This is a genomic window from Paenibacillus castaneae (assembly GCF_002884445.1).
Taxonomy (GTDB): Bacteria; Bacillota; Bacilli; order Paenibacillales; family Paenibacillaceae; genus Pristimantibacillus; species Pristimantibacillus castaneae.
In genome coordinates this window covers 5679726-5763724 of sequence record NZ_KZ614144.1, presented here as the reverse complement: position 1 = coordinate 5763724, position 83999 = coordinate 5679726, and the positions used below count along the sequence as shown (strand labels likewise).

Genomic DNA, 83999 nt, shown 5'->3' with positions numbered 1-83999 from the left:
AGCACCGCTGGGTAGCCAAGTACGGACGGGATAAGCGCTGAAAGCATCTAAGCGTGAAGCCCCCCTCAAGATGAGATTTCCCAGTATGTAAGACCCCTTGAAGACGACGAGGTTGATAGGTTCGGGGTGGAAGCACAGCAATGTGTGGAGCTGACGAATACTAATCGGTCGAGGGCTTATCCTAAAACAGTTTGTTTGGACCCATACATCCGGCAGACAACAGCAGTAAGGTTTCAGCAAACCTACCTTTCGTATCCAGTTTTCAGGGCGTAAGCCTTGGTTTTCAACCGTGCCTCTTTTGCAGTTGAAGCTCTTGGAGACATTTCAACGCAAAAAGACGATGTTCCCTGATAGCTCAGTTGGTAGAGCACTCGACTGTTAATCGAGTTGTCACAGGTTCGAGTCCTGTTCGGGGAGCCATTATGCTCTCATAGCTCAGTAGGTAGAGTGCATCCATGGTAAGGATGAGGTCACCGGTTCGAATCCGGTTGAGAGCTCCAGCATACTTTCAACTGTTTGGACAAGCTTCAATTCGATTATGGCCCGTTGGTCAAGTGGTTAAGACACCTCCCTTTCACGGAGGTAACAGGGGTTCGAGTCCCCTACGGGTCACCAAATTATTTTTTGCAGCAAGAAACTGGGAGGCTTAGCTCAGCTGGGAGAGCATCTGCCTTACAAGCAGAGGGTCGGCGGTTCGATCCCGTCAGCCTCCACCATATCGCTGCTGGGGTTTAGCCAAGCGGTAAGGCAACGGACTTTGACTCCGTCATCTCAGGTTCGAATCCTGAATCCCCAGCCATTTATTTACTATGAGTCATTAGCTCAGTTGGTAGAGCACCTGACTTTTAATCAGGGTGTCGTAGGTTCGAATCCTACATGACTCACCATTTTTTATAACTTGCGCGTGTGGCGGAATTGGCAGACGCACCAGACTTAGGATCTGGCGTTTCACGACGTGGGGGTTCAAGTCCCTCCACGCGCACCATATTTTCTTTAAAGCTTCACATGCACCACAGAACTAAATAAGCAACACGTACCACGCGCGCGTATGGCGGAATTGGCAGACGCACTAGACTTAGGATCTAGCGGGCGACCGTGGGGGTTCAAGTCCCTCTACGCGCACCATATCATTAAACCCTTGGCGAACAAGGGTTTTTTGCTGTTCTTTTTTAGTGTTTTTTAGTAATTAATGAAATAACTACAGCAGCGGCGACAAGAGCATTTCTTGTGCCGCTTTTTTTATTTATTTCTTTTTATTTGAGTGAGGATTTGCTCTACAAACATTGACCCGCTTTATCATTGTGTATTATTCATTTTTATTCTTATGTTGTCGATATAGTTGATTGGGACTATTTGGAATACACATAGATGAGGGAGAATACAAGGATGCACTTAACAGCAGGCAGATGGGGGAAAAGAGGTATAGCTGCACTAGTTGTTGCAGCTATGGGGTTAGGTTATACGGGCAACGGAGGAGTACCACTTGAGGTGAATGCTGTTGGGACGGCTGCGGCTGCGAAATCAGCTGGCTATATTTATGCAGCAGGCGTTGCAGCTTCCAATGCTGCGGGCTCCTCACTATCCATAACGGAAACGAAGTATTGGAGCTATACAGCGGAAGGGACACTGCATCCCGCATTGTCCTTGTCTAACGGCAATGTGTTTGCCGCTACCGCTAATGGCTGGTTATTGCTTGTTGATGGAAACGGTAAAGAAATCAAGCGCATAAACAGCTATACAAGCTTGTCCGCGCCGGCTGTTAATGAGAGAGGACAGATTTTTGCGGCAGGCAAAGGAGCAAGACTGTACCAATACGATGGAGCAGGAAATGGCGGTCAGAAGGCAATCTTTTATTTCAAAGGAAAGAAGGAAGAGCTGCAGCCGTCCAGCATCGTAATCGATGGGGAGGGAATTCCCTACTATGCTTATCAGCATGCTATTCTGTCGCTGGATCTAAAGGGTGAAAAGCAGGCGGCGCTGCTGCCAGAGGGTGTGACGGTGAAGTCGCTTGCCGCAGGTAAGAGCGGCGCCTATGCTCTTGGCAGCAACGGCACGCTGTATGCCGTGCGCGCTAGCGGGGTTGTATGGGAGGCGGCGATGGATGAGACGCTGCTTGGGGCGAAGCTCGTCGCCGATGTCAGCGGCGGCGTCATGCTGCTTGCGGGCAAAGCGATCGCGGCGTATGAAGCGGACGGAGCAGTCCGCTTCACTCGCGAGCTTGCGGCGGCGCCCGCAGGCGGCTGGACGTCCCCCGTGCTAATGCCGGGGGACGAGGGAGCTGTCGTTGCCGCTGAGCTTAGCGGCAACGACATTGCTGCGTTCCGCCTCGCAGACGGGGCGGAACTTTGGCGCATCAGCGCCAGCGGGGCAGGCGGCTTTGGCCCCGCAGCGCTGGCGCCGGACCGCGAAGCCGGCCTAGTGCTGGCCGGCGGCCGGTCCGGCGCCTTGTACGCGATCGACGGCAAAGCCGCGTCGATTGCGTACACCTATGGCGGCAACGCCGCGGTTCCCGCGAGCGGCGTTGCGCCACAGGGCGGCGGACGGATCGTGTACACGTCCGCCTCCAAGCTGATCGCAGCGGGGCCATTCCGCCCCGTAGCGGTAAGCTATGCGGCAGCGTCGATAAAGCTGCCGCTGGGCACAAGGCTCCTGCTCACGGACAAGCTGAAGCTTTCCGCTCCAGTCGCTGTAAGCTACCGCTCAGACAACCCTGCGGTCGTTCGCATCAATGACAAGAGCATTCTAACATCGGTCTCTGCGGGAACAGCGAATATAATTATTGACGTTACGACGAGCGGCTACAAGGGTCAGCTAAAACTGCCTGTACAGGTTACGGCAGCCGATTCGAAGCTGAAGGTGAAGCATGAGTCTAAGAAGGTTGCCGTTTCGGGGAAGACGTTCACCGTTCAAACCGTGACTATTCCGAAGGGGATGCCTGTGACGGCCGGAATTGCTAGCAGGCAGGTTGGCACCGTACAGAAGCTTGCGGATATAACGAAGACCTATCAGGCGGATGCAGCTATTAATGCTACTTATTTTGAGGCATACGGCGGAATACCGGAGCCCTATGGAACGATTATCGCTGATGGCAATGTGGAGCATATCGGCAATACAGGTACTGCAATAGGGTTTACATGGGACGGTACCGTGCTCATGGATTCGCTGCGTGTCAAAATTACAGGTGGAACAAATGGTTCTTTTAAGTCGCCTAACAATTGGTATGCTTACTTCATTAATCGGACGCCGGTAGAAGGAAAGTCTACTGCTATAATGTTTACACCGAAGCGCGGAGCGAAGCTTGGATTTGCAATGGGCACTGCAGTAACCGTGCGAAACGGTGTCGTGACCAAAATCAGCAAAAAAGAGAATGTAAGCATTCCTGCTGATGGCTATGTCCTTGTCTACACAGGCTCGGAGGAGACGCTGGCATCGCGCTTTCAAGTAGGCACAGTAGTCGACTATAAAGTCGAAATGACGAATCTGTCAGGCCAGCCTATCGATTGGTCTCGCGTTCATACCGCTGCTGGTGCTGGGCCCCGACTTGTGAAGGACGGGAAGCTAGCCGTTAACCCGGCCGAAGAAGGCTTCAGCAGTCCGAAGATTTTGACTGACTCCGCAATGAGAAGCGGAATTATGGTTCAAAAAGACGGAACGGTCCTGGTCGCAACAGTGCCGAATGCAACCATGAAGCAGTGGGGACAAATTATGCTCCAGCTTGGCGCACAACAGGCTATGAATCTCGATGGCGGTGCTTCCTCTGGATTATATGCGCAAGGGAAGCTCATAACTGTTCCAGGCAGGCTGATTAGCAATACGATTGTGTTCGGTACGAATCTGAAATGGTAATATAGTTTCATGTTTTAATACTGCATTAATTTGTTTCATACATTGATGTTAAATCAATTTAACGCAATAACGCGAAAGGCCGTTTCCAGTGATCAATGATCGTTGGTAACGGCCTTTTGTATATGCATATAGCATTGACATTCCGCTTGAGAAGCATTATCATCAAGTAGTGAATGATAATCGTTATCAATCTAAACCATAAAAAAGCATAATGAGTATATATAAATAATGTCTGCCCCCAGGCGACCAAAGGAGCGTGCATGTTCAATGATTCGACTAACAACTTCAGGTCTTGATATAGCTTATGATGATCGTCTTATTGTCCAAGACTTAAATATAGCTATTCCTCAAGGGAAAATTACAGCACTCGTAGGAGCAAACGGCTCTGGTAAATCAACGATTTTGAAAACGATGGCTCGGATTATGAACCCCTCCAAGGGAAGCGTGCTTCTGGATGGCAGATCCATTCACAAGCAATCAACCAAAGAAGTAGCGAAACAGCTGGCGATATTGCCGCAGAATCCGACCGCTCCAGATGGATTGACGGTTGCAGAGCTAGTATCCTACGGTCGTTTTCCATATCAGAAGGGCTTCGGTTCCTTGACGAAGGAAGATCGCAGCATCATACAGTGGGCGATTGAAGCGACGGGAATGAATGATTTCGCAGATCGTTCGGTTGATCACTTGTCAGGCGGACAGCGCCAGCGTGCTTGGATTGCAATGGCTTTGGCCCAGGAAACCGATATCTTATTTCTTGATGAGCCAACAACATTCCTTGATATGGCGCATCAGCTTGAGGTTCTGCATTTGCTTCAAAAGCTTAACGCAGCCAATAATCGTACAGTAGTTATGGTTGTTCATGATTTGAATCACGCGACACGCTACGCTCATCATATGATTGCGATTAAGTCAGGCACTGTAGCTGGCGAAGGAACTCCTTCGGAAGTTATGACTCCTGCTATTATGCGTGAAGTGTTCAATATTGAAGCAGACATCGTGCCAGACCCGCGTACCGGTGTTCCTCTTTGCTTGCCATACGCTTTAGCAGGCCAACCAAACGCAGACCAAGTAGAGCTGAGTGGCAGCATGCTCAATGAGAATAAGCTGACAGCAGCGGGTGCATAATGGTGTAAAGAAGCAGGAAAACCGCGATTTTACATGGTATTAAAAATAATTTAAAACTTTTTTAGAAAAACAGTTGCATTTTGTTTTCGGAGGTGATATATTATTACTTGTCGCCGCGATGAACAACTTAACAAACGGCTGACACACACGACATGCGGAAGTGGCTCAGCGGTAGAGCATCGCCTTGCCAAGGCGAGGGTCGCGGGTTCGATTCCCGTCTTCCGCTCCATAAATTGTGCGGCCTTAGCTCAGCTGGATAGAGCGTTTGACTACGAATCAAAAGGCCAGGAGTTCGAATCTCTTAGGCCGCGCCATTTTCCCAACATTAGACGCAATTCATTTACACTTCGGGACGTAGCTCAGCTTGGTAGAGCACCTGGTTTGGGACCAGGGGGTCGCATGTTCAAATCGTGTCGTCCCGACCACTAATCATTTTTTTTGCGGGTGTAGTTCAATGGTAGAACTTTAGCCTTCCAAGCTAATAGCGTGGGTTCGATTCCCATCACCCGCTCCAACTACTTACAATCCTGAAAGCCTTGTTTATCAAGGCTTTTTTTGTTTTCTTCTATTCGACAAAGCCTCACTACATTTGCTCCTTGGTGTCCATTTGGTGTTCACGACTTTTTTTAGGGTCCAATACATCGAATAAATCAGCACTTCCTCGGCTGACGATAGTCGTATCACGCTGCATATAGATATCAGTTGTTGTGGCTAGTTTAGAATGACGTTGATGCTCTTGAATCGTCTTCAGATCAGCTCCATACTCTCGAAGGAGCATTGCTGTTGTATGTCGCAAATCATGTAACCTGACACGAGGCAAGTTGTGCTTATCCAAGAATCTTCGCCAGGTTAGAGAATGCGTATTTGGATAGTATTTCTCGCCGGTCCCTCCATGGTATAATATTGCTTGTCTCCGCCTTTTCAGTCGTTCGGATCGCATCCCATCTTTTTTTTAATCCATTCGCGCTTATATGTTTTGAGTTCTTACATAAACCAACGTGGCATTGGAACGAAAGCTTCAGACTCTTCTGTCTTTAATTCATCCTCAACAGAACTACCTTCTTCATCGAATGAAATTTGTTTCTCGACATAGATCCCGCCATTCTCCATAACAACGGCTGGCCATTCGACGACCAACATTTCGCCACGACGGATGCCGCCTAGCAGCACACCGAGGAAATATAGTTTCCATACTGTAGGAGCCGTATACAGCTCTTTAATCACGGTGGCAACATCGTCTTTCGTATAAGATTTCTTATGAGACTTTAGTTCCTTTTTCTCCTTTTTATCTGCCTTAGGGCGAGATACACCATCGATCGGGTTCTTAGCGATCAACCGCCATTCATGAGCGCTGTCGAGGATCGATTTCAATGCCTTGTAAATAATGAGTAGTGTATTTGTACTCAGTGGCTTATCTCGCTTATCTTTACGTGCTTCAGGGCTTCTCAGGCTGGTTATAAACGTTACGATATGCATAGTTGTGATCTTATTCAATTGGTAGTTGGCTAAGACGGAGCGTGCTACTGAATTTCGCAGTTGGGTTAGAAGCGTTCTGAACAATATCCGAAAGACAGGTGGCCACGTCAACAATGATGATTTGTTTCTTGAAACGTATCTTCCATTTGCCGATGGTCAGACACGTTCGATGTTTCGCACGACATTGGCAACTGTTCGACATCAGAACGAGCTTATTAAGGTGCAACGTGAAGAGATCGACCATAAAGAGCATGTCATTATTGGTCTTGTCGATGATATAGACCTCGCTACGAAGCGTCAGCTACTAAACCGAGTAGTGCGAAAGGGTGTCAAAGATAAGCAACAGCAGAGGTGGAGGGAGCTCATACAAGCAGTTTGAAATGAAGTATCACGTTGATTTGCAACGTAGGCTAGATAGTTATAACGAGAGCAATAAGCCGAAATTGAGAAATAAGCTGGACTATATTGACCAGTTTCTTGGTAAGATTCCGGAATTGTACGAGATAGGCTGCAAGATCTATGAGAATGATGTGAATGAACTCATTGAGGAAATGTACGCGCTTAATGGGAGGGGGGTCACTTGAAGCCTTAATGACCACTAAAAGCTAGGACCTATGAGCCTTTTTAGATGTCACCAAGTGCCAACTTGATAAATCGTAAGCGTCAAATAGCCCACACCTATTCATAGGGCGTGGGCTTTGCTATGCTCTAATCCGCTTTAAACACGCGGCAGGTCAACGGAATCTTCGGTGACCACGGCAGCAGATCGTCCAGCGCCTTCAATATTGAAACGGACTAGGTAAGACGTAAGTTAGAACCATTACGAACGGCGTAATTTTCCATTCCTAACATGACACATCGACTATATCTAGGCATAAACTAAAGAGGGAAGTGCATCATACGAATGTCTTGTAACGTCGATAAGTGAAGCTGGTATAAATATAATGAATTTGGGAATGCCGGATCTTGCCGACACATTCTCGAATCGTTGGCTGATGGCCGCAACGATAGACGAGAGCGGGAAGTGGACAAATCGAGCGCTCACTGCTTTATAGGTTGTTGTCTGATGCCAGAGGACTTCACATTGGAGGGTCATATGATGTCTGCTCTTCTTAAAACGAAAGGTGATACTGGTGTACTAGACTCGGATTGGGTCGAATCCTCATCGGAAAAAGAGATTCAAGGTCAGTTCAATGCTTAACAGGAGTAAAACAATGACTATCCTTGTAACGGGCGGTGCAGGTTACATCGGCAGTCACACGTGCGTGGAGTTGCTGAACAGTGGCTATGATATAGTTGTTGTTGACAACCTGAAGAACAGTAAGGAAGAGGCCATTTGTCGAGTACGAGAGCTTACAGGGAAACCGTTTCCTTTCTATCATCTGGATTTGCTGGATCGCGAAGGACTCGTGGGTGTGTTTCGCGAGCATGCCATTGATGCAGTGATTCATCTTGCTGGATTGAAGGCAGTTGGGAAATCTGTCTCTATGCCGTTGCAATATTATTATAACAATATTTCGGGGACGCTGGTCCTCTGCCAAGTCATGCAGAATTTCGACGTGCGCCGTCTCGTGTTTAGCTCGTCCGCTACGGTCTATGGCATGCTGGAACAGATGCCGATTCATGAGTGTTTTCCATTGTACACAACGAATCCTTACGGGCAAACCAAGCTGATGATCGAGCAGATTTTGCAAGATGTGTACCGGTCCGACCAACGCTGGGCCATATCGTTGCTGAGGTATTTCAATCCAGTCGGAGCTCACGAATCAGGACGAATTGGCGAAGACCCGAATGGAATACCAAACAATTTGCTGCCGTACATCTGTCAAGTGGCGATCGGCAAGCTCGAGAAGTTGAACGTATACGGGAATGATTATCCGACCGTCGACGGCACAGGCGTACGGGACTATATACACGTCTTGGATTTAGCTCGCGGCCATTTGAAAGCACTAGAGCAGGTGCAGGTTGAAAACGGCATAGAGGCCTACAACTTGGGTACCGGAAATGGCTATAGTGTGCTGCAGATGGTGGAAGCGTTCCGGCAGGCGACCGGGCGCCCGGTCCCGTATGTAATCGAGGCGCGCCGCCCTGGCGATGTAGCAGTTTGCTACGCAGCGACCGAGAAGGCACGAGAGAAACTTGGTTGGACCGCAGAAAAGACGCTGGATGAAATGTGCCGGGATGCATGGCGTTGGCAGTCGTTAAACCCGAGAGGATACGATGAATAGAGAAAAAGACGCATATCCGATAATTACAGGTGGTATAATCCCTATCCCTTTCTAGTAGACAAGAGAAAAAAGATATTATATACCTCGATTAATTTAGTAAAGTAATTTAAATACAAAAACCCGAAAGACGGGCACTTTTTTTAAAAGTGTCTATCTTCGGGTCACAGTTCAGATGGACTTAATCATACGTGAAGTAACGTTCGTAATAAATCCCAAGTACAAGTCTGGGTGATAGCAGGGCAACCGTCCCCACGGTTGAATACCGAGAAACGGTTGCTGCTTAAAGGTGTTTTTTTTGTTCTGTATACTTGATAGGGATACGACCAAGGGGGATGTGTCTTTTTTTGCGCCACGGTTCACCGTTTAGGCACTGTCCCTTATAGTCCCTTCAGCCCTGTCGGTCCCGCGGTCTTGGAAACCTCTTGGGCCTCTTATAAGCAGAACTTCTTTTATTGGATCTTGTTAAAGGGGAAAGCCGTTGACGATTGTGGTTTTTCTTGAGGAGATCAGCCTTTTATACTTGCTCAAATGCAATATTCGTTTATCCATACTCCGTTTTTTGATATTCTCGAACCTAGCAATTTTCTTTAGTACCTTTTCTTTAACGCAGTAGCACTTCCTTTTTTGGTTTTTCTCGTTGACAGGGACAACTGTTTTCGATTTTTGCTTTTCTTTGAGGAGACCGGCCTTATATCCTTGCTCATAAGACGCATTCGTTTAATCTTACTCCTCTTGGTCTGCATTTCCAGAAATATTTGTTCTAACCGCTCGATTATCGAGTACTCGTTAAACGGTTCAACCGAAGCCTGAACCCTATCTTGATCCGGTAGAGGAAGAGTCCCTTTAACTACACTATTCAAAATATCACTAAGGGCCGATAAATCCTGAAAAGGAAACAACCAGCCGTTCTCGCCATTCTTAATCAGTTCTTTTAAACCCGAGCAGTCCCCTGCGACAACAGGAATTCCGCGCGCTAACGCTTCGGCGGCGGAAAGGCCGAAGCCCTCATAAGCAGAAGCCATAATAAGACATGTAGCTTCATTTACGTATGCCCACGGATCGGGCTTCCACCCTTCCCACGAGATTCGGTCTTCGATACCAAGTTCTTTTGCTAAGTCCCGAAGCATAGGTTCGTCTAAGCCGTCCCCAATGATCTGTAATGTCCAGTTTCCGTCTACCTTCGAAAGGGCGTCCAATATCCTATCTACTCTTTTCTGATAATTGAATAGCCGTCCAACATAAAGAAATTTGGTGTCTTTAGGCCGCTGGATTTTTTCCTTATTTAAGGAGACGGGATTATATAGGAGGTAGGTGTTCGTATTACTAGTCAATGAAATAATATCGTCTTGTAGTTCTTTGTTGATTGCAATATGGAAATTCGCCAGCAGGAAATTCTGTTTGGCCCTGATTGCCTTCATATTAAAATGTACCCAGCTCGCGATAAGGGGACGTGAATCAAAGCCTTCTACTGCGAATTTTGCGGTGGCAACATCCTTCGTATCGAGAGCGACAATAAAATCGGCTCTAGGCAAGTTCCGAAGCAGACGTCGAAGAAGAATTATGTTGCCTTTATTCTTGTTTCTTTGGAAAAGCGTTTCGTCAGCATCTTTTCGCACGGAGGAAGTATATATAACGTTTACCCCATTTGTCTCCCAATCTTTGAAGGTAGGGTGCTCCGAGAGGATGATTTTCACATCATGGCCTTTGTTGAGCAAACTATTGGCCACAGTGGTTAATACTGTTTCCATGCCACCTCTGCCACTAATTTGTGAACTATAAAAATAAATTCTCAACTTAGCCTGTCCCGACGGCTGATTTGTTCCAAAGAAATCGCGAATTTCTTTTCTTTTTAATGCCTGCTGGTAATAGACGTTACTCTCGATGATTTTACGATGTTTCTGAGCATAAGCCATAATAGAGTTGGCAAATTTCGGTTTAAAATCCATAAAGATATGAATGCTTCTGGCCACGCTAAATACAGCCTCTGGTTTAAAAGCTGGATTCATATGGGTAAGCAATCGATCCCAAGCAGTGAGTACTCCCAAAGATTTAGGATCGTTACTATGGGTAATAGATGCCGAGTGTTTCCTATAGAAATATAAGGGAATTTCAAGATAAGCTGGGTTTTGGACATAGGATAAAATGATCGGGATCGTGGCTACATCTTCATACCAAACCGAAGGAAATTCGACTTGTTCAAAAAGGGTTCGCTTAAATAGCTTATTACAAGCATAAGCTGGGTCAGTGGCATATATGACGATTTCTTTCTGGCTGAAATTCCGTCCTCTAAATCCCTTGGTTAAATATGATTTTTCAGATTTAGGGTTCGTTTCAATTACATCACATACGACCAAATCATGGCCTTGAGCAGCAAGATTATATAATTGTTCAAACATGTCGGGAGTGACCCAATCGTCGGAGTCGACAAATCCGATATACTCCCCTGTTGCAACACGAATTCCATGATTTCGGGCATCCCCTAGCCCTCCATTGGTTTTAGTGATAACAATCATTTTATCGGTGAACTTGGCTGCAAATTCATCAATGATTTGTGCTGAATGATCTGTTGATCCATCGTTAACGACAATAATTTCAATCTCATTTAAAGTTTGGGTGATTATGGATTGCAAGCAGCAGGCCAGATATTGGTCGGAATTATAGACCGGAACAATTATCGATACCTTAGGTCGGTTATCATGCATAGTCTAGAATCTTCCTCCATTTGGAATAGACTTGAAAGTACATTTTATGACATGGATGTCTTTGTGGGAATGCGGACAAAAGTACAATTTGACTGCCCATCAACAACGCGAAATGGAGTATCTAAGCACAAAGGTCTATCTTTGTAACACATCCCAGTTCCACCTAATAAGCTAATGCTGGAAGACTTCCATCAACGAGATGGGATGCGGAGAGGGGAACGACTGTGAAAGACACTTGGCACTTAGATTTTATCTTTCAACTAGCTAGCATCGTCAGACCAAAGGTATATGTGGAGCTTGGCATCCAATATTGTGCGAACTTTAATCGAATGATTGATTATGCTGATCAGCTAATAGGAATTGATATTGCCCACCAGGCAGGGGAGTACATGAGCAAATCGGGGAAGGTTCAATTTTTCCATGGGACCTCTGCTGATTTCGCTAAGAGATTGCAGGCTCAGCCGCTGCAGATCGACATGCTGTTCATTGACGCGGATCACTCGAAGGAGGCTGTGCTTGAAGATTTCAGACTTTTATTTCCGTATGTCGTACCGCATGGGATCGTATTGTTTCATGACTCTCACCCGGACAATGAATCCAAGGTGCGTCCAGACTGGTGCGGGACGGTGTATCAGGCTATTGAAGAGTTAGCGAAGGACACATCTGAATATGAGCTGGTGACGATCCCGGTCACACCCGGATTAACCATCTGCAGAAAACGGCGACAGCAATTATCGTGGCAGGAGAAGCAAAGGTAGAGGTTCCACACCGGGCCTCTTCCTGGTGCAAGGGATGCAAGAAACCGTCCTGAACTCATCCGGCAGAGGGAAATTATTAAAGTACTCCAACAGAAGGATCCAGACGTGAGTGCTTCTGATTTTTGGTGATCATTAAGAAAGCTCCGGCATCATACGCCAGAGCTTCAATTAATACTATTTAGATTCAGATTCGAGCAAAAAAAGCGGTGTCCGATTGGTGTTCAAGCCCTTCGAAAACTGAACCAATTTAATCTACATATAATAGAAGGGAAATTTTTACCATGATAGTTTAAGGCTTTATTTCATATTGTGGGAGGATCAGTGTAAGCCTTCCAAGCTAATAGCGTGGGTTCGATTCCATCACCCGCACCAACTCATTAAACCCGGAACCCTTGCGATGCAAGGCTTTTTTTGTTTTTACTTAACATAATAAACTTTTAAATCTGCATGCTATTTGATTAGGAAAAACTTTTTTTCAAAAGTGTGATGAAATCAAGAAAAGAATGGGTATATATTGAGCAAGTGCGTACAGCTTATATACAGGCTTATAAGGTTTTTGCTGATTTATTAGTATAAAACAACGAAATAGGATATCTCGTCCAATCCGCAGCTCCGTTTTTATTTGTGATTGGCTTCGGGGCTTCAACCCTGTTGGTTTTTGTAGTATGATAGTAGAAGTCAAAAAACGTTCATATTATTAAAGTATGCTTTTGAAGCGAATTTTGCTTCGCCATTACAAGTAAATGCTTACGAAGCGACTATGGCTTCGCAATAACAAGCAAATGCTTTCGAAGCGAATTTTTTGCTTCGCAAAATTTAGGAGGAACAGTATGTCGGATCAATCTGCATCTACATTGACGACCAACCGTCAGCAGGCAAACAATTTGCTGCGACGCGATGTCCGCTTTCTAGGTAATATTCTCGGCGAAGTTCTAGTTCATCAAGGCGGGCGCGAGCTGCTCGAAATCGTAGAACGTATTCGTGAGCAAAGTAAGGCGCTGCGCGCTGAATTTGTACCGGAGCTATTCGATCAATTTAAAGAAAATGTATCTTCCCTAAGCCCGGAAATACGCCATCAAGTCATTAGGGCATTCGCAATTTATTTTCAACTTGTCAATATTGCCGAGCAAAATCACCGGATTAGACGGAAAAGAGATTATGAGGTTTCTGCTGGTGAAACGGTACAACGCGGCTCCATTGAGAGCGCAGTACAAGATTTGAAGGAGCGCGGCGTTCCGATTGAGGATGTTCGTGATATTTTGAGCAATATTTCGCTTGAACTCGTTATGACAGCCCACCCGACTGAGGCGACTCGTCGTGCGGTTCTTGAAATTCATAAACGGATTGCCGGCGATGTCATGGAGCTGGATAACCCTACCTTGACTTATCGGGAGCGGGAGAAGCTGCGTGAGAAGCTCATGAATGAGGTTCTTATTTTGTGGCAGACGGATGAACTGCGCGACCGCAAGCCTACCGTTATCGATGAGGTTCGCAACGGATTGTATTACTTCGATGAAACATTGTTCGAAGTGCTGCCTAACGTATATGAGGAGCTTGAGCGCTGCCTCGGCAAATATTATCCGAATGAGAAATGGCATGTGCCGGATTATTTGCGTTTCGGTTCGTGGATTGGCGGAGACCGTGACGGAAATCCATCTGTTACTTCCAATATAACGTGGGAGACACTTACTCTACATCGCCAATTGGCGATTCGCAAGTATGAAGAGAAGCTTACCGAGCTTGTTGACTTGCTCAGCTTCAGTACGAGCCTCGTAGAAATATCAGAGGAGCTCAAGGCATCGATCCTTTCGGACCGTGAGCACGTTGAGCTGAAATGCGTAGACCTTTGGAGAAATACGAAGGAGCCTTATCGCATTAAGCTTGGTTTCATGCTGGAGAAGCTTGCTAATACGCGTGATGAATCGTTAAAAGGCTCGGCAATGCGGTATAACCACCCGTCCGAGCTCCGCGAGGATCTGTTAGTAATTGACCGCAGCCTGCGTCACCACTTCGCTGATTATGTAGCAGATACAGCTTTAGCGAAGCTTGTGCGCCAAGTAGAGCTGTTTGGCTTCCATCTAATGGCGCTTGACGTACGTCAGCATAGCCAAGAGCATGAGAATGCGATGACAGAGATTTTGGCGAAGATGAATGTCGTAGCCGATTATGCATCGCTTTCAGAAGAAGAGAAGACGGACCTGCTTCACCGCCTTCTGAATGATCCGCGCCCGCTTACTTCGGGTCATCTGGATTATTCAGATTCGACGCGTGAATGCTTGAACGTATACCATACGATTTACCGTGCACAGCAAGAATTTGGCGTCAATTGCATATCCAGCTATCTGATCAGTATGGCTGAAGCAGCTAGCGATATGCTTGAGGTTATGGTATTTGCGAAGGAGGTTGGCTTATTCCGCAAGGAGGCTGACGGCTCTATTCGCTGCACACTGCAATCCGTACCGCTGTTCGAGACGATTGATGATCTTAATGCGGCTCCAACTATTATGAAGGAGCTGTTCGAGCTGCCGATCTACCGTCAAGCAGTTGAGGCTAGAGGCAATCTTCATGAAATCATGCTTGGCTATTCCGACAGCAACAAAGATGGCGGAGCGGTTACAGCTAACTGGGAGCTGCGTGTTGCTCTCAATGAAATTACAGCTACAGGCAAAGAATATGATGTTAAATTGAAATTTTTCCATGGTCGCGGCGGAGCGCTTGGCCGCGGCGGAATGCCGCTTAACCGCAGCATTCTGGCTCAACCGCCTCATACGGTTGGCGGCGGAATTAAGATCACCGAGCAAGGCGAGGTTCTTTCCTCGCGTTATTCCTTGCAAGGTATTGCATACCGCAGCTTAGAGCAAGCGACATGGGCGCTTATTACTTCAGCTCGTTTGGCGAAATATCCAGAGCAAGCACCGCAGGAAGAAAAGGAATGGGAAGAAATCGCGCGTGAGATTTCCGAGACTGCACTTGAGAAGTATCAGGATCTTATTTTCCGTGATCCGGATTTCTTGACTTATTTCAAGGAATCTACTCCGCTTCCTGAGGTTGGCGAGCTTAACATTGGTTCACGTCCATCGAAACGGAAGAATAGTGACCGCTTTGAGGATTTGCGCGCCATTCCTTGGGTATTCGCTTGGACGCAAAGCCGCTACTTGCTGCCGGCTTGGTATGCGGCTGGTACAGCGCTTCATCAATATGCAGGCGAAGATGAGAATAAGCTGGGTACGCTTCGTACAATGTACGAGCATTTCCCATTCTTCCGTTCGCTGATCGATAACCTGCAAATGGCTTTAGCGAAGGCAGATCTGCTTATTGCGAAGGAATATGCGGATATGATCAAGGATCAAACGATTCGTGATCGCATTTTTGAGCAAATTGAACAGGAATATAAGCTGACATCCGAGCTTATTCTAAGCATTACGGGGCAAACAGAGATTTTGGATAATGTGCCTGTTATTCAAGAATCGATTCGTTTGCGTAATCCATACGTCGATCCGCTCAGCTACATGCAAGTGCAGCTGCTCACCGAGCTTCGCGCATTGCGTGATAATGGCGATGACGATCAGGATCTGCTCCGCCAGGTATTGCTTACTATTAACGGAATTGCAGCGGGTCTGAGGAATACGGGTTAATTATTAATTTCATTAATAATAAATGGGGATGTGCCTGGAGTAGATTAACTACTCTCGGTACATCCCCTTTTCCATTTTGAAGACCAACTCTATTTTTCTTATGTTCATTTATAATCCGCTTAAGATTGATTTAAGGAACTTCCTGCATGATAGGTATATCGGAAATAGATACTTATCTTGAAAGGATGATAGAAATGAACGAGGATAACAAACGCGCAGCAGACTACGATAATCAATCAACGGCTAATTCTACCCCTTCATCCAATTCGACTCCTGTCACTACTTATATTTATGAATCCCGTAAATCTACGAATGAATTAAGAGAGAGCTACGAAAAAGAGCTTGGCTTGAATATGGATTTGATGCAGCCTTCGATGGGAGGAAGCAAACGCTCGAAGAGAGGCGGCAGCTCGGCGAGAACAATGCTTGCTTCATTCCTTATAGGTGCCGTCGTAATCGGCGGTTTATCTTACGCAGCGGATAAAAACAATCTATTTACCGGTGCGAAACCGCAAAGCTCAGGTTCAAACATTGTAAATGGCTCTGCTCAGCAAGATTCAGGGCTATCGACCGTCTCGCTGAATACAAGTGATGATGTCGCATCGATATACGCCGCGGCAAGCCCGGCAGTCGTTAAGATCGAAAACTATGGGGCTGCTGCACAGTCTTCCTCTATATTGGATGATCCGACCTTTGGTCAATTTTTCGGCGGCGGCCAATCGGGAAGAGGAGGACGCCAGCAGGAGCAGCAAGGAGGCAGCACAGAGCTGGAGCTGTCCGGCACAGGGTCAGGCTTCTTCTTTGATAAGACAGGTTATATTCTAACGAATGAGCATGTTATATCGGGTGCCAAGCAGGTTAAAGTGACGGTTCAAGGTTATGACCAGCCGCTTGTTGCGACGGTCTTAGGCTCCAGCTATGACCTGGATTTAGCTGTACTTAAGGTAGACAATCCTGACGGCAAAGCGTTTCCTTCCCTTAAACTAGGCAGCTCGGATGAGACGAATATCGGAGAATGGGTAATTGCAATCGGCAACCCATACGGTCTTGATCATACGCTGACAATGGGGGTATTAAGCGCCAAAGAGCGGCCAATCACCATTTCGGACGAGAAGGGCGAGCATCAATATGAGCATCTGCTGCAAACAGACGCATCCATTAATCCCGGAAACTCAGGCGGACCGCTTCTAAATGCAAAAGGAGAAGTAATTGGTATAAATACAGCAGTAAATGCTGAGGCACAGGGCATGGGCTTCGCGATTCCAACCACGACTATTACGAATGTGCTTGAGAAATTAAAGACGAATACGCTTTGATCAGCTTCTCGTATGTGACAGATCCAATGTAAGATGGGCTGCACGGCCGGGTGATGGTCCGAAAGATGGCATTTTGTGAAAAATGCTGACTTTCGGGCCATTCTTCGTTTGCAGCTTTATCCCTTTTTGTACTCATGCTTCGCCTCTTCCTAGTCAAAGGTCGATTAGTAAACTAGTCTTAGGTCGATTGCTGGTTTAGCGGGTAAAGTATATAATTGATTGTCGGAATGTGGACGAGGGATGAACCCGTGAGCAAAAAATGTCGCATTGCTGCATTAGATAGCAGTTGTCGTAATGGAAGCATGCTAATTGCAGCATTTAGTTATAATAGTTCTACAAAGATCGAGATAGTTGAATCATGCTATCGTTCTATAATAGGCATCGGGGATTACATACCGTTTTTTTATATATTTTACTGAGCGAACGCAGTCTGAATTTAATTCGGGCTAGGAATCGGCGTTGATGGCGATAGCTGCATGACGATTGGCTGAACGAAAAGGTTTGGAGGAGTTAAGGTGAATGTATTGGAAGCACGCCTGGCGCGATTAGCGCTGAAAGGCGATCAGCAGGCATTTGCTGAGCTTGTAGACCTCTATCAAGATAAGCTCTTTCATATGGCGTATCGGATGTTAAACAGCCGCCAGGAGGCGGAGGATGTTGTCCAGGATACGTTTCTTCGGGTATATAAAAATTTGGATCGATATGATGATACGTTGAAATTCTCGACATGGATCTACCGGATTGCTACAAATTTATGCATTGATCGACTTAGGAAGCGTAAGCCAACCTATTCACTTGATGCTGAATCCACAGAGCATGAAGGCTTGGATGGGTATTCCATGATTCCCGGCGATAACCGAACACCAGAATCGGAGCTGCTGCTATCGGATACGCAGCGGATTATTCACGCCGCGATCGCATCGCTGCCACCTAAGTACAAGACGGTAATGATGCTTCGCTATATGCAGGATTTATCACTGCAGGAGATTGGCGATGTGCTCGATATGCCCGTGACAACGATTAAGACGCGTGTGCATAGGGGAAGGGAGTTTCTCCGCAAAAAGCTTGAACATAAACTTTAAGCTGCGAAGAGGCTTGTTTTTTGTTGAATAGGGAGAGAATTATAGGAGTAAGCTCCCAATCTTCTTCTTTTTCAAAAAAAAGTGAAACATCCCTTCACGCATAACGTATCCTAATAACGAGAATAGAACTTATGCGCGAGCAATGGAAAGAAAGGACTGGCTGCTATGAATTGCAACGTCGCCATCGTATGGATGCATGACTATTTGGACGGTGAGCTGTCGCGTGAAGATATCCTAACGTTAAACACTCATTTACTTTCCTGTCCGGCTTGTCGCAGCCGGTTTGAACAGCTCCAGATGACGGACGCTGCCGCGTTCCAAACTTTAGAAGCGATTAAGCCTGCCATGGATTATGACAAGAAGGCATCCGAGCAATTAACACAAAGGATCATGCAACAGTTGCCGAAGCAGAAGAGCAAGCAGCGGAACGGGGTCGTTCGGTTTATTTTTCGTTACCCTGGCGTTACAGCTGCTGCTGTTTTCGTACTCGTTATGCTTGGGAGCTTTTTCACGATGTGGGAAGGGGATACCAAGCTTGTCGTAGCTGGCCAAGGCGAGGATCTTCAGCACATCATTATAGAAGGAACAACCGTTATCGTACCCGAGGGCGTGCATTTGAAAGGTGATTTGACTGTAGAGAATGGGGTAGCTGACGTAAAGGGCGAGATAGACGGCAACGTAACCGTTATCGACGGAACCTTGAACCTTGCTTCAACAGGTCATATTGCAGGACAGAGCCGGACAATCGATCAAGCGCTCGATTGGTTTTGGTATAAGGTGACGCAAACTTTTGGCGGTAACGCTCGTTAATTCAGACTGCCTCCCTGATTAAAGGGGGGCGTTTTTTTAATTTATTTAATTTATTTTAAAAAAAAGGATTTCTAACCCCACATCTAGAAAATAATAAAGTTGAATACCGATAATTAGATACAAGGCGTAATGGCTGTTGGGGGTTGGCATATGAGTTATTTCTCGGATTTAACCTGGCATGACTGGTTAAAGGACATCATAGATGTTGGCATAGTAAGCTATATCATTTATAAAATGATTTTGCTTGTTCGCGGAACCCGCGCGGTCCAGCTTTTGAAAGGTATATTTCTACTCGTTGCAGTGTGGGCGCTGAGCACATGGTTCAACCTATACACGCTGAAATGGCTAATGAATCAGATGTTCACGCTCGGGATCGTAACAGTGCTTATTATTTTCCAGCCTGAGCTTAGACGTGTGCTGGAGCAGCTTGGACGCGGGAAGCTATTTTCGCGCTCCAATTCGCTTGACCGTGATGTAGTGAGCGAGCAAATCGACGGCGTCATTAAAGCTATTCGTTTCATGGCAAGCCGTAAGATAGGAGCTCTAATCGTCTTTGAACGGACCACTGGCTTAAGCGAACTGGTTGAATCGGGTATCCGCATGGAATCGAAAATAACATCGGAGCTGCTTATAAATATATTCACGCCGAATACACCGCTGCATGATGGAGCGGTTATTATACGCGGCAACCAAATTATGGCTGCTGGATGCTATTTGCCGCTTTCGGAAAACCCTTTTATAAGCAAAGAGCTCGGTACTCGCCACCGCGCTGCTATTGGCGTGAGTGAAGTAACGGATGCGGTGTCCGTTACAGTATCTGAGGAGACCGGGCAAATATCATTATCGCTTGGCGGGATGATTGTACGCGATATTAACGAGGAATCGCTCATTTCGAAGCTGTTCGATGAGCTGACGCCGAAGACGGATGCCAGCAGCAGCAAGAGTCGCTTCAACCTATCTTCGCTTTGGAAGCGCAAAGGAGGCCGTCATGGATAAATGGCTAAGTCATCCCACCGCTCTTAAAATTATTTCTGTTGTTCTCGCATTGCTTTTATGGGCGGTCGTTCATATTGATACAGAGAAAACGCCGCAGACTATAACGTCAAGCGTAGATACGAAAACAATTGAAGCAGCCGTCATCAAGACGGAGGGCTTGAACAGTGAAAAATATATTTTAACGGCTATGGAGCCTACTGTAGTAAGACTTGACGTGCAAGGACGGCTTACGAGTCTGATGAATGCATCCTCGGATGATGATTATATTGTTAAAGTAGATTTGAAGAATGCCAAAGCAGGAATACAGGAATTGCCGCTAACCTATAGCTTGCCGAAAGGAATTCAGCTCGTGCAGATGTCTCCTCGTACGGTTAAGGTGCAGCTGCAGGAGATAATGACGAAATCCTTCGAGATGCAGGTCGTTGCGGAAGGAACGCCGGCAGCTGGGTTTATAGCGGGTACACCAACGGTAGTTGCACCTACTAATGAGGTGAAGGTCACGCTGCCGAAGGAAGATATGAGCCGTGTCGGGCTTGTATCCGTTGAAATTAACGTTGAGGGTGCGGACAAAACAGTAGTTAACAAAAAAGCCAAGGTTATGGTATATGATACAGATGGCATTGAAATGACACATGCCAAAGTCAGCCCTGAGACTGTCCATGTTGAGGCGAAGGTCACTTTGCCATTCAAAACGCTGCCACTTCAGGTCAGCTATACGGGAAGCCTGCCTGAAGGCTTAAGTCTTGTTTCCATGAAGCCAGTTGTCGACAAAGTGACCGTGTTCGGTGATCAGAAGACGCTGGACGCGCTGCTCGTATATGACGGTGTCGTTCTCGATTTATCGAAGGTGAAGCAGTCCGGAAGTGTTATGGTCAAAACACAGCTCATTGACGGCATTAAGTCGGTCGACCCGGCTGAGCTATCGATTAATGTGGTTGTGGCGCCCAATATCACTCGAACAATGACGGGGCTTCCTGTGACGATTAATGGCGTTGCCGATGGTTTGTCAGCCGTGATCCGAACACCTGCCGACGGCAAATTCAATTTGACCGTCAGCGGCGCGGAGACAGTGCTTTCCGCCCTGAAAAACGATGAGATTAGTCTAATTGCGAACGTTGAGGGGCTTGCACCAGGCACACATGTTGTTACGCTGCAGGTAGACGTGCCATCCTATGTGCAGATCGTAAATGAGGGGCAATTGCTAACCATAACTATCGATATTATTGACGATCAAGCCGCCATGACAGATCCGGTCGAGCCGGATGATGGACATGGTTCGGAAACGACCCAGCCTCCAACGGCTACTCCTGATCCCGGCGGAGGCGGCGGAGGCGGCAACGCAACGGGCGGAACCAACACGAACACATAAATGATGAAGCAGTGAATGTATATAAGAAATAACTAAGCATATAACAAAGGAGCATGTTGAATTATGGGGAAATATTTCGGTACTGACGGGGTGCGCGGTGTAGCTAATCGAGAGCTGACACCAGAGCTAGCTTACAAGATTGGCCGCTGTGGCGGCTATGTTCTAACAAGAAAGGCTAATAAGCCTAAGGTAGTAATCGGCTTGGATACACGTATATCGGGCCCAATGCTGGAATCTGCGTTAATCGCAGGCTTATTATCGATAGGAGCAAGCGTTGTTCGTCTTGGCGTTGTATCAACGCCAGCAGTGGCATACATAACACGCGAACTGAATGCAGACGCGGGTGTTATGATTTCGGCATCGCATAATCCTGTAGAAGATAATGGCATTAAATTTTTCGCTGGAGACGGCTTTAAACTATCGGATGATACGGAACTGGAAATTGAACAACTCATAGATGCAGTTGTCGACGGATTGCCGCGCCCTGAGGGTGGAGATATTGGTGCTGTTTCTAGTGACAAAGGCGCGAAGCAGCGCTATCTGGACTATCTGAAAACGACTATAAAAGGCGATTTCAGCGGACTCAAAATCGTTCTTGACTGCGCGAACGGTTCCGCCTATGAGCTTGCCCCTTCCGTATTCCGCGAGCTTGGAGCGGATATTATTACCGTTGGTGCAGAGCCGGACGGACTTAATATTAATGCAGGCGTTGGTTCAACGCATCCGGAATATTTGACTGAGCAGGTGCTGAAGCACGGAGCAGACTTAGGTCTTTCTTTTGACGGCGACGCAGACCGATTGATTGCCATTGACGAGAAGGGGGAAGAGGTCGACGGAGACTTTATTCTATGTATCATTGGCGACGCGATGAAGCGGGCGGGCAAGCTGAAGGAAGATACGATTGTAACTACCGTCATGGCCAATATCGGCTTCTTCAAAGGGACGGAGCGAATCGGCCTGAAGACAGCACAAACAGCGGTAGGAGATCGTTATGTAATGGAAGAAATGCGCCGCGGCGGCTTCAATCTTGGAGGCGAGCAATCCGGCCACGTTATTTTCCTTGATCATATTACGACTGGCGACGGCATTCTAACTGCTCTTCAGCTTGTAGATACACTGTCAGCTTCCGGTAAAATGCTGAGTGAGCTTAAAGGTCTTATGCGTAAATATCCACAGCAGCTCGTGAACGTACGTGTAGGAGATAAGAGCCTATACCTAGGAAACGTAGCAATTGAGGAAGCGGTACAGCGCGTGGAGCGGGAGCTTGGTGACGAGGGGCGTGTGCTTGTGCGTCCATCAGGCACTGAATCTCTGATTCGTGTTATGGCTGAAGGCCCGGACAAAGAGATGGTAGAGTCATACGTGGCTCAAATCGTCGAAGTGGTGAAAAGCGAGCTAGGCTAATGAAATAAGGGATTTTGTCGAAGACTCTCAGTTCTTGCGGCTGCAGGGTCTTCACCTGTACTTTTTTGGAAGAAGTAAGAGGTATTTTCAAGCAATGGGTTGCGAAGTTTGCAGAAAATGAATATGATAAGAAAAGTGATTCAAGAAGGAAAGCGAGGATCGAGGTTATTTAAGCTAGTTAAGCGCCAGAGCTTGCGTGATAAATGATTTGCTTTAGAGCTGAGTAAGATAAGCTTGAAGCGGGTGTTTATACGGTTAAGCTGACGAGGTGAAGGTGTTCGAAACATTCGGCGGGGACCTTCCGGTATTAGTAAGCCAACCGAGAGCCGTTACGTAAAACGGCCGGGCGACCGGTCATACAATCGTGCGGCAGGCTGCTATATCTTTTATGCAATTAAAGAATTACTCCCAAATGTCCAGGATGCCACCAGTGGGGTGGGCACGGGCAGAGGGGTTACATTTTCCTTTCCGCAATAAATGGGATTAATCTGTGACAACTTCATATTTGCCTGTGCCGCACTTTGGCAGGCATCCGGTTAGGACGGGAAATACACCTTATCGGAGGCCTATTAAATTATGTGTGGAATTGTAGGATATATTGGTAAACGCGACTCGCAGGACATTTTGCTCGAAGGATTGAAGAAGCTGGAGTATCGGGGTTATGATTCCGCCGGTATCGCTGTCTTCACGAAAAACGGGCTTGAAATTACAAAGTCCAAAGGTCGCTTGGCGAATCTTGAAGGCTTGCTCCGCGATGAGCCGCTCGAAGGTTTTGTTGGAATCGGTCATACGCGCTGGGCAACTCACGGTAAGCCGTCTGATGTGAACTCACATCCGCATACCGACAATACAGCTAAATTTTCTGTCGTTCATAACGGCATTATAGAGAACTACCTGCACTTGAAAGAAGAATTGAAGGCGAAAGGGCATATTTTTGTATCGGAGACAGATACAGAAGTGATTTCCCACCTGGTTGCTGACGAATATGACGGCAATATCGTTGAAGCGGTTCAACGCGCAGTTAAACGTATGCGTGGAGCATTCGCTCTTGGCGTATTGACTGAATATGAACCAGATCGTCTAGTTGCGGTTCGATTTGCAAGCCCGCTCGTAATCGGCGTAGGAGAAGGCGAGAACTTTATCGGATCGGATATTCCGGCAATTCTTGAGCATACGCGCAACGTCTATATTTTGAACGACGGCGAAATGGCTGTGCTGACACGTAATAGTGTCGAACTGATGACGACAGAAGGCGAAAGTATTTCCAAGGAAATATTTCATGTCGATTGGGATATTGTAACGGCGGAGAAAGCCGGATTTGATCACTTCATGCTGAAGGAGATCTACGAGCAGCCTAAAGCATACCGCGACACGATGATGAGCCGCATCTCGGAAGATGGCAAATCTGTTGAACTGAAAGAGCTGGGAATGACAGCTGAATATATTAAATCGATTCGTAAGGTGCATATCGTAGCATGTGGTACGGCATACCATGCGGGATTGGTCGGCAAAAGCGTAATTGAGTCGCTTGCACGTATTCCTGTAGAAAATGATGTAGCTTCGGAATACCGCTACCGCTCGCCAATTATTACACCAGACACGCTTGTAATCGTAGTGAGCCAATCCGGTGAAACAGCTGATACGCTCGCAGCATTGCGCGAAGCACAGCGTAATGGCGCTCGTGTACTTGCGATCACAAACGTTGTGGGGAGCTCTGTTGCACGCGAAGCTGATTTCGTGCTTATTACATGGGCTGGCCTTGAAATTGCTGTCGCTTCGACCAAAGCATATACGTCGCAGCTAATCGCGTTCTACTTGTTCGGCCTTCATCTGGCTGGAACATTAGGAACACAAACAGATGCGTATATCGCTGACGTAATTACGGCTATGCACCAGCTGCCTGCACAAGTGGAGAGCATTCTTGAGCAAGCTGGCGAGCTTAAGCAAGTAGCAGAATCTATTTCACACCATAAGCACCTTTTCTTCATCGGACGCGGCGTTGATTATGCAGTAGCGCAGGAAGGCTCGCTGAAGCTGAAGGAAATTTCTTATATTCACTCGGAAGCCTATGCGGCAGGCGAGTTGAAGCACGGAACACTAGCGCTGATTGAAGAGGGCATTCCTGTCATCGCAGTCGTGACACAAGAAGAGCTTTACGAAAAAACACTTAGCAACATTAAAGAAGTGAAAGCGCGCGGCGCACATGTACTCGCAATAGCGAATGCAGGCTCCGAAGAAGAAGTAGCGAAATCTGTCGACGAAATTTTCGCGATTCCGAAAACACTTCCTATCTTAGCGCCAGCACTTGCTGTAGTACCGCTGCAGCTGATCTCTTACTACGCTTCGTTAGCACTGGAGCATGACGTGGATAAGCCAAGAAACTTGGCTAAGAGCGTTACGGTGGAGTAGGGGATTGTTAGTTCAACAAACTATAACGCCCACCATACAAACCATGCACAAAACTTATTAAGTTTAACTACAAGCCGAACTGATTTCAGGTATTTCCTCCTGGTTTCACTCGGCTTTTTCTTTTTCAATCCGATCTCTTCCTCACTTTTTCTCGATCAATATCCCCGTAATCCCTTGCCAGCACTGGATCTATTTCGATTTAATCTAACTGTTTTCATATCTTTGTAGTGTCAGAAGAAAATAAAGTTCTAGACTGAGAAAATAAAGTATTAGAATAACGATGCTTCATTAAGCTAACGGGCAGGATAATGTAATAAATGAATGTAATATATAATATTAAAAAAGTGACGTTTAGGTCGTGAGCAATTGAAACAAATTCATGATTTTGATAAAGACCTATGGTTCATTCTTGAAGAACATTGTAAAGGGCAAGCATTTCATTGTGGGGAATCCGCATACTTTTCATGGGAGAATATCTGCGTATTGCCCACAAAAAGATGTGTTCTTAAATGTTTCGCTTGGGGAAATAGTTGACATGCCTTTAAATACAAAGTATTGGATTAAGGGTTTCTTATCAGGCAATGAACCATCACCTCCAGTCAATGAAGATGGCGATTTTCATCCTCAGGGACACGAAGACAATATTCATTGGGATAAAAGCGTTGCTTTGTTCCATAAAACAGGTTCTTGGTATTCGGGGAAAAGGAATTGTACAATTTGCGGAATAAAATTATTAAATTCGTGGACAGATCTTGAGTGTGAAAATTGTTTAGAAGAGAAATAGTGTTCAACTAACGGGCAGTTTTGTTGAATAAGTTGTAAATTTAACATTTTAAAGTAAGAGCATTTCTTTGTAATGAGAAATGCTTTTTATTTTTATATAAAACGATATTTATTTATCGTAAAACGATAAATTATGTGGTAAAGTAAAAACTGACATTAAATAAGTGAGGTGCAGTTTATGAAACGAGGAAAAACACTCTTTTTGAAAATAGCTGTTATTCTTATTGGAATCCCAATTCTCGCTTTGTGCATATTTTTAGTGCCTAAGATTGGGGATTTTGCTGGAGAATTGTATCCAGAAACGGCTTATATGAAATCTCTTGTTTTAATCGATATGTACGCAGCAGCGATTCCTTTTTACTTTGCTCTGTATCAAGCTTTTAAACTTTTAACCTATATTGATAAGAACCAAGCGTTCTCGGAATTATCTGTAAAAGCTTTAAAGAATATAAAATACTGTGCCATCACAATCAGTACCTTGTACCTGCTAGGTATGCCACTCTACTATCTCATGGGGAAGAGAGTTGACCCTCCAAGTTTCATGCCAATGGGATTGGTCATTATTTTCGCCTCTATGGTGATCGCCGTTTTTGTTGCTGTTCTCCAAAGAATTTTACAAGAAGCTATTAATATAAAATCAGAAAATGATTTAACGGTCTGAGGTGGAGCATATGGCAATTATTATTAATATTGATGTGATGTTAGCAAAACGAAAAATGAGCGTAACGGAGCTTTCGGAGAGGGTTGGAATTACTATGGCGAATCTTTCCATTCTGAAAAATGGGAAAGCAAAAGCGGTTCGTTTTTCAACATTAGAAGCGATATGTAAGACTTTGGATTGTCAGCCAGGTGATATTTTGGAGTACAAAAGCGACGAAGACACTCAATAAAAACAGACAACAAATTTATTTAACTAACGGGAAACGATAGTTGAACAAACATGGAGTAGTTTGCTGCGGCAGCTGCTCCCTTTCTTTGTTAAACTAACGGGCAGTAATGTTACATATTTCGAATAAGGAATACTCTGATAAAATGCTGTTAAATGATCAAAAAAAGGTGCGTATTTACATGGTTCTAACGGGATTTTGGAACGAATCAGATTATTATACAAACCCTATTTCAGTGACAGAAGAAATGGCTCTTGAAGCAGAACGTTCGTTAGGTTTCAAATTGCCAATGGCTTATGTGGAGTTAATTCGTGTAAAAAATGGTGGTACCCCTATTAATACTTGATTCGCTACAACAACACCAACATCTTGGGCAAAAGATCACATCGCTATTGAAGGGATCTATGGGATAGGCGATACAGGGGGGATTGATTCTGAAGAGTTTAGGAGGGGATTTATGATTAGAGAATGGAAATACCCTCCCATTGGGATTGTTATTTACGTATGTCCGTCGGGTGGACATGATGCGGTAATGCTCGATTATCGAGATTGCGGACCAGATAGGGAATCGAAAGTTGTGCACGCTGACCTAGTAACCTCGGAGCATCCTATAATCCCCCTAGCAGAAAACTTTACTGCATTTATTGCTGGTTTAGTACATGAGAATTTGTACCGTAATTGAATTCTAACGGATACTAATGCAATAACAAGGTTGGAAGGTGATGCAGTGAAGTTTCAGGATTATATGCAGTCAAAGCTATATGGAGTGTCATTTGAACCGCCAATATTTTATAACTCCGAGATAAGTATTCGCTTTGAATTGGGTGTTCCATATAGAGATATCGATGACCCAGTATATTTTGAAACCGTTAAAAAACGTTCGAGGCTTTATTTGAGTCTGTATTTTCGTTTGATGATGAATTGTACATTATTAGGACTACATATGAAGCATATTTAAGAACTAGGATAGGAATATAGTAATATATTAAAAACTAGGATAGGAATATAGTTATCTATTAAATAATATTAATTTATACCATTACTATTAACTTCTTCTATTTAACCTCCAAATTTTAGGTCATTAATTCTAAGAATTTGCTAATATAGTCAGTTGAAACTTGACTAGCGTAATTGTTTTTCTCTATAGTGATACACTTAATAGTTAGTAAGGGAGAGATGATATAGCGAATTATTTCAACACTAATAGACAAATAGATGCAAGGGAGAGAATAGGTTGATAAAACGAATTAGTTCAATTTTTTTGACAGCAATGATCTTTATGTCTACGTTAGTAATTCCTGCTTATGCGGAGAACGGTGGAACGGAAGGGACCCGACCCTGGATGAACACCCAGCTCTCTGCTGAGGAGCGCACCGAGCTGCTTCTCAATGAGATGACGATGGAACAGAAAATCCAGCAAATCGCCATCTCGCGCTTCAATGAGAACGACACTGGTGAGACGGTCGTCATCAAGAAGGGCGGTGTTAACAAGTACCAGACCGGCGAATTCGCGCCACAGGGTACACTACCCGGATGTGAGTGGCAGGACACTGGCCGACAAATCCGTGGGATCGAGGAACTGGGTATCCCCACAATTCGCATGACCAACGGTGGTACAGGCGTTAAGGGCGGGTCGTGTGGTAATGACCCGATAGCGACAGGTCTACCGTCCACTGTGGCTATGGCTGCTACATTTGATCGTGAGTTGAACTATGAGGCTGGCCGAATCCTCGGCGAGGAGACACGGGCTTTCGCGCATCACGTGTTGCTCGGACCGGGAATGAACCTCATTCGTCACCCGTACAATGGCCGTAATTATGAGTACTTCAGTGAGGACCCATATCTCACAGGTATCCTAGCTACCGAGCAGGTCAAGGCCATCCAGGCCCAGGGGGTCCAGGCACAGCTTAAGCACTTGGCTGGTAACGAGCAGGAGACCGAGCGGTGGACGATGGGTGTCCAGGTTCCCTCACAGGCCATGAACGAGCTGTACATGCTGCCCTTCGAGATGACCGTCAAGGATGCTGACCCGGCGTCCGCGATGTGCTCTTTCCCCGACGTCAATGGCACCTTCGCCTGTGACAGCTCTGAATTACTCCAAGATGCCCTACGTAACAAATGGGGCTTCGATGGTTACGTCATGAGTGACCGTCGCGCAATTCACGACACGGTGGCTGGCATTAAGGCGGGCATGAATGTCGAGCTCGACTGGGCACCGCAGTACTACACTCAAAAGAAGATCCAAGATGCTCTCGACTCAGGTCAGGTGACTGAGGACGACATCGACAATCTGCTTCGTCCGCGTTACATCAAGATGATCGAGTTTGGCCACATGGATGAGCCTTACGACAAGTTCCTGCCGGAGATTGTCGATCCGATGGCTAATGGCGCTAGCGCACGGAAGATGGCAGAGGAAGGGTCTGTGTTGTTGAAGAACGATAACGGTTTCCTTCCATTGAACGGCGAGCCGAAATCGATCGCTCTGATCGGCGTTGAGTGGTTCGCTGGTGAGGCAAAGTTGTCTCCGCGCTCTGTTCGGGACAGCAACGAAAACGTCGTGACACCTTACACGGTCACTCCACAAGAGGGCCTAGAGAATATCATCAAAGAACTTGGCTACGACACTGAAGTGACGTACAACGATGGCCGTGATCCGGAGGCTGCTGCCAAGTTAGCCGCTGAGTCCGACGTCGTGCTACTTATGATCGGAGATAACCCACATGAGACTGTGGATCGCAAGACACTTGGCTTCCCGGCCATCGACGTCGACGAGAACCCGGACTCAGAGGACTGGGTTGAGCAGGAGCCGATGATCGATGCAGTACTTAAGGCCAACGCGGAGAACACCGCTGTGGTACTGAAGACTTCCGGTACGGTGCTCATGCCGTGGTTGGATGAAGTCCCAGCTGTCCTTTCTGCATGGTTCCCGGGCATGGAGGATGGCAATGCCGTCGCTAACCTGCTTTACGGTAAGGTCAATCCTTCTGGTAAGCTGCCAATGACGTTCGGTGCCACTGAACGTGAAGCTGCCTTTGCGACCGAGGTTCAGTACCCTGGAACCCGTCAAGACACCGGCAAGCCAGGTGGCCCGGGCGCGTACGGTGACGGTTCCGACCAACTCATCGCCCAGTACACCGAGGGCCTCGAGATGGGCTACCGCTGGTACGAGGCCAACAACGTGAAGCCGGTATTCCCATTCGGGTACGGCCTATCGTACACGACCTTCAAGTATGAAGACATTAAAGTGAAGAAGGTCCAAGGTAAAGGTTCGGTGTCCGGTATTGACGTGTCCTTCACGATCACGAACACTGGTGACGCTGCCGGTAAAGAAGCAGCACAGGTCTACCTGACTCTACCGGACGAGGCGGGGCAGCCGTCCAAGCGACTCGTTAACTTCGAGAAGGTTTACCTTGAGCCCGGTAAGAGCCAGAAGGTGACACTGCGGATTAACCAGACCGACTCCAACCATCCGTTCTCCTATTTCATTCCGGAAGACCCGGACAACCTGGCGAATTGGGCTGACGGCGAGTGGGCTACCGTTGACGGAAAGTACCGCGTGCATGTCGGTGGTTCCTCGGCAGACACCCCGCTGGAAAAGGACGTTCCGTTGAACTTCAAACTCAGCAAGGACGACAGCAAGGACAAGGGGAACGGAAACAACGGAAACAACGGAAACAATGGAAACAATGGAAACAATGGAAACAATGGTACTCCTGGGCCTAAACCCGAAAAACCTTTGTTCGATACGAAGATTGTAAATGTAGAGGTTGTTAAGGAGAAAGTAACTAAAGCTCTCGAATCAACTGCTACAGTAGAATTTAAAGACGTGTCGAAAACGAACTGGAGTGCTAATGCGATTGAGCTTGCTGCTAAGATTGGATTCGTGAGAGGATATGCTGATGGTTCTTTCAAGTCGGATGCTAAGGTAACTAGAGCTGAATTCGCTACAATGTTAGTGAAGGCGCTGGGAATCAAACCAAAAGGAGATTCATCATTTGCTGACACAAAAGGGAATTGGGCAGCATACGAGATCAATGCTCTGAAGAGTAATGGTATCATCAATGGTTATACGGATGGAACCTTCAAGCCTGATAATCAAATCTCTAGAGCCGAGATAGTGACTATTCTCTCTAAGGTAATGAACATAAGCAATTCTCCCGGTACCTCTAAATTCAAAGACATATCCGGTAGTTGGGCGGAAGATGCAATCAACAAGTTATCTGCTGCTGGGATTGTCGATGGAAAAGGTGACGGAAAGTTTGATCCTAATTCTACTGCTTCTAGAGCTGAGTCAGTCACTATGATTCTTCGGGTTCTTAATGTTAACTTAGACCTAGGAATCAAGCTGTAAATTAGTTGTATGGTGGATGTCTATAGTATAGGTATCCACCAAGCTTCTTTGAAATGAAATAACTCTTAAATAGTGTAGCTGAATATAGATTCAGCTATAATCTCTCGGAAATCACGAAAATAACGGGAAAGTTGAGCATATTGATAATGCCCGCTTACCTATTAAGGTTAAGGCATCCGACACTATCGATCTGCGGATTGTTTTCGTGGAACTGGTTAACACTTTCTACGATTTGGAAATTAATAGAAACAACAGGAACAATGGAAATATCCCCCCGTTTGTAGGCCTCTGGCCATGGGATGACGTCGGCGACCCGGTAGGGGTTGTCAGGCATCCCGAAGGTAGTGAGCCCGCGGGCTCGGCGAATGAAGCCGATGCCCGCGGGCTCACCGCTTTTCTAAGGCGCCTCCATGGGCGACGAGAGGGACGAAAAGAGTCATGGAAGGACGTGAGAAGTCTGATGAAGAGATCCGTTCGGAACAGCCGGCGAGGTCCGGCGCATTCATGGTGGGTGGCCCTTGTTCTGATGGTCCTCTTGACCGCATGCACCGTCGAGGAATCCGACGGGCCGGTCGGGAACGATGACGCCGTGGGACCCGCCTCGTCTGGGCACGGCGACTGGCAGGCCCCCGGCTTGGTGGACCAGTTCGGCGCGCCGATCGAGGTGCCGACGCCGGGTCCGGCCACGGGCAGGACCCTGGACGTCACGCACTTCGGGGCAGATCCGGATCCGGACTCACACGACGACGCACCAGCCATCCGGGCTGCCCTGGACGCGGCCGAACCGGGTGACGAGGTCGTGCTGCCGGCCGGTACGTATGACCTGCGCTCCACTGACCCGGCCGACGATTCGGCGAACATCGTGTTGCGCAGCGGCGTGGACCTGCGCGGCGAGGGCCAGGAGAGCACCGTGCTGCTGACCTCCCTCGACGGCGAGGATAACAGCCGGGTGATCCGCGGCTCCGGCGTCCACGACGTCATCGTCGCTGACTTCACCATCACCTCCCGTCATGAGGGTCCACTCGGCGACGACCCCGACGACGGCGACGCGAGTGGCGGCCCGATGTACGGGATCCACCTCGGAGCCCACGAAGGGCAGGCCAGCTCCCGGGTCCTGTTGAAGAACCTGGGTATCCGAAGTTTCGAGCGCCACGGCATCTCCGTCAAAGCCAGCCGTGAAGTGACCCTCTCTGGAAACTACATCAGTGGGGCAACTGCCGTCGGCCCCGGCGGACAGGGCTACGGCATCGCTATCGAGGGCTCAGCGGACCAGCACGACCCGGATGCCGCCAACGATTCCCGGCACAACGTCGTCATCGGTAATACCTTCGATGGCAGGCATCTGCGGCACGCCATTCTGCTGCAGTTCCCCACGCACAACAATCTCGTGGCGGAGAACACCATCGTCGGCAGCCTTCTCGACGCTATCGACCTGCACGGCGAGGGTGAATACCTGAACGAGGTCCGGGACAACACGGTCATCGGTGGGCATCAGGCGGGCATCGCGCTGGGTAATTCCGGCGGGTCCAAGAACAAGCACGATGCCTCAGGACCTGGAAACTGGGTGCACTCCAACGACCTGGTTGGAAACCGTCAGGGAGTCCTCGTTATCCTGGGAACTCCTGACACCCTCATCGAGGACAACAGGATTACCGGCGGGGAGGATTCGAAGGCAGGCATCGAGATCCGCAATGCGCCGGGCACGGAGTTGCACGGTAACCACATCACTGGAGGGACTGACGGGTTCTGGGCCATCCGGCTCAGTGAGGACCGCGGTGCTGACGGACGGGGCACAGGAATCCCCTCAGGCATCAGGATCGAGAGCAACGTCATTCGACAGGCTGCCAACGGCATCAGGATCGATGCCGGGGAGGACCTCAGCATGGTCGAAAACGTCATCGACGACATCGACGGAACCGAGCTGAGGGTGGCCGACGGGATCAAGGTGAGCCGGTAGGCCACCTGCAAAAGTGATATTTGTTGATCTCCAGATGATCGGAAATCGAGTCCAACGTAAGAGGATTTGCAAGGCACTACCTTTAATGTAATTATGAGACACAAATATTAATGTAATTGAGTGTTAATGGCACTTTTCTCAGACACCAACTATAATGTCACTGACCATATTGTTAACATCCAACAAACTACAACGCCCACCATACAATCCATGCACAAAGCTTATTAAGTTTAACTACAAGCCGGACTGATTCCAGGTATTTCCTCCTGGTTTCGCTCGGCTTTTTCTTTTTCAATCCGATCTCTTCCTCACTTTTTCTCGATCAATATCCCCGTAATGCTTTTCCAGCACTGGATTTTTTTCGATTTAATCTAGCTGTTTTCATATCTTTGTAGTGTCAGAAGAAAATAAAGTTCTAGACTGAGTTACTTGTAGTAACGTAAATAGAGGATGGTTAGTTCATTATATGAGCTAGTCTCCTCTATTTTTTGTTTAGAAAGAAATAGTAACTATGGCTTTAAAACTTGATATAAATTATTTAATATGTTGAGAGGATAAATGCTTTCGTAGGGAGTGAAGCTGTGAGAGTACAAGAAGCAATTCTTAAAGATAATAAAAAGAGATATTTGCTGTTGGACGAAGTAGGTGTTTCAGTTGTTCCTGTTATTAAGTATTTAAAATACCTCGATCAGACAGGAAAAAGCAACAACACACTGAAGATTTATTGCTACGCATTAAAACAGTACTTCACTTGTCTTGAAGAGCGGAAGATAGATTATAAAGAAGTAGGAGTTAAGGATCTTGCTGTTCCCTCTCCTGTTTGAGCTAAAGTAGGCAGAATTCTTGAGCAACAAGTTGAAGTGACGAAGAAAAAATCTCAGCATAGTGACGTGATACGGTGGCCTTTTTTCAACTAAACGGATAGTCTAACTGAAGAAGGACTACTCGTAGGGCTGGACAAAGAAGTATAACTAATTTTGAAGATTCGTATATTATGATGCTTAAGGAGCGAAAATCATGGAATCAATCAAAAATAACGATCCGATGGTCGTGTCGTTCGTGCGCACCGTTCAAACGGGTGATGTGGATGCATTGCTTCGTCTCCTAGAAGAATTTCCTGACTTGGCCTCAAAGAGAGCCTTAGACAACAAAGGCAGTTCTCGTACTTCTCTGCACATTGTTAGCGATTGGCCGGGATACTTCCCTAACGGTCCCATGATCGTAAAGATACTAATTGCTGCGGGAGCTGACCCAAATGCACCAATAATTGGGGGAAGGCACTCGGAGACCCCATTGCACTGGGCGGCCAGCAGTGACGATGTGGATGTTGCCACTGCGTTAATCGATGGTGGAGCCGACATTGAAGTGCTTGGTGGCTCCATTGCTAATGGTACCCCTTTGGACAATGCAGTGGGTTATGGATGTTGGAACGTTGCGAGACTATTGGTACAGCGGGGTGCGCATGTGGACCAACTTTGGCATGCAGCAGCTCTAGGGATGATGTCTCGCGTAGAGGAACTGATGGGCTCCAATCCGGCACCTGCCGCGGATGACATTACCGAGGCTTTCTGGCATGCGTGCAGTGGAGGCCAACGTCGTGTTGCCGATTATCTCCTCTCCAAAGGAGCCGACATAAATGGGGTCCCTGGTTACACGGATCGCACGCCACTCGATTCGGCTGGCAGTCTCGACACTCGGAGAGATACGTTGGTTTCTTGGCTTAAAAGCAAAGGTGCCAAGTCGTCAAAAGAGTGACTGGCGTAGGTTTTTGCAGATTGGAATCCGCAAACGGGCAGGATACCCTAGTGATATACTTTCATTGGAGGTGCTTGTATTGTTATATGATGACCTCTCTTTTCTCTTGTAAAAAAGCCTGATAATAACAACTCTAGTATAAACAATCTCTCGGAAAAGGGTGCAGTGCATGAACAAAACGGATCGTTTGTTAGCCATAGTGCTTGAGCTGCAGCGTAACGAAGTGTTACGAGCCGAGGATTTAGCCGCTACATTTGAAACAAGCGTGAGAACCATCTACAGGGATATTCAGGCTTTGAGTGAAGCTGGCGTATCCGTGATAGGAGCGCCAGGGCAGGGATATTCCTTAATGGAGGGATATTTCCTGCCGCCAGTCAGTTTCACGGTGGAAGAAGCAGTGACGTTACTCATCGGGACAGATTTTATCGAGCATTGGTTTGATGTTCACTATGGCAGTAAGTCTCGAACTTCAAGAGGGAAGATTGAAGCCATCCTACCGGAACCGATCCGCAGTGAGGCATCCCGGATTCGCAAGAGCTTTCGTTTGCTTACTTCCGTTGAAGATATAGCACGAATACAAGAGAAGGCATACTTGGAAGCGATTCGTCGAGCGATACTGGATGAAAGAAAAATAAGATTCCAATATTCCAAAAGAATTGCCGAGGCTGATGGGAACCGCCAAAGTGTTCGTACGGTTGCTCCTTATGGACTTGTGCTTCATCAAGGGTCATGGGTACTCGTTACACGGTGTGAATTGCGTCAAAACATCCGTCATTTCCGGTTGTCCCGGATGTCGGAGCTTATCGAGCTGGAAGATAGATTTATGTTGCCAGCAGATTTCCTTTTAGATGTATACCAGCCTCCAGACGATCGCGACGTCCGTGTGCGCATATGGGTCCAACCTGACATTGCCGATAAGGTAAGGGAATCGAACAACTTCTATATAGAAACCATAGAGGATCACACGGAAGGGTTGCTGGTGACCTTACGTGTTCGGCAGCCTGAGGAATTGCTGCATTGGGTGCTCGGCTGGGGAGGCGGAGTGGTTGTGCTGGAGCCGGAATCCTTCCGACATCGGGTTAGAAACGAACTGGAAAAAACGTTAAAACGCTACTGACATAATGGTGTCAGTAGCGTTTTTGTATACTTAGAAAAAAAGATGATTAGAGGCGATGAGATATGATGATTACAACAAAGTTAGCATTACAACGATTTGAGGAAACTGCGACACATTATATTCATGAACTGGATCAATTCAGTCTGGAGCAGCTGATGCAAAAGCAAAGTGACAACGAGTGGTCAATCGGACAGATGCTTCAACATCTCATAAGCTCGGCGCTTGATATGCAGCTTCGTAATATTGATCAATGCCTGATGCCAAGCCAAGATCCCATGGTACCTCAAACGGAAAAAACCGAGGTTGGTGTGGCTATATTTTCTCAAGGAAGCTTCCCGCCCATTCGTATTCATGTTCCGCCTTCCCCACAATATACTCCGGAGCAGCCAGAAAGCAAAGAGCAGCTAATTCAAGGCTTGCACTCTGTCATCCAGAGAATGAAGGACATTGAACCTGCCCTTGAAAAAGCGTCCAAACAAAATATAGTGTCCCATCCGAGATTCGGTGGATTGTGTGCGGAGGAATGGTTTCAGCTTGTTGAAATGCACTACCGTCATCATCTTTTGCAGCTGGACCGCTTAAAACAAGGATTGGTACGGGAAGCGACATAAACATTTATTAAAAAAGGAAGGGATTTCGAGGTATGCAAATGGATGAAATAAGCGAGCAAAGCCGCTTCTGGATTGGTGTCGCGTCCGCATCCCATGTGAAGTGTGGAGAGTTGGAGGGATTCGCTCAGCTCTGTCACGGCAAGTCGGCACCTTTACGTAAGATGCGAGCAGGCGATTGGTTGATCTACTATTCCCCGCGAACAGAAATGAGGGAAGGGGCACCACTCCAAGCGTTCACCGCTATCGGCGAAGTGGATGATGATAAAGTCTACGAATATCAGATGTCAGAATCATTTGTGCCATTACGCAGAAATATCCGCTATATTTCATGCTGTGAGGTACAGATTAGAGATCTATTAGAAAAGCTTAGCTTCACTCGCGGGAACCGAAATTGGGGGTATTCCTTTCGCTACGGTCATTTTGAGATCGGTCGGGAGGACTTTTTGACAATTGCCAGTGCGATGCTAAAATGAGCAGATAGAAAGTTCTTAAAACTTGCCGTTATTAATAGCGCGGAGAACCTTACCATAAGAAACGGAGCTGTCGTTGAACAAACGGGAGACGTTAGTTCAATGAAACAGCGACAGTCTAGGACTTTATTTTCTACCGACATGTAGAAAGCAATTTCAGTCTGCCACTCAAATGCTCCCTGAACCAACGGGTAACAAAATGATCAGTGATTACGAGGATGCCGAACAGATTTCAGATTATGCAAATGATGCGATAAACGCACTTATAAAAGCTTGAATCATAAACGGCAGCAATGGAAAGCTTAATCCTGCGGATAGCTCAACAAGAGCAGAATTAGCACAAATGCTATACAATCTGCTTTCACTGTAAGAAAAACGGTATCAAATTATATGTGTAGCCTACAGGTGACACACTTCTGATTTAGAGCAAACAGGGTTCAGAATATTATTCTGAACCTTGTTTGCTTAGATGAATTGTTTAGTCAGAACAAAAATATTTTCACGCGAACGGTTAATTAAGGATTGAGTTTTGTTAATGATTGTCTAAGCAACTTTCTAAGGTAACCAACGTCTAATCATGTATAGAAGTGAATAGAAGAGGAGCTAAAGTCATCATGAAAAAGGTTATAACAGGGCTTCTGCTTATGTTAGTCATTAGTCTAGGCTTGTCCGGACAAGCATCTGCAGATCAGGCAAGCTTAGAGGCAAGCTCAAAAATTAGCTTTCATGACGAAAAGCTGGAGCAAGCGATCAGGCAAATTTTAGACAAGAACGAGGATGAAGCTATTACGAAGCAAGAAATGGAATCGCTGACCGATCTTAATCTAGCATTCAAAGGGATCAAGAGCGTACAAGGCCTGCAATATGCGACGAATTTGACGAATCTGAATCTATACCTGAACGAGATTGCGGATATCGAGCCGCTCGCAGCGTTAAAACAAATTCGCTATCTAGATCTTTCCTACAATCAGATCGATTCAATTGGGGTTTTGTCCTCCTTGAAGAACTTGGAGAGTTTAACGGTGAACGGGAACAACCTTACATCGATTGATGTAGTTAAGCATTTCCCACGTCTGAACGAGCTCGGAGCAGGTGCTAACCATATTACTGATATACAGGTGCTAACGACACTCAAAGATTTAACATGGTTAAAATTGAATGATAATCCGATCGCGAATTTTGAACCGATTAGCAAATTGACTAAGATTATAAATTTGGATCTTGAGAACAATAAGATCTCGGATCTAAAGCTGCTTAAACCGCTGTCTAAGAGCTTGATGAACCTTCACATTGGCGGCAATCAGATTACAGATCTTAATGCGCTTGAAGGATTGAGCCTATTGAGATCTCTATACGCGGAGAACAATCAGATTAAAGTAATTACTCCTCTGCGAAAGCTGACAAACCTGGAGGTTTTGAATCTCAACAACAACCTAGTATACGATCTTGAGCCGTTGAGATCTCTTAAAAAGATTTCTAACTTATACTTAGCGAATAATCGGATATGGAATATCGAGCCGATTAGCAACCATAGGTTCGATACTCACTTTGACACAGGAGCGATAAGATACGGTCTGGATTTAACGGGCAACTACTTGGATTTGAGGAATACGACGAAATCCTACATGCTTCTGAACAAGCTTGCAGGGGATGGACATCCTTTAAATCAATTGAAAGCTCAGCGATTAGTCATAGGAAGTACGACCGCCTACGTAGGGGAGAGTGCGTTCAAGCTTAGCACTGCTCCATTTATAGTGTCACAGCGCACTTATGTTCCAGTTAGATTCGTATCGGAGCGATTAGGTGCGAACGTTGCGTGGAATCAAAGCAAGAAAGAAGTCACCATCGTGAAGGACGGCAAGACGATCCGTTGGGTTGTTGATAAGAAGACTGCAAACGTAAATGGAAAAACGGTTGCTTTTGATACGCCTTTGCTCTTGAAGAAAGGAACTACGTTTGTACCGGTACGCTTCGTATCCGAGCTGCTGGAATCTTCAGTAGAGTATATACCGAGCAGCAAGTCAGTTCTTATTTTTGAGAAAAAATAACGTTTAAACGTAAACCCGAAAGCTAGACATGGTTAAAGTGTCTGCCTTTCGGGTTTTTTCGGCTATAACTTTCCCCTGTTCTTCTAATATGACTATATTAGCACAAGCTGTCAGGTAATTTAGGGAGAAGGGGTGAATTGGAATACTACATAGTAATTTGTCATAAGTTATAAATAAGTTTTTAATTTATGACATAGGAGTATGCAACACATGAATAGATTTGTGTACTATGGCTATCCGCAGGCCTATGCCTCATTCCCAGCCCCGCAATATTATTGGAATGGAGACTTACAGCGCAAGGAAACTCTGGTGTTGCCAAAAAATGTCATGTACACAACAGCAGTGGAACCCAAATTTATAGAGCATTTAACCCAACACATAGGGTTAATGATTGTCATTACGACAACTGTCGGCAAATTGGTAGGTACTCTGGATGATGTTTTCATTGATCACGTAGCTCTTATAGTTCATGGAAAAAAGCATCACATTCGATTATGTGAAATCGTTTATTTTGAAAAAGCAGAAGAGAAATAAGCAATGAACGCGAGCGGACTAATCATAAAGTTATAACCGGAAAAAGTTCGAGCAAAGCTTTAAAAAGTCGACTGCAAGCCGAAGTGATTTCAGGGCATTTACCCCTGATTTCACTCGGCTTTTTATTTTCTTTTCTGTTTTCTTCTCCGATTTTCATGGACTTTACTATGGTGAAAGTGTCTAATTTAGTGAACAGACAAGGTTACGTTCCTTTATAATATCAGGTTTGCGTTATTAGCTGTTTTGGTGAGATGATTTCTTATCCACATAAATAGTTCCATCACTTTGCAGCTCGGCAAAAAATACATCATGTACGGACTGCACTCCATACGGTTTGATTTGTTCTTCAAGCCACTCGCGATTCAATTGCAGCTCCTTCAAATTCCTCTTAACAATTTTGCCATCGACAATGAGTTCGGTTGGAAGATACAATCGCTCACGAACGGGTATTTGCAGATCCATTCTTGTCGGACTTTCCTCTTCTTGCTTCTTTAATACACTTAATTTCCCGTTCGGCTCCAGAATCGCATAGTCGACTTCCCGTACGGAAAATACACTTTTCTCTCTGAGAAGCATGCTCAAATCGTCCATATTTAGCTTGCTCAAAGCCATAGCTTTTGCTTGAATTTTTCCCTTTTTGATGACGATTGCAGGCTCCCCGTCGAATAATACTCGAATTAGCGGAGATTTAAGGCTTAGTTGCTCAATGATTATAGTAAGCAGCGCCCACATTGTCATTACAGTGATACCTGCGACTACTTTTATTTCTTTATTTAAAGCCATTTCACCGGCAATGTTCCCGAGAGCAATTCCGGTAATATAGGTGAAAAACGTCATTTGACTTAATTGTTTTTTTCCTAAAATGCGCGTTAATAATAATAGAACTATAAAGCCTAACAAAGTTCTGAGGGAGTACTGCCATATCGTATCCATAACTCATCTCCATAGCATGTTTCTTCATTCTAACCCAACCCAGAATATGCCCAGTTATTTTGACTATCGTGCCAAAGGAGGGGACCCCAATCTTTTGAGGAAATATTTCAACATATGATGTATCTTGTCCCCGTAATGGAAGTTCATTCATAACTTAACCACCCATAGGCTTTTCATGTCATCGCTTAATAGTCTAAAGGAGTAATTACTATTCTTAATGTGAGAAAACAAGAAAATTCAAACTAGCTATTTTCTCTTTTTCCAAATCCATTACACCTATATTATTAGTAAAAGATAAAAGCACTCAAAATTGATTCATGAGGAGGAGATAAACAAAATTGAAACCTATTGTACAACTAATGCATTTTGGCTATCATCAGGCGATGAGCTGCATATTTCCGGTTGCTATCTTTGGAACTCTTGCCCTCTCTAGCATAATAGAGGTACCTTTCCTCCATCGCTATGATGCCATTCTACTTATATTGCTTGGAGTGCAATACCTCATGTACCGCTGCGGATTAGAGACGCGTGATGAAATCAAAGTAATTTGTATATTTCACATTATTGGTTTGGTGCTGGAGCTATATAAGGTATCGATGGGATCATGGTCATACCCTGAGCTTGGATATACAAAGCTGCTCGGTGTCCCACTTTATAGCGGGTTTATGTATGCAAGTGTAGCAAGCTTTATGTGTCAGGTATGGCGGAGACTGCGGATGGACATGACTGGCTGGCCAGGGCTTGCGCCCTCGGTACTGCTAGGAGGAGCAATCTATTTCAACTTTTTCACACATCATTTTATTCCCGATTTTCGTTGGTGGCTGACGGCGCTTGTATTTATTGTCTTCTGGAAAACATGGATCATATATCGGGTACGAACTAAAACATATCGAATGCCCTTAACGCTCGCTTTTATCATTGTAGGTTTTTTCATCTGGTCAGCTGAAAATATAGCCACTTTTTTTGATGCTTGGAAATACCCTGACCAGCACCAAACCTGGCAGCTGGTTAGTTTCAGTAAGATCAGCTCGTGGTTCCTTCTGGTCATTATTAGCGTCATCATCGTTGCCCAGCTTAAACATGTGAAAGCAAGTCGGACAACGAACGATTCGCAGGCCAACTAAGGAACTGATAAGCCCCTAACTACACGATCGCTGTCCAACATGTGATTATGATAAAATGGATGTAATTCTTTAAAACTAAGGAAGTGTTAAACTATGAATTTCGAAATGGTTATGCAGGAGCTGGAAGCTCTCGGCAAGGAACGAACCAAGAAAATATACATATCCAATGGCGCGCACGAACCGCTCTTTGGTGTGGCTACAGGCGGAATGAAGCCCATAGCCAAGAAAATCAAAAAAAATCAACCTTTGGCTGAGCAGCTTTACAAAACGGGGAATTACGACGCCATGTACTTTGCAGGCATTATTGCAGACCCAAATGCAATGACTGAAGCTGATTTTAATCGTTGGATAGATTTGGCTTACTTCTATATGCTCTCCGATTATGTAGTGGCAGTAACCTTGGCAGAAACAGATATCGCACAAGAAGTTGCCGATAAATGGATTGCAAGCGGCGACGAGTTGAGAATGTCAGCGGGCTGGAGTTGTTATTGCTGGCTTTTGGGTAATCGACCTGACAGTGAGTTTTCCGAAAGTAAACTTGCCAATATGCTTGAAATGGTGCAGAATACGATTCACGATTCTCCCGAACGAACCAAATACGCTATGAATAATTATCTTTATACAGTGGGGGTATCCTATTTGCCGCTCCATGATAGGGCGGTCGAGACCGCTGAGGCAGTAGGTCCAGTAGAAGTCAAAGGGGATAAGACAAAAAGCAAGTCTATACAGGCATCCGTAAATATTCAAAAGGCAATAGATAAAGAACAACTGGGTTTTAAACGCAAATATGTAAGGTGTTAAACGATTGCATTGCAGACCGCCCAAAGCTGGCGGTCTGCTCTTGTACGATTAAATATGCAGTTACCTGCTGAAGTAATCCTCCAGCCCTTTCGCAATTGCTTTGGCTGCTTTCTTTTGGTAGTCGGAGCCGCGGATGATGGATTCATCCTTTGCGTTGGTCAAGAAACCGAGCTCTACGAGTGTAGATACCGTATCATTTTCCCGCAAGACGTGAAGATCGCCGAAAGAAATCCCATTGCTCTTCAAGCCGATGCCGTCCGCAAGTCTGTTCTCCAACGCGCGGGCCAATTGCTGATCTTTCGATTCCGAATAATAGAAGGTAAGTATGCCGGACGTTTTATTCTCCGAGGAATTATAATGGATGCTGACGAAAGCGTCCGCGCCGGCGGATTCGCTTATCTTCACTCTGTCGGAAAGTTGGGGCTTCTCCCCATCCTTCGTTCTTGTCATGAGGACGCGCGCTCCGCGATTGCGCAGCTCATCCTCGAGGTAGAAGGAGGTGCTCAAATTAAGCTCTTTCTCCATCGTTTCAAATTTCGTACCGATCGCTCCGGGATCGTCTCCGCCGTGACCGGGGTCAATGACGATTACTTTCCCTTTAAGTCCCTTCGATTTTCCTGAAGAAACTGCCGCCGTTTGTATTGCGTCTTTCACGATATAACGATCTGATACCCAGCCGGTTTGCCCATCCGGAGTCTGGATACGAACCCATCCTTCCCGGTTGTCTATTATCGTAACAGCCTCACCCTTTGTTAGGCCTCCTAGAACCTTATATTTCAATCCGGCGCCGGCCCTGATCCGAAGCGAATCCGCCAGTACAGTTGCACGGGTGGCTGCAGAACTCTTTAGCACACTGTCAACTTGATCTGTCGCCGATGCCGTTACGACACTGCCATCGACCTTCTTCAAATAATAACCTGCCGCCCAGCCGGAGACCCGGTCCGACTTGATGCGCAGCCAGCCGTGCTCTTCGTTCGAAACGGTGACTATCTCGCGGTTCTTCAAAGAACCCACAATCGACGATTCAAGAGAAGGCTCGCTGCGGACATTCAATGAATCGGTGTATACCTTGGCTGTATAACTACCGCTTGCTTCCGCCCGATTTGGTATAGTATTAGAAATACTAATCAAACCATAGGTTAACATTATCAGATATACAATTTTTTTCATACAAGTCTCCTTTAGTATTCATAGGTTATGTAGGTCTACTATTATACCAGCAATTACTAGATTCATGCAGATCTTAAAATTGTTTAGGGAAACATATTCCTGCTTTGTATCTTGATAAAGGCGTAATTATTCAGAACGAATCTCTTAAATGTATCCTGTGCCATCTGGAGAATGATTGGAGCAGATAATCGAATGAAATGTAGCAGAATGACGATTTAAATACATTTATCAGGGTTACAGATGAAGTGTCGAAGCGATAATGAAAACCGTTTCCCCGCGCGTTCGAACAAGAGAAAAGGGCTTTCTCGACGGTTGGAGGACGGAAACAAAAGGAGTGAAGAAGTTGGATCGTTACAGACCGAGGTATCACTTAACGCCGCCGCGCAATTGGATGAATGACCCCAACGGCCCTTTCCAATCGGGCGGCGAATATCATTTGTTTTACCAGCACAATCCTTCTGCGCCGGAATGGGGCGATATCCACTGGGGACATGCCAAAAGCCTCGACCTGGTGAACTGGACGCATTTGCCGGTTGCGCTCGCCCCTTCACGCGAGCTCGGAGAGCTGCATTGTTTCTCGGGTTGCTCGGTCGTAAACGACGACGATGTGACATTGTTTTATACGAGCATCGGGGAAGGAGAACGGAACCCGACGAGTGGCGCACAGCAGTGGACGGCCAAAGGAAAAGACTTGCGAAATTGGCGCAAGCCGGACATCAATCCCGTATTAACCGCGGAGCTGCACGGAGAGCTTCGGATTACGGAATGGAGAGACCCTTACATCTGGAAAGAGCAAGACGGATGGCGCATGCTGCTAGGAGGCACAGAGGGTGACAGAGGCTGCAGTTTGATTTATCATTCCGACGATTTGGAAAATTGGAGCTTCAAGGGGATTTTCCATCAGGGAGACGAGTCAATCTGGGAGTGTCCGCATCTGTTCCGCTTTGGAGATAAGGCCGTTCTGTTCTATTCTCCGAGCGGACCGGTTCGCTATGTTTCTGGAACAATAAGTGAGAATAGATTGACGGATGTGCTGAGGCATGGCACCGTCGACTTCAGCGGCTGGGAAGGCTATTATGCCTCAACGGGCTTCGTTGACGAGAAGGGTCGTCGCATTCTGCTCGGTTGGGTTCCGGAAGGAAGAGGAGAGGATTTCCCGGCAAGCTTGGAATGGGCGGGGATGCTGGCGTTGCCGCGTCTTGTCAACCTCAAGCCAAATGGCGCGCTCGCGATGTCGCCGGTTCCCGAGCTGGAGACGCTGAGGGGCGAGAGCCGAAGCTTTGCAGACGTTAGCGTCGGGCAAGCTCCGATGAATACGGGCGTGAATTCGACGTCCTTCGAGTGTTTGGTGGAAATCGATAGACGGACCGCAGGGACGGGTAAATTGATCGTTTCCATATTTGCTACAGCGTGCGGTCGGGAGAATACGGACGTGTGCTTGGATTTGGCGACGAATGCGATCGTCATCGACCGTTCAAATTCAAGCTTGTTCCCGAATGTACATAAATCGCCGGTAAAGGGGGATTTGCCGCCCGCAGATGAAGCTGAGCCGCTGAGGCTGCGAATTTTCGCGGATCAATCGATCGTCGAAGTTTTTGTCGATGATGAAACATGCCTTTCGGCGAGAATCTATCCTTCCTTGGATGGCAGCGACGGCATCGAGCTTCGTTCGAGCGGCGACATGGTCGTCTCCAAAATAGAAGTCTGGGAGATGAAGGAAGCGGAAATTCGTAGCGAAAAGAAATAGTCGATAGCTACTATGAGATGCATAGGGCTATCGCAATAACAAACAGCGGCTTACCGGTAGATTCTATTACGTCCGGATAAGCCGCTGTTTAAATGTAGAATCAATCTGTGGAAGCGTCATTAAGCAAGTAGGAGGATAAATCATTCGGACTAAGAGGAGGAAGCGGTTGCTGGCAGGGCATACATGTCCCTCCTGTCTTGTCCGCAGTAGCGGGTAAAATGGTCGCGATACAGCCTTCCGTTCGGCACGGTAAACGTTCCGTTATTAGCTCCCTCATGAAATAAATGTTCAGCGTCTGTCATACGATCGCAGACAATGACAGGTACGTTATACCTAGCCGTGATACCATGTTTTTAGAAAGGAGTTTTGCGAATGGAATGGCTGAATCGAATGATGTCGGCGCTCGACTTGATGGAGGCGAAGATGGAGGAGCCGTTAGATGTCACGGAGCTTGCGAAGGCAGCATACTCGTCCCCCTATCATTTTCAGCGAATGTTTTTTATGCTGACGGGCATGACTGTGGCCGAGTACGTACGGAAACGACGTTTGACCTTGGCGGCTCAAGAGCTTGCGCTGTCCGGTCCGAAGGTGATTGATGTTGCCATGAAATATTGTTACGATTCACCCGAGTCGTTCTCCAAGGCGTTCCGCAAGCTGCATGGCATTTCGCCCTCCGACGCACGGAATCTCGGCGTTCAACTGAAGGCCTTTCCTCGCATCTCCTTCCACCTATCACTGAAGGGAGATAAAGAAATGGACTACAGAATTGTGCAAAAAGATGAGTTCACCGTCATAGGCAAATCGATCCGAACATCGACTATAGAGGGAGAGAATTCAACGGAGATTCCGAAGTTTTGGCGAGATAGTCAAGCGGACGGAACTGTGGGAAAAATTGCTGCCTTAGGAAAAACGGAAGATATGCTGGGACTCTGCTATGATGCGCAGCAGGATGGTGAGGTTTTTAAATACGCAATTGCGGTAGAGACGGATGCGACATTGTCCGACAGCGGGTTTGAATTCATACAGATTCCTGCAGCTACGTGGGCTGTGTTTACGTCCACAGGTCCGATGCCCGGAGCGATTCAAGAAGTCTGGGGCCGCATCTACCAGGAATGGTTCCCGACTACGGGATATGAGCAGGCCGAAGGACCCGATTTAGAACTTTATCCACCTGGAGATACGATGTCCGAACATTATCGATGTGAGGTATGGATTCCGATTGTAAAGAAATAAAAAAGAAGCTCGGTTACCTGAACGTCTGACGGACAAAGTATAAACGGTTGTAAAGAACAATAACGATAAACCAGCACGAGGGGAATTGGATTATTTAACCAATTCACCTCGTGCTTTTTCATTTTCAACGAAGGAAAAATCAGTTATGCTTTTCAAATTGGTTTACAATGATTCAGTGATTACTACTCATCATTGGGAGTGGGATAGCTATAAAATGAAAGGTCAGACGGGGGAACGCAGATTAAAAGAATATCTCTACAACACACCTCTACTGTTCCACTTAGATGCAGCTACATGGAAAGAACGAAAACAAGACATTGTGCAAAATATGAAAACATGGCAACTTTTCCAGCAAGCCGCTTTAAAGCAGCAAATGACGAATTTCGAAGTTTTAACATCGGATCGGCTTGTCCAAAAGACCACATTTGGCGAAAATTTATCGGTCACAGCAAATTTCGGTAGCCAAACATACGAGGGAATCAAACCGCATACTGCAGTCATACTTCAGGACGGCAAGGAAACTGTGATTGAAATAAATGAACTAGATTAATTTGATTAAAAGGTTTAGTTTTTCGCATGGTACTGAGTAATGGTCTTCCACTGCCGCGGTGGATTCCAATCAACTGGTTATAAGACTGGACAATCTATCAGATGAACACTGACAGATGCTCCAGTCTTTTTTTTCCTTTTTTGCAGATAGCAGAATCAGTGTCCGTAAGGTAGTTAAGGAAGCACAGCGTTCGAGTTTTTTGCTGTAATGCAGCACTTTCTAACGAACGATCTCATTCATAATATAAGGCAAAGCCATCCTTGAGATAACGGCACGCTGGGAACCGCTAAGCGAGACGAACTTGTGTCCCTTAAGCTTGCTGAAGTATTATTAAAAGTTGTATCACACATCATGTTCTCTGATCTTTCCGATCATGCATGGGAAAGGAGCCTATCTTGAAGGTAAGAAGCTTGTATGAAAATTTTGTGAAAAATAATCTGTTTATGAAAATGATTTTGTTGTTCACACTGATCACAACGGCGACGATTGTGGGCCTTTCTTATTTTATGTTCAATATGATGTCGGAATCGATTGTCCGCAATGAGCTTGAAACCCAGAAAAAAGCGATGGATAGTGTAAACAGCTATATGACCCGCAAATATGATTCCGTACAATCGATTATGCTGGATGTATACCGGAATGATTCGTTATCGCTCCAGCTTTCCTACTTTCTGCAAAATCCATTTGAGGATTACATGAGATATCAATTGGATCAGTATGCCGATGAGACCAATGTAGATATGCCAAAGGGGCTTGCTTATTTTGAGAGTAAGCTGGAAAACGATACGGATATCGAAAATTTGCTGCTATACAGCTCGGAACAGCAGTTCTTATATGTATACAAGCAAGGACATGTAAACAAATTAATACCAGCTAACGCCTCACACTCTTATATACCTGATGCTATGGCGCTAGAGAATAATAGGGTATCGGTGCCGAATGCTTGGGTACGCAATGCCATTAATCAGCAGGAACCTAAGCTCTATGCTGTGCGCGTACCAATAACGGACAAGAATACGTTAAAAAATTTGGGGCAGCTGCTCGTTTATTTTAATTCGGAACCTATTAAGAAGGAATTGGAGAGCTACACAGGGCAATTAAAGGGATATATTCTCGTTTTGGGACAAACGGGTGAAGTGCTGTTTGACTCATCCGACCGCTATTATGGGGCTCGATATCCCTATGCGGATAAAATTAATTCCTTGTATGATACGGCGATGCTGGAACAGGAATCGTATGTGACGACGCTGACTCAAAAAGAAGCAGGCTATCTGGTCGTTGGCGTTGCTCCGAAGGCAGAGGTCGCTGCTGCATATAAAGGGCTGAAGCGCACCATTATATTGATTAGTGTGATTTGTATCGTACTGGTGCTTTTTCTGTTGATTCTGGTTGTAAGCAATTATGCCAAACGAACCAATAAAATTATCCGGGTAATGCGAAAAGTGAAAAGTGGCGATTTGTCCGTGCGCATTCAAGATGAAAAAGAAGATGAGCTCGGACAAATTTCCAGAAGCTTCAATGATATGCTGGGCGAGCTAACGAGATACATCGACAGCGTATATAAAGCAGAAATTAAGCAAAAGCATTCAGAGCTTGCTGCTTTGCAAGCAAGGGTAAACCCCCACTTTCTATATAATACTTTAGAAGTGATCCGCATGAGGGCCGTATCGCAGGGGGCGAAGGATGTAGGAGAAATGATTTATAGCTTGTCGGTGTTATTCAAAAGCTTCATGCAGACAAAGAGTGAAAATACGCTCAAGGATGAGCTTGAGACGTCACGTCTTTATTTGGAGCTCTTTCGTATCCGTTACAAGGACAAGCTATCCTACGAAATCGTATGCGACGAGCGTTTGGCAGGCAAAAAAATAATGCGGATGGCACTGCAGCCGATTATAGAAAACTACGTTGTGCACGGTCTCCAGCCTCGCAAATTGGATAATCATATCCGGATAAGTGTATTGGAGCGGGAAGGCCGAGTTCGTATTCAAGCTGAAGATAACGGCATAGGGATAACGGAAGAACGGCTGGAATGGATTCGCAAGTCGCTAGACTCTGGGGAGGAAGCTGGTGACTCCTTTGGATTACGCAGTGTGCATGAGAGATTGAAGCTTCTCTATGGAACGGATTACGGCCTTGAAATAGATAGCACACCAGGGATTGGAACGATTGTGTCGATCGAGTTTCCAGCTCAGGAGGAGGCACTGCATGTATAGAGTATTTATTGTAGATGACGAGCCGTTCATTATCGAGGGCTTGTACGATATTATCGATTGGTCAGCATTTGGGCTTGAAATTGTTGGTTCAGCAGAGAATGGGATGGATGCGCTTGTCGCCATTAAAGAGTGTGTCCCAGAAATATTGTTGACGGATATTTCTATGCCCGTGATGGATGGCTTGACCTTGATCCGCGAAGCAAGGAAGCTGCAGCCGGATTTGAAGATTATTATTTTGAGTGGATACAATGAATTTGACTACATTAAGACCGGACTAAAGCTTGGCGTGGAAAATTATTTGCTTAAGCCGATTAATATCGACGAGCTGCAGGAAACGCTTGCTAATACGATTGATAAGCTGAATATGACGAGACCGAATCGATTATTTAGTGATTATGATATTCGGATTTTAAGGGATAATATATTGTATCGCTGGTTAACCGGACGAATTGCGCCTAATGAGCTGAATGAGCGGATGGACATGCTGGACATTCGAATGGATGCCCCCTATCTCATTACCGCTATACTCCGGACAGAAAGCCAATTAGATTCATCCTACGAGGCGGTACAGCGGCTTGCGGTTCAAGATCCGTCAATGCTGCCCTTTGTAGACATCGATGGTGATTTAGTTATTGTTTTTATGCTTGAGGATAAAGTTCAAGGTAAAGAAAAAGCGATTCATATGCTTGAAAATATGCAGAAACGGTTGGCTCCCAGCCGTATGCGAACTTCGATTGGCAGTGTGGAGGCGATTGGTGAGGATGCACCTCGAAGCTATGCTCACGCGAAGAAAGCGCAGGAATATTTTTTGCTGCTGGATGAACCGGCAATATTAGATTATGTCTCGCTTACGGAGAAGAACAACATTGGGAATATAGCAGCTCAGCCACTTAACTGGTCGACATACTCAAAGCTGATTAAGGCAAAGGATCTGGAAGCTCTTCATGCGGCGATCGATGCTGAATTTGGGGCTTATCAGACACTCGAGGGAGTTACGCCGGCGTATATTCAAAACATGGCGATTGAGATGATGATTCGATTCAAAATGGAGCTCAAAGAGATCAAGCAAGCCGATCAGCCCGAGCTGTACAAAGCGGGCTTCGTGCAGATTATGCAGGTTGATACGATTGAAGGCTTAGCTGCAGTCGTCAAAGAAGCAGCGACGTTAACAGTTGAATCGCTAATGTCCGATGTGAAGAGCCCGATTATTCAGCTCCTGCTGGGCTATATTCATGAAAACTATGCACAGCCGCTGTCATTAAAATTGCTCAGCCAGCAATATAATATCCATCCCGTTTATCTTGGTCATCTGTTTCAGAAGGAAACGAATGAAACGTTTACGGAGTATATCAATAAATATCGAATCGAAAAGGCAAAGGTCATGCTGAAGGAAACGCAATTAAAAGTACAGGAAATTGCCACGCAGGTTGGTTACTGGGAAAGCGGCTATTTCTACAAACAATTTAAGAAATATGTTGGCATTTCTCCTACAGATTACAAGGGACTACTCTAATGCAAGATAGAGCAGTCCTTTTTTCTTTAATTTGTACACCATACCTTTAGTTTGTCGACTATATGAAAACCGTTACATCCGTTATTTTTATATTAGCCCCTTCAACACAACAGAAATCAGGGCTAAGCAATAAAGTAAGCGCATGTTTATGCAGTAGGATAGTGCTTCGCAACAACATCTAGGGAGGATATACAAAATGATTAGAAAGAAAAGAAAATTTATGCCGGCGCTAACGCTAATGCTGGTCATGTCAATCGTTCTTAGTGCCTGTGGAGGCGGTAAAAACGAAGGCGAAGGAACTGCTGAAAAACCAGTAGAGCTAATTTGGTACACAATTGGTACACCTCAAAAAGATGTAGATAAAGTAATGAAGGAAGTAAGCAAATATACAGCTGAGAAAATCGGCGTTACGATCAAAATGAACATGATTGATTGGGGCGACTATTCACAGAAGCTGCAGGTTATGACAGCATCCGGTGAAGCAGTAGACATTATGTTCACATCTTCATGGGCGTTTGACTACGTTCAAAGCGCTAGAAAAGGCGCGTTCATGCAAATCGATGATCTGCTGAAAGAGCATGGTCAAGGCATTATCGACACACTTGATCCGGCATTCCTTGAAGGCTCCAAGGTTGATGGCCATAACTATGGTATTCCGGCTAACAAAGAGCTGCCTGCTCAAGAGGTATGGCGCTTCAATAAGCAGTATGTAGATAAATACAAGCTGGACATTTCGAAGGCTACTACGCTAGAAAGCCTTGAGCCCATGTTGAAATTGATCAAAGAGAACGAACCAGGCGTATATCCTTTCGCTGTTGATAAGAATCAAATGCCTAACGTGCCTTATGACTACATCATCGAGAAGCTGCCAATGGCTGTCTCTCTTGATACGAAGGACTACAAAATCGTTAACGTTCTAGATACACCAGAAATGAAACAAGCTTTGAATACCATGCACAAATACTATAAAGCAGGCTACATTCCTACGGAAGCAGCTACGATGGATTCCATGACAGATGTTCAAACGACTGGCAAATGGTTCTCCGATCGTGCGACGACTCAGCCTTTTGCTGATAATCTATGGTCTGCAAGCTACGGCTACCCAGTCGTATCGACACCTGCAAGTGATGCGCTTATTTACAACTGGTCTGTTATGGGTTCGATGCAAGCTATTTCAGCTAACTCGAAGTATCCGGAGAAAGCAATGGAATTCCTTAACCTGCTAAACACAGATCCTGTGCTTCGCAACATGATCGACTCAGGCATTGAGGGCGTTCACTACAAAAAAACGAGCGACAACGTTATGGAAAATCTTCCTGAAGCAAAAAATTATGACATGCCAACCTTCTCGCTTGGTAACGTTATGCTCACGTATTTGAACAGCACAGATCCTGCTAACAAGTGGGAAGAGTTCAAAAAGTTTAATGATGCAGGTAAAGAAGCACCTCTTCTTGGCTTCAACTTCGATCCTACGAAGGTGACGACAGAAATAGCTGCCGTGCAAAACGTAAAAGAAGAATTTTGGGCGCCGCTAATGACAGGAACAGTTGATCCTGAAGTTTACCTGAAGCGTGCGAATGACAAGCTTAAAGCAGCTGGTCTTGATAAAATTATGGCTGAGGCACAGCGCCAGCTTGACGAGTGGAGAGCGGCTAACAAGTAATATATGAGAGGTATGAGGGGAGTGCTTCGCATTCCATTCATACCTTCTCTCATTAATCTGACTACAGAGAGGTGATCATGTGGGAGCCTTAGGGCGGTTTTTCAAAGATATTAACAAAAATAAAGCGATGCTGATCATGGTTCTTCCAGCTACACTATGGTTCATCTTCTTCTCCTATTTGCCGATGGCCGGTATGGTTATTGCGTTTAAGGAATACCGTTACAGCCGTGATGGATTTCTTGCCAGCATTATCCAAAGTAAATGGGTAGGACTACAGAACTTTAAATTTTTGTTTAGTACAAATGACGCTTATATCATAACGCGCAATACCGTTCTCTATAATATATTTTTTATCGTGCTTGGCCTTGTCATTGCTGTTGCGATGGCCATTATGCTCGCTGAAATTACGAACAAAAAATTAGCTAAGGTTTATCAGACAGGTATGTTCTTGCCATACTTCCTATCATGGGTTATCGTCGGCTATTTCGCATTCAGCTTCTTGAGCTTGGATAAAGGCGTTGTTAACCATATGTTTAGCTGGTTTGGAATCGATCCTGTGAACTGGTATTCAGATCCAACTTATTGGCCGATTATTATAGTCGTCGTGTTTCTATGGAAATCAGTCGGTTATAACAGTGTTATCTATTTGGCAGCCATCATGGGTATCGATAAATCGCTTTACGAAGCAGCAATGATCGATGGCGCAAACAAATGGCAGCAAATCCGGAACATCACGATTCCGATGCTGACACCGCTCATTACGATATTAACACTGCTTGCGATCGGTAAGATCTTTTATGCGGATTTCGGGCTATTCTATCAAGTGCCGCGAGACTCTGGAACGCTTTACAGCGTAACGAATGTTATCGACACTTATGTTTATCGCGGTCTTAAATCAACGGGTGAAATCGGCATGAGTACAGCAGCTGGTTTGTATCAGTCGATCATTGGATTCGTTCTTGTTATTACATCGAACGGAATTGTTCGTAAATTCAATAAAGACAATGCTTTGTTCTAGTCAAATAAGAAATTTGCTGGAACTAGCATTGCGAAGGGAGGAAAATCGCTGTGTCCGTTGAAAATGTTGGAAAAGCGAAATCTCGCGATTTTCATAAGTTAACGCCCATTTGGAATATCGGATTCCATTCCGTGGCTGGTATATTTGCTTTATTATGTGTATTTCCGTTCTTATTCGTTACGATTATTTCGTTTACAGATGAGTCAACGCTAGCCAAGAACGGCTATTCGCTATTTCCGGAAAAATGGAGTCTTGAGGCTTACAGCTATCTATTTAAAGCGGGGGATCAGTTGCTCCGGTCCTATGGTGTTACGATAGCCGTAACGGTTATTGGAACGGTCATAGGTGTTGTATTTACAGCACTTTTTGCTTATGCAATTTCGCGTCGCAGCTTTAAATATCGTGGATTTTTTGCCTTTTTCGCTTTCTTTACAATGCTATTTAACGGTGGTCTCGTACCGACATATATCGTAGTTACACAGCTTCTTGGACTTAAAGATTCGATTTGGGCACTCATCTTGCCGCTTGCGGTCAACGCCTTTTACATTATGATCCTACGTACGTTTTTCTCGACAATGGTACCGGATGCCATTATCGAGTCAGGGAAAATCGACGGAGCGGGAGAGTTTGGCATTTTCTTCAAGCTTGTGCTGCCTTTGTCGCTGCCGGGTCTCGCAACCATTGCTTTGTTCAGCACGCTGGGCTATTGGAATGATTGGTTTAATGCATTGCTGTACATTAACACACCGAATTTAGTGCCGCTCCAGTCCATGCTGATGCGGATTGAGAATAGTATGCAATTCATTATGCAAAATTCACAAAATGCTTCACTAAGCATGGGTGTTCTGCAATCCATGCCGCAGGATACGTCACGTATGGCAATGGTTGTTCTAGCAACTGGTCCGATTGTTTTCGCTTATCCGTTCTTCCAAAGATATTTCATCCAAGGCTTGACGGTTGGTGCCGTTAAGGAATAATAACGACATATTGCTAAAGGAGTATTTATAATATGGAACAATTTCGATTGCCAAAAATCCCGTTGCCGGAGCTAACGCTGCCGGCAGCGGTTCAAGATGTGCTGAAGGAAGCAGAGCAGAAGCTGGCGCATCGCCCTAAACTGCTTCAATTGTTCAAAAACTGCTTCCCTAATACGCTCGAAACGACAACGAAGCTGATGGATGATGGCACAACCTTTGTCATTACAGGTGATATTCCTGCACTATGGCTGCGCGATTCAGTGGAGCAGGTCATTCATTATGTACCATTCGCTAAAGAAGATAAGGATTTGCAGCGTATTATCGGCGGTCTTATCAAACGCCATATCGCTTACATTCAAATTGATCCTTATGCGAATGCATTCAATGAGTCCGCTAACGACTGGCACTGGAATACGACGGATGAGACAGAAATGTCCCCATGGGTATGGGAGCGTAAGTTCGAGCTGGATTCGATCTGCTTCTCGATGCGCCTTGCGCATGCCTATTGGAAGGAAACAGAGCTGACTGATATTTTTGATTCAGGCTTTAAAGCAGCGATGCGCCGTATCGTAGAGCTATGGAAGACAGAACAGCACCACTTCGAAAAATCACCATATCGCTTTACTCGTGACAACGGAATTCCGACGGATTCACTGCGCAATAATGGCTTAGGAATGCCTGTTAACTATACAGGAATGATCTGGTCAGGCTTCCGTTCAAGCGATGATGCTTGCGATTTCCATTACAATGTACCAGCGAATATGTTCGCTGTAGTTGCGCTGCGTCAAATGAGAGAGATTGCAGAGTGGGTATTCCGTGATATGGACTTCGTTAAAGAGCTGAAGAAGCTTGAGGATGATGTCGATCACGGTATTCAACTGTACGGTATTTATCAGCATCCAGAATTCGGTCCTATCTATGCATATGAGACAGATGGCTTCGGCAACTATTGCCTGATGGATGATGCGGGTACGCCAGGCTTGATGTCGATTCCTTACCTTGGTTATACAACTTCGGAAGATCCGATTTATCAAAATACAAGAAAATTTGCCCTAAGCAAGCATAATCCGTTCTACTATGAAGGAACAGCAGCGAAGGGAATCGGCAGTCCGCATACGCCTCCAGGCTACATTTGGCATATGGGATTGTCGATGCAAGGACTAACGGCTACCAGCAAGGAAGAAAAGCTGGCTCTAATTGACATGCTGGAAGCAACTGATGGGGATACAGGCTATATGCATGAAGGCTTCCATTCAGATGATCCGTCCATTTTCACACGCAAATGGTTCGCATGGTCAAACAGCTTATTCTCACAGCTCGTTTACAAAGCAATGAAGGATGAATTGCTATGAGCATAAGCTCCATTATTTTTTATGATCCATCGTTTCCGTCACATACACGCCTAAGTTCAATCTCAGAAGAGCAGCTCCTTCAACAGGGGAATGTTGTTAGCGCCAATGAGCTAAGCAAGGCGCTTCGCGCAGCGGAGGGCGGCACTTTTGTGAATATGCATGCGCCTTATTTCCCTAAGGAAGCGTGGAGCGATATATTAGCATTTCTAAAACGCGGTGGAGGCTTTGTCAGCATTGGCGGAGCGCCGTTCAAAAGTCCGGTATCCAGAAATGAAGCAGGATTATGGGAAGCGGAAGGCCAGCAAACCGCTTATCACCGTGAGCTTCATATCCATGAAATTTTGCCGGTAAGCGCAGCGCCGATCAAGACGCTGTCAGCATATGGGGATATTCCGCTGCTTCAAGGCAAGGAAGCGATGTTTGAGGTTTCAGGCACTTGGAACTTAGTGCCCCATGTAACCAAAACCAGTGATTTGCCACATCAGATGGGTTCAGCAGGACCAATGGATGCCAAATTGTACCCGCTCTTAAAGGGTATCTCATCTGAAGGAAGAGAAGTTGCCGCTCCCGTTGTGCTATGGGAGAACATGAACGGCAAGTTTGGGGGTGCGCGCTGGTTGTTCGTTAATCAGCCGCTGACCGAACAGTTCTGGCAGAGTGGCGGAGTTCAGGAAATTCATCGCTGGGCGGATTATTGCGCAGCAGGGGTTACGAATCTTTGGCTGAAGCCAAACTACGCTTCCTACGAGCCGGGAGAACGTGCTATGTTGACGCTGCAGGTAGAGCAACTTAGTCGTTCTGCTGAGCAAACGAATCCAGCTGTTAGCTGGAGCTTTTCTATCGTAGTTGAGCATGAGAGTCAGCCGGAGCAGCGCTGGACTAGCAGCCTGAATGTAGAAGCAGCTAGCAAGCAGCAAATCATTCGGATACCTGTATCACTTACACTTGTGAGCGGTTATTACAAGGTAGAATGCAGAGCAGAGTCAACCAGCGGTGAAGTGCGTATGCTTCAACAAGGCTTCTGGGGCTTTGATAGGGCATTGCTTGCGGAAGGCAATCCCGTTAGGAGCGAACGTGATTATTTTGTGAAGGACGGCAGACCGATGCCTGTTGTCGGCATGACGTATATGACCTCGGACGTCGCTCGCAAGTTTTTATTTTTACCGAATGCTTCCGTTTGGGATCGGGATATGGCTCAGATGCGGAAGGCAGGCATTAACTGGATCAGAACCGGCATATGGACGGCTTACCGGAATATCATGCAGGTGGACGGGCATGCTTCCGAGGAAGTGCTCCGCTCGATCGACGCGTTTCTGCTTACAGCGAAGCGCCATGATTTACAAATTACATTTACGTTCTTCTCCTTCACGCCAGAAACGTGGGAAGGGGAGAATCCTTATCTTGATCCGAGAAGTGTTGAGGCACAGAAACGATTCATTCGTGCAATCGTCTCGCGCCATAAGCAATCTAAGCATGTGGACTGGGATTTAATCAATGAACCGTCCATGTTTGATCCACCTCGTATCTTCTCTGATGGTCCAAGATCAGCACGAGATTCCTTTGAGAAGGCTGCTTATGCGGCTTGGCTGAAGGAGCGTCATGGTTCGGTGGAGCAGCTGCAGAAGCTATGGAACATGACACCAGAGCAGCTGCCAAGCTTTGAAGCGGCATTGCCGCCAGAACCAGAGGAAATAAACTTTGACGTTCAAGACATGCACCAAGGCAAGAAGGGTACACGTTGGTTGGATTATGCACTGTTCTCGATGGATATGCATAACCGCTGGGCGAGGGAGCTCTACGATACGATCAAAGATGAATGCCCGGACCATATGGTTACAGTTGGACAGGATGAAGCGCTCGGCGCGCAAAGGCCTTCCCCGTTCTTCTATGGCGAAGCTGTTGATTATACAACGGTGCACTCTTGGTGGCTGAACGATCATCTCGTATGGGATAGCATTTTCGCTAAGACAGCGGATAAGCCTAATCTCGTACAGGAAACCGGCATCATGTATGTCGAGACGCCGGAAGGTCGCGCCAAGCGTTCGGAGGAAGAGCTCAGAAGCATACTGGAGCGCAAATATGCATATGCATTTGCAACTGGTGGAGCGGGCGCTGTTCAATGGATTTGGAATACCAACTTCTATATGGACAATGCAAATGAATCACATATTGGGGCACTTCGAGCAGACGGTACGGAGAAGCCAGAGGCAGATGTATCTTATGATTTCGGACGCTTCATGGAAGAGATCAGAGACTTATTCACCGGTCGCGAGCTTGAGGATACCGCTGTTGTTTTCCCTTACTCCAATGATTTCTCTAACCGGAAGCTGGCATTTGATGCCACGACCAAAGCAACTCGCGTACTCACGTACGAGCTGAACAAACCGTTCCGGGGCGTATCGGAATATCATTTGAACGAGTTGGAAGCAAATCCTGCCAAGCTGGTTATTGTTCCGAGCGCTCATAATATAGATGACGCTGCATTCGATAGGCTTCTTGCTTATATCGAGCATTCGGGAGCTACACTCCTGATCACGGGCCCAACAAGCCTTGATGCGTATTGGCGGCCAGTCGAGCGTCATTCGGATCTGCTTGGCGCAAGAGAGCTAGTCAACGTGCGCCGCGAGGAGATGCTGCGCATCGGCGATCGCATGCTGCCTGTTTCTTACGGAAACCGCCGAATTGCGCAGGTGTGGAAGGAAGCTGTGGTAGATGCTGCTGAGGCAGATGGCAACCAGCTTATCGAGATTTCTCATGGCAAAGGGCGTATCCTTTGGTGCCCGCTGCCAGTTGAGCTGAATGATCGTATCGAGCCGATCTCGGCGATTTATCAATATGCACTCGCAGCAGCAGGCTGCAGCGAGGAGCTGAAATGGATCAAAGGCGGACATTTGCCAGGTGTTTATGGCCGTAAGCTGACCTTCCAAGACGGAGCGCTGCTTACATTCGTATCCGAGTTCAGCATGGATGTTGAAATTGAGGTACAAGACCCTGTAACAGGCATAAGGTACACATTCATGCTGGAGAAAGAGCGATCCGTATTATTTGCAGTAGATAACAACGGTGGGCTGCTGTCCGTCTATCGGCCAGATCAGGTGGACGTAACGGTATTGCCGTCTAACGATCATTAACAAGAAGAGGTGTACAACCATGTCCGATAAAAGAACCGCTCATATCATCTCGCATACCCACTGGGACCGTGAATGGTATTTACCATATGAGAAGCATCATGTCCTGCTTGTGAAATTGATGGATACACTGCTTCATACGCTTGATACCGATCCGAATTTCAAAAGCTTTTATTTGGATGGTCAAACGATTATTTTAGAAGATTATTTGCAGGTACGCCCAGAGAACAGGGAGCGCCTTGAACGTTACATCAAAGAAGGCCGTATTCCTATCGGGCCTTGGTATATTTTGCAGGATGCGTTCCTGACCAGCAGTGAAGCAAATATTCGCAATTTGCAAATCGGCCATCATGATGCAAGCCGTTACGGCACAATTGCGAAGGTTGGTTACTTCCCGGATACATTCGGTAATATTGGCCAAGCGCCGCAAATTTTGAAGCAAGCTGGCATTGACAATGCTGTATTCGGAAGAGGCGTTAAGCCGACTGGCTTCAACAATACGGTTGCCGATTCCGATTACGAATCTTCCTTCTCCGAGCTGATCTGGGAAGGTCCGGACGGTTCACGTGTACTTGGCGTATTGTTCGCCAACTGGTATTGCAACGGTATGGAAGTGCCGACTGATGAAGCAGAATCTAGAGAATATTGGGATCGTAAGCTTGCAGAAGCAGAGAAATATGCTGCGACTGGCCAACTCTTGTTCATGAATGGCTGTGACCATCAGCCGATTCAACAGGATTTGTCAGAAGCACTTGATACAGCAAGACGTCTATTCCCAGACACGGATTTCATCCATTCCAATTTTGAAGATTATTTGGCTTCTGTGAATGATTCTCTTACTCGCGAATTGTCTGTCGTGAAGGGCGAGCTTCGCAGCCAACGCACAGACGGCTGGTCTACGCTTGTTAATACGGCATCAGCTCGTGTGTATTTGAAACAAATGAATCAGCTTGGTCAAGCGATGCTGGAGAAAGTAGCTGAACCGCTTGCTGCCCTTGCTTATTCGCTTGGGCATGAATATCCGCATCATTTGTTTACGTATGCTTGGAAAACGCTAATGCAGAACCATCCGCATGACAGCATTTGCGGCTGCAGTGTGGACGAGGTTCACCGTGAGATGGTTACACGCTTCGACAAGAGCCGTCATGTCGCGGAAGCGATTATCGATGAGAGCAAAACCGCGATAGCGGGTGCAGTCGATACTTCCGTCTTTGCCCAATACGGCGAGGATGCTCTTCCATTCGTCGTATATAATACGACTGGCTGGAAGCGGAGCGGAGTCATTGAAGTTGAGCTTGATGTCGCGCGTATTTATTTCCGTGACGGCTTGAAGCTTGATGAGATGAATCAGAAAATGTACGGCATCGATGTAACGGGAAGAACGCTTGTTGACCGTAATGGCAAGGCTATCGCTCATTCGATGGTCGATATGGGACTGCAATTCGGCTACGATTTGCCGGATGATAAATTCCGCCAGCCTTATATGAGCCGTAAAGTGCGTTTATCATTCGAAGCGGAGCAAGTATCAGCACTTGGCCTGGCGACATACGCATGGGTACATGATGCTAAGACTGCGGAACAGCCGCAGGATTCGCTAGTTGCGGGTTCACATGCACTAGAGAATGAATGGCTTCGTATTGATATCGAAAGCGATGGATCATTTCATATAACCGATAAACGCACGAATCAAGTGTACCGTGATCTTGGTGTATACGAGAACACAGGCGACATCGGTAATGAATATATGTACAAACAGCCAAATGGCGAGCAAGCGTTAACGACGAAGGGGCTTCCAGCCAGCATTCATCTTAAGGAGAACACGGCTTACCGCGCCGTATTCGAAATTGTACATGAGTGGGCAGTCCCTGCTTCGGCAGACGAGTATTTTGAGCTTGAGAAGCGTGAGGCGGTTTATTTCCCTGACCGGAAGTCACAGCGCACAGAGCGTACCGTTCCGTTTACAATTCGTACCGAAATCGGTATTACTCATAACGGTCAAGGTGTAGAATGGAACTCCTCATTCAACAATCAGGCGAAGGATCACCGCGTTCGCGTTCTGTTCCCGACTGATTTGGTAACGAACGTACATCATGCGGATTCAATCTTCGAAATTGCTGAGCGCGATAATGAGCCGGCAGTTGAGTGGGTTAATCCGAGCAATGCACAGCATCAGCAAGCATTCGTCGATGTCAGCGGCGAGAACGCAGGAATGACCGTTGCAAACTTAGGCTTGAACGAATATGAAGTATTACGTGATGGCCGCAATACAATCGCTGTCACATTGCTTCGTGCAGTAGCTGAGCTGGGAGATTGGGGCGTATTCCCTACACCGGAGGCACAATGTCTCGGCGAGCAGAGCTTCAGCTTGATCATCCTTCCGCATAGCGGAGATGGCGTGGATTCTGGTGCTTATGCAGCAGCGTATCAGTTCCAAGTGCCTTGGACCGTAAGTCAAACTGAGGTTCATCAAGGCAAGCTGGCTCCTGCCGGCTCACTATTCGATTGGGAAGGCAGCAGCTTAGCTTTCTCCTCGTTGAAAGTTAACGAGCAATCCGGTGATTACCTTCTTAGATGGTATAATATGAAGCTGGCAGCTGCGGAACTGTCATTCTCAGCAGGCGAGTCTGCTCCAGCACTAGGCCAAGCCTATAAGAGCGATGTGCTTGAGAGTGAAGGCGAATTGTTGACGAGTAACGGGCAATCCATTAATATGGCAGTCGGTCCATGCGAGATTCTGACTGTTGGCATAAAACATTAATAAATAGTAAAGAAGCCCTCTGTATGGATTGCCATGCAGGGGGTTCTTTGCGTTCAAGCAGATCTCATTTTTTGATTTAACATCAATATATGAAACTGTTTATAAACAACGCAGCATAGGCGGCTCAGGCAAGCCAGCTATACAGATTTAGGTAGGGTTTACAAAACCCTATCACTAGCAAAAACTTTTCCGTGATAAACTATTGGCGTTCGATAGTTTCTATTACTGGGAGGGAAATGATGAGTTATTTTGTCAGATTGAAAAGGTTCAAGGCAGCTGTTGCATTGTTGTTGGTTTTATCTTTACAAGCAGGGTTAATGAGTGATTGGCAATTTGTTCATGCTGAAGGACCAAGCGATCCCGCACCTTTCATTGAAGCTAAGGTCGTGAACGGTAATGCGGGCAAGAAGGTTCTCTTCGACAACACGCATGCGCAGACGGCAGGAGCAGCAGATTGGGTTATTGACGGGGCATTCTCAGACTTCGGCAACGCACTTGCAAACGATGGTTACTATGTTAAGGAGCTTCGGAAATCGGCTCCATTTAATTACGATGATTTGAAGAACTATGATGTATTTATCATTGCAGAGCCTAATATTCCATTCAAGCAAAGCGAACAAGCCGCTATGGAGCAATATGTACAAGGTGGAGGCAGTCTCTTCTTCATTGCCGACCACTATAATGCAGACCGCAATAAAAATCGCTGGGACGGCTCTGAAGTCATTAATGGCTATCGCCGTGGAGCATGGACAGATCCAGCTAAAGGTATGAGCACGGAAGAGAGAAATTCAGCCGCAATGCAGGATGTCGTAAGCTCAGACTGGCTCAGCACAAAGTTTGGTGTTCGCTTCCGCTACAATGCGCTTGGCGATATTGATGCCAATCAAATTGTAGCGCCGGCTCAAGCATTCGGCATTACGACAGGCGTATCGAAAGTCGCTATGCATGCCGGATCAACACTGGCTATTACAGACCCTACTAAGGCTAAAGGAATTGTTTACCTTCCACAAACGAATGAGGCTTGGGCAAGTGCCGTCGATCAAGGTGTATATAATGGCGGCGGTATTGCAGAAGGCCCTTATGTTGCAGTCTCCAAAGTAGGAGCGGGTAAAGCAGGATTTATCGGAGATTCTTCTCCGGTAGAGGATGCTACTCCGAAATACTTGCGCGAGGAAACAGGAACGAAGAAGACGACTTATGACGGCTTCAAAGAGCAGGATGATGGCGTCTTGCTCGTTAATATGGTGAATTGGTTGTCTAAGAAAGAAAGCTACACCGCTCTTGATCAAGTTACTGGCCTGCAATTGGATCAATCCACAGCACTGCTTCCCTTTGAAGCGCCAGCTGCTTCAACGGAACCGCAAGCTGAGCCATGGTCTGCTCCTGCAGCAGGTTATAAATGGTGGGACAGAACAACTTTCAAAGCGGGCTCGTTTGGCGGACCAACGGCTAGTGCAAGTGCGGCATACAGCTTCGTGAATCAAGCGGTGCTGCCGAATGCGCAGGAATTCCAAATTCGTGTTGTGGTGGACAATCTGCCGGCGAATACGACAGTATCCGGCTTCAGCACAGGCATTTATTTAACAGGTGGCACACAAGTCGCGTTGATCCAGAATGAGGATGGGACGTGGCCGACGGCATATGCGTATAGCAGTGCGTTCAGTGTCACCTCCAACAGCAAGGGTCATGCCTATAAGGATCTGACCGTTCGCATCAAGTCTGGCACGTCAGGTGCAGCCAGCCTTCGGTTAAGACTGAACGGCAACAATCTCATCACGAACACCGTTACACTAGCGAATGTTCCTGCTGAGCCGCTTCCGGCTGAAGAGAATCCGATTCCAAATGCAATCACAATTGCAGAAGCTCGGGGGAAATCGGAAGGCACGACCGTTACGCTTGAAGGGGTCATAACGACCGAGCCGGGAGCATTCGGCGGCCAAGCGTTCTATATGCAGGATGCAACAGCCGGCATTTATGTATTCCAAGCTCAAAGTGGCTTCCATCAAGGCGATGTTGTGAAAGTAACGGCGCCGCTTGCTCTGTTTAATACGGAGCTGGAGCTTACCGATCCCGTTGCAATCGAGAAGACAGGCAATGCTTCGCTGCCGGTTGCTGTGCAGGCATCAGCTGCGAATGCTGCCAATCAAGGACAGCTGATTGAGCTTAAGGACGTAACAATACGCAATATGGTTAGTGTGACTCCAGCGGGTTCTTTTGAATTTGATGCGTTGAACGGTACAGTAAGCAACCATGTGCGGATTGACGTGCGGACAGGCCTGCAGCTTAGCAGCTTTCCTTATAAAGAGGGCGATGTTGTCAATGTGAAGGGCATCTCCTCGATATTCAAGGGTGCCTTCCAATTGAAGCCGAGAGGATTAAGCGACTTCTCGGTACAAGCCGATACTATTGCGCCAGTAACAAAGGCTTCATTATCCGCATCTCCAAATGAGAACGGATGGTTCAAACAAGATGTAATTCTGACTTTAACAGCCACGGACAATGCCGCTGGCGCATTAGCAACTCAATACTCGCTGAATGGCGGGAAGTATGCAGCTTATACAGGACCAGTTACGATTGCGTCAGAAGGATCGAATACAATCAAGTATTACTCTACTGATGCTGCAGGCAACGTGGAGGAAGCCCAATCTCTTCAGGTGAAATTGGACAAAACTTCGCCTATCGCCAAACTAACTCAGTCTGGCAAACCGGTCGCAGATGTCCTAGAGACAGATACGCTCAAGTTTGAGCTTGTAAGCTCGGATGCTGGGTCGGGCGTTATTGCCGAGCAGCTTCTATTAGACGGAAAAGTGATTAAGAATGGCGAGTTATTGAGCGCTAAAAATCTCGGAGTAGGCACTCATACTGTACAGTATAGTGTGGCAGATGCTGCGGGCAATCGCTTGGATAACAGTATCTCATTCAAGGTTGCGAGCAAGCCTCTAGCTAGCGGTGTTCCAGGCCAGCCGGTATTGTCTCATGATAATGGACAAGCTACGGGGCTGAAGGGCGGAAGCTACTCGGTCACTATGAATATGTGGTATGGGAATAATGGCTCCGAATTCAAGCTGTACGAGAATGGTGTATTAATTAGTACGCAGAGCTTGAAGGACGTTTCGCCAGCAGCTCAAACGGTAAAAATTGATATTAAAGGCAAGGCAAACGGAACTTATACGTATGTAGGTGAATTAACGAATGTCTATGGCACGACAAAGAGCAGTCCGATGGTCGTAACGGTAACTGATGCTTCACCAAGCAAGCCGGTATTATCGCACGATAACTGGGGTGGAGTCGGCAGCTACAAAGTAACGATGAACCTATGGTGGGGAACGAATGGATCGGAATATCGGCTTTATGAGAACGGCAAGTTGATTGATACAAAAAAACTGGTTGAGTCTTCGCCTGGCGCTCAGAACGCCGTGACAAATATTACAGGCAGAGCGATCGGGGTGTACGAATACCGCTGCGAGCTAGTGAACGCTGCTGGTGTAACCTCTAGTGAAACGATAATCGTTAAGGTTACAAAAAAATAACAAAACAGGGCAGTTTCCAAGTGAACTGCACCCCATCAAGTAGACAGTAAAAAAAAGACTTAAGCGGCCTTCGTCCTGAATTCCATGGGACTAAGGCCGTTTAATTTTGCCTGCAATCGTTCATAATTGTAAAAGTGAATGTAGTCCTCAACTTCTCCTTGACTGCGAACCTCTAACCCTTCATAACCAAACAGCCGATAATAATGTCGCCATTTCGCAAGAGTTGTTTTAGTCATGCCAAGCTTTGGAGCTGCAGCCTTAACATCGATACGACCAGCTTCAATTTCTTGAATGATAGTGAATTTCACCGAAGCCGTACGTTTCTTTTTACACATGAAAATGCTCCCCTTACAGTATCAGGTTTAATTATTTCACCTGTCTACCGTATGGGGAGCATATCAAAGGTGATTAATCATGAGATCACCTTAGGAGCAGCCCTGTGTTACTGACGATGGATCGTAAAATACGAAGCTAAGCAAGATACTTATAGTTATTACCCACGCATTATACCAACTTCTTGCGAATAAATCCGGAGATAGCGTCGATTAAGGTGATCATGACCACGATGCCTAACAAAATGATGCCTACACGATCCCAGTTGCGGGAACTAAGTGCGAAGATGAGCGGGGTACCAATTCCGCCGGCGCCTATAACGCCAAGAATGGTTGCAGAGCGAACATTAATCTCGAATCGGTACAGCGTGTACGATAGAAATCCCGGAAGCACCTGCGGTATAACGGCAAACCATAACAGCTGCAGCCGATTCGCGCCTGAAGCGACTAATGCTTCAACAGGGCCTCGATCAATATTTTCAATCTCATCAGAGAAGAGCTTCCCAAGCATGCCCACGGAATGCAAGCCTAGTGCCAGTACGCCGGCGAAGGAGCCGGGACCGACTGCTTTGATGAATAAGATCGCCATGATGATTTCTGGAAATGTGCGGATAAAGCTTAGCATGATTTTGCCTGAACCCGATATGGCTTTTGATCGGCTCATGTTAGTTGCAGACCAGAAAGCGAAAGGAATAACGATTATGATGGATACAAAGGTACCTAGTATAGAAATCGCAAGTGTATCCAACAGCCCTCGCAATAAATCCTCGCCTTCCGGCATGTAGACGAAATCCCAATCGGGTGACAGAATGCCGGTGACGATTGCTTTCGTTATTTGAGCAGCTGTTTCCTTAAAGCCCGTGAATGGAATTCCGGAAAAAGCCCATACATATAGTGCGGCAAGTGCGACGAGAATGAGCCAACGATAGCGATTCTTACGCGGCTTAGGGACAATGGTATGCCATGATTTTGTAGTCATAATAACTTCTCCCGCAGCTTCGTGCTCGCATAATCGATCAGCAGTACGATAGCTAATGTAAATAAAATAATAACGCATGTTTTATCATATTCAAGGAAGCCCAGCGTCACTTCGTAGTAATGACCGATGCCGCCCGCCCCAACAAGGCCAAGAATCGCCGCCGCCCGTACGTTGATTTCGAACGTATACAGCGTGAAAGAGATGAAGTGCGCCTGGATTTGAGGCATAACTCCATATACGATTCGTTGTGTCATATTGGCACCTACAGAGGTCATGGCTTCTAACGGTCCAGGTTCGATTGTTTCTAATGCTTCATAGGTCAGCTTGGCAACGAGTCCTAATGAGAACACCGACAATGCGAATATGCCGGGTAAAGGACCTAGACCGAAAATGGCTACAAATATAGCGGCTAATAACAAATCAGGCATCGTCCGCACCAAATTAAGCACTAAGCGAACAGGATAGGTAATCCATTTAATTGCCGTGATATTGCTTGCGCAGAGCAAGGCGACGGGTATAGCGAGAATTGCGCCGATGGTTGTTCCAACCAATGCCATTCTTATCGTATCAAGCATAGCATCTACTATTTTATGAAAGTAGCTCCATCTTGGCGGGAACATTTCCTTCAATAGGTCGAGCATATTTGGAAAGCCTTTAATAAGTTCACTTAAGGAGGACTCCGTTTGAACCGAGCTAACCCACAACAGCACAAGCAATAGAGCAGCCGTGAAATAAAGCTTGAGTCGGCCTGGAGCCTTAGGACGTTTCAGCTCTGTATTTGCACTCATACCGAGACGTCTCCCAGCAGCTCGTCACGCTTTATCGGCCGGCCGTATATTTCGGCGAATCGTTCATCGGTTGCTTCGGATACGGGACCGTCGAATACGACTTCTCCCGCTCGCAGTCCAATAATTCGAGTCGCATATTCTCTTGCCAGATCAATAAAATGCAAATTCACAATCGTCGTAATGCCAAGCTCTTGATTAATTTTTTTCAAATCATCCATAACCTGCTTCGTCGTTAAGGGATCTAATGAAGCAACGGGCTCATCTGCCAATATAATCTTTGCTTCTTGAGCCAGTACACGGGCAATGGCAACGCGCTGCTGCTGCCCGCCGGACAGCTCATCGGCGCGCGAGTATGCTTTCTCCACAATATTTACACGATCCAATGCCTCGAACGCGAGATCAATATCAGGCTTGGGGAACATGCCTAGTATTGTGCGCAGCGTGGAATGATAACCGACACGGCCAGCCAATACATTGCGAAGGACAGTAGAACGTTTAACTAAGTTAAAGCTCTGGAATATCATGCCGATATTCCGGCGGATCATCCTCAGCTGTTTGCCTTTTGCACCTGTAATCGAACTGCCATTAATGAGGATTTCCCCCTCAGAGATGTCATGCAGCCGATTAATCGAGCGCAGCAATGTAGATTTACCTGCACCGGAAAGACCGACAATTACGACAAATTCGCCTTTATCAATAGAGAGGTTGATGCCGTTCAGTCCTTTGGTCGCGTTCGGATATATCTTCGATACATTGCGAATTTCGATCATGCTCATAGAAGAATCATTCCTTTGGAGTTATATAATAAACGATAGCCAGTACAAACGGCGCTGCGTTCGTACTGGCATATACCGAGTGTTGAATGAAGCTAAGAGACTGTCAGCAATGTTTACTCTGTTTTAACTTTCTCGCCGTATTCGCGAACGATATCAAAAATGCTGTCTTGCGATTTCACATAGCCTTCATGGGAATAGATATCTTTGATAATCGCGTGACCTTCTGGATCATTGCCGATATCGATGAATGCTTGTTGGATTTTCGCTACCCATTCCGCATTCATATCCGTACGTGCAGTGATCGTATCATTCGGAATAGGAGCAGTGAAAGCAAGTACACGAGTATCTTCAAATACAGTCGGGTAATCATTTTTCACAACATTACGAGCATCTTGGAAAATAGCAGCCGCATCCACGTCGCCATTCAATACAGCTAGAACGCCTTGATCATGACCTTTGACCGTAATCGCACTAACATCCTTCAACGGGTCCAGACCAGCCTCCATCAATGTGCCTGCCGGCCATACGAAACCTGCGGAAGAGGTAACGTTCTGGTAAGCAATCTTCTTGCCTTTGAGATCAGCAACGGTTTGGATAGGCGAATCTTTCTTAACAATAATCATTGATTTGTAGAAATCTACTAATTGATCGGTAGGAGCGCCAGTCGCATCTTCAACACCTAGGCGCTGCGCTTGCAGGATCACTTCTCCTGCGCCTTTTTGTTTAGCTAATACATAAGCAGTCGGAGGAAGGAAGCCGATATCAATTTTTTTAGAAGCCATTGCTTCAATAATCGTATTGTAATCAGTCGAGATGCTTACTTTTACAGGGATACCAAGCTTGTCCCCTAGCAATTTCTCAAGCGGTTTTGCCTTTGCTTCTAACGTATCGGCATTCTGGGAAGGAACGAATTGTACGGTCAACGTTTCTGGGACATAACCAACAACTGCTGTTTCTGTTGCTTTCGGTTTGTTCTCTGCACCAGGAGTTGTGGAAGCACCACCGTTTGCAGAACTGCCCCCATTATTGCCACCGCACGCACTAAGCATGAATACCGACAACAGCAGTGGAAATACGAACTTACTCATTTTTTTCAATCCAAACCCTCCAAGAGATTCTATTTTTGATTGCTTGTTTACTATATGAAATATTTATTATCTGTTCGTAAACGTGAGAATAAGTATTTGTAAAGGTATATTAATGCCATTAAAAATACGGTTTAACCTGTTATGATTATGGATGTAACCACACAAAAGTAAGGGAGCTTGCACAATGAATAAGGAGATGGAATTCAACATATTGGTGACCAGTGACATCCATGGCCATATCTATCCAACGGATTACCGAACAGATGAGGAACGGCAGATTGGGATTGCTAAATTAGCTGCTTTCATTAAACAGGAGAGGAGCAAGAATGCGGAAGTGCTCTTGGTGGACAACGGCGATCTCATCCAAGGCACACCCCTTGCTTCTTATGTCAATCTGTATGCGAGGGAAGCGATTCATCCTGCTGTTGCCGTGCTTAATGAGCTCGGATATGATGCCGCAGTAGTAGGAAATCATGAGTTTAATTATGGAATGGATGTATTGCGCAAGGTGATGGGGGATTCAGAATTTCCTTGGCTGTCTGCCGGTATTCTCAGTGAAGCTACGAACAGCCCGGCTTTCGGCAAACCTTATATAGTGAAGCATCTGGAAAATGGGATCAAAGTTGCGTTGCTAGGTGTGACAACCCATTATATCCCCAATTGGGAAACGGCAGAGAATATTAAAGGATTGAAGTTTAATGACGCATTAGAGACGGTCAAAGCGTGGACAGCCTATATTCGCGAGAAAGAAAAACCAGATCTGCTCGTAGTCGCTTATCATGGAGGTTTTGAGAGGGATTTAAAGAGCGGAGAGCCTGCTGAGAGACTGACGGGCGAGAATCAGGGGTATGCGATGTGTACAGAAGTAGAAGGCATTGATGTGTTAATTACCGGACATCAGCATCGTATGCTCGCAGATGAGGTGAACGGAGTTACCATTATTCAGACCGGCTGCAACGGAATGGCAGTGGGGAAAATAAGTGTCGTCCTCATTAAAGAGAATGATACATGGAAGGTGAAGGAGAAGCGGGCAGAGCTGCTGCGCCCGAGTGAAACGATTGCTGCTGATTCGGCGATTATGGCGCTGACGCAGGAGGTAGAGACAGCAGCGCAGGCTTGGCTGGATCAACCAATTGGACAAGTGATTGGTGATATGTCGATTTCAAGTGCGCTTGAATGCCGCAAGTCGGATCATCCGTTCATTGCCTTTATCAATAAAGTACAAATGGATGCCGCCGACGTTGAAATATCGAATACTTCTCTGCTGAGTAATGAATCGCGCGGCTTCGGCTCGATTGTGACGATGAGAGATGTACTGACGAACTTCATGTACCCCAATACATTAACCGTATTACGCTTAACAGGACGAGATATAAGAGAAGCATTGGAACAAACGGCTGCTTATTTCCAAGTGGGCAAGAATGGAGAGGTCGTGGTCAATCCAGCCTATTTGGAACCGAAAGCTCAGCATTATAATTACGATATGTGGGGCGGCATTCAATATGAGCTGAATGTTGCTAAGCCGATTGGCGAGCGTGTCGTTTATTTGAAGCGCAATGGGGAATCGCTAGATCCGGCTGCTGAATATGATGTTGTGATGAATAACTACCGGGCAAGCGGTGGCGGAGACTATCTGATGTATAGAGAGAAGCCTGTCATTAGGGAAATTGCGACCGAAATGGCGGAGTTGATGGCGAACTATATGCTTCAGCATGGCAGCATTCAAGCAAGCAACGAGCAAAAGTGGAGGGTTGTCGCAGAGCCAGTCGTCTAAGAAGAAACGGCCAAAGCCGATTAAAACGGGGTAACCAATTACCACATAGGCTGCAATGTATTGACAAGGTAAATCATATTACGTATAATTTCCAATAACTTGAATATTCAGAAAAAGCTATGAAGAGAAAGAGTACCAAGGCGATGTCTTTCTACAGAGAGCCCCGGTTGCTGAAAAGGGGTAAAGAATAACCTCGGGAATATGGTCTCAGAGCTGCGCATCGAACCCCCATGTGGTTGTAGGCTGCGCCGGAACCCGCATCCGTTACTGTGCTAGGGTATAAACGCGGACCGCGTCGTACCTGAAGAGGTGAATGCCGCAAGGCATTTATAAATTGAGGTGGTACCACGTGAGCATAACTCTCGTCCTTTTAGGATGAGGGTTTTTTTGTGTTTTTGTATGTCCAAAAAGGAGGGATATCAATGGCAAATATTTTTATCGGCGGAGCATGGCCTTACGCAAACGGGTCATTGCATTTGGGGAGATTGGCAAGCTTATTGCCGGGAGATGTGCTGGCACGTTATTTTCGTTCGAAAGGAGATGAAGTTTTATATGTATCGGGCAGTGATTGCCACGGTACACCTGTCGCTGTTCAGGCGATACAGGAGGGAGTCGAGCCAGGGGATATTGCAGATCGCTTTCATCAGGAGTTTGCCGAGTGCTTTAGGCAGCTGGGGTTTACCTATGACTTATACACGCGTACGGATCAACCGTTTCATCACCGTGTCGTTCAACAAATATTTCTGAGTTTATTGAATTATGGCTATTTGTATAAAAAAACCGTCCAGCAAACGTATTGTGAAACGGATCAACGGTTTTTGCCTGATCGATATGTAGAAGGTATTTGTCCGGTTTGCGGCAACCGCGCAAGGGGGGATCAATGTGATTTCTGCTCGACATTGCTAGATCCAGCAGATCTGACAGACAAGACATGCAAAATATGCGGAAATGCTCCGGTTGAGCGTGCAACGGAGCATTATTATCTTGCGCTTTCGAAATTCGAAGCTGAATTGACAGAATATGTGGAAAAAGCCCATGGCTGGAAGGAGAATGCTGTACAGCTGACTGAACGATATTTAAAGGAAGGACTGCAAGATCGTGCTGCAACCCGTGACTTATCATGGGGTGTTGATGTACCGATTGAAGGGTTCGATGGCAAGAAAATTTATGTATGGATCGAAGCGGTCAGCGGCTACTTATCGGCAAGCAAGCAGTGGGCGGATGAAACCGGAGGCAGTTGGGAATCGTTCTGGCTGAAAGGAAAAGGGGACATCACCGCTTATTATGTGCATGGCAAGGACAATATCCCGTTTCATACTCTGATTTGGCCGGCAATTCTGTTAGGTGCGGGCGGTCTCCATCTGCCGGATCGTATTATTTCATGTGAATATATGACCTTAGAAGGTCAAAAGTTCTCTACAAGCCGCAATTGGGCGGTTTGGGTACCAGATATGATGAGCCGCTATCAGCCAGATTCGATTCGGTATTTTCTGATCGCCAACGGTCCCGAGAAACGGGATACTGATTTTTCATGGAGAGAATTCATTCATAGCCATAATGGAGAATTGCTTGGCGCGTTTGGCAATTTTGTTAATCGAACATTGGCTTTTATCAACAAATCCTTTGAAGGCAGGATTCCAGAAGGAGAACCTAATGAAGAATGGAACAGGAAATTGGATGATTTGTATGTTAGTTCGGGATCATTAATTGAAGGAGGCCATCTCAAGGAAGCGATTGAGCTGATTTTTGCTTGCGTACGCGGAGCGAACAAATTTTTTGATGAGCAAAAGCCGTGGGAGCTGTTGAAGGAAAATCGTGAAGCGTGTGGATATGCTCTGAATACATGCGTACAGATCATTGCCAATTTCGCTCAGCTGCTGCATCCATTCATCCCTTTCTCCTGTGAGAAAATACGAAGCTTCCTGACACTTGAGCAGCCTAGTTGGAAGCTGATTTCGGTTCCGGCTGATGGGCAAATCCATCATTTGGAGCTGCTGTTTGAACGGATAGATGTTAGTCGAATTGAAGAAGAAACCAATGCATTGCAAAAACAAAAGCTATAGCACAAGTTCAGAATAGTGTCCTCATATCGTACTTTGTTTTTGATTCTCTGTAATGGAAGATGTGTATTAACTCTATAACGTCATCTTATTGCAGGGAAAGAAGGTATGATTATGTTTACCCTCATTTTTGTTAAGCTGTTTCTCTCATTCGTGAGTTTGTGGATTATTACGTTCGTGATCGGAAGAAAGGAGATCGGTCAGCTAACGCCGCTTGATTTCTTCACATCCATACTACTGAGCGAGATTGTGGGGAATACCATATATGACGAGGAGGTTACCTATGCCCATTTGATATTCGCTCTAGGCGTATGGGCATTCCTCTCTTATGGGTTAGAGAAATTATCCGTCCGATTCAAGAGAATCAAACGGCTATCCGAAGGAAGAGCCTTGCTTATTGTGGATAAAGGACAGGTGAATCAAAGTCTAATGAATGCCTGCAAGCTTGATTTCAACCAGCTCCTTACGATGCTGCGGGAAAAAGATATATTTAGCTTTGAAGAGGTTGCTTATGTTCTTTATGAAACGAATGGGACGATAAGCGTAATCAAGAAGCCAGAATATGAATATGTGCGCATGAAGGATTTGAAGCTGCAGGCTAAACAGGACATTCCCTCCATTCCAGTCATTGAAAGAGGGGAAATACAGACCGAGACTTTCCACGGCAAAAAAATCGATGAGATTAAAATTAGGAAGCTGGCGCTTAAGCAAGGCTTCACAGATATAAAAGGAATTGCATATGCGGAGTATAACGAAGACAAAGAAGAGCTCTTGATTATTGAAAAACAACGATAGGCTTATTAAAGCAAGAGACTAATACAATTATGGATGAAGCCTTATTTGAGCAATCCGCATGAGAACATTATAATAGAGGAAGGTTATCGATTGTTGACCTAATTATTTTATAATGGAGGCGGATCTACATAGATGTATCCAACACAACAACAATTAGACAATTACGCCGCGCTTGCGGTAAGAGTAGGGGTTAATGTACAGCAGGGACAGACGGTTGTTGTTATGGCACCGATTGCTGCTGCTCCTCTGGCACGCCTTATTGCCTCGAAGGCTTATGAAGCCGGTGCGAAGAACGTACATGTGGAATATAACGATGAAGAGCTATCTCGTATTAAGTACAAGCAAGCGCCTGAGGAAGCATTATCGGAATATCCGATATGGCGGGCAAAGGCTTGGGAACAATACGTGGACAATGGCGCAGCGTTTATCACGATCTATTCACCTAACCCTGATCTGCTGAACGATGTTGATCCTGCTCGGGTGGCGACAGCATCTAAGGCAGCGTCCACTGCGCTAAGCAGCTACCGGGCTTCTCTCATGAATCACACGAATGCTTGGTCACTCATTTCTTATGCTACACCTGAATGGGCAGCCAAAGTATTCCCGGATCTTACAACGGAGGAAGCTGTGCAGAAGCTGTGGGAGCGCATTATCGATGCAACTCGAATTGATCTGGAAGATCCGATTCAAGCATGGAAAGAACATAATGCGAAGCTCCTTCAAATGGTTGAGCTGCTTAATAGTAAACGATATAAACAGCTACAGTATGAAGCTCCGGGAACAAGCTTGACCGTCGAGCTGCCGGAGGGCCATATCTGGCTTGGAGGCTCCAAAGCCAACTCCAAGGGTGTTTACTTTAACCCGAACATGCCTACCGAAGAGGTATTCACTATGCCGCATAGAGATGGCGTGAACGGAACTGTACGCAGCACCAAGCCGTTAAATTATAACGGTCAAGTGATTAGCGGCTTCTCCTTAACCTTCAAGGATGGCATCGTTGTGGATCATTCCGCTGAGCAAGGCTATGAAGCGCTGACTAGTTTATTGAACACCGATGAAGGAGCGAGACACTTAGGAGAAATTGCGCTTGTGCCTCACGACTCCCCAATCTCTAATTCCAATGTTATTTTCTTTAATACGCTATACGATGAGAACGCCTCCTGTCATCTCGCTTTAGGCCAGGCGTATCCGGTTAACATCAATGGCGGCACCAAAATGTCGCCCGAAGAGCTTCTTGCTCATGGCGCGAACAGAAGTCTGACTCATGAAGACTTCATGATCGGCTCAGCCGAATTAAATATTGACGGCGTGACGCAGGATGGCAAACGCGAGCCTATCTTCCGTGCTGGCAACTGGGCGATCTAGTTTAAGTTCATCAAGCAAAAAGGCTCTGCCGCCGCGGCAGAGCCTTTTTGCTTGATATCATACTAGATAGACATAGCTCCCAAAATGTATTAGACCAGCAGGTTAATGGCTAAAGAGATGATCGCAAGTGAAGCAAGCAAAAATATGAAATATCCTCGTTCTTTAATCGCAACGATGGACCCTATTGTGAATAGGAGCGCTGAGCTGGCAAAGAACATGATAAACAATCTAAGCTCAGGTGAGAAGAGATCCCTTATTCGCCAAACTCCGAAGCCGATCAGGAAAGGTACGGATGCTGCGGCAATGATGCTTAACCCAAAGAGCATGACTGCTCGCAGCCATAAGGGGGTGCGTCTCCAGCGAAATATGAGCGTATAGTAGGGGAGGATAATAAATAAATAGGGTGGAATCGTCCACACTAGAAATTTACTCCATTCGCTGCCAATTTTCTCGTCATAAATAAAGGACAAGTAACCCAGATAGGTGAGAATCCCTGCAAAATAGCTCGTTATCGCAACCAAAAGGTAAAATAGCTTCTGTTTCAAAATATGCGCACCTCTATTTTCATTAAAGGATCTGAGTACCTTTAAATCATATCGCATAGGTGAAACATTGCAGTAGTTCTATCTTTTGTAGTACCAGAATCTAGCTTTCTTCAGAACTTTTATCTGTATGAGAGAGATAATAAGCGTATTCCAGTGGTCTTCTATAAATTCGTTTTTTCTTTTTAGAATCTCTTAGATCGTTATATATATCTTTTTGAGGTTTTCCGTTAAGCTCAATAATCCACAGCTTATTTTGATCATCTAATACAAAATCTACACTCAATTCTCCTAATGTCCCCATTTGTCTTTCTGCTTCTTGTGCGGCTTTTATACTAAGCTCATTCAGCGATTGAAGGATATCATTCATTTCTTCCTGAGAAAATAAGTGGGTAAGAATTTTTGTGATATCACAAATGGCTTCACAAATACTCGTGTTAAAGTAATGCTTATGAGTCACTCTACATGTAAAACAGGTAACCGTCCATTCTCCAACAATATTTTTTTGAACAAGAGCCCGGATATCAAAATAATGATGATCAAGCTGATTCATATGAATTCCTTGCTGAATGATGTATTTCTTTTGCCCAAGAAGTTTAGCCATTTGTTCTTGGATAGATTCATTTTTTCTGCAAATATATGTGGGAGCCAAGCTGTGCAAAGAGATATGAATATCTCCATTATCTTTTAGTTCAACTCGATGTACAGACATCCCCTTAGCTCCATAGGTAGGCTTAATGTATATGAGTTTGTATTTCTCTACTAGTTCGGACAAAACTGCTTCATTATATAAAAATGTTTCTGGTAAATAAGGTTTAAGATCGGATTTTTTTAAACAATTGTAGAGAACCCATTTATTGAAAAAATTAATCGTATTGAAACATTTGTTTTTGCCTATCGTTTGCTCCAGGCGTGTAATGGTTGTTAATTTTTTGTTGAAACATCGGTTATAGACGGCATGAGGAAAAGGGAACGAGCTTTCTTTCCATTTACCGTTCCGCAGCCTTAGTCCAATAATTCGTTTTTCCTTCCAATTAATATCGGAGGGAGTAAAGGCGTAAACCCTCATTTCTAGATTGTGACGACGTTGATACTGCTTCAATATCCTTTTTCTTATGTTTCTTGTCTTAACCATAATACCTATAATAGGGAAATTGTTCAGTTTGTTCACTCCTCCCTCCCTAGCCAGTTGCCTCTTACATTATTTAATGCCGAAGCAAACATATTGCTATAGGACAATAACACAGCTGGTAAAAATTCAGCACTTAATATGCCTATTTTGAGATAGATAGGCATTTACTGTGAATATCTTTTTCATATTTTAATATGATGAATGATGTTTAATAAAAGGGAGATGTGAGCATGGGCAGATGTCATTGTCCTCCAGGGCCTCCAGGGCCGGAAGGACCGGAAGGACCGCGCGGACTCCAAGGGCCAGCAGGTGCAACAGGAGCAGCAGGGCCATCAGGAGGAGCAACAGGAGCGACAGGAGCAACGGGAGCTGCGGGAGCAGCAGGTCCAGCAGGTCCAGCAGGAGCAACAGGAGCGACAGGGGCTGCGGGAGCAGCAGGTCCAGCAGGAGCGACAGGGGCTGCGGGAGCAGCAGGTCCAGCAGGAGCAACAGGAGCGACAGGGGCTGCGGGAGCAGCAGGTCCAGCAGGAGCAACAGGAGCGACAGGGGCTGCGGGAGCAGCAGGTCCAGCAGGAGCAACAGGAGCGACCGGAGCAGCAGGAGCAGCAGGAGCAGCAGGTCCAGCAGGAGCAACAGGAGCGACAGGGGCTGCCGGAGCGACCGGAGCAACTGGTGGAGTATTAAGCTTTGCAGATTTTTTTGCGTTGATGCCTCCTAATAATGCAGCAACAGTTGGTGTTGGTACAGACGTAAGTTTTCCTCAAGATGGGCCTACGAGCGGGACTACTATTACACGTACTGGTCCGAGTTCCTTTAACTTGGGTGCAATTGGCACTTATCAGATTTTATTTCAGGTTAGTATTACCGAAGCTGGTCAATTGATTTTAACTATAAATGGAGCAGACCTAGCCTATACGGTGGTTGGGCGAGCAACAGGCACTTCTCAAATAGTAGGAATGGCTCTTGTACAAACGACAGTAATCAATTCAATACTCACTGTGCGAAACCCTGCCGGCAACTCAACTGCCCTAACCATCACCCCTCTCGCTGGCGGAACAAGGCCTGTTTCAGCACACCTTGTTATTACTCAAATCGCATAGAGGTACGTTTATGATAGGCATAGCTATTCCCTTATAGCTATTTTGGAAAAACTTAAATAGTTAAGTATTCAGCCTTTACGTTTTTCTTCATATAGAAGCAGCCAGACAAACTGAATTCATGTCGGTTTGTCTGGCTGCTTACTAAGCATTCAAAAACTTTCAAACATCAATCTAGAAAAAGGAAAAGAGTTAACGAACTTTTGAGGAATACATAGTGAACCTAGTAACCGCTGACCAATTATAAAGGGCTTGATGTATGGTATCGCCGACGAAATTGTCCAGGCGGAACCTCTTTATCTTTCATAAACACGCGCGTAAAGTAATGAACAGAGGAGAATCCTGTCATCTCTGCAATCTCTTTAATCGAAAGCTCGCTTGTTGCTAATAAGCGGGAAGCTTCTCTTATTCTCTCATGGCGGATGTAGTTGGTGAAATTCTCATGGATGCCGAATGCGAACAGCCTGGAAAGATGCCGCTCGGAAATGTTCAAATATTTTGCAACGCCGCGTAGGTTTAATGGCTGGGAGAGGTTGTCTCGTATGTAGAGCTTCGCTTGGCGCAGTAGAGTCGCAGAGCTATGCTTTATAGTTTGGATAGGCTCGTGAACGCCAAATAAAGTGGAGAAGGAAAGCAGCAGCGCATGTGCGGTTGAAAGAACAGCATGCAGGGGCAGGGCTCCTGCTATACGTTCATGCATTAACAAGCTCCTCCATAAGAGCGAAGTCGGTGACTCATCTTCCGCCTGCAAACAAACAGCTCCTGATTGTGCTAGGGAACGAAAAGCTTCAATAACCGTCTCTTGAGAGCGGGATTCATCTATTTCAAATGCAACATAGAGTAAGAATAGCCCATTCTGTGTACGGATCTGATGGGTTACACCAGGCTTAGAGCAGAAATGCGTTCCTTTACGCAGCGAATAGTTAATCCCGTTGTCCATATATTCGCCTTCACCGTCCATAACATAGCAAACTTCGAAGAAAGAGTGTCTGTGTATGGGATTGTCAAATAGCTGGGGATTGACACCCCAGTAGTATACGTTGAAAGTGGCTCCGGCCCCGCTGAGGAGAAGAGCTTGTTCATTGAGCATCGATTGTGTTTCTTTACAAAGATACATGAGGTATCCCACCTATCTGCTATAAGATGATGTCCTTATTGTGCAAAAATCTGTCTGCTTCAAGCAAAGACGATCTATGTTCTCCCATCTTAAAATAGGGTATAGAAACAAGCAAGTTAAACCTATTTCGATTGAGGAGGTATGCTCGTGATACGAAGCGAGGATGTACAATTTTACAAAGATAATGGGTATCTTTTGGTCAAAGGTGTATTCAATGAAACGGAAGTGGCGCAGATGCGCGATGCGATTGACGGGGTTATTAAGAGGGCTGCTTTATCGAAGCTGGATGCAAACGCTGCATGGCAGGGAGACTTTCTTCCGCCGGATCAATTGAAGAAGCTTGTGCTCAAAGGCTTCCATGACGTCCATTATCATGATGCTTCCTTTATGCGGGCAGCTATCCATCCCAATATGGTTTCCGTTCTCTCCCAATTAATCGGGCCCAATGTACTGCTTCATCATTCGAAAATGCTTGTAAAGCCGCCAGAAAACGGGGCAGCGTTCCCTATGCATCAGGACTATCCTTATTTTCCGCATGAGAAGCATACGATGCTGGCTGCTAGCGTTCATCTGGATCGCGCCGATGAAGAGAATGGCTGCTTGCGTGTTATTCCCGGGTCTCACAAACAGGGGGAGCTGCCTCATGTAGGGAGCTACTACCTGAATCATAAGCAATATCCCCTTGCAGATGGAACGCTTTGCGAAGCGGAAGCGGGTGATGTATTGTTCTTCAATTATTTGACGATTCATGGTTCTTCGGCTAACAGAAGTGAGCGGACGAGAAGGAATGTCTTATTCCAATATCGTGATCCTGCTGATTTCCCAACGGAAAATGTTCATATCGATTGGGGAATGGGCCTGATGGTTAGCGGAGAAAACCCTAACTTCGATAAGGTAAAGCCGAATTTTCAACTGGTTTAATTAGAAAAAATGACTATGAGCCATGCAGCTTTTCTAAGCAGCATGGCTTTTGTGGAATTCAATCGTTGTATCTAAAGGCCAACCGCACCTTTGCTCCTTTTTTCGCAAGCAGAATCACTTCCTCGCGTCCCATTCCACTGCCAGCACCCATTACAATTGCTGCTTTTTCTTTGCTAATGCCCATATACTAGTCTCCTCACTTTGTCCAATGATTAATTAATCATAAATATGTTTTATGGGTATTATAAAATGATAGGTTATTATCACGGTAATAGAATCTTTCGCAGCACAGATCAACATTCTATAGCAGCTGGTGGTGAATGCATGCGTTCAATATGGCAAATATACAAAACGGATTGGTTGAACATTTTAAAAGTACCGACTGGAATTTTCTTAATTATTGGAATTATTATTCTCCCATGCCTATATGATTGGGTGAATATCAAATCGGTGTGGGATCCATATGCCAATACCGAAGGTGTCAAGATAGCGGTCACGAGTGAGGATCAAGGTACGATTGTTGCTGATAAAAATATTAATATTGGCGATGAGCTTCTTAACAGCTTAAAGAACAATAAGAAGCTTGGATGGACATTTGTAGATAGGGAACAGGCTCAGAGAGGCGTGGAGCGGGGAACCTATTATGCGAGTATCCTTATTCCTTCCGATTTCTCATCGACCATTACCGGTATTATCGATGGTAAGCTGGACAGGCCTGAAGTAATCTATACGGTCAACGAAAAAGTGAATGCCATCGCCCCTAAGGTTACTTCGTCAGGCGTCTCCTCGCTCACCAAGCAGATTAATGAGAACTTTACAGAGGCTGTCAGCGAAGCCCTGCTTACGAAGCTCTCTGAGGTCGGTATTGAAATTGAAGGACAACTGCCGATTATCCGGAAGATTGAGGCAGGCATTTTTGAGCTGGATAGAAAACTGCCAGAAATTCAGGCTGCTGGACAGAAGGTGCTGGAGCTGGAGAAGAAGCTTCCTGAAATTCATGACAAGGCACAAATTATAATTGAAGTTGAGAAGTATATCCCGGAAATCAATAAGGCTGCTCAATATGTGCTGCAAATCCAGCAGAATTGGCCTAAAATCACTACCGCACTATCGGAAATTGTTGTCATTCAGAAGAAGCTTCCAGAAATTCAGCAAGCTGTTGCTCGAATCCAGGAGCTGGATCAAAGCTTCAATAAAATTTCGGACACCATTAATCTTGCATTAGAAAAAGCAGGAAAGGCCATTGAGATCGTGACAGCTGCTCAGAATGCTCTGACGCGAATGGCTGAAATTGCCGATAAAGGCGCGGCCTTCGCCAATCAATTGAACGATTTCCTTACCGCAAATAGCGAAGCGTTCGAGACGATTGTTCCGCTTGTGAAGCAGAATCTGACGCTAGTGCAGCAAGCGGCGGATTTGACTGTGCTGCTAACGGAGAGGCTTCTGCAGGCAGATCCAGATACTTGGCCATCTGCAGAAGAGGTAATTGCTGTGCGGGATAGACTATCCTCAGCTGCAAAAGTAATTGGAAATACGATATCTTTGCTTAGCCGAATGAACAGCTATGTCCCCGGACAAGCATTGACTGATGAGATCAAACGGCTGCAGACCATTTCCGATCAGTTAAACAGGCAAATCCAAATGCTTACTACGATTGCTGCTAGCTTAGAGAATGGGAAAACACCTGCGAAGGATGTAGTCGAAAGCTTAAACAAGCTCGCGCAAAATACGAGCGCTTCATTAAACAGTATTCTCTCCAGATATGACAGCGAAATAATACCTAGTCTCAAAGCTGGAATCGAAAAGCTAAAGACGCTTGCTGATGCATCTGCAAGCAAGCTGCAAGAGGCGAAAGGGAAGCTGCCGGATATCGAAGCGATTCTTGCGGACACAAAGAGCGGACTGGAACTCGGACAAGCAGAGCTAGCCAAAATTCAAAAGGAGCTGCCTCAAATACGCGCCAAGGTGCATGAATTGTCACAAACGCTGCAAAGTAAGGCTGATGCATTCACGAAGGCGATTAATGCAGCGGCACCTTTCTTGCAGAACAATCTTCCGGCAATCGGCAAGAAGCTGGATGAGGCGGCAGCATTCGTCAAGAATGACTTGCCTCGAACAGAGGAAGAGCTCACAAAGCTGGCCGATTTCGTGCGCAATAAGCTTCCCGAGGTTGAATCCGGTGTTCATAAGGTCGCGGGTCTCGTACGTGACGACCTGCCGATGCTCCAGCAAGCTATTCGACAAACAGCTAACAAGCTGAGAGAGGTTGAAGAAAATAATCATTTCGCTGATTTAGCTAAGCTGCTGCGCGGAGATATTAAGAAGGAGAGCGAGTTTCTAGCCAGCCCGGTTCAGATTAAACAAAATCGGATATACCCTCTTCCGAATTACGGATCGGCGATGTCCCCGTTTTATGGTGTATTATCTCTATGGGTTGGAGCGACTTTGTTGATCTCTTTATTGAAACCAGAGGCTGATAATCCGGGAGGTATGTACAGACCGTATCAGCTGTATTTGGGCAGATTAGCTACTTTCTTGACCATTGGGCTGCTTCAAGCGATAAGCATATCGCTGGGGGATTTCTACCTTCTGCATGCTTTTGTAGCAGACAAATTAGAGTTTGCTTTATTTGCAATGCTAATCAGCGCCGTATTTGTTACCATCACCTACACACTTCTTTCTGTATTTGGCAATGTGGGAAAAGGAATTGCGATCATATTCATGGTGTTCCAGTTTTCCAGCTCGGGCGGAACATTTCCGATTAGCATGACGTCGCCGTTCTTTCAAGCATTGAATCCATTCATGCCGTTTACTTATGCGATTAGCTTGTTGAGAGAAGGAGTAGGCGGAATTTTGTGGGATACGGCGCTTAGAGATATTTTGTTTTTGGTGGGGTTTATTTGCCTGAGCTTGTTTGTGGCACTGGTCCTTAAGCGTCCGCTGAGTGGAATCATCAAGAAATCGATGGAGAATGCGAAGAAAACAAAAATTATTTCATAATGGAGTTTATAATATGCTTGCCTCAAATTGAAAAGGGCGACCCATTCGGCCGCCATTTCTGTATTGGGAACTGACCGCTATTTGCGCACATAGGCTAGCAGCTTTCGCAGCCACTCTACCTCGAGCTCCGTATGGACAAGCACATGGTCATGCACAAGCTGTACGTTCGGAGGGGTGCTGTCCTTGAGAGCGCCCCAATCATCATGATGACGTTGAATTTTCTTTAACAGCTTTTCGATAGCTTCTTCTATGAGAAAGGACACTTTATTGAAATCCGCATGTTTGAGAAACAGAGTGGATGTATAAATAGAGGGGATGTCTTTGAAATTTTTGAAATTCAAATAAATTTCTTGCTCCAGCATTTCTCGGTGATTATACGCACGTTAAGCGGGCGTGTCAATAAAAATGTTTTAATGTTAAAAGGTTTATTAATCAACTTTATTGTGATAAAATAGTTTTCGAAAGGAGCTGTTAACATCGAAGAAACTAGCCTTCAATGGAGACGTGAACCAAGACTCATATGCAGCTGCGATGATATTTATTATGAAAAGCTAAGGAGATCAAATTGGAACAAACCGATATTTTTAAACTGATTCATACGGTTGAATTATTTACCAATGAAGTCATTATTCGATGGATGAATTCTTTCGAGCATAACATTGGCATTTCACCGATTCTTGTTCTGTCTGAATTAAAGCACAAGGGTCCTCAGAAACAAACAGTACTAGCCAAGCATCTGGGTTATACGCCGGGAGCATTGACCAATATTGCTAATCGTCTAATCAAGCTGAGCTTGGCAGAGCGTAAATATAATGAGGAAGATCGTCGTAATGTGCTCCTGTCTATTACGGAAA

At 45.9% G+C, this 83999-nt stretch carries 66 protein-coding genes, 12 tRNA genes and 2 other annotated features (2 of these 80 cut by a window edge); of the genes, 63 read left to right on the top strand and 15 right to left on the bottom strand.

Going from position 1 to position 83999, the window contains the following annotated elements; genetic code table 11:
• Positions 1 to 184: a sequence feature (mutual gap in cmsearch alignment for this rRNA model is longer than 100), on the top strand (it extends 2484 nt beyond the left edge of the window).
• 160 nt (positions 185 to 344) lie between these two features.
• The 14 genes from CEF13_RS25845 (at position 345) to CEF13_RS25780 (ending at position 5485) form a co-directional block, all read left to right on the top strand.
• Positions 345 to 420, top strand: a tRNA-Asn gene (locus CEF13_RS25845).
• Between the two features lie 4 nt (positions 421 to 424).
• A tRNA-Thr gene (locus tag CEF13_RS25840) sits at positions 425 to 500 on the top strand.
• Between the two features lie 40 nt (positions 501 to 540).
• Positions 541 to 615 (top strand) — tRNA-Glu (locus tag CEF13_RS25835).
• Positions 616 to 640: 25 nt separating this feature from the next.
• A tRNA-Val gene (locus CEF13_RS25830) sits at positions 641 to 716 on the top strand.
• A 9-nt stretch (positions 717 to 725) separates the two neighbouring features.
• Positions 726 to 799: transfer RNA gene (locus CEF13_RS25825), tRNA-Gln, on the top strand.
• A 12-nt stretch (positions 800 to 811) separates the two neighbouring features.
• Positions 812 to 887, top strand: a tRNA-Lys gene (locus CEF13_RS25820).
• Positions 888 to 900: 13 nt separating this feature from the next.
• Positions 901 to 985, top strand: a tRNA-Leu gene (locus CEF13_RS25815).
• A gap of 57 nt (positions 986 to 1042) precedes the next feature.
• Positions 1043 to 1125 (top strand) — tRNA-Leu (locus CEF13_RS25810).
• A 261-nt stretch (positions 1126 to 1386) separates the two neighbouring features.
• Positions 1387 to 3846, top strand: coding sequence for a phosphodiester glycosidase family protein (locus CEF13_RS25805; RefSeq protein ID WP_166742922.1), 2460 nt, complete (start codon positions 1387 to 1389; stop codon positions 3844 to 3846).
• Positions 3847 to 4113: 267 nt separating this feature from the next.
• Positions 4114 to 4971 carry an ABC transporter ATP-binding protein gene (locus CEF13_RS25800; RefSeq protein ID WP_102715285.1) on the top strand — a complete coding sequence of 286 codons (858 nt, stop codon included), beginning with the start codon at positions 4114 to 4116 and terminating at the stop codon, positions 4969 to 4971.
• 154 nt (positions 4972 to 5125) lie between these two features.
• A tRNA-Gly gene (locus tag CEF13_RS25795) sits at positions 5126 to 5200 on the top strand.
• Between the two features lie 8 nt (positions 5201 to 5208).
• Positions 5209 to 5285, top strand: a tRNA-Arg gene (locus CEF13_RS25790).
• A 34-nt stretch (positions 5286 to 5319) separates the two neighbouring features.
• Positions 5320 to 5396, top strand: a tRNA-Pro gene (locus CEF13_RS25785).
• A 15-nt stretch (positions 5397 to 5411) separates the two neighbouring features.
• A tRNA-Gly gene (locus tag CEF13_RS25780) sits at positions 5412 to 5485 on the top strand.
• A gap of 69 nt (positions 5486 to 5554) precedes the next feature.
• Here CEF13_RS25780 and CEF13_RS25775 read toward each other — a convergent pair.
• Together CEF13_RS25775 and CEF13_RS25770 are read right to left on the bottom strand one after the other, a co-directional pair.
• Positions 5555 to 5911, bottom strand: a complete 357-nt coding sequence (locus CEF13_RS25775; RefSeq protein ID WP_102715283.1) for a tyrosine-type recombinase/integrase — start codon at positions 5909 to 5911, stop codon at positions 5555 to 5557.
• 44 nt (positions 5912 to 5955) lie between these two features.
• A complete protein-coding gene (locus CEF13_RS25770; RefSeq protein ID WP_102715281.1) occupies positions 5956 to 6447 on the bottom strand; it encodes a site-specific integrase in 492 nt (163 codons plus the stop codon).
• A gap of 25 nt (positions 6448 to 6472) precedes the next feature.
• Between CEF13_RS25770 and CEF13_RS25765 the strand changes: the two genes are divergently transcribed.
• From CEF13_RS25765 to galE, 3 genes are all read left to right on the top strand, one after another.
• Positions 6473 to 6826, top strand: coding sequence for a hypothetical protein (locus CEF13_RS25765; protein ID WP_146022762.1), 354 nt, complete (start codon positions 6473 to 6475; stop codon positions 6824 to 6826).
• Position 6827: 1 nt separating this feature from the next.
• Entirely contained in the window at positions 6828 to 7031 is a 204-nt protein-coding gene (locus CEF13_RS25760; protein ID WP_102715277.1) for a hypothetical protein, read from the top strand.
• 630 nt (positions 7032 to 7661) lie between these two features.
• Positions 7662 to 8675, top strand: coding sequence for a UDP-glucose 4-epimerase GalE (galE, locus tag CEF13_RS25755; RefSeq protein ID WP_102715275.1), 1014 nt, complete (start codon positions 7662 to 7664; stop codon positions 8673 to 8675).
• Between the two features lie 587 nt (positions 8676 to 9262).
• On the opposite strand, the gene CEF13_RS25750 is transcribed toward galE, so the two are convergent.
• On the bottom strand, positions 9263 to 11377 hold the full coding sequence (locus CEF13_RS25750) for a glycosyltransferase (protein WP_102715273.1): 2115 nt from the start codon (positions 11375 to 11377) through the stop codon (positions 9263 to 9265).
• Between the two features lie 224 nt (positions 11378 to 11601).
• Here CEF13_RS25750 and CEF13_RS25745 point away from each other — a divergent pair, with 224 nt between their 5' ends.
• From CEF13_RS25745 to CEF13_RS25635, 24 genes are all read left to right on the top strand, one after another.
• Positions 11602 to 12135 carry a class I SAM-dependent methyltransferase gene (locus CEF13_RS25745; protein ID WP_102715271.1) on the top strand — a complete coding sequence of 178 codons (534 nt, stop codon included), beginning with the start codon at positions 11602 to 11604 and terminating at the stop codon, positions 12133 to 12135.
• A gap of 830 nt (positions 12136 to 12965) precedes the next feature.
• On the top strand, positions 12966 to 15770 hold the full coding sequence (ppc, locus tag CEF13_RS25740) for a phosphoenolpyruvate carboxylase (protein WP_102715270.1): 2805 nt from the start codon (positions 12966 to 12968) through the stop codon (positions 15768 to 15770).
• Positions 15771 to 15964: 194 nt separating this feature from the next.
• Positions 15965 to 17086, top strand: coding sequence for a S1C family serine protease (locus tag CEF13_RS25735; RefSeq protein ID WP_102716568.1), 1122 nt, complete (start codon positions 15965 to 15967; stop codon positions 17084 to 17086).
• A 515-nt stretch (positions 17087 to 17601) separates the two neighbouring features.
• A complete protein-coding gene (gene sigW, locus CEF13_RS25730; protein ID WP_102715268.1) occupies positions 17602 to 18168 on the top strand; it encodes an RNA polymerase sigma factor SigW in 567 nt (188 codons plus the stop codon).
• 165 nt (positions 18169 to 18333) lie between these two features.
• Positions 18334 to 18978, top strand: coding sequence for an anti-sigma factor family protein (locus tag CEF13_RS25725; protein ID WP_102715266.1), 645 nt, complete (start codon positions 18334 to 18336; stop codon positions 18976 to 18978).
• A 150-nt stretch (positions 18979 to 19128) separates the two neighbouring features.
• Positions 19129 to 19974: a diadenylate cyclase CdaA gene (gene cdaA / locus CEF13_RS25720; RefSeq protein ID WP_102715264.1), complete on the top strand. Its 846-nt coding sequence runs from the start codon at positions 19129 to 19131 to the stop codon at positions 19972 to 19974.
• The gene (locus tag CEF13_RS25715; protein WP_166742921.1) at positions 19967 to 21343 is read left to right on the top strand and encodes a CdaR family protein; all 1377 of its coding nucleotides are present in this window, start codon (positions 19967 to 19969) and stop codon (positions 21341 to 21343) included. The genes cdaA and CEF13_RS25715 overlap by 8 nt, the downstream gene beginning before the upstream one ends.
• A gap of 63 nt (positions 21344 to 21406) precedes the next feature.
• Positions 21407 to 22747 (top strand): phosphoglucosamine mutase, encoded by a 1341-nt coding sequence (gene glmM, locus CEF13_RS25710; protein ID WP_102715260.1) that lies wholly within the window; start codon positions 21407 to 21409, stop codon positions 22745 to 22747.
• A gap of 576 nt (positions 22748 to 23323) precedes the next feature.
• On the top strand, positions 23324 to 25156 hold the full coding sequence (glmS, locus tag CEF13_RS25705) for a glutamine--fructose-6-phosphate transaminase (isomerizing) (RefSeq protein ID WP_102715258.1): 1833 nt from the start codon (positions 23324 to 23326) through the stop codon (positions 25154 to 25156).
• A 379-nt stretch (positions 25157 to 25535) separates the two neighbouring features.
• On the top strand, positions 25536 to 25940 hold the full coding sequence (locus CEF13_RS25700; RefSeq protein ID WP_102715256.1) for a hypothetical protein: 405 nt from the start codon (positions 25536 to 25538) through the stop codon (positions 25938 to 25940).
• 177 nt (positions 25941 to 26117) lie between these two features.
• The gene (locus tag CEF13_RS25695; protein WP_102715254.1) at positions 26118 to 26600 is read left to right on the top strand and encodes a DUF2975 domain-containing protein; all 483 of its coding nucleotides are present in this window, start codon (positions 26118 to 26120) and stop codon (positions 26598 to 26600) included.
• Positions 26601 to 26610: 10 nt separating this feature from the next.
• Positions 26611 to 26829: a helix-turn-helix domain-containing protein gene (locus CEF13_RS25690; protein WP_004434885.1), complete on the top strand. Its 219-nt coding sequence runs from the start codon at positions 26611 to 26613 to the stop codon at positions 26827 to 26829.
• Positions 26830 to 27007: 178 nt separating this feature from the next.
• Positions 27008 to 27172, top strand: a complete 165-nt coding sequence (locus tag CEF13_RS29410) for an SMI1/KNR4 family protein (protein WP_146022761.1) — start codon at positions 27008 to 27010, stop codon at positions 27170 to 27172.
• A gap of 39 nt (positions 27173 to 27211) precedes the next feature.
• Positions 27212 to 27508 carry an SMI1/KNR4 family protein gene (locus tag CEF13_RS29405; RefSeq protein ID WP_166742923.1) on the top strand — a complete coding sequence of 99 codons (297 nt, stop codon included), beginning with the start codon at positions 27212 to 27214 and terminating at the stop codon, positions 27506 to 27508.
• 63 nt (positions 27509 to 27571) lie between these two features.
• Positions 27572 to 27784: a DUF3885 domain-containing protein gene (locus tag CEF13_RS29770; RefSeq protein ID WP_424991987.1), complete on the top strand. Its 213-nt coding sequence runs from the start codon at positions 27572 to 27574 to the stop codon at positions 27782 to 27784.
• 276 nt (positions 27785 to 28060) lie between these two features.
• Complete coding sequence (locus CEF13_RS25675) at positions 28061 to 31177, top strand: glycoside hydrolase family 3 C-terminal domain-containing protein (protein ID WP_102715248.1); 3117 nt, start codon at positions 28061 to 28063, stop codon at positions 31175 to 31177.
• A gap of 526 nt (positions 31178 to 31703) precedes the next feature.
• Positions 31704 to 33134 carry a right-handed parallel beta-helix repeat-containing protein gene (locus tag CEF13_RS25670; protein WP_166742920.1) on the top strand — a complete coding sequence of 477 codons (1431 nt, stop codon included), beginning with the start codon at positions 31704 to 31706 and terminating at the stop codon, positions 33132 to 33134.
• A 581-nt stretch (positions 33135 to 33715) separates the two neighbouring features.
• Positions 33716 to 33958 (top strand): transposase, encoded by a 243-nt coding sequence (locus tag CEF13_RS25665; RefSeq protein WP_102715244.1) that lies wholly within the window; start codon positions 33716 to 33718, stop codon positions 33956 to 33958.
• A gap of 235 nt (positions 33959 to 34193) precedes the next feature.
• Positions 34194 to 34889, top strand: a complete 696-nt coding sequence (locus CEF13_RS25660; RefSeq protein ID WP_244917130.1) for an ankyrin repeat domain-containing protein — start codon at positions 34194 to 34196, stop codon at positions 34887 to 34889.
• Between the two features lie 169 nt (positions 34890 to 35058).
• The gene (locus CEF13_RS25655; protein ID WP_102715240.1) at positions 35059 to 36006 is read left to right on the top strand and encodes a helix-turn-helix transcriptional regulator; all 948 of its coding nucleotides are present in this window, start codon (positions 35059 to 35061) and stop codon (positions 36004 to 36006) included.
• A 68-nt stretch (positions 36007 to 36074) separates the two neighbouring features.
• The gene (locus CEF13_RS25650; protein WP_102716567.1) at positions 36075 to 36617 is read left to right on the top strand and encodes a DinB family protein; all 543 of its coding nucleotides are present in this window, start codon (positions 36075 to 36077) and stop codon (positions 36615 to 36617) included.
• Positions 36618 to 36655: 38 nt separating this feature from the next.
• Positions 36656 to 37090 (top strand): EVE domain-containing protein, encoded by a 435-nt coding sequence (locus CEF13_RS25645; protein WP_208414708.1) that lies wholly within the window; start codon positions 36656 to 36658, stop codon positions 37088 to 37090.
• Positions 37091 to 37701: 611 nt separating this feature from the next.
• The gene (locus tag CEF13_RS25640; protein WP_102715236.1) at positions 37702 to 39135 is read left to right on the top strand and encodes a stalk domain-containing protein; all 1434 of its coding nucleotides are present in this window, start codon (positions 37702 to 37704) and stop codon (positions 39133 to 39135) included.
• Positions 39136 to 39345: 210 nt separating this feature from the next.
• Positions 39346 to 39669, top strand: a complete 324-nt coding sequence (locus tag CEF13_RS25635; RefSeq protein ID WP_102715234.1) for a DUF2642 domain-containing protein — start codon at positions 39346 to 39348, stop codon at positions 39667 to 39669.
• A gap of 234 nt (positions 39670 to 39903) precedes the next feature.
• On the opposite strand, the gene CEF13_RS25630 is transcribed toward CEF13_RS25635, so the two are convergent.
• Positions 39904 to 40602 carry a YetF domain-containing protein gene (locus CEF13_RS25630; RefSeq protein WP_102715232.1) on the bottom strand — a complete coding sequence of 233 codons (699 nt, stop codon included), beginning with the start codon at positions 40600 to 40602 and terminating at the stop codon, positions 39904 to 39906.
• A 359-nt stretch (positions 40603 to 40961) separates the two neighbouring features.
• Between CEF13_RS25630 and CEF13_RS25625 the strand changes: the two genes are divergently transcribed.
• A complete protein-coding gene (locus CEF13_RS25625) occupies positions 40962 to 41726 on the top strand; it encodes a DUF817 domain-containing protein (RefSeq protein WP_424991986.1) in 765 nt (254 codons plus the stop codon).
• Between the two features lie 93 nt (positions 41727 to 41819).
• A complete protein-coding gene (locus CEF13_RS25620; RefSeq protein ID WP_102715228.1) occupies positions 41820 to 42527 on the top strand; it encodes a DNA alkylation repair protein in 708 nt (235 codons plus the stop codon).
• A 60-nt stretch (positions 42528 to 42587) separates the two neighbouring features.
• On the opposite strand, the gene CEF13_RS25615 is transcribed toward CEF13_RS25620, so the two are convergent.
• Entirely contained in the window at positions 42588 to 43697 is a 1110-nt protein-coding gene (locus tag CEF13_RS25615) for an N-acetylmuramoyl-L-alanine amidase family protein (RefSeq protein ID WP_102715226.1), read from the bottom strand.
• Positions 43698 to 44040: 343 nt separating this feature from the next.
• Here CEF13_RS25615 and CEF13_RS25610 point away from each other — a divergent pair, with 343 nt between their 5' ends.
• The 12 genes from CEF13_RS25610 (at position 44041) to CEF13_RS25555 (ending at position 65379) form a co-directional block, all read left to right on the top strand.
• Positions 44041 to 45444 carry a glycoside hydrolase family 32 protein gene (locus tag CEF13_RS25610; RefSeq protein ID WP_102715224.1) on the top strand — a complete coding sequence of 468 codons (1404 nt, stop codon included), beginning with the start codon at positions 44041 to 44043 and terminating at the stop codon, positions 45442 to 45444.
• A 372-nt stretch (positions 45445 to 45816) separates the two neighbouring features.
• Entirely contained in the window at positions 45817 to 46677 is an 861-nt protein-coding gene (locus tag CEF13_RS25605) for an AraC family transcriptional regulator (RefSeq protein ID WP_208414706.1), read from the top strand.
• An 85-nt stretch (positions 46678 to 46762) separates the two neighbouring features.
• Positions 46763 to 47227: a glycoside hydrolase gene (locus CEF13_RS25600; protein ID WP_208414705.1), complete on the top strand. Its 465-nt coding sequence runs from the start codon at positions 46763 to 46765 to the stop codon at positions 47225 to 47227.
• A 395-nt stretch (positions 47228 to 47622) separates the two neighbouring features.
• Positions 47623 to 49440: a sensor histidine kinase gene (locus tag CEF13_RS25595; protein ID WP_102715218.1), complete on the top strand. Its 1818-nt coding sequence runs from the start codon at positions 47623 to 47625 to the stop codon at positions 49438 to 49440.
• Positions 49433 to 50953, top strand: coding sequence for a response regulator transcription factor (locus CEF13_RS25590; protein WP_102715216.1), 1521 nt, complete (start codon positions 49433 to 49435; stop codon positions 50951 to 50953). Before CEF13_RS25595 ends, CEF13_RS25590 begins: the two co-directional genes overlap by 8 nt.
• 196 nt (positions 50954 to 51149) lie before the next feature.
• The gene (locus CEF13_RS25585) at positions 51150 to 52616 is read left to right on the top strand and encodes an ABC transporter substrate-binding protein (RefSeq protein ID WP_102715214.1); all 1467 of its coding nucleotides are present in this window, start codon (positions 51150 to 51152) and stop codon (positions 52614 to 52616) included.
• Positions 52617 to 52695: 79 nt separating this feature from the next.
• Positions 52696 to 53634 (top strand): ABC transporter permease, encoded by a 939-nt coding sequence (locus CEF13_RS25580; RefSeq protein WP_211297049.1) that lies wholly within the window; start codon positions 52696 to 52698, stop codon positions 53632 to 53634.
• 50 nt (positions 53635 to 53684) lie between these two features.
• A complete protein-coding gene (locus CEF13_RS25575; RefSeq protein WP_102715212.1) occupies positions 53685 to 54611 on the top strand; it encodes a carbohydrate ABC transporter permease in 927 nt (308 codons plus the stop codon).
• Between the two features lie 32 nt (positions 54612 to 54643).
• Positions 54644 to 55963, top strand: coding sequence for a glycoside hydrolase family 125 protein (locus tag CEF13_RS25570; RefSeq protein ID WP_102715210.1), 1320 nt, complete (start codon positions 54644 to 54646; stop codon positions 55961 to 55963).
• Entirely contained in the window at positions 55960 to 59094 is a 3135-nt protein-coding gene (locus CEF13_RS25565; RefSeq protein ID WP_102715208.1) for an alpha-amylase family protein, read from the top strand. The genes CEF13_RS25570 and CEF13_RS25565 overlap by 4 nt, the downstream gene beginning before the upstream one ends.
• Before the next feature lie 19 nt (positions 59095 to 59113).
• The gene (locus tag CEF13_RS25560; RefSeq protein WP_102715206.1) at positions 59114 to 61849 is read left to right on the top strand and encodes an alpha-mannosidase; all 2736 of its coding nucleotides are present in this window, start codon (positions 59114 to 59116) and stop codon (positions 61847 to 61849) included.
• 239 nt (positions 61850 to 62088) lie between these two features.
• Positions 62089 to 65379: an OmpL47-type beta-barrel domain-containing protein gene (locus CEF13_RS25555; protein WP_243864771.1), complete on the top strand. Its 3291-nt coding sequence runs from the start codon at positions 62089 to 62091 to the stop codon at positions 65377 to 65379.
• Between the two features lie 59 nt (positions 65380 to 65438).
• Here the strand turns inward: CEF13_RS25555 and CEF13_RS25550 are convergent, their stop codons facing one another.
• The 5 genes from CEF13_RS25550 to CEF13_RS25530 all read right to left on the bottom strand — a co-directional run bounded on the left by CEF13_RS25550 (position 65439) and on the right by CEF13_RS25530 (position 69342).
• Complete coding sequence (locus tag CEF13_RS25550) at positions 65439 to 65714, bottom strand: IS3 family transposase (RefSeq protein WP_102715202.1); 276 nt, start codon at positions 65712 to 65714, stop codon at positions 65439 to 65441.
• Between the two features lie 169 nt (positions 65715 to 65883).
• Positions 65884 to 66690: a phosphonate ABC transporter, permease protein PhnE gene (phnE, locus tag CEF13_RS25545; RefSeq protein WP_102715200.1), complete on the bottom strand. Its 807-nt coding sequence runs from the start codon at positions 66688 to 66690 to the stop codon at positions 65884 to 65886.
• Positions 66687 to 67478, bottom strand: coding sequence for a phosphonate ABC transporter, permease protein PhnE (phnE, locus tag CEF13_RS25540; RefSeq protein ID WP_102715198.1), 792 nt, complete (start codon positions 67476 to 67478; stop codon positions 66687 to 66689). Before phnE (CEF13_RS25540) ends, phnE (CEF13_RS25545) begins: the two co-directional genes overlap by 4 nt.
• Positions 67475 to 68248, bottom strand: a complete 774-nt coding sequence (gene phnC, locus CEF13_RS25535; protein WP_102716565.1) for a phosphonate ABC transporter ATP-binding protein — start codon at positions 68246 to 68248, stop codon at positions 67475 to 67477. Before phnC ends, phnE (CEF13_RS25540) begins: the two co-directional genes overlap by 4 nt.
• 119 nt (positions 68249 to 68367) lie before the next feature.
• The gene (locus CEF13_RS25530; protein ID WP_424991985.1) at positions 68368 to 69342 is read right to left on the bottom strand and encodes a phosphate/phosphite/phosphonate ABC transporter substrate-binding protein; all 975 of its coding nucleotides are present in this window, start codon (positions 69340 to 69342) and stop codon (positions 68368 to 68370) included.
• 184 nt (positions 69343 to 69526) lie between these two features.
• On the opposite strand from CEF13_RS25530, the gene CEF13_RS25525 reads away from it, so the two are divergent.
• From CEF13_RS25525 to CEF13_RS25510, 4 genes are all read left to right on the top strand, one after another.
• Positions 69527 to 71116: a bifunctional metallophosphatase/5'-nucleotidase gene (locus tag CEF13_RS25525; protein ID WP_243864770.1), complete on the top strand. Its 1590-nt coding sequence runs from the start codon at positions 69527 to 69529 to the stop codon at positions 71114 to 71116.
• Between the two features lie 110 nt (positions 71117 to 71226).
• Positions 71227 to 71489 (top strand) — a binding site (T-box leader).
• A 49-nt stretch (positions 71490 to 71538) separates the two neighbouring features.
• The gene (metG, locus tag CEF13_RS25520; RefSeq protein WP_102715194.1) at positions 71539 to 73179 is read left to right on the top strand and encodes a methionine--tRNA ligase; all 1641 of its coding nucleotides are present in this window, start codon (positions 71539 to 71541) and stop codon (positions 73177 to 73179) included.
• A 111-nt stretch (positions 73180 to 73290) separates the two neighbouring features.
• The gene (locus tag CEF13_RS25515; protein WP_166742919.1) at positions 73291 to 73971 is read left to right on the top strand and encodes a DUF421 domain-containing protein; all 681 of its coding nucleotides are present in this window, start codon (positions 73291 to 73293) and stop codon (positions 73969 to 73971) included.
• Between the two features lie 132 nt (positions 73972 to 74103).
• Complete coding sequence (locus CEF13_RS25510; protein ID WP_102715190.1) at positions 74104 to 75336, top strand: aminopeptidase; 1233 nt, start codon at positions 74104 to 74106, stop codon at positions 75334 to 75336.
• Positions 75337 to 75425: 89 nt separating this feature from the next.
• Here the strand turns inward: CEF13_RS25510 and CEF13_RS25505 are convergent, their stop codons facing one another.
• Positions 75426 to 75881: a hypothetical protein gene (locus CEF13_RS25505; protein ID WP_102715188.1), complete on the bottom strand. Its 456-nt coding sequence runs from the start codon at positions 75879 to 75881 to the stop codon at positions 75426 to 75428.
• Positions 75882 to 75981: 100 nt separating this feature from the next.
• On the bottom strand, positions 75982 to 77049 hold the full coding sequence (locus CEF13_RS25500; RefSeq protein WP_244917129.1) for a YheC/YheD family endospore coat-associated protein: 1068 nt from the start codon (positions 77047 to 77049) through the stop codon (positions 75982 to 75984).
• A gap of 191 nt (positions 77050 to 77240) precedes the next feature.
• Here CEF13_RS25500 and CEF13_RS29550 point away from each other — a divergent pair, with 191 nt between their 5' ends.
• On the top strand, positions 77241 to 78110 hold the full coding sequence (locus CEF13_RS29550; RefSeq protein ID WP_146022759.1) for a collagen-like protein: 870 nt from the start codon (positions 77241 to 77243) through the stop codon (positions 78108 to 78110).
• Positions 78111 to 78348: 238 nt separating this feature from the next.
• On the opposite strand, the gene CEF13_RS25490 is transcribed toward CEF13_RS29550, so the two are convergent.
• A complete protein-coding gene (locus tag CEF13_RS25490) occupies positions 78349 to 79224 on the bottom strand; it encodes an AraC family transcriptional regulator (RefSeq protein ID WP_102715186.1) in 876 nt (291 codons plus the stop codon).
• A gap of 147 nt (positions 79225 to 79371) precedes the next feature.
• Here CEF13_RS25490 and CEF13_RS25485 point away from each other — a divergent pair, with 147 nt between their 5' ends.
• The gene (locus CEF13_RS25485) at positions 79372 to 80145 is read left to right on the top strand and encodes a phytanoyl-CoA dioxygenase family protein (protein WP_102715184.1); all 774 of its coding nucleotides are present in this window, start codon (positions 79372 to 79374) and stop codon (positions 80143 to 80145) included.
• Between the two features lie 58 nt (positions 80146 to 80203).
• Here the strand turns inward: CEF13_RS25485 and CEF13_RS29545 are convergent, their stop codons facing one another.
• Positions 80204 to 80329, bottom strand: coding sequence for a hypothetical protein (locus CEF13_RS29545; protein WP_279588971.1), 126 nt, complete (start codon positions 80327 to 80329; stop codon positions 80204 to 80206).
• Positions 80330 to 80469: 140 nt separating this feature from the next.
• On the opposite strand from CEF13_RS29545, the gene CEF13_RS25480 reads away from it, so the two are divergent.
• Positions 80470 to 83145 (top strand): YhgE/Pip domain-containing protein, encoded by a 2676-nt coding sequence (locus CEF13_RS25480; protein WP_102715182.1) that lies wholly within the window; start codon positions 80470 to 80472, stop codon positions 83143 to 83145.
• Positions 83146 to 83222: 77 nt separating this feature from the next.
• Here the strand turns inward: CEF13_RS25480 and CEF13_RS25475 are convergent, their stop codons facing one another.
• Positions 83223 to 83486 carry a hypothetical protein gene (locus CEF13_RS25475; RefSeq protein WP_102715180.1) on the bottom strand — a complete coding sequence of 88 codons (264 nt, stop codon included), beginning with the start codon at positions 83484 to 83486 and terminating at the stop codon, positions 83223 to 83225.
• Positions 83487 to 83710: 224 nt separating this feature from the next.
• On the opposite strand from CEF13_RS25475, the gene CEF13_RS25470 reads away from it, so the two are divergent.
• On the top strand, positions 83711 to 83999 hold the 5' portion of the coding sequence (locus tag CEF13_RS25470) for a MarR family winged helix-turn-helix transcriptional regulator (protein WP_102715178.1). Its footprint extends 146 nt past the window's final position; the window shows 289 of its 435 coding nt (coding positions 1-289); its start codon is at positions 83711 to 83713; the stop codon falls past the right edge of the window.

Coding starts and splice junctions, on each gene's coding strand:
- CEF13_RS25515 (WP_166742919.1), top strand. CDS start 73,291: ATGTTTACCCTCATTTTTGTTAAGCTGTTTCTCTCATTCGTGAGTTTG.
- CEF13_RS25655 (WP_102715240.1), top strand. CDS start 35,059: ATGAACAAAACGGATCGTTTGTTAGCCATAGTGCTTGAGCTGCAGCGT.
- CEF13_RS25805 (WP_166742922.1), top strand. CDS start 1,387: ATGCACTTAACAGCAGGCAGATGGGGGAAAAGAGGTATAGCTGCACTA.
- CEF13_RS29545 (WP_279588971.1), bottom strand. CDS start 80,329: ATGGGCATTAGCAAAGAAAAAGCAGCAATTGTAATGGGTGCTGGCAGT.
- CEF13_RS25525 (WP_243864770.1), top strand. CDS start 69,527: ATGAATAAGGAGATGGAATTCAACATATTGGTGACCAGTGACATCCAT.
- phnE (WP_102715198.1), bottom strand. CDS start 67,478: ATGAGTGCAAATACAGAGCTGAAACGTCCTAAGGCTCCAGGCCGACTC.
- CEF13_RS29410 (WP_146022761.1), top strand. CDS start 27,008: ATGGTTCTAACGGGATTTTGGAACGAATCAGATTATTATACAAACCCT.
- CEF13_RS25690 (WP_004434885.1), top strand. CDS start 26,611: ATGGCAATTATTATTAATATTGATGTGATGTTAGCAAAACGAAAAATG.
- CEF13_RS25645 (WP_208414708.1), top strand. CDS start 36,656: ATGGATGAAATAAGCGAGCAAAGCCGCTTCTGGATTGGTGTCGCGTCC.
- CEF13_RS25570 (WP_102715210.1), top strand. CDS start 54,644: ATGGAACAATTTCGATTGCCAAAAATCCCGTTGCCGGAGCTAACGCTG.
- cdaA (WP_102715264.1), top strand. CDS start 19,129: ATGAGTTATTTCTCGGATTTAACCTGGCATGACTGGTTAAAGGACATC.
- CEF13_RS25565 (WP_102715208.1), top strand. CDS start 55,960: ATGAGCATAAGCTCCATTATTTTTTATGATCCATCGTTTCCGTCACAT.
- glmS (WP_102715258.1), top strand. CDS start 23,324: ATGTGTGGAATTGTAGGATATATTGGTAAACGCGACTCGCAGGACATT.
- CEF13_RS29550 (WP_146022759.1), top strand. CDS start 77,241: ATGGGCAGATGTCATTGTCCTCCAGGGCCTCCAGGGCCGGAAGGACCG.
- CEF13_RS25560 (WP_102715206.1), top strand. CDS start 59,114: ATGTCCGATAAAAGAACCGCTCATATCATCTCGCATACCCACTGGGAC.
- CEF13_RS25735 (WP_102716568.1), top strand. CDS start 15,965: ATGAACGAGGATAACAAACGCGCAGCAGACTACGATAATCAATCAACG.
- CEF13_RS25615 (WP_102715226.1), bottom strand. CDS start 43,697: ATGAAAAAAATTGTATATCTGATAATGTTAACCTATGGTTTGATTAGT.
- CEF13_RS25640 (WP_102715236.1), top strand. CDS start 37,702: ATGAAAAAGGTTATAACAGGGCTTCTGCTTATGTTAGTCATTAGTCTA.
- CEF13_RS25715 (WP_166742921.1), top strand. CDS start 19,967: ATGGATAAATGGCTAAGTCATCCCACCGCTCTTAAAATTATTTCTGTT.
- galE (WP_102715275.1), top strand. CDS start 7,662: ATGACTATCCTTGTAACGGGCGGTGCAGGTTACATCGGCAGTCACACG.
- CEF13_RS25700 (WP_102715256.1), top strand. CDS start 25,536: ATGATTTTGATAAAGACCTATGGTTCATTCTTGAAGAACATTGTAAAG.
- CEF13_RS25530 (WP_424991985.1), bottom strand. CDS start 69,342: ATGAGTAAGTTCGTATTTCCACTGCTGTTGTCGGTATTCATGCTTAGT.
- ppc (WP_102715270.1), top strand. CDS start 12,966: ATGTCGGATCAATCTGCATCTACATTGACGACCAACCGTCAGCAGGCA.
- CEF13_RS25590 (WP_102715216.1), top strand. CDS start 49,433: ATGTATAGAGTATTTATTGTAGATGACGAGCCGTTCATTATCGAGGGC.
- CEF13_RS25760 (WP_102715277.1), top strand. CDS start 6,828: ATGAAGTATCACGTTGATTTGCAACGTAGGCTAGATAGTTATAACGAG.
- CEF13_RS25480 (WP_102715182.1), top strand. CDS start 80,470: ATGCGTTCAATATGGCAAATATACAAAACGGATTGGTTGAACATTTTA.
- CEF13_RS29770 (WP_424991987.1), top strand. CDS start 27,572: ATGCAGTCAAAGCTATATGGAGTGTCATTTGAACCGCCAATATTTTAT.
- CEF13_RS25800 (WP_102715285.1), top strand. CDS start 4,114: ATGATTCGACTAACAACTTCAGGTCTTGATATAGCTTATGATGATCGT.
- CEF13_RS25725 (WP_102715266.1), top strand. CDS start 18,334: ATGAATTGCAACGTCGCCATCGTATGGATGCATGACTATTTGGACGGT.
- CEF13_RS25625 (WP_424991986.1), top strand. CDS start 40,962: ATGCATTTTGGCTATCATCAGGCGATGAGCTGCATATTTCCGGTTGCT.
- phnC (WP_102716565.1), bottom strand. CDS start 68,248: ATGATCGAAATTCGCAATGTATCGAAGATATATCCGAACGCGACCAAA.
- CEF13_RS25490 (WP_102715186.1), bottom strand. CDS start 79,224: ATGTATCTTTGTAAAGAAACACAATCGATGCTCAATGAACAAGCTCTT.
- CEF13_RS25630 (WP_102715232.1), bottom strand. CDS start 40,602: ATGGATACGATATGGCAGTACTCCCTCAGAACTTTGTTAGGCTTTATA.
- CEF13_RS25670 (WP_166742920.1), top strand. CDS start 31,704: ATGGTCCTCTTGACCGCATGCACCGTCGAGGAATCCGACGGGCCGGTC.
- CEF13_RS25510 (WP_102715190.1), top strand. CDS start 74,104: ATGTATCCAACACAACAACAATTAGACAATTACGCCGCGCTTGCGGTA.
- CEF13_RS25550 (WP_102715202.1), bottom strand. CDS start 65,714: ATGTGTAAAAAGAAACGTACGGCTTCGGTGAAATTCACTATCATTCAA.
- CEF13_RS25770 (WP_102715281.1), bottom strand. CDS start 6,447: ATGCATATCGTAACGTTTATAACCAGCCTGAGAAGCCCTGAAGCACGT.
- metG (WP_102715194.1), top strand. CDS start 71,539: ATGGCAAATATTTTTATCGGCGGAGCATGGCCTTACGCAAACGGGTCA.
- phnE (WP_102715200.1), bottom strand. CDS start 66,690: ATGACTACAAAATCATGGCATACCATTGTCCCTAAGCCGCGTAAGAAT.
- CEF13_RS25585 (WP_102715214.1), top strand. CDS start 51,150: ATGATTAGAAAGAAAAGAAAATTTATGCCGGCGCTAACGCTAATGCTG.
- glmM (WP_102715260.1), top strand. CDS start 21,407: ATGGGGAAATATTTCGGTACTGACGGGGTGCGCGGTGTAGCTAATCGA.
- CEF13_RS25620 (WP_102715228.1), top strand. CDS start 41,820: ATGAATTTCGAAATGGTTATGCAGGAGCTGGAAGCTCTCGGCAAGGAA.
- CEF13_RS25605 (WP_208414706.1), top strand. CDS start 45,817: ATGGAATGGCTGAATCGAATGATGTCGGCGCTCGACTTGATGGAGGCG.
- CEF13_RS25555 (WP_243864771.1), top strand. CDS start 62,089: ATGAGTTATTTTGTCAGATTGAAAAGGTTCAAGGCAGCTGTTGCATTG.
- CEF13_RS25635 (WP_102715234.1), top strand. CDS start 39,346: ATGAATAGATTTGTGTACTATGGCTATCCGCAGGCCTATGCCTCATTC.
- CEF13_RS25775 (WP_102715283.1), bottom strand. CDS start 5,911: ATGCGATCCGAACGACTGAAAAGGCGGAGACAAGCAATATTATACCAT.
- CEF13_RS25750 (WP_102715273.1), bottom strand. CDS start 11,377: ATGCATGATAACCGACCTAAGGTATCGATAATTGTTCCGGTCTATAAT.
- CEF13_RS25695 (WP_102715254.1), top strand. CDS start 26,118: ATGAAACGAGGAAAAACACTCTTTTTGAAAATAGCTGTTATTCTTATT.